The sequence below is a fragment of the Mesorhizobium sp. M1396 genome (genome assembly GCF_040317725.1).
Lineage (GTDB): Bacteria > Pseudomonadota > Alphaproteobacteria > Rhizobiales > Rhizobiaceae > Mesorhizobium.
Map to the genome: position 1 here is coordinate 1 of NZ_JAMYLA010000026.1, position 91870 is coordinate 91870.

Annotated in this window: 81 protein-coding genes and 7 pseudogenes; 45 read left to right on the forward strand and 43 right to left on the reverse strand. The window is 59.2% G+C overall.

All coding sequences use genetic code 11. The features are described 5' to 3' along the window. Nucleotides 1-901: sulfate adenylyltransferase subunit 1 (locus NKH02_RS18040; RefSeq protein WP_352880420.1), on the reverse strand; the 901-nt coding region annotated here is incomplete at its 3' end. Between the two features lie 2 nt (nucleotides 902-903). After that, nucleotides 904-1183 (reverse strand): annotated as a pseudogene (locus tag NKH02_RS18045) (sulfate adenylyltransferase subunit CysD); the annotation flags it as partial. Between the two features lie 996 nt (nucleotides 1184-2179). On the opposite strand from NKH02_RS18045, the gene NKH02_RS18050 reads away from it, so the two are divergent. The 3 genes from NKH02_RS18050 (at nucleotide 2180) to NKH02_RS18060 (ending at nucleotide 5541) form a co-directional block, all read left to right on the forward strand. After that, complete coding sequence (locus NKH02_RS18050; protein ID WP_352880422.1) at nucleotides 2180-2677, forward strand: hypothetical protein; 498 nt, start codon at nucleotides 2180-2182, stop codon at nucleotides 2675-2677. Further along, nucleotides 2589-4196, forward strand: coding sequence for a sensor histidine kinase (locus NKH02_RS18055; RefSeq protein ID WP_352880424.1), 1608 nt, complete (start codon nucleotides 2589-2591; stop codon nucleotides 4194-4196). The genes NKH02_RS18050 and NKH02_RS18055 overlap by 89 nt, the downstream gene beginning before the upstream one ends. A 586-nt stretch (nucleotides 4197-4782) precedes the next feature. Continuing rightward, nucleotides 4783-5541 (forward strand): LuxR C-terminal-related transcriptional regulator, encoded by a 759-nt coding sequence (locus NKH02_RS18060; RefSeq protein WP_352880426.1) that lies wholly within the window; start codon nucleotides 4783-4785, stop codon nucleotides 5539-5541. A gap of 156 nt (nucleotides 5542-5697) precedes the next feature. Here NKH02_RS18060 and NKH02_RS18065 read toward each other — a convergent pair whose 3' ends face one another. Next, a complete protein-coding gene (locus tag NKH02_RS18065) occupies nucleotides 5698-6687 on the reverse strand; it encodes a hypothetical protein (RefSeq protein ID WP_352880428.1) in 990 nt (329 codons plus the stop codon). 642 nt (nucleotides 6688-7329) lie between these two features. Here NKH02_RS18065 and NKH02_RS18070 point away from each other — a divergent pair. Continuing rightward, a complete protein-coding gene (locus NKH02_RS18070; protein WP_352880430.1) occupies nucleotides 7330-7920 on the forward strand; it encodes a sugar transferase in 591 nt (196 codons plus the stop codon). A 124-nt stretch (nucleotides 7921-8044) separates the two neighbouring features. Here NKH02_RS18070 and NKH02_RS18075 read toward each other — a convergent pair whose 3' ends face one another. Then, on the reverse strand, nucleotides 8045-8293 hold the full coding sequence (locus tag NKH02_RS18075) for a hypothetical protein (RefSeq protein WP_352880432.1): 249 nt from the start codon (nucleotides 8291-8293) through the stop codon (nucleotides 8045-8047). Between the two features lie 352 nt (nucleotides 8294-8645). Between NKH02_RS18075 and NKH02_RS18080 the strand changes: the two genes are divergently transcribed. From NKH02_RS18080 to NKH02_RS18105, 6 genes are all read left to right on the forward strand, one after another. Further along, the gene (locus NKH02_RS18080) at nucleotides 8646-9926 is read left to right on the forward strand and encodes an O-antigen ligase family protein (RefSeq protein WP_352880434.1); all 1281 of its coding nucleotides are present in this window, start codon (nucleotides 8646-8648) and stop codon (nucleotides 9924-9926) included. Between the two features lie 138 nt (nucleotides 9927-10064). Beyond that, nucleotides 10065-10826: a hypothetical protein gene (locus tag NKH02_RS18085; RefSeq protein ID WP_352880436.1), complete on the forward strand. Its 762-nt coding sequence runs from the start codon at nucleotides 10065-10067 to the stop codon at nucleotides 10824-10826. 14 nt (nucleotides 10827-10840) lie between these two features. Beyond that, nucleotides 10841-11827, forward strand: coding sequence for a hypothetical protein (locus NKH02_RS18090; RefSeq protein WP_352880437.1), 987 nt, complete (start codon nucleotides 10841-10843; stop codon nucleotides 11825-11827). A gap of 87 nt (nucleotides 11828-11914) precedes the next feature. Further along, complete coding sequence (locus NKH02_RS18095; protein ID WP_352880439.1) at nucleotides 11915-13075, forward strand: PqqD family peptide modification chaperone; 1161 nt, start codon at nucleotides 11915-11917, stop codon at nucleotides 13073-13075. Further along, nucleotides 13072-14067, forward strand: a complete 996-nt coding sequence (locus tag NKH02_RS18100; RefSeq protein ID WP_352880441.1) for a nucleotidyltransferase family protein — start codon at nucleotides 13072-13074, stop codon at nucleotides 14065-14067. Before NKH02_RS18095 ends, NKH02_RS18100 begins: the two co-directional genes overlap by 4 nt. A gap of 82 nt (nucleotides 14068-14149) precedes the next feature. Then, nucleotides 14150-14392, forward strand: coding sequence for a hypothetical protein (locus NKH02_RS18105; protein WP_352880539.1), 243 nt, complete (start codon nucleotides 14150-14152; stop codon nucleotides 14390-14392). A 287-nt stretch (nucleotides 14393-14679) separates the two neighbouring features. Here the strand turns inward: NKH02_RS18105 and NKH02_RS18110 are convergent, their stop codons facing one another. From NKH02_RS18110 to NKH02_RS18160, 11 genes are all read right to left on the reverse strand, one after another. Further along, the gene (locus NKH02_RS18110) at nucleotides 14680-17178 is read right to left on the reverse strand and encodes an RTX toxin (RefSeq protein WP_352880443.1); all 2499 of its coding nucleotides are present in this window, start codon (nucleotides 17176-17178) and stop codon (nucleotides 14680-14682) included. Between the two features lie 162 nt (nucleotides 17179-17340). Continuing rightward, a complete protein-coding gene (locus tag NKH02_RS18115) occupies nucleotides 17341-18846 on the reverse strand; it encodes a lipopolysaccharide biosynthesis protein (RefSeq protein WP_352880445.1) in 1506 nt (501 codons plus the stop codon). A 180-nt stretch (nucleotides 18847-19026) separates the two neighbouring features. After that, the gene (locus NKH02_RS18120) at nucleotides 19027-19905 is read right to left on the reverse strand and encodes a sulfotransferase family protein (protein WP_352880447.1); all 879 of its coding nucleotides are present in this window, start codon (nucleotides 19903-19905) and stop codon (nucleotides 19027-19029) included. A gap of 66 nt (nucleotides 19906-19971) precedes the next feature. After that, nucleotides 19972-21291 carry an HlyD family type I secretion periplasmic adaptor subunit gene (locus tag NKH02_RS18125; RefSeq protein WP_352880449.1) on the reverse strand — a complete coding sequence of 440 codons (1320 nt, stop codon included), beginning with the start codon at nucleotides 21289-21291 and terminating at the stop codon, nucleotides 19972-19974. A gap of 27 nt (nucleotides 21292-21318) precedes the next feature. Then, nucleotides 21319-23142, reverse strand: coding sequence for a type I secretion system permease/ATPase (locus NKH02_RS18130; protein WP_352880450.1), 1824 nt, complete (start codon nucleotides 23140-23142; stop codon nucleotides 21319-21321). A gap of 501 nt (nucleotides 23143-23643) precedes the next feature. Then, nucleotides 23644-25017 carry a polysaccharide biosynthesis/export family protein gene (locus NKH02_RS18135; protein WP_352880452.1) on the reverse strand — a complete coding sequence of 458 codons (1374 nt, stop codon included), beginning with the start codon at nucleotides 25015-25017 and terminating at the stop codon, nucleotides 23644-23646. Between the two features lie 132 nt (nucleotides 25018-25149). After that, nucleotides 25150-26370: a glycosyltransferase gene (locus NKH02_RS18140; RefSeq protein WP_352880454.1), complete on the reverse strand. Its 1221-nt coding sequence runs from the start codon at nucleotides 26368-26370 to the stop codon at nucleotides 25150-25152. 73 nt (nucleotides 26371-26443) lie between these two features. Further along, nucleotides 26444-26887 carry a GFA family protein gene (locus NKH02_RS18145; protein WP_352880456.1) on the reverse strand — a complete coding sequence of 148 codons (444 nt, stop codon included), beginning with the start codon at nucleotides 26885-26887 and terminating at the stop codon, nucleotides 26444-26446. A gap of 265 nt (nucleotides 26888-27152) precedes the next feature. Next, the gene (locus NKH02_RS18150; RefSeq protein ID WP_352880458.1) at nucleotides 27153-28748 is read right to left on the reverse strand and encodes a nucleoside/nucleotide kinase family protein; all 1596 of its coding nucleotides are present in this window, start codon (nucleotides 28746-28748) and stop codon (nucleotides 27153-27155) included. A 404-nt stretch (nucleotides 28749-29152) separates the two neighbouring features. Beyond that, nucleotides 29153-29710: a transcription termination/antitermination protein NusG gene (gene nusG, locus NKH02_RS18155; protein ID WP_352880460.1), complete on the reverse strand. Its 558-nt coding sequence runs from the start codon at nucleotides 29708-29710 to the stop codon at nucleotides 29153-29155. Between the two features lie 19 nt (nucleotides 29711-29729). Further along, nucleotides 29730-31961, reverse strand: a complete 2232-nt coding sequence (locus NKH02_RS18160) for a GumC family protein (RefSeq protein WP_352880461.1) — start codon at nucleotides 31959-31961, stop codon at nucleotides 29730-29732. Nucleotides 31962-32246: 285 nt separating this feature from the next. Between NKH02_RS18160 and NKH02_RS18165 the strand changes: the two genes are divergently transcribed. The 4 genes and pseudogenes from NKH02_RS18165 to NKH02_RS18180 form a co-directional block, all read left to right on the forward strand. Next, the gene (locus tag NKH02_RS18165; RefSeq protein ID WP_352880463.1) at nucleotides 32247-32834 is read left to right on the forward strand and encodes a hypothetical protein; all 588 of its coding nucleotides are present in this window, start codon (nucleotides 32247-32249) and stop codon (nucleotides 32832-32834) included. 421 nt (nucleotides 32835-33255) lie between these two features. After that, the gene (locus tag NKH02_RS18170; protein WP_352880465.1) at nucleotides 33256-33870 is read left to right on the forward strand and encodes a Crp/Fnr family transcriptional regulator; all 615 of its coding nucleotides are present in this window, start codon (nucleotides 33256-33258) and stop codon (nucleotides 33868-33870) included. Nucleotides 33871-33984: 114 nt separating this feature from the next. Continuing rightward, nucleotides 33985-34179, forward strand: a pseudogene (locus NKH02_RS18175) (IS110 family transposase); the annotation flags it as partial. After that, nucleotides 34178-34531, forward strand: a pseudogene (locus tag NKH02_RS18180) (IS66 family transposase); the annotation flags it as partial. The pseudogenes NKH02_RS18175 and NKH02_RS18180, both read left to right, overlap by 2 nt. A gap of 7 nt (nucleotides 34532-34538) precedes the next feature. Here NKH02_RS18180 and NKH02_RS18185 read toward each other — a convergent pair. Further along, nucleotides 34539-36434 (reverse strand): annotated as a pseudogene (locus tag NKH02_RS18185) (recombinase family protein); the annotation flags it as partial. 484 nt (nucleotides 36435-36918) lie between these two features. Here NKH02_RS18185 and NKH02_RS18190 point away from each other — a divergent pair. After that, a pseudogene (locus tag NKH02_RS18190) lies at nucleotides 36919-37146 on the forward strand (transposase domain-containing protein); the annotation flags it as partial. A 518-nt stretch (nucleotides 37147-37664) separates the two neighbouring features. On the opposite strand, the gene NKH02_RS18195 reads toward NKH02_RS18190, so the two are convergent. After that, nucleotides 37665-39014, reverse strand: a complete 1350-nt coding sequence (locus NKH02_RS18195; RefSeq protein WP_352880467.1) for a calcium-binding protein — start codon at nucleotides 39012-39014, stop codon at nucleotides 37665-37667. 279 nt (nucleotides 39015-39293) lie between these two features. On the opposite strand from NKH02_RS18195, the gene NKH02_RS18200 reads away from it, so the two are divergent. Then, nucleotides 39294-39587 carry a hypothetical protein gene (locus NKH02_RS18200; protein WP_352880469.1) on the forward strand — a complete coding sequence of 98 codons (294 nt, stop codon included), beginning with the start codon at nucleotides 39294-39296 and terminating at the stop codon, nucleotides 39585-39587. Between the two features lie 131 nt (nucleotides 39588-39718). Then, the gene (locus NKH02_RS18205; protein WP_352880471.1) at nucleotides 39719-40006 is read left to right on the forward strand and encodes an ATP-binding protein; all 288 of its coding nucleotides are present in this window, start codon (nucleotides 39719-39721) and stop codon (nucleotides 40004-40006) included. A 36-nt stretch (nucleotides 40007-40042) separates the two neighbouring features. Here NKH02_RS18205 and NKH02_RS18210 read toward each other — a convergent pair whose 3' ends face one another. From NKH02_RS18210 to NKH02_RS18220, 3 genes are read right to left on the reverse strand one after another with little or no spacing between them, the layout of a single operon-like run. Next, entirely contained in the window at nucleotides 40043-40225 is a 183-nt protein-coding gene (locus NKH02_RS18210) for a hypothetical protein (protein ID WP_352880473.1), read from the reverse strand. A gap of 28 nt (nucleotides 40226-40253) precedes the next feature. Beyond that, nucleotides 40254-40733, reverse strand: coding sequence for a PIN domain-containing protein (locus NKH02_RS18215; protein ID WP_352880474.1), 480 nt, complete (start codon nucleotides 40731-40733; stop codon nucleotides 40254-40256). Then, nucleotides 40733-40969 (reverse strand): type II toxin-antitoxin system Phd/YefM family antitoxin, encoded by a 237-nt coding sequence (locus tag NKH02_RS18220; protein WP_352880476.1) that lies wholly within the window; start codon nucleotides 40967-40969, stop codon nucleotides 40733-40735. Before NKH02_RS18220 ends, NKH02_RS18215 begins: the two co-directional genes overlap by 1 nt. A gap of 686 nt (nucleotides 40970-41655) precedes the next feature. On the opposite strand from NKH02_RS18220, the gene NKH02_RS18225 reads away from it, so the two are divergent. After that, on the forward strand, nucleotides 41656-42093 hold the full coding sequence (locus NKH02_RS18225; protein ID WP_352880478.1) for a hypothetical protein: 438 nt from the start codon (nucleotides 41656-41658) through the stop codon (nucleotides 42091-42093). Nucleotides 42094-42737: 644 nt separating this feature from the next. Further along, the gene (locus NKH02_RS18230) at nucleotides 42738-42869 is read left to right on the forward strand and encodes a hypothetical protein (RefSeq protein ID WP_352870758.1); all 132 of its coding nucleotides are present in this window, start codon (nucleotides 42738-42740) and stop codon (nucleotides 42867-42869) included. A 798-nt stretch (nucleotides 42870-43667) separates the two neighbouring features. Here the strand turns inward: NKH02_RS18230 and NKH02_RS18235 are convergent. Genes NKH02_RS18235 through NKH02_RS18245 form a run of 3 tightly spaced genes read right to left on the reverse strand, consistent with a single transcriptional unit; the run spans nucleotide 43668 to nucleotide 44518 of the window. Beyond that, nucleotides 43668-43811 carry a hypothetical protein gene (locus NKH02_RS18235; protein WP_352880480.1) on the reverse strand — a complete coding sequence of 48 codons (144 nt, stop codon included), beginning with the start codon at nucleotides 43809-43811 and terminating at the stop codon, nucleotides 43668-43670. 39 nt (nucleotides 43812-43850) lie between these two features. After that, nucleotides 43851-44276 carry a type II toxin-antitoxin system VapC family toxin gene (locus NKH02_RS18240; RefSeq protein ID WP_352880482.1) on the reverse strand — a complete coding sequence of 142 codons (426 nt, stop codon included), beginning with the start codon at nucleotides 44274-44276 and terminating at the stop codon, nucleotides 43851-43853. Next, a complete protein-coding gene (locus NKH02_RS18245) occupies nucleotides 44276-44518 on the reverse strand; it encodes a type II toxin-antitoxin system Phd/YefM family antitoxin (protein ID WP_352870784.1) in 243 nt (80 codons plus the stop codon). Before NKH02_RS18245 ends, NKH02_RS18240 begins: the two co-directional genes overlap by 1 nt. Before the next feature lie 358 nt (nucleotides 44519-44876). Here NKH02_RS18245 and NKH02_RS18250 point away from each other — a divergent pair, with 358 nt between their 5' ends. The 4 genes from NKH02_RS18250 to NKH02_RS18265 all read left to right on the forward strand — a co-directional run bounded on the left by NKH02_RS18250 (nucleotide 44877) and on the right by NKH02_RS18265 (nucleotide 47011). After that, nucleotides 44877-45488, forward strand: coding sequence for a hypothetical protein (locus NKH02_RS18250; RefSeq protein ID WP_352880484.1), 612 nt, complete (start codon nucleotides 44877-44879; stop codon nucleotides 45486-45488). After that, complete coding sequence (locus NKH02_RS18255) at nucleotides 45485-45877, forward strand: phage holin family protein (protein WP_352880486.1); 393 nt, start codon at nucleotides 45485-45487, stop codon at nucleotides 45875-45877. The genes NKH02_RS18250 and NKH02_RS18255 overlap by 4 nt, the downstream gene beginning before the upstream one ends. Beyond that, complete coding sequence (locus tag NKH02_RS18260) at nucleotides 45874-46704, forward strand: hypothetical protein (RefSeq protein ID WP_352880488.1); 831 nt, start codon at nucleotides 45874-45876, stop codon at nucleotides 46702-46704. The genes NKH02_RS18255 and NKH02_RS18260 overlap by 4 nt, the downstream gene beginning before the upstream one ends. Before the next feature lie 103 nt (nucleotides 46705-46807). Further along, nucleotides 46808-47011: a CsbD family protein gene (locus NKH02_RS18265; RefSeq protein ID WP_352870788.1), complete on the forward strand. Its 204-nt coding sequence runs from the start codon at nucleotides 46808-46810 to the stop codon at nucleotides 47009-47011. 319 nt (nucleotides 47012-47330) lie between these two features. Here NKH02_RS18265 and NKH02_RS34550 read toward each other — a convergent pair. Continuing rightward, a pseudogene (locus NKH02_RS34550) lies at nucleotides 47331-47411 on the reverse strand (catalase); the annotation flags it as partial. Between the two features lie 436 nt (nucleotides 47412-47847). Here NKH02_RS34550 and NKH02_RS18270 point away from each other — a divergent pair. Both NKH02_RS18270 and NKH02_RS18275 read left to right on the forward strand, forming a co-directional pair. Continuing rightward, a pseudogene (locus tag NKH02_RS18270) lies at nucleotides 47848-48254 on the forward strand (hypothetical protein). A 314-nt stretch (nucleotides 48255-48568) separates the two neighbouring features. Continuing rightward, nucleotides 48569-48838 carry a hypothetical protein gene (locus tag NKH02_RS18275; RefSeq protein ID WP_352880489.1) on the forward strand — a complete coding sequence of 90 codons (270 nt, stop codon included), beginning with the start codon at nucleotides 48569-48571 and terminating at the stop codon, nucleotides 48836-48838. A gap of 236 nt (nucleotides 48839-49074) precedes the next feature. Here the strand turns inward: NKH02_RS18275 and NKH02_RS18280 are convergent, their stop codons facing one another. Beyond that, nucleotides 49075-49959 carry a hypothetical protein gene (locus NKH02_RS18280; RefSeq protein WP_352880491.1) on the reverse strand — a complete coding sequence of 295 codons (885 nt, stop codon included), beginning with the start codon at nucleotides 49957-49959 and terminating at the stop codon, nucleotides 49075-49077. Nucleotides 49960-50345: 386 nt separating this feature from the next. On the opposite strand from NKH02_RS18280, the gene xth reads away from it, so the two are divergent. From xth to NKH02_RS18305, 5 genes are all read left to right on the forward strand, one after another. Beyond that, the gene (gene xth, locus NKH02_RS18285; protein ID WP_352870791.1) at nucleotides 50346-51164 is read left to right on the forward strand and encodes an exodeoxyribonuclease III; all 819 of its coding nucleotides are present in this window, start codon (nucleotides 50346-50348) and stop codon (nucleotides 51162-51164) included. A 165-nt stretch (nucleotides 51165-51329) separates the two neighbouring features. Beyond that, complete coding sequence (locus NKH02_RS18290; protein WP_352880493.1) at nucleotides 51330-51929, forward strand: cupin domain-containing protein; 600 nt, start codon at nucleotides 51330-51332, stop codon at nucleotides 51927-51929. A 263-nt stretch (nucleotides 51930-52192) separates the two neighbouring features. Continuing rightward, on the forward strand, nucleotides 52193-53437 hold the full coding sequence (locus NKH02_RS18295; protein ID WP_352880495.1) for a PRC-barrel domain-containing protein: 1245 nt from the start codon (nucleotides 52193-52195) through the stop codon (nucleotides 53435-53437). Between the two features lie 159 nt (nucleotides 53438-53596). Further along, nucleotides 53597-53785 carry a DUF3606 domain-containing protein gene (locus NKH02_RS18300; protein ID WP_352880496.1) on the forward strand — a complete coding sequence of 63 codons (189 nt, stop codon included), beginning with the start codon at nucleotides 53597-53599 and terminating at the stop codon, nucleotides 53783-53785. 94 nt (nucleotides 53786-53879) lie between these two features. Further along, nucleotides 53880-54089, forward strand: a complete 210-nt coding sequence (locus NKH02_RS18305) for a hypothetical protein (protein ID WP_352880498.1) — start codon at nucleotides 53880-53882, stop codon at nucleotides 54087-54089. Nucleotides 54090-54332: 243 nt separating this feature from the next. Here the strand turns inward: NKH02_RS18305 and NKH02_RS18310 are convergent, their stop codons facing one another. The 4 genes from NKH02_RS18310 to NKH02_RS18325 all read right to left on the reverse strand — a co-directional run bounded on the left by NKH02_RS18310 (nucleotide 54333) and on the right by NKH02_RS18325 (nucleotide 58662). Beyond that, the gene (locus NKH02_RS18310) at nucleotides 54333-55250 is read right to left on the reverse strand and encodes a hypothetical protein (protein WP_352880500.1); all 918 of its coding nucleotides are present in this window, start codon (nucleotides 55248-55250) and stop codon (nucleotides 54333-54335) included. A 774-nt stretch (nucleotides 55251-56024) separates the two neighbouring features. Continuing rightward, the gene (locus NKH02_RS18315) at nucleotides 56025-56156 is read right to left on the reverse strand and encodes a hypothetical protein (RefSeq protein ID WP_352880502.1); all 132 of its coding nucleotides are present in this window, start codon (nucleotides 56154-56156) and stop codon (nucleotides 56025-56027) included. A 102-nt stretch (nucleotides 56157-56258) separates the two neighbouring features. Further along, entirely contained in the window at nucleotides 56259-57530 is a 1272-nt protein-coding gene (locus tag NKH02_RS18320) for a phospholipase D-like domain-containing protein (protein ID WP_352880504.1), read from the reverse strand. A 595-nt stretch (nucleotides 57531-58125) separates the two neighbouring features. Then, nucleotides 58126-58662: a GNAT family N-acetyltransferase gene (locus tag NKH02_RS18325; RefSeq protein WP_352880505.1), complete on the reverse strand. Its 537-nt coding sequence runs from the start codon at nucleotides 58660-58662 to the stop codon at nucleotides 58126-58128. Between the two features lie 1228 nt (nucleotides 58663-59890). On the opposite strand from NKH02_RS18325, the gene katE reads away from it, so the two are divergent. Continuing rightward, nucleotides 59891-62002: a catalase gene (gene katE, locus NKH02_RS18330; RefSeq protein WP_352880507.1), complete on the forward strand. Its 2112-nt coding sequence runs from the start codon at nucleotides 59891-59893 to the stop codon at nucleotides 62000-62002. Between the two features lie 491 nt (nucleotides 62003-62493). Here the strand turns inward: katE and NKH02_RS18335 are convergent, their stop codons facing one another. Next, nucleotides 62494-64335: a PAS domain S-box protein gene (locus NKH02_RS18335; RefSeq protein ID WP_352880509.1), complete on the reverse strand. Its 1842-nt coding sequence runs from the start codon at nucleotides 64333-64335 to the stop codon at nucleotides 62494-62496. Between the two features lie 118 nt (nucleotides 64336-64453). Beyond that, complete coding sequence (locus NKH02_RS18340) at nucleotides 64454-64981, reverse strand: YciE/YciF ferroxidase family protein (protein ID WP_352870803.1); 528 nt, start codon at nucleotides 64979-64981, stop codon at nucleotides 64454-64456. 744 nt (nucleotides 64982-65725) lie between these two features. On the opposite strand from NKH02_RS18340, the gene NKH02_RS18345 reads away from it, so the two are divergent. From NKH02_RS18345 to NKH02_RS18360, 4 genes are all read left to right on the forward strand, one after another. After that, a complete protein-coding gene (locus NKH02_RS18345; RefSeq protein WP_352880511.1) occupies nucleotides 65726-66187 on the forward strand; it encodes a hypothetical protein in 462 nt (153 codons plus the stop codon). Beyond that, nucleotides 66184-67404 carry an Nramp family divalent metal transporter gene (locus NKH02_RS18350; RefSeq protein WP_352880513.1) on the forward strand — a complete coding sequence of 407 codons (1221 nt, stop codon included), beginning with the start codon at nucleotides 66184-66186 and terminating at the stop codon, nucleotides 67402-67404. Before NKH02_RS18345 ends, NKH02_RS18350 begins: the two co-directional genes overlap by 4 nt. Then, on the forward strand, nucleotides 67404-67763 hold the full coding sequence (locus NKH02_RS18355; protein ID WP_352880515.1) for a hypothetical protein: 360 nt from the start codon (nucleotides 67404-67406) through the stop codon (nucleotides 67761-67763). Before NKH02_RS18350 ends, NKH02_RS18355 begins: the two co-directional genes overlap by 1 nt. Nucleotides 67764-68205: 442 nt before the next feature. Then, nucleotides 68206-69051 (forward strand): c-type cytochrome, encoded by an 846-nt coding sequence (locus NKH02_RS18360; protein WP_352880536.1) that lies wholly within the window; start codon nucleotides 68206-68208, stop codon nucleotides 69049-69051. A 44-nt stretch (nucleotides 69052-69095) separates the two neighbouring features. On the opposite strand, the gene NKH02_RS18365 is transcribed toward NKH02_RS18360, so the two are convergent. The 10 genes from NKH02_RS18365 to NKH02_RS18415 form a co-directional block, all read right to left on the reverse strand. Next, nucleotides 69096-69512, reverse strand: coding sequence for a c-type cytochrome (locus NKH02_RS18365; RefSeq protein WP_352880517.1), 417 nt, complete (start codon nucleotides 69510-69512; stop codon nucleotides 69096-69098). After that, nucleotides 69505-70383 carry a cytochrome c oxidase assembly protein gene (locus NKH02_RS18370; protein WP_352880519.1) on the reverse strand — a complete coding sequence of 293 codons (879 nt, stop codon included), beginning with the start codon at nucleotides 70381-70383 and terminating at the stop codon, nucleotides 69505-69507. The genes NKH02_RS18365 and NKH02_RS18370 overlap by 8 nt, the downstream gene beginning before the upstream one ends. Continuing rightward, on the reverse strand, nucleotides 70371-70679 hold the full coding sequence (locus NKH02_RS18375) for a hypothetical protein (protein ID WP_352870808.1): 309 nt from the start codon (nucleotides 70677-70679) through the stop codon (nucleotides 70371-70373). Before NKH02_RS18375 ends, NKH02_RS18370 begins: the two co-directional genes overlap by 13 nt. After that, nucleotides 70676-71278 carry a cytochrome c oxidase subunit 3 gene (locus tag NKH02_RS18380; protein WP_352870809.1) on the reverse strand — a complete coding sequence of 201 codons (603 nt, stop codon included), beginning with the start codon at nucleotides 71276-71278 and terminating at the stop codon, nucleotides 70676-70678. Before NKH02_RS18380 ends, NKH02_RS18375 begins: the two co-directional genes overlap by 4 nt. Beyond that, complete coding sequence (ctaD, locus tag NKH02_RS18385; RefSeq protein WP_352880521.1) at nucleotides 71275-73185, reverse strand: cytochrome c oxidase subunit I; 1911 nt, start codon at nucleotides 73183-73185, stop codon at nucleotides 71275-71277. The genes NKH02_RS18380 and ctaD overlap by 4 nt, the downstream gene beginning before the upstream one ends. After that, the gene (gene coxB, locus NKH02_RS18390) at nucleotides 73182-74174 is read right to left on the reverse strand and encodes a cytochrome c oxidase subunit II (protein ID WP_502913827.1); all 993 of its coding nucleotides are present in this window, start codon (nucleotides 74172-74174) and stop codon (nucleotides 73182-73184) included. The genes ctaD and coxB overlap by 4 nt, the downstream gene beginning before the upstream one ends. Continuing rightward, nucleotides 74165-74779, reverse strand: a complete 615-nt coding sequence (locus NKH02_RS18395; RefSeq protein WP_352870835.1) for a c-type cytochrome — start codon at nucleotides 74777-74779, stop codon at nucleotides 74165-74167. The genes coxB and NKH02_RS18395 overlap by 10 nt, the downstream gene beginning before the upstream one ends. Nucleotides 74780-74783: 4 nt before the next feature. Continuing rightward, nucleotides 74784-77180: an FdhF/YdeP family oxidoreductase gene (locus NKH02_RS18400; protein WP_352880523.1), complete on the reverse strand. Its 2397-nt coding sequence runs from the start codon at nucleotides 77178-77180 to the stop codon at nucleotides 74784-74786. 818 nt (nucleotides 77181-77998) lie between these two features. Beyond that, nucleotides 77999-78430 carry a YybH family protein gene (locus NKH02_RS18410; protein WP_352880525.1) on the reverse strand — a complete coding sequence of 144 codons (432 nt, stop codon included), beginning with the start codon at nucleotides 78428-78430 and terminating at the stop codon, nucleotides 77999-78001. A 133-nt stretch (nucleotides 78431-78563) separates the two neighbouring features. Beyond that, the gene (locus tag NKH02_RS18415; RefSeq protein WP_352870817.1) at nucleotides 78564-78848 is read right to left on the reverse strand and encodes a hypothetical protein; all 285 of its coding nucleotides are present in this window, start codon (nucleotides 78846-78848) and stop codon (nucleotides 78564-78566) included. A 58-nt stretch (nucleotides 78849-78906) separates the two neighbouring features. On the opposite strand from NKH02_RS18415, the gene NKH02_RS18420 reads away from it, so the two are divergent. Next, complete coding sequence (locus tag NKH02_RS18420; protein WP_352880527.1) at nucleotides 78907-79167, forward strand: hypothetical protein; 261 nt, start codon at nucleotides 78907-78909, stop codon at nucleotides 79165-79167. A gap of 398 nt (nucleotides 79168-79565) precedes the next feature. Here the strand turns inward: NKH02_RS18420 and NKH02_RS18425 are convergent, their stop codons facing one another. Beyond that, on the reverse strand, nucleotides 79566-80642 hold the full coding sequence (locus NKH02_RS18425; RefSeq protein WP_352880529.1) for an FAD-binding oxidoreductase: 1077 nt from the start codon (nucleotides 80640-80642) through the stop codon (nucleotides 79566-79568). A gap of 91 nt (nucleotides 80643-80733) precedes the next feature. Further along, entirely contained in the window at nucleotides 80734-81591 is an 858-nt protein-coding gene (locus NKH02_RS18430) for a LysR family transcriptional regulator (RefSeq protein WP_352870821.1), read from the reverse strand. A 131-nt stretch (nucleotides 81592-81722) separates the two neighbouring features. Here NKH02_RS18430 and NKH02_RS18435 point away from each other — a divergent pair, with 131 nt between their 5' ends. From NKH02_RS18435 to NKH02_RS18475, 9 genes are all read left to right on the forward strand, one after another. Continuing rightward, the gene (locus NKH02_RS18435) at nucleotides 81723-82805 is read left to right on the forward strand and encodes an amidohydrolase family protein (protein ID WP_352870822.1); all 1083 of its coding nucleotides are present in this window, start codon (nucleotides 81723-81725) and stop codon (nucleotides 82803-82805) included. 11 nt (nucleotides 82806-82816) lie between these two features. Continuing rightward, nucleotides 82817-83170: a Rieske (2Fe-2S) protein gene (locus NKH02_RS18440; RefSeq protein ID WP_352870823.1), complete on the forward strand. Its 354-nt coding sequence runs from the start codon at nucleotides 82817-82819 to the stop codon at nucleotides 83168-83170. Between the two features lie 123 nt (nucleotides 83171-83293). Further along, nucleotides 83294-84901 carry an ABC transporter substrate-binding protein gene (locus tag NKH02_RS18445; protein WP_352880530.1) on the forward strand — a complete coding sequence of 536 codons (1608 nt, stop codon included), beginning with the start codon at nucleotides 83294-83296 and terminating at the stop codon, nucleotides 84899-84901. A 91-nt stretch (nucleotides 84902-84992) separates the two neighbouring features. Continuing rightward, nucleotides 84993-86039: an ABC transporter permease gene (locus NKH02_RS18450; protein ID WP_352870825.1), complete on the forward strand. Its 1047-nt coding sequence runs from the start codon at nucleotides 84993-84995 to the stop codon at nucleotides 86037-86039. Continuing rightward, entirely contained in the window at nucleotides 86036-86920 is an 885-nt protein-coding gene (locus tag NKH02_RS18455; RefSeq protein WP_352870826.1) for an ABC transporter permease, read from the forward strand. The genes NKH02_RS18450 and NKH02_RS18455 overlap by 4 nt, the downstream gene beginning before the upstream one ends. Further along, nucleotides 86910-88541 (forward strand): ABC transporter ATP-binding protein, encoded by a 1632-nt coding sequence (locus NKH02_RS18460; protein WP_352880532.1) that lies wholly within the window; start codon nucleotides 86910-86912, stop codon nucleotides 88539-88541. Before NKH02_RS18455 ends, NKH02_RS18460 begins: the two co-directional genes overlap by 11 nt. A gap of 792 nt (nucleotides 88542-89333) precedes the next feature. Next, a complete protein-coding gene (locus NKH02_RS18465) occupies nucleotides 89334-89531 on the forward strand; it encodes a hypothetical protein (protein ID WP_352870828.1) in 198 nt (65 codons plus the stop codon). An 801-nt stretch (nucleotides 89532-90332) separates the two neighbouring features. Continuing rightward, nucleotides 90333-91571 (forward strand): DUF7305 domain-containing protein, encoded by a 1239-nt coding sequence (locus NKH02_RS18470; RefSeq protein ID WP_352880533.1) that lies wholly within the window; start codon nucleotides 90333-90335, stop codon nucleotides 91569-91571. A 4-nt stretch (nucleotides 91572-91575) separates the two neighbouring features. Further along, a partial coding sequence (locus NKH02_RS18475; RefSeq protein WP_352880534.1) for a TadE/TadG family type IV pilus assembly protein occupies nucleotides 91576-91870 on the forward strand: 295 nt, incomplete at its 3' end.

The following is a 91870-nucleotide window of genomic DNA, read 5'->3' on the forward strand; positions in this document are numbered from 1 at the left end:
GGCCGGCAGCCGCCTGGGCAAGGTCGCCGCCATACGAGACGATCCGCTTGACGCGCGAGGATTTGCCGGACTTGGCGACAACGACCTCGTCGCCTGGCGCAACCGAGCCGGACGCGATCGTGCCGGCAAAGCCGCGAAAGTCGAGATTGGGGCGATTGACATACTGGACCGGAAACCGGAACGGCAGTTCGACCACCGCTTCATCGACCGACACGGTTTCGAGATGCTCGATCAGCGTCGGGCCGGAATACCACTTCATGCTGTCCGAGTGGCTGGTGACGTTGTCGCCGTAACGGGCCGACATCGGGATCGGCACGATGGTTTCGAAGCCGAGATCGCGCGAGAATTGCCGGTAGTCTTCAACGATCCGGTCGAAGACCGCCTGGTCGAAATCGACGAGATCGATCTTGTTGACAGCCAGCACGATGTGGCGAATGCCGAGCAGCGAGGTGATGATCGAATGGCGCCTGGTCTGGCGCAGCACCCCTTGCCGGGCATCGATCAGCACGATCGCCAAGTCGGCGGTCGAAGCGCCGGTCGCCATGTTGCGCGTGTACTGTTCGTGGCCGGGCGTATCGGCAACGATAAACTTGCGCTTCGGCGTGGCGAAGAAGCGGTGGGCGACGTCGATGGTGATGCCTTGCTCACGCTCGGCCTCGAGACCGTCGACCAGCAAAGCGAAATCGATGTCGTCACCGGTGGTGCCATGCTTGCGCGAATCGCGCTCGAGCGCGGCGAGCTGGTCCTCGAAAAGCTGCTTGGTGTCGGAAAGCAGGCGCCCGATCAGCGTCGACTTGCCGTCATCGACGGAACCGCAGGTCAGGAAGCGCAGCAGCGATTTCTTCTCTTGCGCCGCCAGATAGTCGCGAACGCCGTCGGTGGGTGCGAGGCTCTTTGCCATGATTACCCCTCGCGCTTCTTCTTTTCCATCGAGCCGGCTTCGTCGCGGTCGATCAGGCGCCCCTGCCGTTCGGAGGTGCGCGCGGTCAGCATTTCGCCAACGATGGCTTCCAGCGTATCGGCATCCGATTCTATGGCGCCGGTCAGCGGATAGCAGCCAAGCGTGCGGAACCGCACCAGCCGGTTCTCCACCGTCTCGCCGGGGCGCAGTTTCATGCGCTCGTCATCCCTGAGAATCAGCATGCCGTCGTTCCAGAACCGGCCGTTCCTTGGCGAAATAGAGCTCCTCGCCGCGGAAAAAGGACAGGTTTAGGATCGGCGTCCGGCGGCCCCCATCCGCGCGGTCGGTCGCGCGATGCAATCCGAAAGGCGGGTCAGTGCCGAGCGGTGCGATCTGGTCGCTGATGGACATGGTCGTCTCCAAACCAATCACCGGCTCTTCATAATCATCGTCCTCGACGCTGTCTTCTCACGATCTTCCGCGGATCAGGCAAGAAGACTGCTGGATCATTATACCGCATGGGAGCGCGTCCATGAAACGGTCCAATCAACGGGTCAGGTTCGCCTGAAGCTGCAACAGGGCCATCATGATCGAGGACAAAATCGTCATCAGCACCGGCGCGTACCACCACGGCAGGTGTCGGGCCACCATGCTGCCAGCTACCAAGTGAAGCCCATCTCCCGCTGGGCCCAAAGTGACCCGTTACGGGTCAATACGCTTGGCACCGCAATTGCGTTGATACGTGTGTGGGCTGGGCGAGGGCCCGCCGCCTCGCAAATGGGGCGGCGGGCCTTTGAACGAACGGGTTTGAGTCGAGCGGCCCGGCACCCCTTTGTTGGGATGGGGCTAGGACACCGGGCCTAACCCACGGGCAGTTTGTGAGAAACGGCGCCGGGGCTGGGGACTATATGCGCTTCTGCTGAATTAGGCGCAAAGCGTACGAAAGAAGTACGAGTGCAACAATTCGGGCAACCGATGGCCGCAGGTGACGACCGCCGTCGTGAGCATATTCGAAAAGCCGCACTAGTGCTGATTAAAACAGAATGGGAGTAGGAGGAGCGGCGGCGACAGTGTAGGAATAGGCTTCTCGTTTTCCGCTTTTCACGGCGCCAGATGGCATACGGCCTTTTGTGCTCCTTCCAGACGTTTTGCCGATTTGGCAGACCGCTGCTTCGGAATTAAATCCTGTCGCCGACAGCCTTCGGTTCGCCATAGCTAACGCTTGTCGTTTCGCCGCTTGCGACTGTGCTTTAGCGGATTCAAAAAAAGGACACGGGCGTGCTTCGTCGATCGGCTCGAGCTCACCTGCTTGGTCTTATCGCCGCGGCAGTTATGCCGGTCTCGCTGTTCGCGGCATATCTGCTCGTCCAGTATGCACTGCAACAGCAAACTCGCTTCGAACAGGATGCCTTGCAGACGGCACGACAAGTCTCGCTGGTGGTCGAGGCGGAACTGGTCAACCTGCAGACCATTCTTGACGGTCTCTCTAAATCGGCCACTCTCGCCAACGGCGATCTGAAATTGTTTCACGATGAGGCTGGTCGCCTTGTGCAAGGCATGGATCAGGTGATCGCGTTGAACGATGCCGATCACAATCAGCTGGCGACCACCGACATCGCGCGAGGTGGGAATTCGCCACTCGTCGAACCGACAACGGCTGAAGACAGTGAAAAGCTGAAGTCCACTGGTGTCCTTGGTCAGCAATGTCTTTGTGGACCAGCAGTCGGGCAGCTATCGCGTTGCTGTTACAAGGCGAGTGCTCGGACCCAAGAATGAAGCGTGGCTTCTTTCGATCTCGGTCCCGACTGCGCGCATTCGCGATGTCATGCTACCTGCCGTGCCGGCAGGCTGGACGGTCGGCATCGGCGATCGCGGCGGCAATTATATTGCGCGGTCCACGCAGCACGAGAAGATGACTGGCAAGCCAGGACTGGCCGAATATGTCGACAAAATCGTCGGCCTGACCGGCAGCTTCAAATCTCGTGATTTCGAGGGAACGACGCTGCTGGCGGGTTATTATCGGTCGACCTACTCCGGTTGGTTTTATGCGGCCAATGTGCCGCTTGCGGAAGTGCAGGCGCCGCTTTGGCGCTCGCTCACGGCGATTTGTGGAATAGGCCTTGCAGCGCTGCTGTTATCCCTCGCTCTCGCCTACGTCGTTGGAAAACGATTGACCGAAGCCACCATCGATCTGGCTGGCCGCGCCGAGGCGCTTGGCCATGGCCGTGAGGTCGAACCGATGTCCACATCAGTTGCCGAATTCGCCACGATTGCAAAGGCGATGGTCGATGCGGAGCGAGCGATCGCGGAGCGAACGCGCGAGCTGGAGACTGTTTTGGAGACGGTACCAGCAGCTGTTTGGTTCACCTACGACCTCCAGGCTCGCCAGGTTATTCGCAACCGCTTTGCAGCAGAGCTGATGGGGCTGCCGACCGACACTCGCAAGTCCTTCGGCACGCCCGACCGCGTCATTGATACCGTGGCAGTCAAGGACGGACATACGGTTGCGCGTGAAGACCGTCCCTTGAGCAGGGCGATGCGGGGCGAGACGATCGACAATCAGGAATTCGCCTATACGCTTCCATCGGGCATGCAACGCCATTTGCTCTCCAGCGCACGTCCAATCCGCGATCCGGGCGGTTCTATCATAGGCGCCGTGCAGATCAGTTTGGACATTTCCGAACGCAAGCGCGGCGAAGAGCAACGCCAGTTGCTGGTCAACGAACTCAACCACCGCGTGAAGAACACACTGGCTGTTGTCCAATCAATCGCCAATCAGACGATTCGCAACGCCACCGACCTCACCGAGGCCGGACTGAACCTGTCCAGTAGGCTCGTCTCGCTGGCAAAGGCTCATGACATTCTTACACGCGAAAATTGGAGCGGCGTCGATCTTGGTGATCCGATCACGAACTCGATTAAGCCGCATGCAGCGTTAGACCGCTTCCAGATTTGCGGGGAGGCCGTCTGGCTTCCGCCAAACGTGACCCTTTCGTTCGCGCTGGCGCTTCATGAGCTTGCCACCAACGCCATAAAGTACGGGGCGCTGTCGAATTCAACCGGGACGGTTTCAGTTGCCTGGAAGGTTGTCGGCGACGATGGCGTTCGCCATCTTGAGCTTGAATGGCGTGAGGAAGGAGGTCCCCCAGTCGCCCGGGTTGTGGACAAGGGATTTGGCACACAGTTGCTGACCGCTGGCGGCGTTGTCCTGAATTTCGAGAAACCCGGACTGCGTTGCACCTTCCATCTGAACCTTACTGAGGCGGAAGCAGAAGACGACCGGCTGTTGCCTTAGCTAGGCAATGTGTTTGACGTGCCTTGTACACTTGGCGGACGACCCGTTTTTTTCGTCCAATTCCGCATCCGTCTATTAAATGGACATACCAACACATTGCCGCATCATGCTGCGGGAAGGGATGTCAACGTGCCGAGCCAGCGTGGCACCGGCAGCGGAGGTCAGTGAGGTTCTAAAATTGCGCCCCATTTTCTCCGAACACCAAGTGCGCTCTTAGGTTGGGACGATCTTGAGTTCGCCTTATTAGTGTTGTACTTGGTTTTGATACAACTACAGGTTGTTATATACTTTCGGGTATATTAGCTAGCTAAGATATAATTACCAAATTGTTAACCAGGGTTAATGCGTCTTTTCCACAGCATCGTAGTATGCCCTCCAGGTTGGGTTACCTCCATAGGGCGGGGAAGCCATACGTCCGTGCGTTGGGGCGGCGTATGCCCTACTCCTTGAATCCAATCTTCAGTCAACATCTAGTCAGCCTGACAGACGATGAGCGTATCAGTTCACGCCTTTGACATGCTTTGCGAGGAGCCAAACCAAAAAGGATAAAAGCAAGTCAGCGCGATGGAGAGGAGTAGGTAAAGCGATGGCACATCCCCAAATTTCCGATTTTTGGAACGACGCAACAAGACCGGTACACAATGGACATCTGCCGGACGCGAATAGTCTTGGCAGGTCCGATCTCGACGAAGGACGTCCAAGCGAAGGCTTTGTCATGATCGTCGACAAGCGAGCGCTTGAGCGTGAATGCCTTGCGCGCGGCCTTATCGAACACAATCCCAACTTGCGCGTTAGCGCGGTAGGATCGCTTGACGAAATCCAGCACATTGCCGGGGACGAGGAGCCATCTGCGATCCTCGTAATTCTTGGCGCCAGAAAGGTCACGGACCAGAGTGTTCGGGCGGAACTTGCGCACTTCATTTCCGAGTTTGGCACCGTACCTGTAATCGTCGTGGTGGATTCCGACGAGCCGGGGGAGATTCTCGCAGCTCTCGAATGTGGCGCCCGAGGCTACATTCCTACGAGCGTGAAGGTGAAGGTCGCTGCCGAGGCCATTGGTCTCGCTCGTGCCGGAGGGATCTTTGTACCCGCCAGCTGCGTGCTGGCGCTTCGAGAGGTCATCCACTCGACCGCAAACGGTGCCCGTCCGCTCACCGGCATGTTCACCACACGCGAGGCTGCGGTTGTGGAGGCACTGAGGACAGGCAAGGCGAACAAGATAATTGCCTACGAACTCAACCTCTGCGAGAGCACCGTCAAGGTCCACATCCGAAATATCATGAAAAAGCTCAAGGCTACGAACCGCACCGAAGTAGCGTACAAGCTTAGACAAATGTTGCTTTGAGGCTGCCTCGATCGGTCTTTGCCTGGACGGCTCTGGGCAATGTAACTGCCGGGTGCGTTAAGGGAGGGACCACAGGTTCGCCGTTCCGATCTAAGGTTCCGAAGGTCGATGGCCTCGTCTGAGCGTTTCGCGAAAACGGGCACGCTCAGCGTGTGTTTAAGCACGTTCCCAGCCAGCCGTCGCGGACCCTGCCCTCACGAGAAATCCAACGCTGCTGTCCCCTCCAAGCTCTGCGCCCCGATATGCGGCTTCGGCGGCCTTCAGTCCTCCCGTCACTCTGCGGACCATTGGAGCCGGTCCGAGTACGTCAAGTGGAAGGCCTAGCTGACCACTGGTGGGCCGCTTCAATGGCCAGATCCTGAGGCCGAAATAGCTGGCGGCCGAGCGATCGACCCCGCCGCTGAACTGCACCAGCAGCGCTTGGGGAGAGTTCCGGGCAATACGGCCCAGGCAGTTGATGTCCATTGGTGGTTTGTCAGTCGGCCTCATCGCGACCACGATCACATCCCATGCATCGTCGGTCAGGAGCATGGGGTGCAAAAAAACACTTACTCTCGCCCCACCCTCGCGTAGCTTATGCTCAAGGGACGGTGCACAGGGCGTGTCGCAGACGATGGCGAGCCTCGGGGTACGTTGGACGACGCCGGCATCGCCGAGCAAGACGCAGCATAACCGCGCGAATTCCGGCAGCAGGTCTATGGCTGGGTGGCTGAGATTGGGGGCCGCAACTTTGATGCCGGCCTCGTCACAGGCGTCGAAGTCCACAAAGCCCGGCCGAAGCTCCCATGGTTCAGCCATTAGCGAAACCACCGCATGCGAGGGTAAGAGTTCGATGAGCGATCTCGAAATCGGCCCGACCTCAAGACAGTTCGTGACGAGGTCGACCTCCTGCCATTTGCGGCTGTCGATGCGGTTCGTCACTTCAACACGCTGGGAGACCCTAGCGTGTTTGGCAAATGCCAACGTCGCGTCTGCGATGGCCACCAGACTCGGATGTCTGGAGGATATGCGGGTGAGCGCAACGACACGGCTGGCATTGGCGAGCGCCGCCACTGTAGCAGTCACGGCTTGGTATCCTGTCGTAGCGCCAACGACGACCGTGAGGCCGGAGAGATCGAGATCAAGCAAGGCTATTTGCTTGCGCACGATAGCAAGCACTCCGGCAAGGTCGGTCTCGGGAATATGACCGGGAAACGACCTTGCGGAAAAATTACGTGGTAAAGGCATCAAGCTTGGCCCCACGTTGCGCTCCACTATCACATAGGCTGGCAATGTCCTTTAAGCGGATCAACTGCCCTGCCGGGTCTCGGCGCGATCCACGTCATTTCCTGCATTGCTATGACGGACGCTTTTGCGGCCTTGCGCATTTGGCAAATGTGGCTGCCGTATATTCCATCCTCGCCAGGAGCGTGACGGCCTGAATTGGTTGGCGCCCTGAACTCTTGGTAGCCGAACCAGGTCCAATGCAGGCTCTGGCAATACATCCGAACCTGCCCGAACCGCTACCGCAGCAAACGGATGCTAGGTGATACGCCGTTTGGTCAGAAGGCTTACAGACGCTACGCCAGCGACGCGCGGATCAGGCTAAGGGGTAAAGAGCGCCGAGTACGCCGCTACCTCCTTTGCTTCTCTTGCGAAGAATGACAAGCCGCTGTGAAGTTGGGCAGCAACACCAGCAGCGATACTTGGTGAAACCCCGTGACAATCAGCGCGTTCGACGTAAAGCGCCGCAGAGCCGGCATCCACATCGGCCAAAACCTCCGTCCGCTCGGAGGCCGGCCCAAAAGGATGATGGACATCACTGTCGCATTGATCGCGCTTGTCCTTGCTGCTCCGGTCATGCTGGCGGTTGCCCTTTTGATACTGGTGACTGACGGTGGACCGGTGGTGTTCTCCCACACCCGGGTCGGGTTCAATGGCAAGCGCTTCGCCTGCTACAAGTTCAGGACCATGGTGGCGAACTCGCAGCGGGTCCTGGCCGACTATCTCGCCAGCAATCCCGAAGCCGCCAAGGAGTGGGAGCAGAATTGGAAATTCAAAAACGACCCGCGCATCACATTCCTGGGGTATATTCTCAGGAAATCGAGCCTGGATGAGCTGCCTCAACTCATCAACGTGCTGCGCGGCGAGATGAGTTGCGTCGGCCCTCGTCCGGTCGTTCCCGACGAACTCCAACGTTACGGCTCCTGTGCGGTCGATTATCTAAAAACCCGACCGGGGCTAACCGGCCTGTGGCAGGTGACCGGCAGAGACGCAATGGATTATCCCAGTCGTGTCTTCATCGACAGCCGCTATGTGCGGGAATGGTCGCTGTGGGCCGATGTCGTTATTCTCGTCCGGACTGTTTTCGCCGTGATGAAATTCGACCATGCGTCTTAAGTAAAGCGCATCGCAAATTCTTGCCCTCATGCATGTCGTTGCCGCAAAGGTCACAGCGTGTCCTGGCGGCAAACAACGGCGAACAGCTCCGGCGCCGGGGCGCGACGAATGCGGCCGCGGATCGTCATTGCTCGCGTGACATGCCACGGCGCCAGATGACGCCAAGGACGAGGCCGAGCAAGTAGGCGCACTGCAGAACGATTACGAGAAGCAGGATTGAAACCAGGCGGCCCCAATCAAACAAACTGCCGATGCCGCCTGCAACGACTCCGACAACGACAGTCACGGCGGTCATGATGATGAGCGCAGCCGCTTGAAAACGGGATCCCAGCAAAATGCCGATCACGCCGACTGCGACAAGGCACCAAAGCAAGGCGATCTCCTATGGTGTGGAAGACTCAAGTGCCGTACCTGAGTCTCCCACATCTGCGAATCCGTACCAACACCCAATCCGGCTGCACTGACTGACCGACTGTCGATCAAATGGTGGGAAATCGCTGCACCTCAGCCGCTTTGCACAAAAGGCGTAGGGCACCCTGTCCCAATGCCCCCTTTTCGCACATTTCCTTGTCCATCCGCTGAGCCTAGGCTGCTCGTGAAATAGGTATGCGGAGATTCACCTGCCATGCGGCAGCTTGCCAACAAGGCGCTGTACGTTGCGCATCGGGGCAGAGTTGCGTCGGCACGAAATTCCCAGATCACGCGTTCGGTGTGACATCCCATCTATGCTTCAGGTATCCGTTCTTTTGCTGATCGTGTCCATCTGGTTCCCTGGCGCCACGCGGATTGCCGGAACGGATGGCTCGCTTTCCTTCTTGCTTGCTCTGTTCTGCGCCCTGGTAAGCGTCGTTGCCTATGCCGAAACAGCAAGACGCCTCCATCGGGCCGAAGCGGCCTTGGCGACCGCAGTGCTGACGATATCTGCTTTCATCATGGTTCTGTCCCTGCTGTCGATGCTTTACGCAGACAATCCGACTAGGACAATGCGCGCGGTTTTCGCGCAGGTGTTCGGTTTCGCGATTATTCCAGCGGTCGCGGCGATTTCCACCAGACCAAAGGGCCTCGTGGCAATCGATAGGATCGTGATGACGATGATCATCATGAGTGTTGCAACGTCCTGTGTTGTCGCAATTGGGCTTGGCGATGCCAGATTCGCCGATCGCGCGGAAGGCTATTTCAAGCACTCTAACCAACTCGGGATCGCATTATCGGCTGCTCTGCCGCTTGTCGCCGCGAAGCTGGTCTCATCCCGCAGCCACCGCCTTCTCCTGTTGGGTTGCCTCGTTGCGGTGCTCCTGGGCTTGGTGAAATCGGGTTCAAAGACGAATTTCGTCCTCGGTGTTGCAGGCCTCGGAGCGTTCTTCGGACTGTTCAGCATCTATCTGGTTCGAAGAAAGCAGAGCCCAATAACAGTAATCGTGGGTACTGTTACGGCTCCGATATTGCTGGAAGCGAGCTTGGTGACATTGCAGTACCTCAATCCACGGGCTTACAATCTGCTCGCCCTTCAACTGTCCGGAGGCGAGGCCCATTCGGTCGTCTCGCGGCAGCGACTGTGGTCTATATCGATAGACCTCGGCCTATCGCACCCGTTTATGGGCGTCGGCGCAGGGCAGCCGGTTGGCGATATCGCTCCCCATAGCCACAACCTGTTCATCGACGCCTTTAGAACACTGGGGATTCCCGGCGTCGCGTTGGTGTCAATAATGGTGCTCGTGGTCGTGGTATATGTTGTCAGCGCTGTCCTCAGTACATTGTTTGATAAGGACAGGGGGAAGCACTCGACGGAAATTAATGTGATGGTGCTCGGAACATCGGTTTCCGTTTTCAACTACATCGCCGCAAACCAGATGAGCGATTCTTTCGGCCCATCAACAGCGGCCTTCTTTTGGCTGCCATTGGCTTTGCTCATCTTCTACCGCGGCAGGCAACGATCGATGCAGAGCGGGCTTGGTGAGAACCCGAAGCTGTGCGCGAGAATTGGGCCCCAGCTCTTTCAACATTGAGCTTCCGCCGTGTTCCTTTGTCTTTCCTAAAATCAACTTTGCCAACCATATTCGATGATTCCGCACACAGCGAGCCACCTAGCGGCAGGTTTGCCGCCAAGCCTTGAAGCACGCGCGCTTCAAGCAGACGTTCGATTCGTGGAATTTTTTGGGCTCCCTGGGATCGGAAAGACAACCGCCTCCACCCTGTTGGCGAACGACTTGCGACGGTGCGGCCCGCTGGCAGGCGATGTGCGAATAGCGTGGGGGACAAATGCGTTCATCGACCGCCAAATCTACAGGATCGGTATTGTTGCCCCAAGATTCAAGGACCGCCAGTTTCGCTCGCTGCTCGCCCGAATTGCACGTTTTGTCATCGAAAGCGGGCAATCATCGGTTGTCGATGTAGTCAAGGTTATCTGGAACCTTTCGGTTTTGGTTGCCTATATCCAGACCGAGAGGCTAGGAAAAAATGCCATCATTATTATGGATCAGGGTCTGTTGCAGGGCTTCCTGTCGGTATTTATCAAGAGTAAGCATCGGAAAACTTCGGAGCATTGGCTTGATATTCTGCTCGCCATTGGCGTGCATGACATGGTTTTTGTCCATCTGCGCGGCGAGATCGGCCTAGCGCGAAATCGACTTCTGAAAAGGGGCGATCGGTCCTCGCGGATGCAAAGGGCATCTCCCGACTGCGACCGTCATCTCTGGCCGGCGGCGGATCGTGCTTGCCGCCAGATTGTGGCCGATCTTGAGAAGGGAATGCGAACGCAAGATCACGTCGGCGTGCTTGCGGCGGTCGACGTGGAAAGGTTGGCATCGCCCGAAGATGTCGCCGAAAGGGTTCTTGAGGCGGTGCTTTTGGCCTGTCTCGAACGGCGTCGGCCGGGCGACCCGGCAGGTCAATTAGCACCACAATGAACCGCCGATCATTCATGGGCGTCGCCGGCCTGTATCCTCTGATCGCCCTGTTGGCGGGCTCGGGCCGAGCGCAAGGGGGACAGACGCCGAAGGGCAAGGAGTTCGTCCTGGCAGGTGCGTATGGGTTCGAACAGCAATCGATTAGCAACCTCGAGCCGGGAGCAACAATCAACGCTCGAAATGCTTCCTTCACAGTTGCCAACAGCAGAAATAGCGATCCCAGCGCGATGATGGGATGCGACGAGGGGCCGCTGCCCGTTAATCGCTATCCCCTCGTCATCCGCAACTGCCCCGGCGTTCACCTTATCGGAGGGCGTTTCGATGGTCAGGTGCCGCTAACGTCTGATTGGCGCGACACCTATTGCAACAGCGCCGCTCTGCTCGTCAGGGACGGAACCACCGACTCGACAATAGAGGGTGTCCGTGCGCGTCGCTGTTGGGATGGCATTCGTTTCGCTGAACACGCCGACGGCTTTCGGCTAAAAGGCTGCTGGCTCAGCGAAATCAGGGATGATGCCGTGGAGAACGACTATCTCCTCAGCGGCATCGTTGAAGACTGCCTGTTCGACGGATGTTTCTCAGGGATCAGCCTGGATCCTGCATCAAACGAACGGGACGGAACAGGCCAAACCGTGCGGGTCGACAGATCCCTCATTCGTATGCACGCCTTTCTCTCCAAGGGCGAAATCACACATCAGGCGCCGATCAAAGCTGTCGATCAGTCACCCAGGTTGAGGATTACGGAATCGGTTTTTGCATTGGCTGCACCTAATATGCGTGGATTCCGTCGCCTTGAAAGAACGTGGCGGCTGACGATTGAAAGTCGCGACAATGTGTTGCTGTGGCTACCCGACGAGCCAATCCCCCCCGCGTTGCCGCTGCCGCCGTCAGGTTTCAGATTGCTGACCGGCGCCGACGCCCGGAGCTATTGGAACAGGGCGCAGCTCCAGTGGATCGCGGCGCATCAGAACGTGGTCCGATTTTCCGACGAAGTGCTGTGAGAACTCGCAGCCCTCGGTGACGATAATGCATGTTGCTCGCCCATTGAACGCACCCGCTTTGCTATAACAGCTTGGAAGGTCACCGTGATGAATCAGCACGAGGCAATTGACAGAACTGCGAGACCAGGCTGCGCCGATCACAGTCCTGCGACCTTTGTGATCCAAGGGCGGTTGGTACGCGTCAGGGAAAGAAACGTCCTGTTTAGCCCGACAAAGCAGGCCATTTTCGCCATCAACGACACCGCTGCCGACATCTGGCGCTTTCTGGAAGAAGGCATGGCACCGCAAGCCATCTCGGTCGAGATGGCGCGCAGGGGAGTTGAAAGGCTTGAGGCAAACAGACATGTCGAGGCAGCGCTCGCGGATTGGCAGCGGCTTAGCCTGATACGGCCCTGCGTGCCTTTGTCTCCGTCAGCAGCTCAGGAACTCGTGAGCCAGGTGGTCGCCGTTGCGGGCCTCAAGATACGCATTGTGTATCCAGCAGCCTACGCCTTCCCCGCAATCACCGTATTTCGGCATCTTGAGGTTCGAAGCGAGGCGGCCGACGTTCTACTCGAGGTAGTCGGGCACGATGGACGGATCCATCTGTTCCGGGATAGCAATTGGATTCTGTCCTGCCCTCCCGACGAACTAGCCGTCACGCTGAAAGGGCAATTGCTGAACGAGGTTCTCGATCACGGCGTCTATGAACTTGCTCTCCATGCGGCGGCGCTTTTCAGCAATGGACATATGGTCCTGCTTTGCGGCAATCCGGGCGCTGGCAAGACAACACTGACCTTGGCATTGGTCCATGCAGGATTCGGCTTTGCGGCTGATGATGTTACTCTGCTGGACTCCGGGGGGCATGGCGTCGGCCTACCGTTTGCCTGCGCGGTCAAGGCGGGAGCATGGCCGCTGCTGGCCGAATACTGTCCCGATCTCGATGACGCTCCAGTCTGCCACCGGCCGGACCGCAGGCGTGTACGGTTTGCCGTGCCCAAGGCGTCGGCGCCCTTGGCTCTTTCTCCCCTGCCCATCGGCAGTGTGATCCTGCTGCATCGAGGCCACGGTTCCAAGGCTTGCCTGGAGCCGGTCGATCCTGCCAACGCATTGCGCGGCCTGCTCAACGGCGCGCTTGCACCCGGCGGAAAGCTGAGTGGCACCGCGTTCGAAGTTCTCACCCAACTCATCGGATCGGCCGAAACCTATTGCCTGAACTATTCGAAACTTGATGATGCGGTACAGCTCATCTCGCAAGCGTGCCGATGATGAGCAGGGGCAACGCACTTGAGGTGTTGATCGCCGGACTTCGCGGCAGCCCGACTGACAGGGCCGACTGGCAGGCCGTGATTGCTTTGGCAAATCACACTCTGCTCACACCCGATTTGTTTTCGTCCCTCGCGCGCGCCGGCCAAATCCACCAGCTCCCGCAGGACGTGCGTGAGTATCTTCGGTTCGTTCACGACTGCAATCGGGAACGGAACCTGCGCTTGCGTTCCCAATTGCGTGAAGCCGTTGCGGCCCTCAACCGCAGCGATATCGTTCCGCTCCTGCTCAAGGGTGCCATTCCCTTGTTCCTTTCACCGGCCGGCCAGATTCCCAGCAGGATGACGAGTGACCTTGATCTGGCTGTGGAGCCGGCCGAAGAGGCAGCCGCCCGCACCTGTCTTGAAGAGCTTGGCTACGTCGATGTGGCGGCCGCTCGAGGCATGGCCCGCCAGCAAGACGCCGGAATGCTGGAGCTCCGGACGAGCCGAGCGAACGGTTTTGCCCCCCCTAAGCTCGTCCGTCGAGACGGCCTTCGGGTGAAAATACCTACCGCTCAGTCTCGCGCCATGCACTGGATGGTGCACGACCTTCTCAAGGAGGGCGATTATTGGCGCGGAAGGATAGACCTCAGGCACCTTCATGATCTGGCACGATTGGCGGAAAGCGACGACGTGGATTGGACGTCACTGCAGCGATCCATATCCGATGGAACCGCCCGTAATGCGATCGACACCCAGCTCCTGGCCATGCACCATTTCTTTGGCACCAGAATCCCGGCGAAATGTGCACAACGTCGGATGGTCCGTTTCCAGCACTGGAGACGCATCTTCACTGCGACCCACCCCGTCGTTGGAGCCCCGCTGCGCCTGGCCGGCAATTTGATGTGGGGGACATGGCGGTTTTCACGCGTCTACGGCTTGGCGCGACGTGGGCCGTCGGACTTCTTGCGTCGCATTGCTCGCACGCTTTTCAACCCTCGCACCAAAATCTAAGCCTTTTGGAGAACTAGTGCCCCAGGGTCACAAAGCATAAGTTCAGATCTGTAAATTTGAGACGGTTGTGGAGAGGTTTGACATGTCAACTGAAAGCACAAAAAGCTCAGAACGGATTCAGGAGACCCTGGTCTCGGAGGCTCAAGCTCGCCGCGACTTCCTCAAGAAGGCGGGGCGTTTTGCGGCGGTTACGCCGCCGGCTGTGACGCTTTTGCTCGGCACAAGCTTGAACTCCAAGGCGATTGCCCAATCGGGCGGATCACGCCCGGGCAACGGTTGGGGAGACAAGAACCACATTCACTCCGGTCCCCCTGGCCAGGCGTAGGCTCTTCGAGCATCGTGGCCGCTGAAAACAGCGTTGTGAGAACCTAAGGTTCCAGCCCGTCATTTGAAAGCCCCGACCACCTGCGGCACTTTTGAGGCCGCAGGTGGTCGGGGCTTTGTTTTGCCGGCGGCTACGGCTCACGGGTCCGAACTTCAAATCAGCGCAACAAAAAATGAATCCGGGTTTTCAGACGAAAGAAAGCCTCGGCACCAACCTGCGCTCTGTGCTCGCCGGTTTTGGCCGGGCATGATGCGGTCTAATGGGCCTGAAACGCGCGCCGTGCAGGATCAGGCGAGCAGCCAATCATTTAAATGGAATTCATAGATCTTGCCGTCGTTCTCGGTCGGAGTGGCGTCATTGTCCACGCCGCGATCAGTGATGTACAGGCTCATACTATGGCTTGGATCGTCGCTGCTTGGCGCCAGCGCCATTCCCGACGGTTTGTGCGCATGGGCCGCGGAGATATCGAGCGTGCCCAACAACTGCCCGGTAGGCGTTACCATTGCCACCGAGTTTTTCGACGTAATGATATAAAGGAGGTCGTGGACCGGATCGTACGCAATGCTTTCGTCGCCAGGGGTCCCCAGCGCACGCGCAGAAAAACTGCTGACTATGTCATCGCCGCCTGTGCTCGGGAGACCATCGAATTTCCCATTCGGACCCGCAGCGATGGTGTAAATCGTCTGGGTCGTGCCGTCGGCGACATAAAGGACTCCGCGTTTTGTATCATACGCAATCCCCTCCGGGTCCGTGCTGCCGAATGCGGCCGTCTTGAATGAGGTCACAACGTCGTCGGACGTGTTGTAAAGTCCGTCCCCTCCGGGGTTGAGTTCGTATACGCTCTTTGTGCCAGTGTCGTCCGTGAAGAAGAGATGGTGGTTGGTGGGATTGTAGGCGATCCCCGACGGCTCATCGGAAAATTTGATCGTCGTGAGCGTGCCCGCTAGGCTGCCACTCAGATTCATTTGGTAGAGATTCTTGCCGGTAAAAATGGACATCTCGTCAACTTCACTATCGGCAACCAGCAGCGTGCCGAGGTGAGAAATATAGACGAGATCCGTGGGATCGGGGCTCGGTGGCGACCACAGCGAAGTGAGGATGGTATGTGCCAGGGTCACCGACGTCGGCAGCTGGTTGGACGTGACGTCGACGTTGAAGACATGGGTATCGATGCTGCCGTCGGCCGAGGCGGCCGTGACGGTGAGGGCGACCGACGGCTCGTTGAGCGTCCCGGTACTCGAGCGTGTGATGACGCCGGTGCTGGAATTGATGTCGAAGCGCGTGTCATCGATCTTGTAGGTGACCTTCGAGTCGGCATCGGGATCCGTCGCCGAGGCGGTGATCCCGACCGACGTGCCGGCGGCAGCGTTCTGGGCAATCTGGTTGGCGGCGGGGTTGGCATCCGGCGAGGTGTTGAAGGCGACCGGCTCAGCGCTGTTGAGGACGGCGAGGGTGAACGCCTGACTGGCGGTGCTTCGGTCGGACGAGGTTGCCGTCACCGTCAGGTTGATCGACGGCTGGGTCTCAAAGTCAAGCGTGCCGGTACTCGAGCGCGTGATGACGCCGCTGCTGGAATTGATGACGAAGCGCGAGTCATTGATGGTGTAGGTGACGGTCGATCCGGCATCGGGATCCGTGGCCGAGGCGGTGATCCCGGTGGGTGCACCTGCTGTGGCAAGCTCGGCGATCTGGTTGGCGGCGGCGTTGGCGTCGGCCGGGCTGTTGAAGGCCACCGGACTGCCGGATCCTGGCAGCAGATATTCGATGTGCAGCAGCGGAGCGCTGGCCGGCGAGTATTCGTAGGAATCGGCTGTGCGCGTGCCGGTGCCGGTGACCAAAAACGCCATGTCGTTGAGCGCAGCCCAGCCCGAGCGGTTGATGATCTCCTGCACGATTGCCGACAGGTCCGGCGAGCGCTCGGTCGGCCCTTGCTCGCCTACCGTGGTCCACGGGTCCGGCGTCCAGGAGGCGGACGCGTCCGTCGTCGCGCGTGAGGACACGTTGAAGCTGACGCTGGTGAAGGCGCTCGCGTCGTCGGTATCTTCGCCCTTGATCAGCAGCGAGGTCGCGCCGGTCTTAACCTCATTGGCCTGGAACTGGATATAGGCGCCGGTGATGATGGCGCCTTGCGGGATGTCGATCCCGGTGAAGCGGATGCCGACCGTCTGTCGGGTGCTGCTGTCATAGCCCAGCTCGAGGTCGTTTATGTTGGTCGAGATCGAGCCCGAACCCTTCTCCTCGACATCGTCGCCGGCGGCCGCCACCCTTGTCTCGAAGATCGGGTCGATTGCATTCAAGGCAGCGGCGAGGAGGCTGCTGGTGGTAGCCGCGGTGCCCGTCGAGACCGTGTCGAGGTCAGCAACTGCCTCAGGGATGGTGGCGGCATAGGTGACATGGCTGTCGGCATGGCCCGTTTTCGCGTCCTGCCACAAATCGAGAAAGCTGCTGTCCAGATGAATGCCAACTCCGGCTGCCGTCTCTGCCAGTCGGCTGACGTTCAATCCGCCATCGCTCCCCGATGTCGGAGTGATCCCATGCGCGGAAATGAGATCGAGGCTGTTCGCGGCGCGATCCAATCCGTGACTGTGACTCCCCTTGCCGGTTTCCGCAGCAGGTTCGTCGCTCAGATCGGAGATCTCGCCAGTCTTCTCGTTGCCGCTCACGCTTCCGATTGGCAGCGTCCAATCGTCGATGTTCAGCCAGTCGCCTTTGATGCCGGGGGCAATGCCGGAGTCCGTCAGCAAGAGTTTCGTGTCAGTCCAGGGAAGCCCCGCCAGTTTTGCCATGTCGAATCTCCTCTCCATATTTCTCGACTAAAATCGGAATCTCGACGTGTCCGACCAGGGGCGGTTCCGACCCCAGATCGAGCATGGCGACGGGTAACGTTGACATGAAAGCCGTCGCCCGAGATCCATGGCCGGGCGCTCAAGCGCTGAAGTCTACTTTGATCAGTCGGTTGCCTTCCGCATCCTGGGCCAGGCGGGCGCCACCGCGGCAAGCATACGCAGCAGTGATAGCCCGTCCCGCCCCAGGAACAGCGACGGCAGGATCCAGCACAGCAGCAAGCCCCCGGCAGATGCCAGCAATACCGTATCGATGAGCAGGGGAAGAGCAGATAGATGGAACTCGCGCAGCCATTCCACCAGTGCCCAGACGCCCGTTCCGACAACGCCCGCGAGCGCCAGCCCAGGCAGATGCGCCATGAAGAAGTCGCCCCAGGTCATCCCGGTCACGCGGAGGCTCAACTGTGCCATGAGGAAGAAGTTGATCCCGAATGCCGCGCCGACGCCGAATGCCACACCTTCTATTCCCCAGAATTGCCCCATCAAGGACCCAACCAAGACGCCGATGGTGAAAACGGCTTGGCGCCACGCGCGTGCGTAGACCGTCCCCGTTGCGCGCGAGACGGAATCGCTCAGCTTGTAGCTCGTGCGAAACAACATGCTGAACGCCAGGATCTGGAGGGGGGCGACAACCCCTTCCCATCCCCGCCCGAGAGTGACCTTAACCAACTCCGGCGCGACGATCGCCACGACCATACTGGCCGGTAGGACGGTCAGGGCGCATCCCGCGACCGCGCTGCGATAGGCGCGAGCAAGCCGCGCGGGCTGCTCCTGGACTAGCGCCATGGTCGGGAACAGCACCCTATCGAGAACTTGACCGACTATGACCGCGGGCGTCGTCATCAGCTGTGACGACAGGCCGTACAGGCCAAGCGCATCTGCGCCGAGCCAGCGGCCCACGACGAGCCTGTCTGCCTGGGTGGCGAGGTAGTTGCATACCCGGGCAATGGTGAAACCGCTTCCGAAATACAGCAGTTCGAAGATGGCGCTTCGTTCCAGCAAGGGCCGCATCGGATGCGGCTGGCCAGCGAGCAGCACGACCATGCGGATGAATTGCTGGATCAGGAGTGCGCCGACAAGGGCCCAGATACCGAAGCCGAGCCAAGCCAGTACCGGACCGGCAACGACGTAGCCCGTGGCGAAAGCGCAGGCATCGACGAGCGCCAGCCAGCGGAATCGAAGCGCGCGTTGGGCCGCGGCCAATGCCACCATGGAAGCGCCTTGGAAAAGGAACACGAAGCAGATGGCACGAACGACCGGAGCCAGATCCGCAAGTCGAAGCAGGTCGGCAATTGCCGGTGCCATCGCCCAGACCAACGCAGACACAACGAGGCCGAGCAGGCATGACAAGGTGAATCCGGCCCGGAGATGTCGCTCTTCCAGCACAGGTCGCTGGACGATCGCTGGGGTAATGCCAAGTCCTTGGAAGATCGCCGAAAACTTGATGACGATCAGCGCTGCGGAATAAAGGCCGAACTCATTGGGCGAGAGCAGCCGGGCCAGGATGAGAAGTGAGGCAAGCTCGGCGACGGCGAGGGCGCCCATGGACAAAGCCGTCCACAACATGCCCACGACACTCTGTTTTGCCAGCCCGCGCCTGTTGTTGCTCACGCCTGTCTCCACTCTTCGGCCGATCCAAACAGCCGGCCATTGCGTCCATCCCGGATCCGCCGAGCGACACGATTACATTGGGTGACGCTCGCCGACGCGCCCGCGCCTGCATGTCACGACCGGCATTGGCCACGAAGGGGCCTCGGCTGCGGTGCCGCCCGCCCGCGCGGCGCGCCTTACCTACTGAAGAAGCGAGGGAATTTCGTAGCGATAGAATTCCATCTCATCCCGGACCTCCGGTATGATCGCCGTCAGGTCCTTCGTTTCGAGGCGAAGCCACTTCTGCTGGCGACCGGGGTCGATCATCTCCTTGGCCATGCGGACGATATCGTCGGTGCAGCTAAGCCCGCAATGTTCATAGACGCGGCGCAAGACCAGTTCGGGATCCTGTATCAAATCCTCATAACGAAAAGACAGAACGCGGCCATCGCCAAGCTTGGCGAGATCTTCTCGAGCCTTTCGATTGCCGCGCGCCCACTGACGCGCGATCACTGTCAACTTTTCATTATCCTTCAAATCCCGATCTATTCCGTTGTAACGTGGACCGTAGATCGATGTATATTTCCTTCCGAGCACCCTTTTTGTGATCACCTGTTTTATAATATCTTTTGCATAATAATGAATTTGCGTCACAGGCGTGATTTTCAGGAGACGCATTATACCTTTGAAAGACTTAGCTCTCTGCCACTTAAGCTCCATTGAGCTTATGTATGAAAATGGATTTCTCGTAATATAGAGAAATATGGCCTCCGGAAAAATCTCATGGACAAACGGCACGCGCAAGACATTGGCAGGCGTATTTTCCATGATCTGTCGGTCGCCGTGCCGCGACTGATATTCGAGGAACCTGCCACGAATGTAGCGAGCGACCCTTTCGGTAGCATCGGTTCTGACGAATTCGTCATGACGCCGCGCCGGATCGGCATATAGCCACAATGTTTTTGGCTCGTACCAGGTAACGATGTCGGGATGCAGCCCGATCAATTTTTGTGCAATTGTGGTCCCCGACCGATAGTTGCCGATCAGAAAGATGGGAGGTTTCAGCTCTGTTGCTGCCATGACAAGTCTCCGTCGCTAAAGGTTAGCCAAGATCGCGCCGATCCCACGACAAACTCCGCCGCTCGGCTATTGATCTCTGAACGCACGCATCATCTGGTCCGTCAAAGGCTTGATCAGGTAGGAGAGCACCTTGCGGTCACCAGTCCGTATGAATGCTTCCACCGGCATACCGGGAATGAGCGAGACGGAGCCAAGTTTCTTCGAATCCTTCGGATCTGGCCTGATGCGGACTGCGTAGTAGATTTCATTGCTATGCTGATCGCGCGTTACGTCGGCCGCAATCATGGACACCGTGCCCTCCGTTTCGGGCGTAGTGCGGACGTTGAAGGCGGTGAAGCGAAGAAGTGCGCGTTGGCCGACCGATATCTGATCGATGTCCTGCGGAGCGGCCTTCACCTCGACCGTGAGAGTGTCGGTGTCGGGAACGATCAACATAATCGGCTCCCCCGCATTGATCACGCCGCCGACAGTATGGACTAAAGATTGATGGACCACGCCGCTGGAGGGAGCGCGAATGTCAACGCGTGACAGCTGGTCCTCGGCGGTGACTTTTCGTTCCTCGAATTCGGCGATCTTGGCGTCAACTTCGCGCAGTTCGCTGCCAGTTTCGCTGGAGAACTCCTTGTCCAGCTGCAGGATCTGGAGCTCGACTTCGGCGATGGCACCCTTTGCCTGCGCCATGCTTGACACAAGCTGTGACCTTTCACCCTCGATGCGTGTTGCTTCGCGTTCATATTCGGTCAGCTTCGACTTGAGTGTGAGCTTCTTTTCGACAAGGCTGCGGATGTCGACGAGTTCGTCGTTGATCAGCTCGATCTCCTTGCTCTTTGCCGATTCCTGAGCCGAATAGCCTTCGATCTGTTTTCCGAGTTGTTCGATGCGTTCGCGCAAGCGCGCCTTGTTGCCAAAAACCTCGGTTCGACGAAGCTCGAATAGCCGTTGTTCGCTGGCCACCGTGTTGGCAATCTCCGGGTTGTTCATTCGCGTGGCAAGTATCGGAGCAAGTGTCATCCGCCCGCTGCCGTCACGCTCGGCCTCGAGCCGGGACTTTCGCGCATAGAGCTCATCCAGATTCTTTGTCACGTAAGCCAGGCTGGCACGCGGAATGGTGTCGCTAAGCTGGACCAAGATATCCCCGGCCCGGACACGGTCGCCATCGCTCACGAAGATCTTGCCGACCACGCCGCCCGTCGGGTGTTGCACTTTCTTTTCGCTGTTCTCGACGACCACCCAACCATGCGAAATGATTGCTCCCGAAATGTCCACTGTCCCGGCCCAGACTCCCATTCCGCCGAGGAGCAGTGCGACGACAGTCATCCCGCCCAGCAGATTGCGGCGAATGGATCGCCGGTTGGAAAGCGATCGGTTCAAGACAGGAGCCGTCATTGCCCGTTTCCCATGTGTAGCAAGTCGTCAATTCGGCAGTCGAGGCGAGGTTGAAACCGGCTGCAGGCCCTCTGTATTGACCTGTGACATCGGAAAGAGCTTGGACAGAACGGACTGCTTCGTTCCAAACATGTGCATCTGCCCTTCTTTCATCATCAGCACGAAATCCACGGTGGTGAGAATGTTCGGGCGGTGCGCGACGATCACCACGATGCCTCGGCGTGCCTTGATTGCGAGGATCGCCTCGGCGAGCGCCCGTTCGCCTTCCATGTCGAGATTGGAGTTGGGCTCGTCGAGGACGACCAGGAACGGATTTCGATAGAGTGCGCGTGCCAAAGCAACGCGCTGGCGCTGCCCTGCTGACAACGCGGTTCCGCCCTCTCCGATCTGCGTCTCGTAGCCATTGGGAAAGCTGATGATCAGTTGATGGACACCCGCCGCGCGGGCGGCGGCGACGATGGCCTTTGGGTCCGATCCAGGATCGAAGCGGGCGATGTTGGCGGCAACCGTTCCCGCGAACAGTTCGACGTCCTGCGGAAGGTAACCTATATGGCGGCCAAGACGCTCCGACGACCACTGATCGAGCGCGGCGCCATCAAGCTTGACACGCCCCGCCAGCGGTCGCCATGCGCCGACCAGCCCACGAGCCAGGCTGGATTTGCCGGAACCACTTGGTCCGATGATGCCAAGCACCGAGCCGGCGTCCAGGCTGAATTCCACACCTCGCACGATGATCCGTTGCGCGCCCGGCGCGCCGATCGTCATGCGCTCCACCGTCAAGTTCGAACCGGGAACCGGAAGTGCCATCGGCTGGGCGTCTTGCGGCAATCGGGCGAGCACCTGGCTCAGCCTGCTCCAGCTCTGGCGTGCGGCCACGAAGGTACGCCAATGGGCGATGGCAAGATCGACAGGCGCAAGCGCACGGCCCGCAAGGATGGAGCCGGCGATGATGATCCCGGACGTAGCCTCGCCCTGGATCACCAGCCAGGCCCCTATACCAAGCATTGCCGACTGGAGCATCAGCCGCAAGGCGCGGGCGAAGCTGCCGAAGCCACCTACGATATCGCTGACATGCTGCTGTTGCGTGAGATATTCGCGGCTCGCCTCCCGCCAATGGTCGTGCAGGCGGTTGCCCATTCCCATCGCCGCGAGGACCTCCGCGTTGCGGCGACTGGCCTCGGCAAAGCCGTTGCGCATCACGCCCGTCGAAACCGCGGCGCCCATTGGTTTGCGCGTAAAGACCTCGGTCGCTACCGTCAGCGCCACCAACACGATTGCACCGCAAATCGCCGTAATCCCGAGCGTCGGATGAAGGCTCCATATGATTGCCAGATAAAAGGGCATCCACGGAAAGTCGAAAAGCGTGCTAGGCCCCGGGCTCGACAGAAATATGCGGACGTTGTCGAGATCGCGCTGCGGCTGCAGCCCATCGCCCTGGTGGCCGATGTACAAGGGCAGCCTGGACACGGCTGTAAATACGCGTCCTCCGACCGCTTCGTCCAGTTCAACACCGATCCGGGTCATAATGCGGCCGCGCACGAGATCGACGACCGCCTGCCCGACAAACAGAACGCCGGCCAATATCGCCATGGCTACCAGAGTCGGAACGCTGCGGCTTGGCAGTACGCGATCGTAGACCTGCAACATGAACATCGCGCCGGTCAGCATGAGGATGTTGCTCACGCCGCTAAAAACCGCGACGCCCGCGAATGCTGCCTTGCAGGAACGCAGCGCATAGGCCAGTTCCGAACCGGGCGCCGGCTGAATGCTCCTTGCCGAGGGCTGGGCGCCGGCGTTCGCGAACGCGCTTGGCAAGCCGACCCTTCGCCTTGCCTTGCGGGCGGCTGCCATGAGCAGCAAGCCCAGGGCTGCTATCGTCAGCCCAATCAGAAGAGCGTCTGGACCGGGCAGCAAGACCAGCGCATCGGAAAAATAGTCCCAGTCCATCACGAGATCGGTCCACGGTCGCGGCAGCCAGTTCCTGCCGAGATCAACGAGGCGCGGCAGAAATGCAGCTCCGGCAAGCGCAAGAGCGAGGAGGAGCAGGATTGTACCTGGAATGCGCGATCGGATGATGGAGCGGTGGCGCGTCGCGTAACGCACCGTCGTCTTGCGGCGCGCCGTTGCACGGAGGAGATTGATCCGCCTCTGCTCCATTTTGGCATGGGAATTCGCCCGGCGGAAGCGGTTCCCCACGGCTGTCAGTGCTGCCCCAAGGATCATGTCAAACCCCTGAGGTGCCGAGGCCGGACTATGTCGGTCCGTTTAAGGCACAACGAACCCGAGAGCGTCGCGAAGCGACGATCGCGGCCCTGAAGCAAAGCCTTGCTCGAGCAAATGGGCATGTTCGTATTATTGGCCGACAATGCTTGGCTGGAGGGCCGGGCCCTCCGCATTTGGGGTCCCCATTGTTCCGGAAGCGTCCGGTGCGTAGAACCCTTTGTTGGCTACAATTGAAACCTCGACGACATCACCAGCTAGGACTTCCGTATTTTCATCGGCAATGATGTCGTGGGCGACTTTCTGGTTGCGCCTGAAAATCGAAATCTTCACAGAGCCTTGCAAATCGTCGAACGTCCTCTGTTCGCCGTAGGTAAAGATAAAGAGAAGCTTGTCGGCAACGTACCTTATTTGACTTTGAATTTTCCCCAGCTCGACCTGCGTGTCCTGGGTTTGCGAGATCAAATCCATTTCATAACTCTGCTTCTTTTTTCGCAGCTCACTCTCCGAGTTCAGCATCGCCTGCTGCGCCTGCTCCTGCTGCAACTCGGTCTGCGCAAGTTCGGCGCGATAGCTGGTATGTGCTCGTTCCGCCGTCATGACATTCGAATTGGTTATCAGACCTTTTTCCCGCAGTGAGCGGGCGGATTGCAGTTCCTCGAGTTGAATGTTCGCGGTCTTTTCCCGTTCGGTTCGCGCTGCTGCGACCATATCTGCTTCCTTCCTGGCCCGATCCAACGAGACTTCAAGGAAGGAAATGTCATCCCGATATGCGGCAAGGCGGGCGTCCAACTGCGCCTGTTCGGACGCTATGATGTCGACTATCAAGTGGCCGCCAAACTCGACTGGCGGATCCGGCGGAGGAACGAAGGATTTGTTCTGCCGGCTTTCCGCCTGGAGCCGGGCGAGCCGAACCTTCAGACGATATTCTTCGATAGCAAGACCTGCGCGCGCGCTGCGCAGATCAGCTATTTGCAGGGCCGGCTCCATGTTTCCCACGGCGGTAGCCCGAAAGCCACCGGCTATGGCCAGCGCATGGCGAACCGTTATTCCAGGTTGAAACGGGTACGATCCGGGATGAGCCACCGTTCCGGAAATAAAGAATGGTCGGTACTGACCGATCTCCACCTTCACGAAAGGCTCGAGAATGAGCTTCTGCTGTTGAAATGCACGTTGAATGGCTTGCGAAAGGGCAACAGTGGTGAGGCCGCGCGCCTGAATATCACCCAACATGGGAAGTGATATCGAGCCCCGATCATCGACCACCACGTCCAGTGGAAAGGATTGCTCGCCAATCACGGATACCCGCAGGACGTCACCGGTGTCGAACGTATATCCGTCCGCACGAGATGCGTCGGCAGTGAGCAGAACAAAGGCAATGGCGAGGCCACCAATCATTGCAAGCATGCGGCCGGCCGCAGTTTCAAATCCGTGAAAAACCCATCGGCCCCAATCCTTCATTCGCAGAGGCTCGGAAGGAAATTGCTGGTCAGCACGCAAACGCATCGTCGTACTCCGTTGTCTTGTCTGCCGTCAGGATCAATCGACTTTCGTCGGCCGGAGCGTGACAGCAGGGTGTTCGTTGGGTTCGAGCAGTAAGCCTTGGGAATCTACGCTCCGTCGAAGGAGCAAAAGGGATCAGAATCCGTGCAGTCCTACGGTTTGCTTGGTGAGGCCATCGCGACATTGCGCCTCGTTTGGTCGTGCGGCTGGAAGGGCTGACTCAAGAGCGGATTGATAAATCGACTCGACCCTATCGCACATGGCATCTAGCCCCCAGGACGAAAGGTCGGTGAGTTTCGCACTCTCAGCCAGTCGAGCGCGATACAGCTCGTTCTCAAGGAGATCGGCGACCGCCGCAGCTGCGGCACCCACATCTTCCGCCGGCGTCACGATCCCATTTACGCCATGCTTCACGACCTCTTCCACTCCCGGCAGATGCGAAACCACACTGGCTCGACCGCCCGCCAGATACTGCATCATGACGCGAGGCAGGCCTTCTCGCATCGACGTCAGCACACACACGTCCGCTAGACTGATCAGTCGCTCAGGCTCGCAATGGTAGCCGATCAAACGAACATTGTTTGCGAACGGGGATCGTTCAATTGCCGATTCAACAGTGGATCGCGCCGGCCCCTCACCGGCTAGGAGCAGTCGCACGTTCGGAATTCGGTCGACGATCTGCACAAATGCTTCAATGAACTCTACGTGGCGTTTTCGCGGTTCAAGTGCAGCCAGCATCAGGACCACCGGCGGCTTAGGCTCTCCGACAGCCGTTCCCAGGAGGAGATGCGATTGTTGCGGCCATTGCGCGTTCGCGAAGCGTGTCAGATCGAAGCCGGAGTGGACGACGTGGTGCTGATCGGCGCTACCCAAATGATTGGCGATGCAAATGTCGCGCATAGCCTGGCTGACATCGATGAAAGCCTGTGTGACCTTCGCGGCCAGGCGTTCGGCAGCCAGGTACATCAGCCTCTGCGCGTTGCCCACATGCACGAAAGGTAAAATGTGCACGCCATGTATGATGCAAGGGATATTGGCTTCCCTGGCGGCAAGGCGGCCGACGATGCCAGCTTTGCTTTGATGTGTGTGCACGATGTCAGGCCGCCAATCGCGCATAAGGCGCGTGAGTTGCCCAAATGCAGAAATGTCGCGGGTGGGTGAAATCGAGTTGATGAGTTTTTCCAGAGTCATAACCCGAACGGCTTCGGCAACGGACGCCCGTAAAATCGGGTCGTACTCCTCGCCGTGAACCAAAAGCACTTCGTGGCCGTGCCGCGCCTGAGCGAGACAGCAGGCCAATGTGTTCTCTTCGGAACCTCCCCGAAGAAGTCGGGTGAGCACATGGACGATCTTCATTTGCCAATACCTCAGGGGACATGAAATCCGGGGGCGGCGCTTCCGGGTGGAAGATCGAGCGCAAAATCAAATTTCACGCGGCCGCATCGACGTCCGACAGCGACCTCGGCGCCGGCACTTCTGCACTGTTCGCCGCTGGCCGGTCGTGCTCGAACTGTTCGGTGCCGGGCAAGACATGCAGCCAGGTCTCGCGTCTTGAGGTCCACAATTCATATTCGGGTACGAGATCGGTCGGCGCGACGTCGAGGCTGCCGATCATCACCTCGGCCTCGTTGTCGTTGACCCAGGCGACGCGGCCGCCGCAGGTCGGGCAGAAGCTGCGCGTGCCATAGGAGCTGACGAGGCCCGTCTTCTCGAAGGCCCCGCGCGGCCAGATGGCAAAGGCCGAATAGGTCGAGCCGCCGGCCTTGCGGCAATCCTTGCAATGGCAAAGACCAATGCGGAGCGGCGGGCCACGGACCGAGAACTGCACGCCGCCGCACAGGCAACTGCCGGTTCTGCGTATGGTGTCGGACATGGCAACCTCCGTCATTGCGTAGCGCTGCGGGCCGGGTGGGACAGGTGCTCGTCCCGAAACAGAGCCATCTTGCCTCGTTCGAGTCAGAGCCCTGTGTCGATCCTTGGATGAAACAGGCTCTAGCGGCGCGCCGCCATCGAGCGCGAGCGTTCGGCGGCTTTTCCCACGCCTGGCAGGGAACACCTGTCGATTCGCGAAGTCGGAAGACCGCGCGTCAGGGTCTGTTGGGGACGGATACGGGCCTATGAGCCGCCCGCCCTGCCTCTCACAGAGACCGCCAGATATGCCTGAACAGTTCCCGGCCGACCGCGTCTATGCTCGCGCTCGCGTCAATGGTTCGGATGGACTTGTCCTTGGATCGCAGCTCCGCCATCAGCGATAGCCGCGCATCGAACGCTTCTTTCCTGATTTCACCGGGCTTTCGCTGCTCGGAGACCGCAAAATCTGAAACGAGGTGCAAAGTGAGGTGTGGTCGGCATTCTGCCATCTTCTGGTAGAGTCTTTGCTCCAGCCGGGCGAGTGCTGACAAGCCCGGGATGGAGAACAGGTGCGGTGGAATGGTTGGCCCGTCCAGATACCCTCTGCAGAGCGCCTGCGGCCACCTGTCACAAATGACGATCAGGCCGCGCGTCGCCCATCGATGTGCACGTTTCACGACAGCGTATCGCTCAAACGCGATCAAGACTGCCCACAATGCCAGCGCGGCAGCGACAATTCCGGGGGATTTGTTGTTATCCTTGTGAACCAAGGACTTAAGGCGGCGTCTATGGGGAAAAACCAGCGTCTGCAATGCCTTGCGAAGCCACCACCCATTGCCGTCTCCGGTTCCGACATAGGCTTGCGCACACCCGAATTTCCAACGAAATATCTGTGTTAGCCGCTCAACCTGAGTGCTCTTCCCCATGCCATCAGGACCTATGAGCGCGACTACAAGACCACCAGCCGCGGGCCGTCTCTTTGGTGGAAATCTGCCGGGCATCAAATGCTGAAGGGACCTCAAGGCGAGATACGTGGCCTTGCGGGCCAGATGGATGCCGGCATCGGCGATTCCGTAACGCCCCGTGAAACCACATATTGCTCGGATCGAACGCCGTAGCCCGGCAAGATCTCCGCGATGGACGACCAAACCGTCGGCGCTTTGCAGAAACCTGCAGCTCGCCGTTCCCCCGCCGGCGAAGGTGTATTCCACGGCATGCAAGCTTTGCTCGCCTGACGGAAATGGCAGGCGGGCAAATTGGTCCCTCCAACCATCCCCGACGGTGATCCATTTTCTCCAAGGCAATGCCCAGGCCCGAAAGGCGAGGCGGGCAATTGCTATTCGAATCTCGTCTTCGAGAGAGACGACCGGAATCGATACCCCATCCACATAAATCGGCTCCCATCGTCTAATCGCCGCGTAGTCGAATACCGGATATCGCTTACGAAACTCCCAGCCGACCCGGAGCCCGATATGCATGTCGAGATGGAGATAGCGTCCATGCGAAAAGTCAGGCACGAACCAGTCCTCGCGGCCGGCGCAGACATTGTCGTAGCAAGACAGGCTGACGCCGCGACAGCCGTACAGCTTGCTCACGATCGAGCAGAAGATCGGGTAATCGTGTTTGTCCAGAAGGACGTCCAGATCGTCCCGGCCCGCAAGTCCGTCTTTCAGGGATGCGACATCCTGAATTATTCCGTACTTTAGGCCGCATTCATTGAATGCTCGAAACAGTTCGCTGGCGATCGGCAGCGCCGGCACCGCTTCGAGGGGCATGGAAGGGGCGCTTCGCTCAGTTTGAGATAGACCTGCATCTGCTTTGCTGTTGGAAAATCCCGCCTCAACCGCCTTGGCTGACGCTGCAACATTGACTTCCTCCGGCAATGCGTGGGCCGGCGTGCTTGCCTTGGGCTCTGGAGTCCAGCGCCGATATTTTGGCGGCTGCAGGCCATCCCGAGGCCCTCTAGGATCCGCGCGACAGTGGCTTGCGGGATTGGATTTGCATGAAGGTTGCAAGGGATATCCCCTAGTTGATCGCGTCGAGGGTTATTCGCTCATCGTCGCCGCAAAAACGTCGAACTGGCGGAGCCATATCCACACCGATTGGGGCTGACTTCGTTGGCACGCGGCACTACCAATGTTGTCCTCGTCGACCGGCAGGCTCGGATGTCACCTTGCAAGCTGCCGCAGAGAGGGTGAATTGGGTGCCAACTCAGTTCCTCATTGCTGGGCCGTCCCAGCATCTTCCGAGCGAAAAGTTATATTAAGTAAAAGCCGACGAAAATACTTCAAGAAACTACTGAAATCTTATCCCGGTCGATGATGATCGGGGTGGAGCGGTTCATGATATCAAGAAGAATTCTAACCGCCCCAGCACTGCCAACATGATCAAGAACGCCAAGCTGGTCCGAAAACGGTCCATCTAATATCCTAATTCTTTGACCTGGCCTCAACAGAATGTCCGGGTGCAGAATTCCGTCAGCGTCGGTTGCTGATATCAAAGACTCAACTACACCGTATGGTGCCGGTATCGGCATTCCTTTGCTCATGACAATTTTCCGCACGCCGACGGTTGAGTTGATCGGATACCAACTCTGCTGCTGAACAAGCGAGACGAACAGATAGCAGTCGAAATACGCACTTGAAACGGTTCTGACTATGCGGGCGTGCCGGACGGTTCGCCTCCGCTTGGGCAGATAGGTCCGGAAGTTTTGCGATCGCAGGTGCCACTCCGCCAAGCCCTCGGAATTCTGGTGCGTCTGGACGACGCACCAGCGCGCGGGTTCCCCTTCGTGGGCTTTTCCTACCGGCTCTGGGACGCGATGGTATAAGTCAGGGTGCTGCATGGCGGAATATGTTCTCTCTCTAGTTTAGATAGTAACTGTCCAAAACACTACTTTCGAGCGAAGTGTAGCGGCCATATTTCGGCAGCTTTGGTTCGTCCACCATCGTCAAGGCGATGCCGGCAATCTTGGACCGTCCGCCAAGATGTCGAATTCCTTCGGCAACGGCCTCGCGTGAGGTTTCACGCCACCTCACGACAAAGAGGACTTTGTCGACATACCTCGCCAGGATCGAGGCATCGGCAGCAGGTCCAACAGGTGGTGCGTCAATGATCACCGTGTCGAATTTTCCGCGAAGCTCATCGAGGACCGAGCGCATTCTCACCGAAGCAAGAAGGGCAGGCGGGTTCCGAGTCCTTGCGCCGGCAGGGAGCAGAGAAATCCCCGAACGTTCGTCCAGATGAATCGCGTTTGCGGCCTTTACCGGCAAAGTCAGAAGGTCAACCAGTCCGACCCTGTCGGCCATGCCGAAGAAGGCCGAGGCAGCCGAAAGCCGCAAGTCCGCATCGATGACCAGAACCCGTTCGCCATCGGCCGCGGCGGAGCAGGCTAGGCTCAACACCAGGGTTGTCTTTCCTTCGCCGGGCATCGCAGATGTCACCAGCATGACGCGCGGCAAGCGGGCCTGTTCCGGTGTCCCATCAATGCCCAGGCGGAGCCGCCGCACGGCTTCGCTATATCGGGAGAGGGGTCTGCGTTCGAGATAGGCCACAGGCTGGGCAAGCGACTGGGCGTCCCTCGACCAGCCCGACATCCTTGGCATGGACGCGAGAACCGGAACCGCCAACTCATCCTCTATCTGCTTCTTTGCCATGAAGCCCGAGGCGAAAAGCTCACGAAGTACGGCGCCTGCGCCTCCGACGAAGAGGCCTAGGACAAGTCCCAGGGCCGCAAAAAGAGGCCTGTTCGGGAAGCTTGGCGAACCCGGAACACCTGCATCGGTTATCACGCGTACGCCGCTGTTGAGGAGGGTGGACTTCTCCTCGGTGAGCTTGGCGCGTGAAAGGAATGTCTCAAAGAGTTCCTTGTTGGCGGCCGCAATCCTTTCCAGATCGCGCAGCTGGACGCCAACCTGACCTTCGATCTCGGATCGGTTGGATACCGAATCCAAGGCCCGCTTCAGCGAAGCCTCCCGGGCTTCTGCGGCGTCGACTTCATTCTTTAGATTGCCGATGAGACGCTGGACTTCAGCAGCAATCTGCCCCTCGATGTCGCGGCGCTCTGCTTGGGCCGTCATGACATCCGGATGCCGTTCGCCATATTTCAATTTAAGGTCGGCTTCCCGCCGTGTCACTCCAGAGAGCTGAGCCCGCAGCGCGCTAATCACCACCGACTGCAATACATCTGGTATCGACTGGATGTCGCCTCCGCTAGCCAGCAATTTGTCAACTTGAGAAAATTGGGCCCGCTTCTCGGACAATTCGGCGCGTGAGTTAATCAAGGCGATATTCAATTCGGACAGCTGCTGGTCAGTCAGACTGCCTGCTGGTGTCGCCAATAAATTGTGATCGATCCGAAACTTTTGGACAGCTTGTTCCGAACGGCTCAGTTCCTCACGCAGAGATGCGGCCCGCTCACTGAGCCACGTGGATGCTTTCCTGGCTCCTTCGTAGCGCGACCTTACTCGATCATCGAGGTAGGTCTGGGAAATCGCGTTGGCCAGGGATGCTGCTTTTTCCGGATCGTAAGCGGTCACTGAAATCTCAATGACGTCCGCCATTCCGACGCGTGAAACTCCCAGTGCACCCTTCAGCCATTCCAATGCTCCCAACCCGATCTTTGGGTCTTCAGTGAGCTTTTCACTGTCAACGACCTTCTGAAGGAGCGAGGTGGATCTCAGAACTGCAATCTGACTTTCGATAAAGGTTGAATTGTCGGCAAAATCGGAATTCGAATAATCTTGCGGAGTCATATAGTCGATCGGGGCATCGAGTAAGACTTGTGCGGCCCCCGTGTAGGATGGAGGAAGGACATAGGCGGCGACCACAAATGAGCCGAAGGTCATCGCCGCAATGCTGCATACCAGCTTCCATCGCCGGAGAAAGAAATCAAGGATCTCTCTCACGTCGAGCGGAAGTAACTCTCGGGTCATGGTCGGATTGTCAGTTGGACTTACCATTTCCGAATCCTTGCAAACAGCAGCACAAATCCCACCCTCCAGCGTTGGCTGAATGTGCTTTACTTCAAAATAGTTCGGGCAGTGGCCTGTTAAGCGCCCACGGCGCACGAGATGTAGGGGTTCGCGCCCCGCCATCCGGCATGTCCAAATCGCTCTCTTCCGCCCACCGACCGATCGCGTCGCCGATCAGCCGGAAACATAACAGCTTCGCGGACATCCCCGCCATTACCATTATTGAGTAGTAAATCGGCTAAAGGTCGAACTGGTCTACCCGACAAGACTTTCAGACCTTTAGGATGTCGTCGGGGCCATATATCGCGCTTCCGCGGGTCTAAAACGCTGCAGCGTGCAGGGCGCGCAGGAGAGCCTGCACTCCCTGACGAGAAGAAGGCGGCCGGCCCCGTCTAGTTTGAGGTTGATATGGATACTTTCAGCGAAATTGTTCCAGGGCTTTTAGATTGGTTGGTCAACAGACCGGCAGCCATTCTGATTCTGTCCGCAACCTGGCCGTTGATGCTTCTTCTGAAGAAAGACAGGTTGCTGGGCTATGGTGCCCCTGCCGTTTTTATTGGAGCTGGCGCTTTGATTGTGTTCGACATCGAAACCCCCGTAGGAGCAGTCATTGTCGTACTTGCGTACAGTTTACTGGTTTCAGTTGCACTGCTTTCCACCCGGAAGCGTCTTAGCCAAATCGAGGATCGTCTTGCATCGGTCATTTCGGCACTCGATGACCTGGAAGTTGCCGAAGAAAGACGGCAGACTTACAACGCCAAGCGTCTCTCGCGGCTTCACTCGCGCCGAAAGCCGGCAGTCAGAACAATGGAACAAATCGTTTCGGCAGGTGCAACGGAGAGTCTCGAAAGTGAGACGCAGGCGATCCCTGGTCCGCCTTGGCAAGAGTTGCAACCGCGCGATCCGCCAGTGGGGTCCGCGCTTCCGGCATCAACGCGATCAGCAGGACCCGACGTGCTTTCAGAAGAGCGTCGAACGCGGCTGCTTTCAAGTTGAGCAGCTCTGCTTGGCGAGGGTTCACCCAAGTTTTCAACCAAGTTAGGTGACGTAAAAGTAACGGTGATCGTCCGCCGGGCGTCCGAACGGACAAGTTCGAACGCGGGCGTTGGCTGCGCTGGCAACCCAAGGCCAACGTCGATTCAATAAGTGGGTAAAAGAGGCAGCCGGATGCTGAGCGTACGCCCAAGGTGGTAAGGTTCATCCCACGGTGGTAGGTTGCGACGCCATTCGGATGAAAAGATAGGCGGAACTTTTTGGGTAGTTGATGGTTTTGAGCCTCAGGTAGATCGAAGGGGCAATCACCGGCTCGGGTAATCAAAACAAAATGGCCTTATCAAAGCAGGCTCTTGAATTGGCGAGGGGACCTACGTTCGCTGACGCGAGTTGGGAAAGGGGAATCTCTGTACTGCCGGGAGCTGTGCGCCGCCTCTATCCGGCGAACACAACGATCGCGCGCGACCATCAGGCTAAATCCTCTATCCTAGTTATGACCGCGGGCTGGGCGGCGTTCGGCAAAACGTTGCGGAATGGCTCGCGTCTCATCGTCGATTTTGCGCTTCCTCACGAAATTGCCTTGATCGAGTTCTCTGGAGAAGGGGGCGAGACGGTCACGGCTCTTTCCGATGTGACCGCGATCGAGTTGACCGGTCCTGCCCATACTTGTTTTTTGCGTTATCCGCCGTCCATTTGCGAGGCTATCCTGCGGGCTGAGGCAAGGCGGCACTCACGAGTTGCGGAACATCTGGCAGGCGTCAGTAGACGGGGGCCTGTGGAACGCACGGCCCATCTTCTTCTCGAACTGGGCTGCCGAGCGCATCGATCGGCAACGAGTTATCCGGACCGCTTTGAATGCCCGCTGACCCAGGCCGAGCTGGCCGATGCGTTGGGGCTTTCGGCCGTGCATGTAAGTCGCGTGTTGAAGGATTTGCGAGAAAGCGGACTGGCTTCATTCCGCAATGGTGTGGTCGAGTTGCATGACCATGCGGGACTGATCAAAACGGCCGGATTTGATCGGTCTTACATTTCGAGCTGACATCGAGCCTAATTCTGATCTCAACCGCGCGGCCGGCTCTCCCTCGCGGAGGGAGTGCCTCGTGATCCCACAGGCCGCGTCATCATCGAGGGAGCGCTCATGAAAACCGCATGCCGGGTGCCGATGCCCGAGAATGAGGATCGCCGCCGGACCAACCGCGAGCGCAAGGTGCTGGTCGCCGAACGGGTCGAGCAGGTCAACCGCATCAAAGGCCTGCTCTTCAGCCAGGGCATCCGCGACTACGAACCTTTGCACCGCGACCGACGCGATCGCCTGGAAGAACTGCAGACCGGCGATGGCCGCGCCCTGCTGGGCACACGTGCGCCGACGCTTCTATGAACTGGCGGCAGCCGGTCCCGCGCCGATCGCCAGCGAGGCGCTGAGACGGATCGCCGACCTCTATAAGATCGAGGACGATATCCGCGGCCGATCGGCCGATGAACGCCGTGCAATGCGTCAGGACAATAGCCGCGCTATTGTCGCCGATCTTGAACCTTGGTTGCGCGAAAAGCTCGGCCTGATCAGCCAGAAGACAAAGCTCGCCGAGGCGATCCGCTACACGCTCTCGCGCTGGGAAGGCCTCTCGGGCTTCCTTGACGACGGCCGCATCGAGATTGACAGCAACACGGTCGGGCGGCCCATTCGATCCATCGCGAAGACTGATTCATTATGCACCTCCTTTTCAAATGGCGGAAAACAGCGATCGACATAGTGAGCCACTCGCCATTCTTGTCGGACGAGCGATAGCCGCTGATCTTGTGCACCGTGCGCAGCGATTGGACGCGACGCGCGGTCCAGGTCTTTCCCTGACCGGTCTGCATGCCCATGCGGTTGAGTGTGGCAGCGATTTCGGCATCCGACCACCGGGTTGCCATGGATCGCATGATCGCCAGAGCCTCCTCAGGCGTACGCTGGCCATGCTCTCCGGATTTGGGCTTGCGAACCCGTACCTGCGAGTGCTGGCCTCCATGCCAGTGGATGGTCAAGATCACGTCGCGCGCATCGTCATCGACATCCGCCACGATGTCCTTGATGAGCGCGCGCAGCAGTTGCTGACGACAGCGCATGTCGACACCCGGCGCATTCCAGGTGGCCTTGAGATCCTGGGCGAGGCCCGTGAAGTCCGGAACCGCGTCGACAGGCTCCACACGCTGGACTTCGCTCAGCCGGGCCTCGCAGGTCTCCACGCGCCTGAGCGTGGCTTCCCAACTCCTCTCGAGCTGGGCCGCAATAAGCCGGTTCTCCGGGTCGCAGGCCGCATAGCGGCGCTCGGCGAGCGATGCCTCGTAGCGCGCCTGCTGCAGGTCCAGCTCGATCATCTGCCGGCGCCTGGCCTCGCTCTCCAGCTGCATCCGTTCAGCCTCCAACGCCGCTTCGATCGCCATCGGCGCAACCGCCTCCAGCGCTTCGCGGGTCACCGCCGCGTCGGTACGAAAGCCGTTGAACGACATGCATCGCGCCTGTGCCATCATGAGGTTGCCGCGCTCGCAGCGATATACCGGATAACCTTGGCCGCGTCCGGCATACATGACAACCAGTCTTCGCCCGCATCGACCACAAGAGATGAGACCCGGGAGCAGCGCGCGACCGCCTCGGCCCGACTTGACGCCGCCGGCTTTGCCATAAGCGTTGGCCGCGAGCAGTTCCTGGTTCCGTTCGTACTCGCTCCATCCGATGTAGCCTTCGTGATGGTCATTGAGCACCACCGCCCACTCGCTAGCCGGCTTGTAATGGCCATAGCTTTTGCGAACGCGGCCATCGACGATCTCAGTGCGCTTCTCGCTTTTACCATAGACATAGGCGCCGGCGTAGAATGGGTTCTTCAGGATCGAGATCACGTTGCGGTAGCGGATCGGAACCCAGTCGAAGGACACCATCTTCTTGCCGTCGGAGGGTCTGGGAAAATGCACGCCATCGTCGATCATCGAGATCAGGACCTGGCGCGCACTGCCGAGTTCGCGGAAGCGCGCGAATATCAGGCGAATGGTCTCCTGCAGGCGCATGTCGGGATCGAACCCGAGACCGTAATCGCGGTGCCAGACATAGCCGAAGGGCACGGAGATGCGCAGTTCCCCGCGCTGTGCCTTGGCGCGGGCGGCCTCGTACATGCGGGCACGCAGCACGCCGAGCTCGAACTCGCTGATGCTGCCCTTCATACCGAGCAGCAGGCGGTCGTTCGGCAACCCCGGATCGTAGACTCCGTCCAGATCGATCACGCGCGCATCGACTTCGCCGCACAACTCGAGCAGCCGATGCCAGTCCGGCCCGTTGCGCGACAGGCGGGACGCCTCCAGGCAAAGCACGGCGCCCACATGGCCGGTGCACAGATCGTCGATCAGGCGCTCGAAACCGGGACGCTCCACAGCCCCGCTTGCGGTCCGTCCCAGATCCTCGTCGATCACCTCTACTTTGCGGAATCCCCAGCGCCGCGCGACGTCGACAAGCTCATATTGCCGACGCTGGCTCTCAAGGTTGAGCTGGACCTGCGCCTGAGTGGACTGACGCACATAGACGACGGCCTTGCGCTTGAGGACGGCAGTCGGAATCAGATTACCGCTCGTCATGGCAGCTCTCCTCCTCCGTTGCCACGCCGGCGGCGGCCATCAGTACGTTGGCGAGCCGGGCGATCACTATGGTCCGTTGCGCTGGACTCAGCCCGTTCAGCTTCTGCGAGTCGAGCGGCAAGCTGAGTTGGCGAACGACCACGAGAGATCGTGTCGGGGGTGGCAGGGTTCTCATGTTGCGCCTCCGCGATGGTGAAATCATCCGGAGAGCCTCGCCGGAAACGGCGTTCGATCAAGAGCTTGTGAAGCTCAAGCAGCGCGGCAAGCGATACGCGCGGGGAGCCCAAATCCATCGCCGCGCAAGCCACGGGATCGATCACCCAGGCCGGAGCGGTAATGACATGCCCGGGCGCGACGACGAGATGAATGATCCGGCCGTTGGCGCGCTCTTCGCTGTTCTCGCAGCGAAGCCGACGTCCGAAATACGGGTGCCAACGATAATGGACCTCGACCTCCTGCCCAACATGGGCAGAATGACCCCGAGATGGCTCTCAACCGCAAAAACGCGCTCTTCGCCGGCTCCGACGGCGGTGCCGAACACTGGGCAGTCATTGGGTCGCTAGTCGAAACCTGCAAACTCAATGGCGTCGAGCCGCTCGGCTATCTCGCCCACGTACTCACCAGGATCGTCAACGGCAATCCGAACAGCCAGATCGACGACCTGCCGTCTTGGGCCTACATCCGGGCGCCCGAGCTAAAGGCCGTGGCCTGAGAACAGCGCTTACCCTCATTGCTCCTTGGCTTCGATCCAAACTTCAACGGGTCAGAACGAGGGCCTTCTCGCCGTGTCCCTGCCTTGAACGATAGTCCTAGACGGATGATCGGCTTTCGCCGGCCCAAGCGCCGTGCGCAGCATGTGAGCGCCCGGATAGTCGCTTTCGGTTGCGAATTGGAACTCGCCATGTCGTCCCCTTTTGCCAAAGGAGAGCAAGGGTGGTTGTGGTTCGCGGTGCCTCGATCGTCGCATCGACAGCTAAGATCTCCTCGTTGCAGACATGGCTGCATGGGAGCACCTGCGAAACACCAGCGGCGCTCGCATCAACTGGATGTTCTCTATCGAAACGCTCGCCTTAAGATGGTCAAAGCCTATCCCAAGCCGATTTCCAAAGAGTCATAACCTCTGTGCAATCGGCGCTATCCGTCGCTATTTTTGATCGGTGTTAGTCGCAACTGGAACACCAGCGGTGACGCGCCCGCTTTTCGTAGTGCCATGTGCGATCGCATGAGCGATCAAATGACGTACACGTCGTGAAAGGTCAGGACCGCCCCGGCCTGTAGGTGGGCGATTTCCACCTGAGCGGTCGATTTCGAGCCATCGGGGTCATAATACAGAATGCCCGTAGTCTGGTTGTAGAGCAGGTAATCGTTATGGCTGGTGGCGTGTTCGCGCAACTCAAAATACGACGAGTTCACCTGCGTCGGGCTGGACAAGGAACCGGGGCCGAGGCTGGTGAAGACGGCATTGTCGAGATAGAGCGCGTCGTCCGCTGCGTGGAAGTCGGGGAGCGTATCGACGTTGCCCGGGCCATAGGCCGTGTCAAACACGAAGGTGTCGCTGCCGGCGCCAGCGTGGAGCACGTCGTTGCCACCCCGGCCCCACAGTATGTCGTTGCCAGCCAAAGCATCATAGCTATCGGCCGCGCCAGTGCCGACAAAGGTGTCGTTCCCAGTAGTTCCTGTGGCCGCGTCGGTCGGCGGTATCAGAGGCGACGGAGGCTGGTCGGTCCCGTCATGGGCTGCATGCCAGACCGCCTTGGCGTTGGCCCAATATTCGCGGGCCGCCTGGCCTTGAAGGACCGTCCAGCCGGCGGGCGGCATTGGATAACTGGACGGCAGCGGCGTGTCAGAGAGGTTGAGGTAGTAATTGCCGTGCGACTCGACCGTCTTGTCCCAGGCCCGCTGCAGCCGTTCCATGCCATTGTGGTTCACGTCGGTGATCGCCACCACGCAATCGACAAAGTGCAGGCTAGGCACAATATCGTCAGAGCCTGTGCCCTTGTCGAGTTTAAACGGCGAACCGTGGGTCATCTCGCCTTTGCGAAGGTATTCTTTCATGCCCAGAAGCATGCCATCCATAATGACCGTGTTGTTAGACCCATCCACGTCACCGTCACCAAGGCTCACTCCGGAAAACACGTTGTCGAATAGGGAATCCTTGATCGTGCCGCCGATGACGTCATCGTCCTCGATCGCGTCGTCTCGGGAGTAGCCGACATAGCTATCCTCGATGACGAAGGTGCCGGTGCCGCCGACACGGATGCCATCCCAGGGCTGGGTAACCGTCCAATCGTCGATGACAAAGTTGTGGGCTGAATTTATACGGACTGCGGCGGAGTTGACGTAAATGTTCTCCCAGTCGCCGGTTTGGGAGACCGTGCCGTTGATCGTGCCGCCAAAAACCAAGAGGTTGGCACCGGGGTCGGTGATCGCGAAGGGATAGAGGTTGCTGGGGCTTCCCTGATTGGCCACGATCCACGAGGCGTCGGTGGCATCGATGGTGGTGTCGGCGGCCAGACCGGATGCTTTATACTGGGTGTAGCCATAGTCGCCGCTTAAGACAATGGTGCTTGTGTCGGCCATGCCTTGGCCACCTTTCACACTCCCGACCTTTCCGCCAAGTGCCTGAAGCCGGAAAGGCCTGCGTCCATCAGAACCCCCGTCAGCGATATCGTGCAAATCACAAAATGTAACATGTCCCGCACGATGGCTTGTTACCGGAGAGGCGTCTGGAGCCGCCCACGGGGAGACCGATTGAGTGCGTTCTAGTTGGGTGGCCGATCTTACCGCCGGCCTCATGCACTGACAAATCGGAGGCGGCTAGTGTCCTGATCGGCAAATGGGACCGTCATTGGAGACACTATGGCTGCCGTGCTCGGTGAGGAGACTAAGGACGGGCTCAGCCAGATCGACTGCTCCCTGCTGACGCTCTCCGATCTCGCCATCGCTATCAGGCCTGGCATCTCAGTCACATCGGCCTGGGATGTGCTTGCCCATATCGCAGGGGAAAGGCGAAGGTCGGCCGACGCTGGGGAGGGGGCCAACGGTGGTGACGGGTCAGCCAGCAGCTCCAAGACCCAAACCAGCAACGCGACCAAGACGGGCCGCGGCAAGGAGCAGGTTCTGGCAGCGAGATCATCCAGCCTGCGAAACTGACCGGCGGCGAGGAGGATCGCTTCATCCCGCGCGTTGAGGCGCTGACAGGGTATGGCGAAGCCCGGGAATGGTCGCTGTCGTTGCAGGCTGACCTGGCACTGTGGCGAGGGGGCAGGCTCGCATGCGAGGAGATGACCACAAAACTGCTTCTGGCTGGCCCGCCCGGCACGGGCAAAACGAGCTTCGCCAGGGCCCTTTGCAACACGCTGCAGATCCCGCTGATTGTGACTTCCGTGACGACCTGGCTGGAACCCGGCTATCTCGGCGACGTGCTCCGGCGCATGAAGGCGGCATTCACGGAAGCCGAAGCCAACAAGCTTGCGATCCTTTTTGTCGATGAGATCGACGGCATTGGCAAGCGGGGAAACGCGTCCCGCTCCTTTGACGAATACTGGACCTCTTTCATCACCAGGCGCTGACGCTGCTCGACGGCGCGTCGAAATCGTCCGGCGTGATCATTGTCGGGGGCGGCCAACTATCCCGACGCCATCGTCCCGGCGCTGCTGCGCTCGGGCAAGCTGGAAAAACAGATCGTCATTCCGCGGCCCGACATTGAAGTGGAACTGCGCAAGCACCCCCACAATCTGCTGATCGCCAGCAGCGAGGAAGATGTCGAACAGGAAAAAGAATTGCTCCAAAGCCTGCGATCTCTCAGGATTCGGGGTTCTATCCTGGCGCCAACTCAGCGACTGACAGCGACCACATCGTGCAGTTGGTCAAGAAGGGGCGCCGATCGTGTTGATCGACCGCGTCGTCAAGGACCTGCAATGCGACAGCGTCGTCGTTGATAATGAAGGTGGTGCGCGCGAGGCGGTGGATTATCTCGTTGCCAACGTCACGACCGGAATCGCTTGCCGTCAGCGACCGCGACCGCCCCCCTGGGTTGGAGCCTTTCTCTTCCTCGCCTCGGACGCGTTGAGCCGTTACGTCGATGGACAGTTCCTTGAGGTTAATGGCTGGCAATACTGCCTTGAAAAGAACGGTTTCCAGGCTGATCTGGCTGGTCCGCAGCTTTATCGCCATGGCCGAAGACTCGCTGATCAGAAGCTGCGCCGCATCCTGCTCCGCCAGCCAAGTCTGGACGCGCGGCGTCATCGCTTCATTGGAGAGCGCCGCGACGATCAGCGACGTGTCGAGATAAAGCATCAGTAGCGGTCGCCGTCCCGCATCGCGCGCACCAGATCGGCAGCGCTTTCAGTCTGCGGCGGCACAATCGCCGTCAGAGACCGGAGCAGGGCAGCGTCGATTGGTTTGCGAGGATTGGACACGGCGGTGAGCCGTGCAACCGGCTTGCCGCGCCGAGTGATGTCGATTGAATGGCCTGCCTCGACCCGGTCGACCAACTCGCTCAGATGGGCCTTGGCTTCTGCCAGATTGATCACATACGGAAATGGCCGGTGCGAGGGCAGCCCTCCGGGGACGTGAGGACCGCACCGGCCATTCCAGCGGGCTTACGTTACGCACCCGCACCGGTCAATTTACAGGGCCTATTAGCAAAGACGCAATTAATCCTATTGGTAGTGCCCAGTATTACCGTCTTTGGCCGATAGAGGAGCAACGGAAATGGCCAAAGATTAAAACCTTAACGATGCAAGGCGTCTAAATTGAGCGTAAGGATCCGCATCGCGTTAACGGGGCTCGACACAGCCCCATTCTCTTCTCCAGCAGGCAGATCGGTGCGGCACGGCTTCGCGCCGGACCGGTAGCCATGCCGCCCAAGAGCTGGCTAATGGATCATCGGTCGCTGCTCTCCAATTGGCATCTCGGTTTTTGGCGGGCAGACCGAACAAGTCCGCGCTCAGTTTTTACGGAACGGTCCTTGAAGCTGGGTTTCGCCTTCCGCTCCGCGGGCACCTTCTTGATTTAACCAGCCTTGCTGTCGAGACCACTATGCCTTTGCTAACGCCGTTTGGGGCGGCTTTTGGCGAGGCGAAGCTTTTCAGAACCAGATCGTCCGACGCCATGCTACTCGCTGTCTAGTTCTTTTGACTGTGAGCTCAACCAAGTAGTGGAATGGACTGAACGCCATATGACGTCGTAACGTTTTCTTTCGGCGTGGGGCGGTCATATGACGATACAAATAGAAATCAAAGATTTGTTGGAAATTGCGGCGTACCGGCAAACCATCGGGAAACTCGACCACGCCTATGAGATCGACCTGGCAAATGCTTGCACGCCTGCGCAACGAGAAAAGGTCGAGTACCGACACTACTGGGAAACATTGATATACTATGAACAGATTGCGGAGATAAAAACCCGGCGACTGATCCGGAAGGCGGATCGTCTCAATATGTCGATTGGCTACGTGGGCGACAACAGCCCAATGTGGAGAAAATCGTCTCAGCTTAACAGCTGGATACTGACGCCACATGGTTGCTTAGAAGTGCAAAATATGATCCGTCAAGAATGCAAAGACCGCCGAGAGCGCGCCGCTACCTGGGCTGCCGTGATCATGGGCCCGCTCACCCGGCTAGTATCTGGTTGGCTGGTTGCGCGCGGGCATTAGCCATACAGGCGGTCCCCGCATGTCCTTAGCCAACGTCCAGCGTGAAGACGCGTGTCGCGGCCCAGCCCCAACTCTGACGGCGGCTTCGGCGCTCACCTGGGGCCCACTAATGACCTTCACGCAGGCGGTTATTGTCATCTTCACCGGCAGTGACGAAGGTCCTGTGGTCGGCGCGATATTGTAGCGCGGCTCCTCATGCGGCCGGTCTCCGCTGGCGCCGTCAGCCGATAGAGGCGGTGGATTTCCGACCAGCTCTCTCGTGTAGCGGCCGCAAGTGTCTTCCCCAATTGCACAGGATCTCGGGAACGCTGAGCGGGCTAAGGCCAAGGATGCGTTTGTACTGATCCGTGCGACGCCAGACACCGCGTATTTTGCCATTCTCTTGGTCGCGTTTCGGGTCGAACGCCTAGCCAACGAAATGGTCCCGGAAAGCCTTGGCCGCATTGCCTTTCGCGACCGGTGGTTGGCAACAGGTGGCAACAGGGCCACGCCTTGTTCAAGGAAGTTGCGCCTTATCGCGGAGGCTTGATGGCATTGAACCCAGGATCTGATGGATTACAATCCCAATGTCACCGGGCAAGGCTAGCGGGCATCGGTGATTGAGAGCTGGTTGCACTCCCGTCCTTAGATGGGAGGTTAGCATCATGGACCAGGATCTTGAAGGTTGCCGCGTGTCGGCGCTCGATAGCGACATCCTGCGAGCACTTTCCATAAAGTCTGGCGGCGCTCCAAACGCCGCGCTGTGTCGATGGGATGGCAAGGGCAGCACGTTCTGACCGACCTACATATGGTGATACCCCGCAGTGGAACATTACGAGCCGCTAAAGGTTTTTGCTTAGCGGTAGAGTGGCCCTCTCCATCCCCCTGCCGAAGATCGGGGCATTACCCTTGATCGGCCCGCGCTCTCCGCCAGAGGCGCGGGCTCAAGGGGAAGCGGGATCCTTTTCGAAAAGCCTTGCTGCGCACGACTACCGGTCGCAGTGTTGCTCGCGGCCGGCCGCTGGTGGGTTGGTGGATCATCTTTGGATGAGCACCCGCGGGATCAACTTCCTCGCCAAACGGATGGCCGAGAACTTGACTGATCCCGGCCACGCCCAAGAGATAGGCCAGCCAAGCCTCCGTCCCCGGGTGTCCTTGGGGGGCGACAGCCGCCGCGCCTCGGGGACGCCAGCCATCAAGGACGTCCGTCAGTGTGGCGCCCGGCGCCACGAGTGCGATTCCAAGCGCTCTTCACCAACATTCGAGGGGGATCGCCTGCGTCAGCCACCTCCGAACCCATCCAGCCGAGGAGCGTCGCGCGGTCGGTCGCAGCCACCATGCTGGTCACAGCCCGACCATTTCTAAAGGATAGCGCCTGGACGACGCCGCCTTGCAAAATGGGGCGGGAGATCTGGGTTGTCTCCTCGCGTTGCGGAACATTAGGCGTTTAACGAAGTTTGGTTGGATGGCTCGCTCTTGATGCCTTCGGGAGGAAGCTATGGTTCATGTCACGCCTTCGCTTCATGTCTGTCGCCCCCGGGCACTGCAATATGACAATCGTCGGCAGCTATCGCCTGGCCAATATCAGTTGATCGCTAGATGGTCTGAGAAAGCATGGGATTCCCCAACAGCTGAAATTTCAATAAAATCGCTCTCCGAAGCTGCCATTCCGCTCCCGGCATCGCGAGATAATCGGCGACGATCTCGTCATTCTGCTCGTCGGTCCAGTCACCGGCCATGGACGCCTTAGACAATTGCGGAGTGGGAGAGGGCCCGCTTCATGTCAGCAACTGTGTCGGCACGCCGAGCGCCGGCCCGGCCTCGCCGAGCCGCGGGTCGAGCGTGTGCACCGTGGCGCCATGCTCCGATGCAATGGCGAGATGCAGCGCATCGCCGGCCCGAAGCCCAAGCATATGCTGATCGGCAAACTTCGCTGCGGTCCGGAATTGCTCGCCCGTCACGCCGAGCACGGTGAAGCTCTCGATGACTAGCTTGTTGAACATGGCGAGCGCCCCAGCGCGCTGTTCCAGGCTGATCTGGCTGGTCCGCAGCTTGATCGCCATGGCCGAAGACATCTCGGTGATGGTCCAGTCGCTGATCAGAAGCTGCGCCGCATCCTGCTCCGCCAGCCAAGTCTGGACGCGCGGCGTCATCGCTTCATTGGAGAGCGCCGCGACGATCAGCGACGTGTCGAGATAAAGCATCAGTAGCGGTCGCCGTCCCGCATCGCGCGCACCAGATCGGCAGCGCTTTCAGTCTGCGGCGGCACAATCGCCGTCAGAGACCGGAGCAGGGCAGCGTCGATTGGTTTGCGAGGATTGGAAACGGCGGTGAGCCGAGCAACCGGCTTGCCGCGCCGAGTGATGTCGATTGAATGGCCTGCCTCGACCCGGTCGACCAACTCGCTCAGATGGGCCTTGGCTTCTGCCAGATTGATCACATCCATGACATTCTCCTGACCATGTAGGTGGTCATATAGCGTGTTCAACTTAAGAATTCCAGAGCGAACTCCCGGCGCGCAAGCGGCTGGGTTGGCTTGCCGCTTCCGTGGACTCGGCCGCACCCGGTTTGTATCGAGCGACAATGCATAGAGGGCAGTCCAGCTTGTTCTTGATTGTTGCGTGCATCACGTAGCTCTCCGTTTTCAGCCTGATCAAAAAATGTTTTCACCTAAGGAACATCGCAGGCTCCTCGAAGTTGGGTAGGCACGGAGGAACGTGCCATGAACAGTGTCATCTATCTTATCGGTCTCATCGTTGTCGTGCTCGCGGTCCTCTCCTTCCTCGGTTTTCACTAGGTGACCCATGCAGCGTGATAATGATGAGGGCGGACAGCCCACTGATTTCGACAAGGCGAAAAGCGACGTTTCCGAGAGGCTTCGCGAAGAAAAAGAACGTGCCAGCGAGTTGCTTCACGACGCGCGGGACGAGGTGAGCCGCAAGGCTGGCGATTACGCAAAAGAAGCCGCGCATGTCATCTCCGACAAGGCACAGGAGGCGCAGCGCGACATCGGATCGAGCTTGGCGGCGTTGGGTGGCGCGTTGCGCGCGGCGAGCGATCACCTGGCCAACAACGATGAAAGGAACGCATCGAAATTCGCGTTGGATGCCGCCGGCGGCTTGGAGCGGCTTTCATCTTCCTTGAAACAAAAGCCTTTTGGCCATGTCCTGGAGGACGTGCAGTCCTTCGGCCGACAAAATCCCGGTGTCCTGCTTGCGGGATCCGTGTTGGCCGGTTTGGCTCTCGGGCGGTTCATCAAAGCTTCTCCACCGGCAGGCCCTGAAGCCTCTCAAAGCGCTCCGGGAGACGCCAAGTCACACACGGATGAGGCATCGGATTGGTCTGCCGATAGGTCCCAGGATTTTGGCCTCGTCGGCAATGATCCGGCCACGCAGAACGCGGAGCAAGACAGATGAACACTCAAGACAATCCTAGTCTTGCCACGCTGGTCACCGACTTGACCCAGCACATCACCACCCTGGTGCAGACCGAAGCCAAGCTTTTTCGGGCGGAGCTTTCTGAGAAGCTTACCAAAGCCGGATCGGGTGCCGGTGAAGTGCTGGGTGGCGCGATTTGCCTCCTCGCGGCGCTTTTGGTGCTGCTGCAAGCACTCGTCATCGCCTTGACACAAGCAGGGCTTGGCGCAGGGTGGTCTTCCCTGCTCGTCGGTGTGGTCGTGGCCGTCTTGGGAGTCATCCTGCTGCGGACCGGGCTGGCTAGCATGGCACCTTCCGAGCTTGCGCCCGATCGGACCCAGGAACAGCTCAAGCGTGATGCAAACGTGATCAAGGGACAAGTCAGATGAATAAGAAATCCGCAGCCGAACTTGAGCGCGAGGCCGAGGCGGCACGCGCCAGGGTGGTGGAGACCGCTGAATCCATTCGGGGCAGGATGACGCCTGGACAACTGCTGGACGAATTCACCGGCCTGTTCACCGGAGGACAAAGTTCGGCCATGCTCAGCAACCTCAGAACGCAAGTCAGGGACAACCCCTTGCCGGTCACTATGGTGGGCGCAGGCCTAGCTTGGCTGATGCTCGGCAGCGGCCCCTCAAATGGCACGCGTGACGCTGCCGGCTACACAGCGCCTGGCCGGCGTGACAGCGAGCAGAGTCGCGGCTTGGGCAGTGCACTCTCCGATGCAGCTGAAACGGTCTCGTCGGCCGCAAGCAATGTCGGCGATACGGTGTCGAGCGCGGCGAGCGTCGCTACCGAGATGCTGGCGAGGAACGCGGCCGGTGCAAGATCGACCACCGGTGACATGGCGGCGAACGCCAGCCGCTCTGCGCAAGAGTTGTTGGCGGAGCAGCCCTTGGCCATAGCGGCCCTTGGCCTCGCCATAGGCGCCGCTATAGGGGCCATGCTGCCCCATACCGCAGCGGAGGACGACCGACTGGGCGGCTATGGGGACACACTTCGCGATACTGCCCAATCCGTGCTCAACAGAGGCCTCGATGAGGCCAAACAGGTTGCAGCCGATGCATACGACACCATCAAGCAGGAAGCTGGCCGGCAACATATGGACGCGGGCACAACGGCCAATCAGCTTGGAGAAATCGTGAAGTCCACAGCAGACAAGACCGAGCATGCCGTGCGTGAACGGATTTCCGATCCTTCGCAGGAAAAATCTTAGCTGGCGGTGAGCCGTACCACATGACCTGCGTCAGCTGTTTCTGGAACATCCTCGTCTGGACGGCGTTTCCTTTTCGAACTTCTAAATCAAGGAGAACCGCGTCATGGATTGGAACCGCGTGGAAGGAAACTGGAAACAAATGAAAGGCAAGGTCAAAGAGCAGTGGGGCAAGCTCACCGATGACGACCTTGACCGCATTGCAGGCAAGCGCGATCAGCTGGAAGGCACGATTCAGGAGCGGTACGGTATCGAGAAGGATCGTGTGCGGCGCGACATTGACGACTGGTATGGTCGGCAAGATTGGTAGTCGTGCCGTACGGCCATCTTAGCCCTTGAGCTCAGAAGCATCTCGGTCCCGCGCGGTAGCGTCGGCGGCAGGCGCAAGTCGGCGCGTGGCGCGGATGGAAAGTGCGGCAATGCGGAAAGGCGACAGCCCGCCGGGGTAGTGTGTTTGTAGCAGAGGTTCGCCCAGTAGCAGAAGATCTCTTACGCCAAGCCGAGCAACGTGACACCGCGAGTCCGCATGACAGACGTGCCGGCGCGGTACCGTTTCAAAGCTTCACGGACGCCTCCCGCGCCCAGAGCGCAGCTGGCGGCATGCCTGCACAAATGGATCGAGTACCGGCCCCATGCGCGCCGTACCCGCAGGCATGAACCACCCATTCCGGACTGCGTTCGTGGTCGAAGTGAAAATCTTTTCGCGAAAATAAGCCCCATAAGCGAGGGTCCGGGCTCCCCGAGTCAATGTATTTGGTCGTCGGAGAGGCCCAGATCGTCATCCAGGTGCCAGTCCATGTGGACCAGCACCCGCATGCCAAGTCCGCCAAATCCTGCTGCGAAATGACTAGTACGGAGCAACGAAATCAATAGTTTGGATCGCGGCGGCGTTTCTCTCTCCCGCTACCAAAATTCTCTTAAGAGAATCGTGACGTTACGCGAGCAGAGGCCCTTCTCTGCGTGCTCAGTGGGGGGCTTTCATTTTCGGTTAAGCCAACGATCGGCTTTGCCACGGCTCGCCTTCGCGAACTGGTTCCGGTTCAGAGCGCAGTGTCAGGCATAATTTGGCAATCCCGATTATCCGTCTTCAGTTCGCCAAAGGGGTCAATTCCTGGATTCGTTTGACAACACCAAACCCTAAACCAACTGCAGACAATCGCAGAAGTGGAACCCTTGTCGACATACCCGATCATGACCCGGCAACAGCGCATCGAGCGCTGGGCAGAATTGCTAGCAGAACATCCCGAGCGACGCCTCGGAGCCCTGATCGGCACCGAGCGTCTGAAGCGGGAAGCCCGCGACGCAGTACGCTGTGAGGGCTCGCCGATCACAGTGGCTTTCGAGGATTCAGTACTGCGTGCGTTGGGCCTGAAAGATGATACCTATGGGGAAGCAAAGCGCTTCTTCGAACTGACAGACTGGCAATTGCACGACGTCGTCTGTAGTTGTCATGTCGGGACTACGATGACAGGGAAATGGGCTGCTGCGAGAGTCCGCCGGACAATCGGTGGCAACAGGTTTCTTAATTGCTCAGAGAGAGAATGTGGCACTGAGGTCGATAAGACTGCGACAACCATTTTGTTTCGGAGAGCGGCATTCCTTCGTCCTGTGTGTCCTGGGAACAAAGTTTCAGCCGCTTCGTTGTCGTCGCCGCCGGAACCGCCCACCCTAAGCCGCCCGGCTCTGCATCGGCCCGCTGCTCTCCCCCGAAGGTAGCGGGCTTTGGTGTTTGGCGCTAGCTCGGCTTGCCGCCCAGTTCGCGGAAGACTTTGCACCAAAAGCGACAATCCGAGCTGCGACCCTCCAAATGCGCGGTACGCAACAGCAGTCGCCGCGCCCGACCCTACCAGGAAGAGAAGATGTTGGCATGACCGCAACCTGTCGACCCGCGCGCGGGTCGTGGTCCAATTTAAGGCCGCAAGGTTCAACTTGGGCGAATTGTGTTCGCTCTGCCGCGATTAATCTTCGTCAAACGCGATCTGGCCTCGACCACGCGCCGTTGCGCGGCCCGTATTCTGTTGCAGAGAGCGATATTGATGCCGACGCCGCAGTCTTCATCCAGCATCTCGTTCGCATTTTCGAGGGCAAGCTCCTCTCGGTTAAGCCGCTGTCGGGCTCGCGCCAGTTCCATATCTAAAAGTTCCATTATTCCGCGTCCATTGCGGTCCCTTCGATTGGTAAACCGCTTGTGATCGGGTTTGGTTCCCCGCTGTTCGTGAGGACCTGGACGGCCCTGGGCCTACTATCCAATCGTCGGCACTGGTGCCGACAAAATCTCGACGATGCCCGCCTGTCGAGCAGGAGGCCATTTTCCGAAGGGGAGCTCGCGACGCCAGCAATGCACCAATGAAAAGATGAATGTCGGCGCGGTATCTACCGCGCGCGACTTCGCCTCCTGCGCTCACTACTGCGGGCATTTCGCCGAGCAAGTCTAAGTTCAGCAAGGGTTGGTCTCCACCAGCCTCTGAAGCGTTCGGTCGGCCCGGCGGCGGACCGAGCAGGCCATATGCTCACAAGTTCGGCCAGGGTTGCCGAACGCCACTTGCCCCAAACGAAGTCGCCGCTCGCAGGTACGGCATGGGGATAGAAGGTGGCTGCGTCTGATAGCTCAACGAGTTCACCGGAAATTTCAGTGAAGACGACTATCCCGTACTGCACGGTTGCGACAACACGGCCCAAGGTAGGCAGATCCTGAACTGGCAACGGATAGCGATGGCGCCGGCGTTCACCAGCCCGCTGTTGTGCGGCTCTATGGGCTTCCGTGTTTCTGGTGGCCGCAAGCCGCCGTTTCCTTTCCTCCGGTTCGGCGTGCTGCGCAGCCTGTTCGATGTTTGGCCATCGACGCCGGAGCGCTTCATATGAGCGGAATGGAACTCGCCAGGCCCGCAACTCATCGTCCCAACTCGCCCACGGCACGGCACGCAGTTCTTCTAGCACCGTCCTGGAATAGGGCATGCGAATGCGCAGGTCATCCGCGATTTCCAGATACTGGCTCGATATTGGGTCGAAGGCGAAGGCATCTCGTCCCTTGCTATCGTCATGGGGCGCCCGCAACGCCGCCTCCCGCTCCAGCCAGCGGTCAATCCGGCGGGCCGCAGTCTTGCCGGGTACGAACCAGCTCTTGCGCTCGTCGCTCCATCTGGCACGCGGAAAAGCTTTCTGAAACCGCTCGACCGCCATTCGATCGTACGAAAAGCCGGCTTCGGCACCAATTGCATCGTGTTTGTGCGGCGCAGGACGAGCGTTGGGGTCCGTCATTGTAAATCAACCGAGTTCGCTGCATGGAACGCGGCGCCCGGCCAAAGGTTCATCAGCCTGGCAAGCGCGCAGGAATATGGCACCTAGCCAATACTCAAGACGTGTGCTGTGAAACTTTCCCCACGCTCGGCAGTTTAAGCAGGGTCCGAGAGGATGTCGAAATCCGGCTGAAGGCGAGCGGCCGAAAAAGGCTCGTTCGCGTCCCATAAAAGGCGAGGACGCAGAGGTGAGGCATGTCATCGAGACACATGATCTATAACCAGCGCAGGCGCGGGAGTTGGTACGTCGCTATGGAAATGACTGGCGAAAGATTGACGAGGCCGCCAAGTCCTACAAAGACCACTGAGGATCAACAGCTTGCTCACCAAGAGTTTATTGAGACTCGGATGATCCGCATCGCAACCTTCAACTTGAACGGCGTGAACGGTCGCCTGCCCGTGCTCATCAAGTGGCTGGGTCAGACTGACTATGACATCGTGTGCCTTCAGGAATTGAAGACCTCGGACGAGAAATTTCCCGCCGAAGCCATCAGGAACGCAGGTTACGGCGCAATCTGGCACGGGCAAAAGTCCTACAATGGTGTGGCCATACTCGCCCGGGGGAGGGAGCCGGTGGAACGTCGACGCGGCCTGCCGGGCGATCCCGACGATACCCACAGTCGGTATATCGAGACCGAGGTGGATGGGATTGTGGTCGGCTGCCTCTATCTGCCCAACGGCAATCCAGCGCCCGGCCCGAAATTCGACTATAAGCTGCGCTGGTTCGACCGTCTGATCAGCTACGGCCAGCTACTGCTCAGGGAAGGTGCAACAAGCGTTCTTTGCGGCGACTACAATGTCGTGCCAACGCCCATCGATGCCGTGGCACCAAGACGTTGGCTAGGCGACGCAGTCTACTTTCCGGAGAGCCGACAAGCCTACGCTGAAATGCTTGGTAACGGCTGGATCGATGCCATTCGCCGTATCCATCCGGAGAAAGGCATCTACACCTATTGGAACTTCTCCTACCGGGGCGGTTATGATCGGAGTTCCGGCCTCCGGATGGACCATCTTCTCGTCAGCCCATCACTTGCCATCAGGCTGCGGGATGCCGGCGTCGACGCTGACTTGCGAGGTTGGGAAAAGCCGAGTGATCATGCGCCAGCCTGGATAGAACTTGACCTCTCCGGCCAGGTTGCGGGTCATGTCAATCGTGAGGCTGGATGATCGTCGCTCCCGGAAGCGAAGCATTTCTTTGACATCGCGGCGTGGACCACGGCCATCCGGCAAAAGGAACAAAGTGCGGGGCCGCTAGTTGAGATTTGTTGAGACCAGAGCGGAGGCGTCCTCACTGCTCTATCTGGCCCCCTACAATCCAGCGCGAGGATAGCCGTGGGTATTCTTGAGAGCGTGAAGAAGGCGGCCGAGTTGGCGACGGGTATTGGCCGACCGAGAACGGAAGAACTCGCCGAACTGGTGAGGTTGAAGAAACCACTCGAATTTCGGTTCAAGGACGATGGCCTCGTGCCGAACCATCCGTTCTGGCCATTTGTCGTCTATCGTGGCGCCGTGAAGCCGATGGAGCAATTCGACTTCGCGGCCGTGCTGGAAGAGCTTTTCGAGGCGAATGGCTGGCGTGACAGCTGGCGTGACGGCATCTATCACTACGTTCATTACCATTCCCGCATACACGAGGTGCTTGGGGTTGCGCGCGGTACCGGCAGGGTTCGGTTCGGAGGCAAAAGGGGCCGGGTATTATCCTTGAAGGCCGGCGACGTGGCCGTTCTACCGGCCGGCACCGGACACCAATGCCTCCGCGAGAGTGATGACTTCCTGGTGGTCGGTGCTTATCCGGCATCGGGCACTTATGACGAATGCACGACAGCCCAGGAACATGAGCGGGCATTGCGAACGATTCCCAGGGTTGGCCGTCCCCGGAAGGATCCGGTCTATGGGAGCAAAGGCCCGCTGCTGTCAGTATGGCCGAAATGACGACAAAGTGCGAACGTTGAGACGCGCGAGCGACGCTCCGCAGGCGCCGCGTTGAACATTTCCGGGCCAGCGGCCCTGCCGCGCATGCACATTCGTGATCTTGCACCCGCGGTTGCGGAAGTACTGCGTGCGCCTTTTGCATGTCACCGCACGGCGACCCAGGAACTAGAGCCCGGGTGACAACGTTTTGACGGCAGCAAACGCCGCCTTGATGTCTTCCGAGACGAGCGGCGTGCATTAGTCAGGCAAAAGGAGAGACTTACATGTTTCGCAATCTTTTAGCCACGACGGCGCTTGCGATGCTGACCGCCACGGGCGTTTATGCGCAGCAGGCGACGACGCCGAAACCCGCGCAGGCACCCGTTACGGAGGCGCCGGGTTCACGGGTAACGCGCGCTGATGGCAGCTTGGTAACCAACATCATCGGTGAAACAGTCTACAATGGAACGGGCGATGATGCCGAAAACATCGGCAAGGTTAGCGATGTGGTCTTTGACACGAATGGTCAGGCGAAGTCCGCCGTTATTGGCGTCGGTGGCTTCCTTGGGCTCGGCACCAAGGAAGTTGCTTTCGATTATGGCAAGCTTCAATGGGCCGAGAAGAACGGCGATCGTTGGCTCGTCGCCCAGACGACCAAGGATGAGCTGAAGGGCCAGCCAGACTTCGACCGTGTGGCTTTGGAGCCTGCCGCGGAGAACAAAACTCCGCCTTCGACGTCGACCGATACGATGCGGACCGTGCCGGCGGCTATGCCAGTTCTTGCGAGCGCCATCATAGGGAAAACCGTCTACAATGGCACCAGCAACGACGCCCAGAACATCGGCGATGTGAACGATATTGTTCTAGCCAAGGACGGCAAGGCGAAGTCGCTCATTCTCGGAGTCGGTGGCTTCCTCGGGATTGGCGAAAAGGACGTTGCCTACGATTTCGAGAAGGTACAGTGGGCTCAAAAGAACGGGTCGCGCTGGGTGGTCGCACAGACCACGAAGGAAGAGTTGGAGTCGCAGCCAGCTTTCGACCGCAAGGCCTATGACCCCGCGCCGGCGACCACCGCATCCAATGAAGTTGCGCCGGCCCCTACCGCTACGGTGCCGGCAGCGCCGTCCAGCGACTCCGCGCAGAAAGCGCCGGCGCCCGCCGACCAGACCACAACCGGGTCTATCGACAAATCGACGTTGACCGAAACGCCGATAGGACAGATTCGGGCCGAAGATTTCGTTGGAACGACCGTTTACGGGGCCAATGACGTCAATGTGGGCGAGATCGGCGACGTCGTGCTGAATGGCGACAAGACGGTCGATGCGGTCATCATCGACGTCGGTGGTTTTCTCGGTGTCGGCGAGAAAGAGGTGGCGGTCGGCATGGACAATCTCAAGTTCATGACCGACAAGAACGGCAGGCGTTACCTGTACACGACGTTCACAAAGGAGCAGCTCGAGGCTCAAGCGGCCTATGACAAAGGCACCTATGTGCAAAAACGCAGCGAACAGCGCATGATCTTGCGCTAACCCGTCAAAGCCCGCATCGGCAACGATGCGGGCTTTTTTGTCATATCAGAAGTTCGACAAAACCCGGCCGGGCAAGTCCCGCGAAGCAACCAAGGGTCTGGCGGCGCGTTGAGTTCGGGAACTTCATCGAGGGACAGAACCTTCAAGGGAGATGGCGAGATGGCCGACGACAAGAGCAAGCGGGATTTTCGCGATAGAGACAGGCTGGCGGGCGACGAGGAGTATGAGGTTGGTTATTTCGCCAGCAAGTTCGGCCTCACCATCCCGCAGGTCCGCGAAATTGTCGCCAAGCATGGGAATGACCGTGAAACACTTGAGCGCGAGGCAAGGGCGCTTGGCACGCGATAGCGCGAGACCAGCAGGCCAAGGCAGGTCGCTCCCGTTATGAAAATCGGATCGCCCGCGCCGGGTTGGCCGCGTGCATTTTTGGGAGGTTCTTCTGATGTCCGTCCAATGTCGCGTTTCGGTCGACGATAGCCAATTCATCGACAATGTTACATTTGAGGTGGTGCCACGTATCGGCGAGAGCATTTCAATGTCGCTCCACGGAGCCCACACCAATCTGCGCGTTTTGCGGGTATTGCACTTGCCCGAAGGTGAATCCCCCGACGGTTCACTCATTGTCCTGGAACTCACCAGCAAAATTCTCTGATCGTGTCAGGGGTCGAGGCTCGCGTTCGCGATTCAGATTGTCATCAACCTGCCGCTCTGCTTCCTGCCTGGCGACCCGCTCCCGGATACGCCCAGCAGTGGGTCGCGATTGCCCGTCGATTCGATCAGGATCATCGTCAGTGAGGTCGCCTCATTGCTCCTTGGCTTTGATCATCCCATAGGTTCGAGCGGCGGTGAATTACCCGTGAGGCCAAGCCCGCCGCCAGCCGATGCGATCCAACCTTCAACGGGTCAGGACGAGAGCCTCCTCGTCGTCGCGCTGCTTGCCCCCGAACGCTGCTGCAACGCTCGCTATGAAGGCACCGATAGCCATCGACAATGCGCCTATAAGCGCGAAGGATGCAGTGGCTTTCCTTGCGGTATCGGCCGCCTGTTTGGCCTTGACCTTGGCGTCGTCGACCTTGGCGATCACCGCATCCACTCGGGTCTTCGCATCGGCGTCCGACAGGCCTGTGCGGGCGGCGACGAGTTGCGCCAGATAGGCCTTGTCTTCGGGCGATACCTCGCCATTTGCCGCCCCCGCTAACAAGATGCGCGTTGCCTGTTCCGTAGCGGTGGCGACGTTCTGTTCATTGGCGGGCGCTGCGGCAGGGTTCGCCGACCGGAATAGAGAATCTACAAAATAGCCAGTCCAGATGCCAGAAGATGGGGCATCCGTCCTGGCCGCATTGGCGGCTGCCGTCGTTGCCCCCATCGCGGCGCCTGACGCCACGGAGGATGCAGCCTGCACACCCGTGCCCAGCGCCGCCGAAAGAGCCGAGCCGAGCACGCCGGCAACAAGCAACGTTGCCAGCGCCCACGCAAGGAAACCGTGTGCGGTGTCACGAAAATAGACCTCGTCGGTGTGGACATTTACCCACTTGGTGCGCAGCCGGCCGGTGAGATAGCCGCCTACGCCAGCTGATAGCCATTGAACGATGACAAGCCAGGCAGCCGCCGAAACCGCGAAGGTCGTGGTCGAAGCGCTCGATCCAGTCCAGGGCGAAACCATGGTCAGTCCTAGACCGGAGCCGACCAGCATCAGAATAACCGTCAGTGTCGAGGCCGCGAAAGCGCCCGCGACGATCGGCCCCCAGCTGACGGCCGATGAGGATGACTCAGTGACCGGCGTGATGTCTCTCGATGAAAGCACGGTTGCCATTTTCACCCCCTACCGCGCAAAAAGCATAATCAGAATGATGATTGGGATCGGAACCCCGAGCAACCAAAGCAAGATACCTCGGCCCATATCAACCTCCTTTAAGGTGCTGAGACGAAGTAACAATTCTCCATGAAGACTTTCGTTCCAGAGCTACCGCATTATGTGGCAACTCTCCTGGAGTTCCCGATGCGAGACTGGTCAGGCACGGAACTTACTCGACTGGCGGCAAGCCGTGCGTTGTCGTGGAAGTTACCCTTCGATACGCGCGGAGTTTACCGCGCCTCCGTCGCGCCGCCTTTCGAGAGCCTTGGCTGAGCCTGTGATCGTTCTGGTGGGCAACAAGACTCAATCGTTTGGGAAAGTTTCGAGGACTTGAGGCTATTGAGGACCTTAGGCATGACAAAAAGCTGCCCGGCGCGCCATTGTTGGGATGTTCCGCCGTTGGCTGACATACGAATTTGAGAAGCGGCCAGAGGAACACAACAAGAGGGAACAGTTTCACGCTGGCTGGCGTTAGTTGGCGGGCGCAAGAAAAACCCGCCTGCCATGGTCGCCACTCCCCTGAGCTAACTCACAAGGCTTTCGGCCGTTTCGGAGCATCCAGATGCTGTCTGATCCGACCGTGCTGATTTTGATGGGCATTCGATCCTATGTCGCGGGCGGCCAACCTTCACAGTCCAGCGAGTTCGGCGCCCCAACGTCAGTCACGGAGAGGCTGAGCCGCGCGCGCCTCGATCAAGGTCTTTCGTGCTGCCGGGCCCGTCCAGCGGACCGTCAAGCGAGATCTGTCCAACCGTGAATAGCCCGAGCTCGCTGTATCTCCTGGCTGAAACGGCGCAGGGTCATGTCGTCGATCAGCCCCTCGCGCACCGTATTGATCGGAGCATTGAGAACAGAATGGGGCATGCACCCCTCCCGCGCAGCGGGTTCATTCTTCGGCCCTTTCAAGACATTTGGATAGATGACAGCCATAATGGCGACAAGATAGCCACACGGAGCAACATCCAGTTAAAGCTGCGACCTTAGCCTGCTGGCAAGCCAGTCCGTCATCTTTTCGCGCAACGAACGCGCTTGCCATTCTTCCAGACTGATCTGCCTGGATCGCTGCAAATCCTGGTTGAACAAGTCGATTTGAGTCTTTGCGAAATCCTTGCCGTATACATTCAACGTGGCTTCGTCGTTCAGACGTAAGGAGCGCTCGTCCAAATTGACTGAACCAAAGCTCGACCAGACATCGTCAACGATCAAGAGTTTGGGATGGTACATGGTGGGCTGAAACTCAAATATCCGAACGCCGGCTTGGAGCAACGCGCCCCAGAAGTAGCGCGAGCCATGTCGAGTCAACGGCACGTCCGTTAGCGAATTGGGTACGAGGACATCAACGGATACGCCCCGATCCCTGGCCTCCAAGATCTGCTGAAGGGCGATGTCATCCGGCACGAAATACGCCATCCCGATACGCAAGTGGTCTTGAGCAGCAGCTATCGCTGTCAACATCATCAGTTCCACATCCTGCGAGCCATTCGGCTGCGAAGATAGGATCAGCTGCGCGTCAAGCTCTCCTGCTGGTTCGGGTGCAGGATAGAACTTCTCACCCTGCAAACTCTCCCCCGTGGTCTCGAGCCAGTTTTGCGCGAACGCTGCTTGGAAGGCTGGCACCGCCATTCCTTCAATTCGATAGTGCGTGTCGCGCCATTCATCCGGATTGCGTGCGTTTCCGCGCCAGTTGTCGGCGATGCCGACACCTCCGGTGAATGCGACGCGTCCATCCACGATCAGCAGCCTGCGGTGGGTCCGATTGTTGACCCGGTCAAGCGTGTACCAGTGGATGGGTCGATAACGCTCGAATGTCACGCCGGCTCTTGTCATGATCTGGATCAGGTCTTCATCGAACGGAAGACTGCCGACCCAGTCGACCAGAACCCGAACCTCAACGCCCTCTTTTGCTTTGGCCGCCAGGGACGTCGCGAACTCATAGCCGACAGCACCCGACCAGTAGATATAGGTTTCGATATCGATGGTTGAATGAGCCACTCGGATGGCTTGCAGCATCGAAGGAAAAATCTCGTCTCCGTTGACCAGGGTTTGCACGGCGTTGGAACTAAACAGCTGTCCTTGCGAGAAACTGCTCATCGTCTTGGCAAATTGGGGATCCGCAGAGTCAAAACGGTGAGGCACGATCGATCGCAAAACGCGCGGTTGGGGGGCGAGATTTATGACCAGGAACGTGAGCAAGCTGGCGGTGACAGCAATTGCCGCGTAGGTGAGCCCTGTGCGCAAACACCCAGACTTGCGAGCTTTCGCGCTTGCTGGCTGAGCCAGGAGACCGGAAGGCCGCACTTCAGTCACCCTTTTGCTTACGAACGTGGCTACCGGAGGCCATCAGCACAAAAGGTGCTGCGGTACGGGAAATTATCGCTCGAATTGGGGTGAGCATGCTCGCGATCGAAAATTGCTTTCTTCAAGAACTTACAACGGGCATCCAGGTTCCCTGGCATCGCCTCAGATCAGCAAGATCGAGAGAAGCCGGTATTTCCATCCGAAGATGGAGCAATAGAAGCTCGTGTGCGGCAACTACTGTCAGTAAGCTCAATGACAGCATTGGGCGACATGAAGTGGGCGACTGACAAAATCAGGCGATGGGAGCAGACGAACCTAGGCGCTTAACCGACAAGCCTCGACTGTAGCGACAACATAGATTTGCCGTTGGTTTTTCTTGCGATTCATTCAGAGGACTTCTACCGCAAGCCCTGACCCGGATCAGCCATCGCGGCCGAGGCGCGCTTGCCCCCCATTGCATTGATGTGCGTCAATGCCGCCGTGTGCCTCGCAGATATCGTCAGCTACCGGCTATGAGTGCTCGCCCGCCGATCAGTCACAACGCCTTCCTCATCCGCAACAGTGGCACGCCCGCTCCGCCTCGGTTGTCGACGACTTCTTCAACCGCCTCAAAGCCGCAGGCCCGATAGAGCGGTTCGCCGGCCATTGTTGCCATAAGCTCGACACTTGTGAAGCCCTCGCCGCGGGCGGCATCCTCACACAGCGTGAGGATTAGACGCCCCACGCCTCGGCGAATGAAGCTGGGATGCGTATACATGGCACGCACGCGCGCAGCGTCTTTCGTCGGGTCAAGCAGCGCTGCATCGCGCCCGGGCGAACGGTCGCCGCCGTAGAGAGTTGCGCGCCGACTCCATCCGCCGCAACCGGCCAAGATGCCATTTTGCGCCACAATGAAATATGTTCCATCATCGACGAGTTGCGTATCGAGCCCCATGATTGCTCGGCTCGAAATGATTTGCTCCTCTGTGAGGAACGGCTTTTGAAGCTCGCCGATGGCTGCATTCATCAGCACAGCCAGCGCCGGCATATCGGCACGTGTCGCCAATCGATGGTCTAGGCTGATCCTCGGCATCTCGGCAGGTCCAGTGCAAACCGCTATGAAGTTAGCACAGATCGTCAAGATGATGGGGAAAAGCTAAGGCATGGCCGGGGTCGAAGCCTCGCCCTTCACCGCCGCTCGCGCCGACTTTGGCCCGGAGCTTACCAATTTGAGGAACCCTCTGCCAGTTTCCCGGTTATGAAACCGAAGGGGCATTGCCGCCTGAGACAGGAGATGAGAATGAAACGGCTTCTTTTCGCATCAGTCATAATGGCGTTATCTACCGGCCTTGCCTTCGCGCAGTCGAGCGCCACAACCAGCGGATCGTCTGCGACAACGACGACCACCACAACGGTGCCAAGTGCCAGTGATCCGGCCACTGACTCTACTACAACGAGCGGGACCAATCCAAACTCGGCGAAGGACTGCGCGCCTGGTCAACAGGCCGGCAGTGCGAAACAAGCGGCTCCCGGACAGCAGGACACTGACGCCAAAACAGCTGCCCCTGGCCAGATGAAGACCACGACCGAAGGGTGCTAAGCTCACCTCGTCAGCACAAAAAAGGAGCTCGATCTATCGGCTGCAATGCGGATCGACCGGGCTCCTATACAGGGTTTCGAGAGAACACTTACTCCTGGCTAACGTCTTCGCAAGAGGGCAATGGGCGGTACGACTCGCGTGCCGGAGTAAGCCGGGGGGGCGCCAAATGACAAAAAACAACGGCAACGGATTGGGCGGACCGAGGCAGGCTGGCCGTAAGAAGCACCTCCCCAAGAGTACCTACGGCACGGCCCGTTGCGACTCACTCCCAAACTCAGTCGGCTATGAACGCCGCGTAGTCAAAAAGGTCGTGTTTGGCGCTGAGCGTCGGGTTTTGGACATTGAGTTAACGGCAGATTCTGGCCTTTGATTGACGGGGAATGCTTGATTGAAGGGACATCTGACTGCAAATCTTGTCGCATCGTCGCCGATCTGCGGTCGACCTGTCGAGAACCGGATGTGCGCGATCTCGGAGTAGGCAAGCAAGGCCGCAAAATCCAGGCGAGGACACTTCTTACGATCCCCATCATGTTGTTGACTTATGGTGGGCTCCCAGCAATTGCGCCGTTCGCCTCACATGGGACGGTACGGTCGGTTCCGCGCTGTCCACCTAAAACCACCGTCGAAGAAATTGGCTTGGAACCCCGGTTCGATGGAACCTGTCGGCTTACCGCGGGTTGCTCAGCAACCCCTCGCAGAGCAAGCCCAAAGGAGGACCGCAATGGCGCGAAAAGCAGCTCCCCCCAATCCCAATGCCGCGACGATCCACGACCAAACCCTTGTTCGAGGGCAGGGTGGAGAGCTGCACCAGGTTGCGGAAGGTAACACAGACAATTTGACGACGGCTCAGGGAGGCCCGATCGCCGACGATCAGAATACGCTCAAGATCGGAGCGCGTGGTCCAACTCTCATTGAGGATTTCCACTTCCGCGAAAAGATCTTCCATTTCGACCACGAGCGCATTCCCGAGAGGGTCGTGCATGCCCGGGGCTACGGCGCCCACGGCTTTTTCGAGACTTACGACTCCCTCGCCAAATACACCCGTGCCGACATTTTCCAACGTGCTGGCGAAAAAACGCCAGCGTTTGTTCGCTTCTCGACGGTGGCAGGCAGCAAGGGCTCGTTCGACCTGGCCCGCGACGTACGCGGTTTCGCGGTGAAGCTATACACCAAGGAGGGCAACTGGGACATTGTCGGGAACAATATCCCGGTGTTCTTCATCCAGGATGCCATCAAGTTTCCCGACGTGATCCATTCGGTAAAGCCGGAGCCCGATCGGGATTTTCCACAGGCCCAGTCGGCACACGAAACCTTTTGGGATTTCATCAGCCTGACGCCCGAATCCATGCACATGATCATGTGGGTGATGTCGGATCGGGCCATTCCGCGGTCGTTCCGTTTCATGCAGGGTTTCGGGGTCCATACCTTCCGGCTGGTCAACGCGGCCAACGAGTCCACTTTCGTGAAATTCATCTGGAAGCCGAAACTCGGCATGCAATCCGTGGTCTGGAACGAAGCGGTTAAAATCAATGGCGCCGATCCGGACTTTCACCGCAGGGATCTCTGGAATGCCATTCAAGCCGGCCAATTCCCGGAATGGGAGCTCTGTCTGCAACTTTTCGACCAGGAATTTGCCGACAGCTTCGATTTCGACATCCTCGACCCTACCAAGATCATACCGGAAGAGGTCCTGCCCCCGATACCCGTTGGCCGTCTGGTCCTCGACCGCATGCCGGATAACTTCTTCGCCGAGACCGAACAGGTCGCTTTCATGACCCAGAATGTCCCGCCGGGCATCGATTTCAGCAATGACCCGCTCCTGCAGGGTCGCAACTTCTCCTACCTAGACACCCAGCTGAAACGCCTCGGCGGTCCCAATTTTACCCATCTGCCGATTAATGCGCCGAAATGCCCGTTCCATCATTTTCAGCAGGATGGCCAAATGGCGATGCGCAATCCGGTCGGACGGGCGAACTACCAGCCGAACTCGTTTGGTGCGGGACCGCGCGAATCCCCCGAGCGTGGCTTTCACGCCTTCGCTGACGGCGAGGAGGGGCAAAAAGTGCGGGTGCGCCCTGAGAGCTTCGCTGACCACTACAGCCAGGCTGGCCAGTTCTTCAACAGCCAGACGCCTCCCGAGCAGCGCCACATCGCCCAAGCGCTGACCTTTGAGCTCAGCAAGGTGGAGACCCCGGCCATCCGGGAGCGAATGATCGCACACCTGTTGAACATTGACGAAGGGTTGGCCGCGACAGTCGCCGACAAGCTCGGCATTACCGATTTGCCGAAGCCGGCGGACGCAACGGTGGCACCGAGAAAGGATCTGGAGCCATCGCCGGCCTTGAGCATCATCGAGAACGGCCCCGACAGTTTCGAGGGCCGCAAGGTCGGTGTACTGGTCAGCAATGGGGCCGACGCCGCTCTGCTCAAAGCCTTGCAAGCCGCGATCGAAGATGAAGGGGCGACCTTGGAAGTCATTGCCCTGAAGGTGGGCGGTGTGCAGGCTAGTGACGGCACCAAGATTATTGCGAAGCATATGATCGACGGCGGCTCGTCCGTACTGTTTGACGCAGTGGCTCTGCTGCTCACCGAAGAAGGCGCGGAATTGCTCACGGGAGAGGCGGCAGCACAGGATTTCGTTGCGGATGCCTATGCCCATTGCAAATTCATCGGGTTTACGCCCGGCGCGGTTCCTATTCTGGCCAAGGCGGGCGTCGATCCGGTAGCCGATGAAGGCATCATTCCCTTGACAGATGGGAACACTGCCGGAACGTACGTGGAGGCGTGCCGCAAACTTCGGCTTTGGGCGCGGGAGGCGAGGGTCAAGTTATAGGAAAGGTTCATCCGACAGGCCACCCCCCGCCGAATGAGCTGGAGCGTTCCCTTTCGAACTGAAAGGAATGAGCAGTGGCTGACGAAGAAACCAGACGCCCGGTCATAACCCCGCAAGCCGTGCGGGCGCTGGCGCGCGAGTGCGGAGTTACGGAGAGCCAAATCCGTGAGATCGTTTCATTGGTCGGGACGGACAGGGCATCGATCCTGCGCGAGGCCCGGCTTCTTAAACAGGGCGGGGGTTGAGTCCGCGGCTTTGTATTTTTTCGACCAAACGACAGACTGGCAGGAGGATGCGCCAATGTCGAAAGCGAAAGAGACCCTGCGCAAGAAAGTCGAGAACGACGCCCAAGGGCAATATGTGCGTAGCGACCATGGTCGCGAAAACGATGGCGTGACGAGCGTCAAACCGCGCGTATTGCCGAGCCGCCCGACGCAAAATTCCGAGGCCGAGGGCGGGATTGACAGCTCTCTTCAGCCTAAAGAGCGGCGCTATGCGTCTAGTGGTTCAGTGCCGCGCTCGTCGTTGAACAGCGACGCCTCGACGAAAAATGCCGGGGCTTCGAGCGTCCAGAGCACATCGTTGGCGCCGTAGGTCAGCTCCGCGGTCCCACTTAATGCCCGCGGCGTAACGCGATTGAGCACGACGCTCCCAAAGCCATTGTTACCGATAGACTTGATCGCAGGGCCGTCTTGCTCCGCCCAGGTCAGTTTGAATGTCTGACTGTCTTGCCCACCAGCAATGCCCCATGTGACTGCGATGATGCCTCGGTTGCCGGACAACACTCCGTATTTGGCGGAGTTTGTGCACAGTTCATGGAACGCGATCCCGAGATATTGCACGGCGTGGGGACTGAGCGTGACGGGAGGACCTGCCATTGTGATGGCGTCTTCCCGACCGAAGGATTTGGCTTGAGCCAAGATCAGATCGGAGAGTGTGGCGCCTTTCCAGTCCGCCGAGATCAACAAATCGTGCGATCTCGACAGCGCCATGATGCGCTCCCGCACCTGTTTTTCGAACACGTCGGGGCTTTCCGAACGCTTGTTGGTCTCGCGAATCATTGAAAGGATCACCGAGTACTGGTTCTTCACCCGGTGATTGACTTCGCGCATCAGCATGCGGATGCGGTGTTCGCTCTCCTTGGCTGCGGTTATGTCGCGGGCGATTTTCGAAGCACCGACAATGCGGCCTGCGGCGTCGCGGACCGGCGAGATGGTGAGTGAGACCGGCACCAGTGTCCCGTTTTTGCGTTGGCGGATTGTCTCGTAGCTATCGAGCCGTTCGCCACGCCGGAGACGCTCGAGGATCCGTGGCTCCTCATCATGGTGGTCAGGCGGGATCAGCATGGTCACATGCCGCCCCACGGCTTCGGGGGGAGTGTAGCCGAACAGCCGCTCGGCGCCTTTGTTCCAGCTTTTGATGAACCCATCCAAATCCTTGCTCACAATCGCATCGAAGGACGATTCGACGATTGCTGAAAGGTGCTGGACGGCGTCCTCGCCTCTTTTGCGGTCGGTCAGGTCCAACAACATATTGACGGCGCCGACCAAATTGCCGTGCTCGTCCCTCAGGGGAGTCGGAAATGGCAAGAACGGAAAGAAACTGCAATCGGGACGCTGCGCGATGGCCTCGACATTACGGACCGGACGATTTTCCTTGAGCGCGATTGCCATGGGGCATTGGTCGTGAGGCAACTCTTCGCCATCGACGGTGAACAGGCGGAAGGTGACACACCACTGATCCTGGCCAATCCTCGGTTCCCGGCCAGCAAGTTCGACCGCGGCCCTGTTACAGTAGGTGATGATGCCTCGTGCGTCGGTCGTGTAGACCGCGACCGGCAATGCATCCAGGATTTGGTGGAAGCGGTCCTCATTTTGGTTCACCGCCAATTCGGCGGATTTGAGCCGGGTCACGTCGACGGTGAAACAGCGCGAATGCACCAGTTGACCATTTTCGAAATGGCCGCTGGAACTGACTTCCACGTGCTTGATCGAGCCATCGCGTGCACGCAGTCTGGCCGGATATCGCTCGACGGCTTCGCCTCGCGCGAGACGGGCGAGGATGTCGTTGATGGCATGCTCATCAATGTGAAAGCTGGCGATGTCGCGACCGACGTAGTCAGGGGCTTCATAGCCTAAGAGGTTCAACTCGGCTTTGTTGGCATGGAGAATACGGCCGGCGCCGTCAACGATGTGCAGACCGATGCCGCCGTTCTCGAAAAAATCCTGATAATCGATTTCCGGAAGCCCAAATCCGTCCCCCGCCACAACTGCGCTTTCCATGAATCCGAAATCCCTTGTCGGCCACGCGGTGGCCTTGTGAAACGTCGACATCCCACAATGGTTCCGGGAGTGGTCCGCTTGCGCCAATCCACGGCAGGGCCCCGGTTCTCCATGCTGCAATAGAAATGGCCCCGGCAGACGCGCCGGGACCATTGAAAACCGTCTCAATTCAAGCCGCTTTCAATTCGGCCGCCCGGTCGTTCACGCCGGCTTCGCCCAGAGACGTCAGGGCCTTGTCTGTAGCTTTCTCCTCCTCGAGGGTCGCGCTGAGAAGTTGAACGATATCGTCCTTGCCAAGGGAGGTAGCCCATGCAATCAAAGTGCCGTAGCGCGCGATCTCGTAGTGCTCGACAGCCTGCGCGGCGCCAACGAGCCCGGCGTCAAGCGACGTCGAACCCTCATACTCCTCGAGAATTTCGGATCCCTCCTCGAGAATGCCGTCGATGGCGGGGCAGGTTTTCCCGCGCGCAGCCGCGCCGAGGATTTCGAAAACCTCCTCAAGCCGTTCCACCTGGCCCTCGGTTTCGGCACGATGCTTTTCGAAGGCTGCGGTGACCTGCCCGTCATCCGCGCCCTTGGCCATCTTCGGCAAGGCCTTCAGAATTTTTTTCTCGGCGTAGTAGAGGTCCTTGAGACCGTCGAGGAACAGATCCTCAAGGCTCTTGGTCTTCGCACTTGCCTTCTTGGTGGTTGCCATCGCTGTGTGCTCCTTGTTGGCTTGTTTGAAATGACCCGTCGTGGGCATTTTCTAACTCGGAGAGAAGCCGGCAGTTCCCTTGCCAACCATTTAAATGGGTCGTCCATGACACTTCGGCGTGTCGCTTCGGCGTTTGGCCGTATCCGCGTTTTTCCAACTCGTCCGCAGCTAGCGCGAGGAGGGCGATGCCGATCTATGTGCTGCCTTTGCGGGCGTAAAGCAGAACAAGGTCGGCGAGCCTTCAGGAACGCGGTCAATGCGTTGCGTCATCAACAAGCGTCAATGCAATCGGTCCCCGCAGGCGAATTTGTGAGCGCGGCGGAACCTTCCGATCGCAGCAGCTTTACTCAGATGAGAAGAAGAGCTGTCAACGCAGGCTGGATGCAAATACTCGCTGGTCGCGCATTTCAGCAGACCTCGGTTGCGAGACGAGCCTGATGTCGGCGTGGAAAGGGCACGCAATGGAGTTGTTATTTCTTCACGACCTGGCCTCGCTCCGAAGTGACGGACTCCACCCCGAACTTGTGCGTCTTTTCAGACAACGGGCCACTTTGTCGGCGTCAAGCGTTATGGAGTTGCACCCCGGTGGGTCACGCTGTTGCGGGCAGGCAGGTCCCAATCCTCCACGCATACCAAGTCGGCGGTTGCCCAGTGATGTGATACGATTTCCCAAGAAGCCGAAATCCACAGTCCGGGATCCCTGATGTCAGCACCCGAAACACAGGCTGGCCGGACGATCGTTGCGTGGCCATGCAGCTAACCCTGGGCATTGTCAAAAACGACGCCTATCGGCTTTGGCGCCCATGCCTGTTGTTATTCATGCTCGCTTTGGCCGCCTGTTCTTCATCCGACCACGTCGCCCAGCAATCAAAAATCGCGGCGTCGGCTTCGCGGACGGCAGCCATGGTCTTGGACGCCTGGGCCGCCGGGGCCGCCCCTTCAGATTATGCATCGGCCACATTGCAATCATCGGCCGAGACGCTTGCCGAGGCAGGTCGGCAGATGCAGGCTGACAATTCTCCTCCATCTTCCGAAAGTCGCGGTGTCATGGCGGCGATCGGCCAGCTGTCGGCTGCGGCAAGGCGCGCCCAGGCCGGGGTGGAGGCCGGCAACCCGCGGCAGGTGAGCCAGGCGCGGCAGGAACTCGCGACGGCTGCGACGGACCTCGCCGCCTTCTATGCCAGATCTGTCGCGCCCAAATCATGAAGAAGCTGTTGGAAATCTCTCTTGGCATCGTCACCAGCGTTGGCGGCTTCCTTGAGGTTGGATCGATGGCGACAGCCGCGCAAGCCGGGGCGACTTTCGGCTTCCGGCTGGTCTGGGCAATCCTCCTTGGCACCATCTGCATCATCTTCCTGGTCGAGATGGCTGGCCGGTTCGCTGCCGTCAGCGGCCACACGATCACGGACGGGATCCGAGAGAGGTTCGGCTTCAATGCCTTCCTGTGGCCCTTGCTGGCCATTTTGCTGGTCAACTTCATGGTGATGTCGGCAGAAATCGGCGGCGTTTCCATCGCTGCGGAACTTGCGACAGGGATAGGCTTTCAATGGTGGGCCCTGCCAGTGGCGTTCCTGGCGTGGCTGTTTCTATGGAAAGGCACCTTCGGTTTTATCGAGAAGGGCGTGGCGATTCTCGGTCTCGTCACGCTCTGCTTCGTGGTCGCGGCGGTGATGCTGAAGCCAGATTGGAAACAGGTCGCTGCCGGGGCGGTGCCCGGTCTGCCGGAGCATGACCCGGCAAGCTACTGGTTTATGGCTGTCAGCATTCTGGGCGCGTCGATATCGCCCTACCTTTTCATGTTCTATTCCTCGGGCGCCGTCGAGGACCACTGGGACAAAACCTATCTCGGCACCAACCGCGCCATTGCGGGCCTCGGCATGAGCTTCGGCGGCACCATCTCGCTCGGGGTGCTGATCGTGGCCGCTCTTGTGCTCGGCGCGCACGGCATCAACCAGGTCAACGACTATCACCAACTGCCGCTGATGCTGATCCCGATATTCGGGTTCTGGGGCTTTGTCCTGTTTGTAGCTTCGCTTGCCATAGCGTGCTTCGGCGCGGCACTCGAAATCGGCCTGCAGCAGGCGTATCTCGTCGCACAAGGCTTTGGATGGACGTGGGGCGAGGACCTGAAACCCCGCAGTGATCCTGCCTTCTGCGGTGTCTATACGCTCTCATTACTGGTGGCAGCCATCCCGATCGCGCTCGGCCTCGACCCGCTGAAGCTTACCATCTTCTCCATGGCCGTGACGGCGGCCAGCCTGCCTTTGACCGTGGTCCCGTTCCTCTTTCTGCTCAACGATGAGCGCTATGTCGGCGAGCACCGCAATGGCATGATTTCGAACGCCGCGGTGATCTTCATCGTCGCGCTTGGCTTCGTCCTTGCCGTGGTGAGCATTCCCTTGCAGATTTTGGGAGGTTCATGATGGATGTGCTGCGCGATCTGCTGGACAAACAGGTCCTTGACCGCCAGCGGGTCAAGATCGGCAAGGTGGACGGATTGGTGGCCGAGTTGAGGCAAGGCAAGCCGCCCAGGATCGTCGCGGTCGAGCTCGGGTCGATCACGCTGGCGCGGCGTCTTGGTTCGCGGCCAGGACGCTGGATGGCATGGCTTGCGGCATGGTTTGGCGGCGAACGCCATGCCGAGCCGCACCGCATAGCGTGGAACAAGGTGCGCGATATCGGCGTCGACATCGAAGTCGACATCGACGTGCACCGGACAGCAATCTTCGATTGGCAAGACTGGCTGCGCGACCACGTCATCGGCCGCATCCCGGGAGCCTGACATGGACACCGTCAATCTTGAACATCTCGCTGGTCGACGGGTGCTCTCGCTGCGCGGCAAAAGCGTCGGTCACATAGAAGAGATACGAGCAGAACGGGACGGTGACGATATGGTCGTCACCGAATTCCACGTCGGCATTTTCGCCGCTTTCGAGCGCCTCTCCGCCTTGGCGATCGGCACCGCGGTCCTCGATTTCTTTCACCTGCGTCACCGCGATTGCCTCTACCGCATCCCCTGGGACCAGATCGACATCTCCGACCCACTCAGGCCTCGGTTGCGATGCACCCTTGAGCAACTTTCTCACATGAAAGGTGGATTTGAAGGCAAGGGCGAGGCGGGGCCGCCCAAGAGCTCGGGGATCGTCACGCGGAGCACCGCGTGGAAATTTGCTCTTGCGGTTTTCCTGTGTGCAGGGGCCGTCGCCGCGGTTGTCTTGTGGTACATGACGGCAGCGAAGCCCCTGTTTAAGGATCAGGATCGGCAATTTGAAGGCCCGGGCGATCTCGCGCGCGGTGAGCTCGTCTTCGCTGCAGGTGATTGTGCGTCCTGTCACGCGACACCAGGACAGCCCGACCGGCTGAGGCTTGGCGGCGGTATGGCGCTCGCTTCACCATTCGGCACCTTTCGGCCTCCCAACATTTCTTCCGATGCGGTGGATGGTATTGGCGCATGGACTGTCACCGACTTGGCGAACGCCTTGATCAGCGGCGTGTCGCCCAAGCGTGATCACTATTATCCCACTTTTCCCTACACGAGCTTTACCAGCATGACGCCTGACGACGTGAAGGATCTCTACGCGTATCTCAAGACACTTCCGAAGGTGTCTGGTCGTGCACCCCCGCATGACCCTGCGCTGCTGTTCGGCATCCGACGGTCCGTGGGGATTTGGAAACTGCTGTTTTTTCGCCAACGATCAACCGCTGCCCGCCTCGACCGAGATATTGTGCATGATCGCGGCGCTTATCTCGTCGAGACCCTCTCGCACTGCGCTGAGTGCCATTCTACCCGCAACGCCTTTGGCGCAATCAAACCGGACACTCGCTTTGCCGGTGGCATCGATCCCCAAGGCACGGGATTTGTGCCGAACATCACGCAGGACAGAATGCGCGGATGGACCGAGAACGACATCGCCACGATGCTTAAAACGGGGGAGACGCCGAACCACGGACGTGTGGGATCCTCCATGGCCGATGTGGTGACAAATACGGCAATGCTGCCTGACAGTGATCGCCAGGCGATCGCGCGCTACATCAAAGGTCTGCGGCCGATAGCCACGCCGCGGCCTTGAAGCGGTGTTCCGTCCGGGATTGCGTCAAGGCAAATATCGGGGTCTCATTGGGCGTAGAGATAGGCGGCAAGGTCTTTGGCTTCCTCTGGCGAAATGCCGGTCGCAGGCATCGCGGTCCGCGGCGAAAAGCTTCGGGGCGAAACGATCCATGTGACAAGGTTGCCGGAATTGTTTTCCAGCACGCCCGCTATGTACACACGCTTCGAAAGCCCGGTCAGCGGCCCACCGGTCTGGCCGTCAGCTCCCGGTATGCCGGGAATGGTGTGGCAACCGGAGCAGCCATACCGGCGAAAGATTGCTGGAGCCCGATCAGGGTCGCCGCCGGTGATTGTTTTGGCCACCACCGCTCTGGTGTGGTTGTCGCGCGCGACGTTGACCGCGACGAAAGCGGCCGATGCCGCGACGAGGACAATGCCCATCAAGGTCGCACGGCCCGTGGGAGAGGTAGGCAGGTCAGGCATTTTGTGCCCGTCTTTCGCTCGCGCCGCGAATCCAGAGCGCCAGCATCGTCATTGCCGCCGCCGCATAGATCGTGCCGGCAGGCACCCACATGATGATGCCCGCCATCTGCTGATCTTCCAGGGGTGTTAACCCCCAGGCCATCGCGGGCCGGGTCTGAGCCACGTAGAGCACGCGTGGAGCGAGCGCCATCAAAGCACCCAAAACGCTGGTGTGGATCATGGTTGCGAACACATGCCAGGCTGAGGTGCCGTAATCGCTTCGCCAAACAATTGCCCACCAGAACAATATCGCTGTCGCCAAGAAGCTGAGATGCTGGAGGCGGTGCAATGCCGTGTCGTTCACGGCCGCGTCGAACAACACCGGGACGTGCCAGGCCCAGATGGCCAAGCCATGAATGATGGTCGCGTTTGTGGCACACGTACACCAGTCCCATGGCCCGCATATCAGAGGCGAACGCATCAGTGACCCAGCGATGCGACGGGCTTTCCCAGGTAGGCCCCAGAGCAGGATGCCAGCCGGGCGTGCCAGCACGATCAAGGGCGCCGCCACAGCCATGACGATCTCGTGCTCAATCATATGAAAGGTAAAAAGATGCTCGCCTAGCCAGTGAAGCGGCGAGAGCAGCGCGCACCCCAATGTCAGCATGCCGAAGCAGTACGGCAAGGCGCGGACGAGCAAGCCGCCCGGCCTTCGGCTTCGCGATGCCAGCCTTATGATGCCTAACCCATACAGGGCGGCAAGGATGGCAAATGGTCCTGCGATCCACGGATCAAAGGTCCAGGGATAGCCCGCAGGATATACATCGTCGCCGTGTGCCATCGCCGGGCTAGCAACCATAAACGAGATCAGTGTGCAGATCAGCGTTGGCATGGGTCCAGCAGCACCGTGGCCGCCCCCTGCAATGACAGCGCAAAAACAAACGCTAGCGCGATCAGAAAGCCGGCATCGGCGATGAACCGTTCGGACTTGGCCGTTCCCGTTGAAAGCGCTCGTGACACCATGACGCCAGCAACCGAAACGAGGAGGAGGATGCCGCAAGAGATTGCGGTCCACAGGCCATTCCGTTGGCAATCGGTGTAGGGCGTGACCTGTCCAAGCTGGGTGTTAAGGGCCCAGGCTAGGGGCGGCACCACAAGGCCTGTGTATTTCAGCCAACGGATCGTCATAGCCGTGGAACCCAATAGAGGCAGGCATACATTGGCAACCACGTCGCCACCACAAAGTTCCAGTACATCGTGTTGTCGCTGACGTCTCCGAAGCGTCGCGCGTTGTCGCCATGCCGCGAAAACATCAGGCAAGTCAGCACCAGCGTCTCGACCAGATCGGTCAGAATATGCGTCGTGTGCAGGCCGAGCATGACCCACACGATCGAGCCGTAGGCGTTTTGGTCCCACTTGATATGCATAGCGGGAAACTCGAAGGCACGCAGGATAAGCGGCGCCATGCCGAGCAGCGACATGACGATCAGGCCGATACGAACCTTCAGCAAGTCCTGGTTACGTGCCCAGCGGGCGAGGACGATGTTGGGAACAAGGCTTGCCACCAAGAGAGCTGTCAGGGTCGTTCCGGCAAGTAGATCAGGAGGTGGGGCATCCAGGGGCCAACGCTGGGCCAAGCTCATGAGATAGAGATAGACAACGATCGAAAGCGCAAAGCCCGTGCCTTCGATGAGCATGAACGCAAGCGTTCCCCACCAGGACACACTCGCGGTGCCGAGGCCGTGCGGCGGAAGGTCCGTCAGGTCGAGCGTGGTGCCTTCTTTCATGACTCGTCCTCCGGCACGCCCTTTGGCCAGAACCAGCCGATGAGTGCGATCGCCACTGGGATCGACCCCCAGACCACTGCCCACGGGGTGAATATCGACCAGATCAGCGTCGCGCTGGTGGCAAGTGCTGCCCATAGCGGCCAGATCGAATCCCCCGACGACGATTCTCGCGCTTCCGGAATCGCTTCGACGACGCTGCTGACCAACAGTTCACGACGGTCGACACGGAGGCCTGCGGCAACGGGGAGGTCATCTGAGTGGTCTGATAAAGGTTCGAGACTGCCGACCACCGGCAGCCGGGCGAAATTGTACGGCGGCGGCGGCGAAGAGGTCGCCCATTCGAGGGTCGAGGCCCCCCAAGGATTGGATGGCGCGGCGGCACCTGACCTGGCACTGCGTATCGCATCGACGAAAAACAGCAGGAAACCGAGAGCGAGAATGATCGCGCTGAGGCTGATGAACATATTCAGGGCGGACCATGGCATCTCAGGCTGGTAGGTATAGATGCGGCGCGGCATGCCGCGCAGACCAAGAATATGCATGGGGAAAAAGGTCAGGTTGAAGCCGGCAAAGATCAGACCGAAGACCCAGCGCCCGAGTGTCTCGCTCATCATGCGGCCCGTGAGTTTAGGGAACCAGTAATAGGCCGCGCCAAGCAAAGGAAAAACCGCGCCGCCGATCAGGACATAGTGGAAGTGGGCGACGACGAAATAGGTGTCGTGGACTTGTGTGTCGAACGGGACCGACGCCACCATAACGCCGGTCAGGCCGCCAATGACGAAAGTAACCACGAAGCCGATGACGAACAAAAACGGTGTCTTGAAGATCGGCCTGCCTGCCCACATCGTCGCCAGCCAGCAGAATATCTGCAGTCCCGCCGGGACCGCGATCGCCATGCTCGAGGCGGTGAAGAAACTCTGTCCAAGCCGGGGAAGGCCTGCGACGAACATATGATGGACCCAAAGTCCAAACGCCAGAACGCCCGTGGCGATGATGGCCATCACCATGGCCAGATAGCCGAACACGGGCCGCCGCGTGAATGTCGCGACGATGCTCGATACCATCCCCACCGCCGGCAGAAAGATGATGTAAACCTCAGGGTGTCCGAAGAACCAGAACAGGTGCTGCCACAGCAGCACATCGCCGCCTTCGGCGGGATTGAAGAAATGCGTCTCGACCAGCCGGTCGAGAATAAGGGACGTGGAGGCAATCACGATCGCCGGCATCGCCAGGATGACAAGAAACGACGTGACCAGCATCGACCATACGAACAAGGGGATCCGGTCGAGAGACATTCCCGGGGCGCGTTGCTTGAAGACCGTAACGACGATTTCGACGGCCACGGCGAGTGCTGAAACCTCGGTGAACGTGATCATCTGCGCCCAGATGTCAGCTCGCTTTCCCGCCGCGTACTGGGGCCCGGACAGCGGAACATAGGCGAACCAGCCGATATCCGGTCCAGCATCGAGCACAAAGGCGAGCCACAACAGCAAGCCGCCGGCGAGATAGATCCAGTAGGAGAACGCATTGAGCCGCGGGAAAGCGATGTTGCGCGTTCCCACCATCAACGGCACGAGGTAGACGGCCATCGCCTGCATGACGGGCACGGCAAAAAGGAACATCATGTTCGTGCCGTGCATGGTGAAAATCTGGTTGTAACGGTCGGGCCCGATGAAGCGGGCTTCGGGTTGCGCCAGTTGCAGCCGCATCAGCAGGGACAAGAACCCGCCCAGCGCCAGGAAGACAAAGGCCGTGGTGATGTAGCGCCGACCGATGATTTTGTGGTCGACGGTCGATAGAATACCCCAAAGGCCCGGCGGTGTTGACCAGACCGATGCAAGGCGGCGATCGAGTTCAGCATCGTTGAAGGCGGTGTCGCGCGAGTCGCTGCCATCTCTGCCCGTCATTTCAGGCTCTCCATGTAGGCGGAGATATTCTGCAGTTCGGCGCTGGTCAGCGGGACCATCGGCATGTTGTTTCCGGGCTTGAGCGTCTGCGGATCGGCAATCCAGGCAGCGAGCGACCCGCGCGTGGTTTCCATTAACCCGGCGGCGATCGTCCGCCGGCCGCCGATATGCGTAAGATCCGGTCCGGTCGTGCCATTGGCGGGTGTGCCCCGGACCGTGTGGCAGGCAGCACAGGGCTTTGCCAGAAAGGCCGCCCGTCCTGCGGCGGCGTCCGGATCGGCCGGCGTCATCGCATCACCACCCTGCGAAGCCGCCCAACGGTCATAGTCCGCTGGCGCCTCGGCGACGACCATGATCGCCATATGGCTATGCTGCAGGCCGCAGAACTCGGCGCATTGCCCCCGGTAGACGCCTGACTTTTCGGCTCGCAGCAGCACACTGTTGGAACGACCCGGAACAAGATCCTGCTTTCCGGCAAGGCTGGGCACCCAGAACGAATGAATGACATCGAGGCTTTCAAGCCGAAGATGAACATCCGTCCTGATGGGAATGTGAATTTCGTTGGCAGTCTGAAATCCGGGCGCTGCGCCGGCGCCGGCATAAAAGACCTGCCACCACCATTGCTGTCCCCGCACAGTGATCGTAAGGGCGGCGCTTTCCGGGACGCCAATATTGCGGGTGGTGTAGAAACTCGCGATCGTCACGCCGGCGATGATGGCTACGGTGGCCGCGACCGCGGCAACCACCGTCATTGTCAGCCGTGCCTCGTGTTTCGCGTTGTCCGCTCCGGCGCGGCGGCCCCTTAGAAGCGCCACGCCAAGCGTGGCCATCACCAGCACCCAGACCACCGTGCAAATGGCGATAATGCCGATGATCAGGTGCTCCACATGCATCGCGGGAGCGCCGTGCGGATCAAGTGCCGACTGATTGCCGCTGCAGCCCGACGCGAGGGCGGCAATCAGAAGGGCGCTGACGGCTCTCAAGGCGATGGTCCCGGCTCTGGGCCGACCGGTCCTTCGTCGAACAGGATTATCGCCGGGCCGCGATTTTCGGCCGGGCGGGTGTGTTTATCATCATTGCGACTGGGCGCGGCTATCTTCGGCGTGTAGGAACCGATTGTCTGAACATATCCTGCGAGCTGCCAGATCTGCTCGATTGTCATTCGGCCGTGAAATGCGGGCATGCCGTGCGGGCGGCCGTCCCGGATGGAAGCGACGATGGAAACCATCTCGGGCCCGTAAAGCCACCAGCCGTCAACCAAGCTGGGCCCGGCTCCGCCGCGACCATCACCATGGCATGCCGCGCAACCGAACCAGGCGTAGAGGCGCTTACCCTGGCTCAGATTGTAAGCGTCCGTTTCATACGGCTTGCCAAGCGCAAAATAACTCTGGGGCGGGGTTCCGCTGATGCCGTTGGGCATGGGACGGAACCGGTCGAGGTCGGCGGCAGCCGGCGGATCGAGGCGAAGCTCTCTCGGTTGCCGCAGCCAACCGAGCAGACCGCCCACGCCAACGAGAAGCAGAAGCGCGCCCGCCGCCAGCGCCGACGTCGGATTTGCGACGGTCCTTTCTGTCAAGCGGTTCTCTGCCCCCATGGGATCAATCATCTGGAGTTAAGCGAGGTCGGCTAAGGCGGACTGGCAAAAGCTTGTATGACGGTGTCTTCGACTTCGGGTCGTGATGGGCCAATGGAAAGAGCGGGTTGGTTTCGGGAAAATACGCCGCGCAGCAGCCCTGTGCGATGTTGTAGGGAACGATCCTCAGGCCGGTGACCTTGCGGACGAAATTGTCGTCGATGGCGGTGGTCACATCAACGAATTCGCCATCTGCGAAGCCCAGCCGGTCGATGTCTTCCCCATTCATGAACACAATCCGGCGCGTGCCTTCAACGCCGCGAAAACGGTCGCTGTAGCCATAGATCGTGGTGTTGAACTGATCGTTTGATCGCAGCGTCGCAAGGTGCAGAACATCGGTTCTGCCAGACGTGGAAAATTCGGGAAAGAGTTTGCCTGGTGTAATGAAATTCGCTTTCCCGCTTTGGGTCACCCATTTTCGCTCGCGTGCCGGCAGCGGCCGGGCAAACCCGCCAGGCTTGAAAAGCCGCTTGTTGAAATCCTTGAAGGTTTCCGGGTACGTCCGCTCGATGGCGTCGCGGATTTCCGCATAGTTGCCGACCCAGGCGTCCCATGGAGCCTTGGTCCTCCCAAGCGTGGCCTTGGCGATGCCGGCGACGATCGCGGGCTCCGACAGAAGGGTTGGACTTGCGGGCTTTGCTCTTCCGCGAGAACCATGAAAGTGGGCAATTGAGCTTTCCATCGACACGGCCTGCGGACCAGTCGCCTGCTCGTCCACCTCGATACGGCCGAGGCAAGGCAGGAGATAGGCGATCTCGCCGTGCAAGACATGACTGCGGTTGAGCTTGGTCGCGATCTGCACGCTCAGACGCAGTGCGCGCCATCCCTCTTCCATGGCGGTGGTCTCAGGCACCGCTTTCAGGAAATTGCCGCCAAGGCTGATAAAGGCACGGGATTGGCCGTTCATGATTGCTTCGCATGTCTCGACTGTCGAGCGGCCTGTCCAGCGCGGCGGTTCAAATCCATAAAGCTCGGACAATTTGTCCAGCGGTGCTAGCCCCGGCTTTTCCGTTATTCCGACGGTGCGCTGTCCCTGAACGTTGGAATGGCCGCGGACGGCGCAGATATTGGCTCCGGGCTTGCCGATATTGCCGCGCAGGAGCGCGAGATTGCAAACCATATGGACGTTCTGGACGCCCATGAGGTGTTGCGTCAGGCCCATGCCATACACCATCAGCACGGCATCGGATTTGGCGTAGATGGCCGCGGCCTGCATCATCTGATCGCGGCTCAGTCCTGACACCCCCTCCAGCTCATCCCACTGGTGGGCTCGTGCCGCTAAAGCAAAATCCTCGTATCCGGCCGTATGCTCCTTGATGAAATCATGATCGAGCACGTGCTTCTTATCGGCCGAGGCCATTGAGGCCGCGAATGCGACCATTGCCGCATCGTCAGGATCCTTCGGCTTGCCGTCCTCTCCTGCTACCCGACTGGCGCCTGATGCCTTGAGGGCATCGTCGGCTTCGATGAGCGCCTTGCAGACGCCGAACAGAGCGGCGATATCGCCGCCATTTTTGACCTGATAATATTCCGACGAAATCTTGGTCTCTTGGCCGGTCAGCATCTGAACCGGCGACTGCGGATTGATGAAGCGCTCCAAGCCGCGTTCGCGCAGCAAGTTGAAGGTGACGATCTTCACGCCGCGATCGACAGCGTCCTGGAGGTCGTGCAGCAGGCGCGGGGAGCACGTTCCCACGTTTTGGGCGATGTAGAAAATGCAGTCGGTGTTTTCGAAGTCCGACAAAATTGCTGTGCCGACAGAGGCGCCGATACTTTCCGGAAGTGCCACCGACGAGCTTTCGTGGCACATGTTGGAACTGTCCGGTAAATTGTTGCTGCCATACATGCGGGCAAACAACTGATACATGTAGCTCGCCTCAAGAGATGCGCGGCCCGAGGTGTAAAGGTCGACCTGGTGAGGATCGAGCGCGCCCAGCTCCCTGCCGATCTCGTCGAAAGCTTCTGCCCACGCCACCGGAACATACTTGTCGCTGATCGCATCCCAGCGCATGGGATGGGTCAACCGGCCCTGTTCCTCCAAGTCATGATCTGGCCAGAATTCCAGCTTGCTGAGTGTGTGTCTTTCGAAGAACGCGGGGTCGGCCCGTCGGGACGTGATTTCCCAAGCCGTCGCCTTTGCTCCGCTTTCGCAGAATTCGAGCGGATGCGGTTGAGCAGGTTTTGCCCAGGCACAACTGACGCACATATATCCTTCGGGCTTATTCTGGATCGAAAGCAGCTTTGGCGCTTTCAAAGGGACGTGCTCTCTCGCGATGATCGCGGCCACGGATTTAGCTGAGCCCCAGCCGCCGACCGGTCCGCCGTACGGTTTGATTGTGGCCGACCTTGTTTTCGATGTCATTTCTGCCTCGTTTGCATAAAGCGAGGCCGGAGCTGGTCTCACCCATATCGACGCGATGCCCGCCGGCAAGTGAAGCGACATTCGAGAACATACTGGCAATATCCAGGTCACTGATCAGTCTGCCGAGGCTGGATACTAGAACTTGGAATCTGGCGCCTGGTTCCACGCAGGGTGGCTTGGTTGAGGTCGCCTCTTGGCAATCGGCACGACCAGATTTGCCCTGTGGCGAATGTGCACTGCAGTGGCAGAAGTGCGTCTGCGTTCTGAACGGAGGAAGCCTGATCCCGAGCCTGCGCGCCCGTTATGCGGATGTGCTTCCCTCCTAATGATTGGTCTAAGCCAGACCGAGCTTGCTGAGCGCGCCAGAATCTCGGCACCAACGCTTCGCAGAATGGAAGCGTCCACAGGCCAAGCCTCCGGCTGCGTTAACAACGTTATCGCCGTCAGGCAGACACTGGAATGGCTTGCGTGATCTTCCTGGCAGAGGGTGAGACGACCGCCGGCGGGCCGGGCGTTAGGCTGCGTACTTAAGCTCAAGTCAAGCGGAAGGCGAAGGCTTAGCGGACGACCTCATCCTGCCACATGACGCGGCGTCAAGACTCAGCTATGTCTTGAGGCGCGGCGGACCTGATTGGACCGTCTGGCCGGCGCCAATTCAGGCAACCTCCCTCTTGAGTGACGCCGGCCTTCTTCCTCCTGCTTAGATCGTCGGCTCGCGCCACGCCGGTTTCGTTGGTTGCGCCGATTCCTAGATCACGACCTCACACCACGAGGCCAGCGCAGCGTTTGCCCCTTCGCTGAAATCCAGCGCGCTCGCTCTACTCCCCGACAATGGACGTCGGCGGGCGTGCCGAGGTTATCGGATCGGCATGACGAAGGACGATCCTCCACCCGCCTTCCTCCCGCCGGAATATGGTGGTGACTCGAAGCGCAATCGGCACCAGTTTGTTTCCACCGCCGACCTTGGATTGGAACCGCTCGACCTCGATGATGTATCCCAGATCGGCCGTCGCATACTCCGAGATGCGATCAAAGCCGATGACTTTGCCGTCCCGGTAATTGGTGGCGGCCCGTTCCATGATCTCTGCGGCCTTTCTCCATCCCTTCGCCGGCGGGCCAAAGGGATTTGCAATAATGACGTCGTCCTGTCGCGAGTAGAGATTTTTCAAGGGCTCAGGATCGCCCTTTACGAAGGCATCCCGAGCCAGATGATCCTGCTCGATAAATTTCGTTAGGTCGGAGGCTAACATCGGTTCCTCCTGGAAAATCTTGCCGTTTTCGAGAGCGAAACAGCATACTCCTGCACGCTGACGCAAACAATCGGGGGAGGCGCGCGGCACAGAGCCCCACCAGCGCGTTTCCACCGGCCGCTGTCCGACATCCCTATCGGCTGGCCTCCGTGTGCGGCGCAAAGAAGCAGCGGATGGTCATATTCGGGGGCGACGTGCAGATGTGATATTGGCTGTCTTCGCTCTCAAGGACGCGGTTCTTGGGGATGAAATATCGGCTCTTGGACCCCGTGCGGATATTGAAATCGCCGCCCGACAGCGGCTCGACATAGCGCGGGCTGATGACCCTACAATCCTTCTTATCGTCGCAGCATTCATAGCCGGTGACCGGATCATGGTAGCCGGTATACCAGCTGTGAGCGACGGCGAGCGCGATCAAAAAGAGCCTCATGTGTCAAGAAACTTTGCGCCTCCAGCCGAATATTAGCAATCCCTTGATGGAGCCCGGGACCGCTCCAGACCCATTCCCTTTGGCGCAGAGAATTGGCATTGGGGATCTGACCGCCACGGTGCGACGGCGGGTCGATGAGGACTTCGTAAGCATCTCGATTCCCCCCTATAATTTTCCGCATTCGATCATCGATCATTCAAAGGTGAAGCGCGGGCAGGAGATCGAGCTGACCGGCGTGGCCACGCGCATCGATGATCAACATCGACAAGGTGCGGCTGGTCGAGAAATACCGGGCTCCGACACGTAAGAGGCGGCAGCGAGAATTGGTGTATTAGCCTTGCCGTAGAGAGCCCGCGCCACGGAGGAGAGGGGGTGATGGCGCGGGCCTGCCGATGTTTGCCCACCAGCCTTACGCCGGAGCCAAGCAGCGGCATCCGAAGCATTAATTCAACTATTCGAGACCACTAATGTTCCGTCAGCATTGACTGCGCCGGACCTGTGCCGTTCCGCTGATGAACGGCGCATCCTTGCCGGTGATGTGTCCTTCATCGTCTTCAACAGGTTGTTCTGGTGGCTGCAATTACGAAGTCGCCCATTTGCCGCGCCAACAATACCGCGTGGCTGAAAGGCGGCGGCGTCTCATTTTGAGGCCAGACCCGGACGCAAATGCGTGCGCACGGCCACATCTTCAACGGTCAACAACGCCTAAACGTCGAGCAAAACCGTTCCTTGTGGGCGGCTGCAACATGCCAGGACATAGCCGGCCGACTTCTCTTCAGCGTTCAGTCCGCCTAGGTCGTCCATCGCAACTTCGCCGGATAGTTTGGCTATTCGGCACGTTCCGCAAACGCCCTGCTGGCAAGCGGTCGGGATGTAGATGCCACAATTCCGTGCCGCCTCCAGCAGGGTCTCTCCGGGCGTGCATTGATACTCCACGCCCGAGCGGGCGAAACGGACCGAAGACGGAACCGCTGAACCCATTTCCGAACGCGAACCGTTGCTGCCTCCGAAACTCTCCTCGTGGTACTGGGCCGGCGGGAAGCCAATTGCGTCAAGGCAGGTGCGTGCCGTCTTCATGTACCCTTCGGGCCCACAGGCAAAAACGGTGCGCTTGTGGAGATCGGGAACCAGGCTCAGCAGCATCCGACCACCAATTCGGCCAGTTGAACCCGTCCAAGCGGGACCTCCCTGACTGCAAACCAAAGTCACTTGAACGTTGGGAAAGCGAGCGGCAAGTGCTTCCAGTTCCGATCGGAAGACGATGTCGCCTGGCGTTCTCGCACTGTGAATGAAGCGGATCTCCCTGTCATCCGCGCGATCGGTAAGTGCACGCAGCATGGACATGACCGGAGTCACGCCGCTACCGCCCGAAAGGAAAACGGGTTTCTGAGCCGGCAACTCATCAAGATTAAACGAACCGAGCGGCCCTTCGATCTCGATCTCGCTGCCTGGCCTCACATTGTCATGGAGCCAGTTGGAAGCGAGCCCGCCCGGCGTTCGTTTCACCGTGATCTGAAGATCAAGCGGTCGTGTCGGCGGTGATGATACAGAGTAGGAGCGCGTGATCGCGGCACCGTTAATCCTGAGATGCACGAGGACATACTGGCCGGCGCTGAAGCAGAACATTCGATCCGCGGCAGACGTGAGAACGAATGTTTTCACATCGTGCGTCTCGTCGATTACGCGACGGCAGAGCACAACATCTCGCGTCTTTTGTGCCCATTGGCGCTGACGCAAGGTGGGCACGATATCGGAGGCTTGGACGGAAGCGTATGCGTTCATTGTTCGGCTCGGCTTTGCGATCGAGCGAACATGCCAGTTCTTAGCCCATAAAACAGCAGTATTAACCCAACGTTATGATCGCTAATTTCGATTAAACTTCCAGCGACATAACCGCGAGATGGAGAGCTCGGATGCCTTTGCGAATGATCGGTTCGTGTTTGCGACGTGCCAGTATCGCCGTGTGAACTGGCTGGTGCAGCGTCGGCGCTCCTTCGACGAGGAACGATGGAAGCTCGGCGGTGAACCGGCGCGCATCATCGCTACGCATGTAGCAAGTGCCGCCCGTTCGCCGGAGCATGATCTCCGCCAGCGTTTCCGATCCGGTCGAAAGTCGACAGATCGCCAATTGAGCCAGCAGCTCCGCGTGCGTTTTCTCCAGCAGAACGGTGTAGCCTGGGCGGATGTAGGTGTCAGGATCAACATCCGACAGCGTTCTGGCCGCAGTCGAAACCATTACATATTCTTCGACCATCAGGTGCTCGTAGGCGATTTCGGGCAAGTAGCGAGGGGCATAGAGCACCGCGATGTCCAGGTTTCCCATGCTCAAGTCGCTGACCATCTGGTTCGAGTAATCCGACTCGATATGAATCGAGGACTTCGGAAGTACCTGGCACAGTGTCTCGACCCACCCGGGTAGGACTGAGCGGGTCATGCCCACTTGGGCGGCAACGCGCAAGGTGCCTTCGAAACGGTTGAACGCGCGTACGTCGTGGCGAGCTTGCGACCAGGTCGACAGCAGAGACCTGGCGTAAGCTTCGAACCGGCGTCCCGCGGCAGTCGGCTCTGCCCCGGCGCGTCCACGCTGGAACAGTTCGGACCCAATTGCGCTCTCCAGGTTCTTGATGCGAGTGCTGATCGTCGATTGGGTCAAGCCCAACCGATCCGCGGTCCGATTGAAATTTCTTGACTCGACGATGTCGAGAAAGGTTTCGATGTAATCAAGCTGCATTGAACCCCCGATCGAAAAACTCGATCATATTCGCACGTTTCATAAGCTTGATCAAACGAAACCCAAGGCGGAAGCTGCACCAGTCAGCGACCCGGCAGCATCGCCGGGACGAGGCTATGGAGCGGAACAAAGTGTTTATAATCGACTGCGATTGTCATAATTACTGGTCAAGCGCCACGGTATTGCAGCCCTACCTTTCCGGCCTCTGGAAGGACATGTTCGTCGAAGGCGAGAAGACAGGTCCCGTTGGGGCCTTCCCGCACGGCCATCGTCCCTGGTTTCATCCGCAGGATTTCTCCCGCAAGGACGTCCGTCCGAAAACCGAAACCGATAACTATCTCATCATGAAAGAGAAGCACCTCGACAAGTACAAGATCGACGTGGCGATCCTGACGGGTGACGAGCCGATCGAGGCGTCAACCCTCGCCAACCCCTATTATGCCAGCGCCTTGGTCAGCGCCTACAATGACTACCAGATCGATCAGTGGCTGCCGAAGGACGACCGTTTCATGGGCTCGATCATCATCGCGCCACAAGATCCAAAGCTCGCCGCCGCCGAGATACGTCGCCTTGGCAATCACCCGCGCATGGTCCAGGTGCTCGCCTCCCAAGGATCCGTAAAGCCGTATGGCGACCCGTTCTACCACCCGATTTACGAAGCCTGCGCTGAAGTAGGGTTGCCCTTCGCCATACATCTGGGCGGCCATGGCGGAGTGAATTCAACTGCCATCGCTCCTGCCCCAACGACATTCTTCTGGGAGACCCACGCTATCCTCCACATGTCGGCAATGTCGCACGTGGCAAGCATGATCGCGCATGGCGTCTTCGAGAAATGGCCGGACCTCTATTTCGTGATTATCGAGTGCGGCGTCGCTTGGGTCCCATCGGTACTCTGGCGCCTGGACGCCGACTACAAAGCGCTGCGCAAGGAGACGCCATGGCTGAAGATGCTGCCATCGGAATATTGCCGGCGCAACATCCGCTTTTCCACGCAGCCGCTGGAACAGCCCGCAAACATCCAGCATCTGTGGTCCACGCTCGAGGCGATGGACGGCGAAAACACGCTGATGTTTGCGTCGGACTATCCCCACTGGGATTACGACGACGCAAACACGCTGCAGATCCCTCCTGCCTGGAAGAGCAAGATCATGGGACTGAATGCGCTGGAGGTCTACAAACGCATCCCGCGTGCGCAAGCCGCGAATGCCGCCTGAGGAACGATGTGATGCCCGAAAAGACCTACATCTGCCGCGTCGACGAAATCGAAACCGGGTCTCCCTTTATCGCCAAGATCCGCAGCTTTTCGGTTGGCGTTTTCCGCATTGGAGAGTCGTTCCACGCGCTACTGAATGTTTGTCCGCACCGCGGCGCTCCACTTTGCGAGGGACCGCAGTGTGGAACGACCGCGCCCGTCGAACAGGCGCAATTTATCTATCATCGCGAAAACGAGATCGTCCGATGCGCCTGGCACGGCTGGGAATTTGACATCAAGTCAGGTGAGGCCTTGGTCGATCCGACCGTTCGCGCTCGCACATTTCCAGTCACCGTCGAGGCCGGCGGCGTCTATGTGACGGCCTGATTGGCGCAAAACCGATTGGGATTGGAAAAATTCGAAGGAAAGGTGGCCGCAGCCAACCAGCAGATTCGTTCGCAGGTGCTTTGACGAGAAATAACGCGGAGAACTCCGCAATGGGAGAGTCAAATGTCAGAATCTGAATACAAGCTTGGTATCGCTCGAAGCCTGATCGGTGGCGGCGATGTTTCCCGCCGCGACTTCATTCATCTCGGGCTGGCCGCGGGCCTGACCGTCGCCGCCGCCGACAAGCTGTTCGTGAGCACGGCGCGGGCCGAACCGATGCAGGGCGGCTTCGCCAAGCTCGGCATGGCTCACGGCGCGACGACGGATTCGATCGATCCGGCCGGCTACCCCGATACGTTCACACAAACAGCATTTTCCGGCTCGCTGTCCAACAGCCTCACTGAGGTCGACGCCAAAGGCAATGTCCAACCGGACCTCGCCGAGAGCTTCGAATCTTCGGATGGGGCCAAAACCTGGGCCTTCAAGCTGCGCAAAGCCGCAACCTTCCACAACGGCAAGACTGTGACGGCGGATGACGTCGTGACCTCATTGCAATATCACATGGGCAAGGACACCAAATCGGCGGCGAAGTCGCTGTTGGAGTCCGTCGCCGAGATCAAGGCGGACGGCCCGGAAACGGTGATCTTCACGCTCAAGAGCGGCAATGCCGATTTCCCTTACATTATGAGTGACTACCATCTGGTCATCATGCCAGCCAAGGACGGCAAGGCGGATTGGGCCTCAGGCGTTCGCACGGGCGCTTTCGTACTCGAGAACTTCCAGCCCGGCGTTTCGGCCAAACTCAAGCGCAATCCGAACTACTTCAAGAACGGCAAACCCTACCTCGACGAGGTGGAGTTCATCGCCATTACAGATCTTGCCGCTCGCATGGCGGCGCTGTCTACGGGGGAGGTGGACTATATCGGCCGCGCCGACTTGAAGACCCTCGGCATGCTGAAACGTAATCCCAAGGTGGAAATCGTCGAAGTCACTGGCTACGGTCACTATACCTTGCCGATGAATGTCACGATGGCGCCGTTTGATAATCCGGACGTGCGAATGGCATTGAAATGGGCGATCAATCGTCAGGAGATCGTCGACAAGATCTTTCTCGGCCACGCCACCGTGGCCAACGACAACCCGATCGCGCCAGCGATCAAGTTCGCCAAGGATCCGCAACCGCAGCACAGCTTTGATCCGGAAAAAGCCAAGCACTACCTGAAAAAGGCCGGAATGGAGAACCTGAAAGTGGATCTCTCGGTCGCCGATGCCGCTTTTGCAGGCGCGGTGGACGCGGCTTCGCTCATTCGCGAGACGGCAGCCCAATGTGGCATCGACGTCAATGTCGTGCGTGAGGCCGAGGACGCCTACTGGGACAATGTCTGGCTCAAGAAACCCTGGTGCGCTTCCTATTGGAGCGGTCGAGCGACGGCCGACTGGATGTTCACCCAAGCCTTCGCCGCCGACTCCAGCTGGAATGAGTCGTTCTGGAAAAATCCCCACTTCAACGAATTGCTTGTCCAGGCGCGGGCCGAGACGGACGAGGCCAAACGAGCGGCGATGTATGCGGAGATGCAGCAGTTAACCCACGATGATGGCGGCAGCATCGTGCTGGTCTTCAACAATTTCGTCAGCGCTCAATCCAAAAAGCTCGCACACGGCGAAGTGGCGCCCAATTGGGAGAACGATGGACTGAAAATGGCCGAACGCTGGTGGATCGCCACTGCATGAGATGGCGGGCCGGAGCCGCGTTGACTGTGAGGCTCCGGTTGGCTTCCCTGGCTGTTGCAAGAGCTGCCGCCCAAAAAGGAAACGCACGCCCATGAACCCTGTCGCAAGAACGGTTCTGCAGCGGCTTGGGCTCGGCCTGATCACTTTGTTCATCGTGTCCATCATTATCTTCTCTGCGATCGCGATGCTCCCCGGCGACTTCGCCAAGGCCACGCTCGGGCAATCGGCGACATCCGAAACGGTCGCCGCGTTCCAGCGAGAAATCGGCATCGATCGTCCACCTGTCGAGCGCTATTTTGTCTGGGTCGCGCAGATGCTCCACGGTGACTTCGGCTCCTCGTTTGCGAGCCGCACCGGATACCGGCGTACCGTGGCCGAGATCATCGCGCCACGCCTATACAATACGATGTTCCTTGCAGCGGTGACCGCGCTGATCGCAGTCCCGCTGGCCCTGGGGCTTGGCATTCTCGCCGCGCTGTACCGCAACGGCTGGTTCGACCGGCTGGTGAATGTTGTGACGCTGACAACCATCTCGTTCCCGGAGTTTTTCGTCGCCTATATGCTGGCCTACCTGGTCATCTCGCGCGACACGTTCATCGGATCCGATTTCGCTCAATCGATGCCGCATTGGCTCGCAGTCTCACTGAGCTGGGCACTCAACGCGGTTCCCAAATTTCCGACGCTGTCGAATGTGAACGACCAGACGCCGTTTTGGGAGCATGTCTGGAAAGTGGCCCTGCCGGCAATCACCCTTACGCTCGTGATCGTGGCCCACATGATGCGCATGACCCGAGCGGCCATCATCAACATGCTGGCAAGCCCCTACATCGATATGGCGCGCCTCAAGGGAATGTCCCCGATGGTGATCGTGCTGAGGCATGCCCTGCCCAATGCCTGGGCTCCCATCGTCACCGTGGTGGCGTTCAATCTGGCGTATCTCATCGTCGGAGTGGTCGTGGTCGAGGTCGTGTTCGTCTATCCCGGCATCGGTCAGTTGATGGTTGATGCGGTGAAATCCAGGGATGTTCCGGTCGTCCAGGCCTGCGCCTTGATTTTCGCCGCGACCTATATCCTGCTCAACCTGATAGCTGACATCATTTCCATCGCCACCAACCCCAGGCTCTTGCATCCACGATGACCAGCTTCGAACCTATCGCGGCGATTCAAAGGCTGAGGCGTTCGCGTGCCACCCGAGCGAAAACGGCGCTGAAGAGGGCACCCTTCAGCGCATGGTTCGGTATCGTCGTGATCTTCGGGTACGTTTTTGTTGCGGTCCTCGCGCACTGGATAGCGCCATACGGCGAGACTCAGGTCTTCAGCGAAGCCTTCGCGCCGTGGAGCCAGGAGTTCAAATTGGGAACCGATCAGCTCGGCCGCGACATGCTCACCCGCTTGATCTACGGTGCGCGCAACACCATCGCTATTGCAGTCGCGACCACGTTGCTGTCCTTCGCGGTTGGCGTCTCGCTCGGTCTTCTTGCCGCGTTGTACAGGGGATGGCTCGACCAGATATTGTCGCGTGCGGTGGACGTGTTGATGTCGATCCCAAGTCTGATCTTCGCGCTGGTGCTGCTGTCGATCTTCGGCTCGTCGATCACCAGCCTGATTGTGATCATTGCCCTTCTTGATTCCACCCGTGTCTTTCGGCTTTCTCGCGCCGTCGGGCTTAACGTGGCCGTGATGGAATATGTGGAGGTGGCGCGATTGCGCGGCGAAGGCGCGAGGTGGATCATCGCCAAGGAAATCCTTCCCAATGTAATGCCGCCGCTGGTCGCAGAGTTCGGCTTGCGATTTTGCTTCGTATTCCTCACCATCGCGGCGCTGTCGTTTCTCGGCGTCGGTATTCAGCCGCCGACGGCCGATTGGGGGTCAATGGTGCGCGAGAACGCAACCCTGATCACTTACGGCGATGTCACGCCGCTGCTTCCGGCCGGTGCGATCGCCCTTCTCACGGTCTCAGTGAATTTCGTTGTGGACTGGTTCCTGCACGCAACAAGCGGATTGCGGGATGAAAAGTAGCGGTCCAGGCTCGCGCGAAAAAGGAAAGGATCTACTGCAGATCCGCAATCTGCATGTGGAGGGGTTCTCGGACGAGCGGTGGCATCCCATCGTCCGTGGGATTGATCTGACGCTAAAGCGGGGCGAGGTTCTTGGCCTGATCGGCGAGTCAGGCGCCGGCAAGTCCACCATTGGCCTTGCCGCAATGGGTTATGCCAAGCCGGGCTGCCGGATCACACAAGGCTCGATCCTGTTCGACGGGATTGATCTTCTGGCAGTCAGTGAAACAGGGCGCCGTCGCCTCAGGGGCTCCCGCATCGCCTATGTCGCGCAAAGCGCGGCGGCCTCTTTCAACCCGGCCCACCGGCTGTTGGAACAAACCGTCGAAACTGCGGTGGCGCATGGAATTGCCAGCCGGGAAGAGGCAAACCGGAGCGCCGTCGATCTTTATCGACGTCTTCAGCTCCCAGACCCGGAGACCATAGGCTTTCGCTATCCTCATCAGGTCTCCGGCGGGCAGTTGCAAAGAGCAATGACCGCAATGGCTATGGCTTGTCGGCCGGATCTCATAGTGTTCGACGAGCCAACGACCGCGCTCGATGTGACGACGCAGGTCGAAGTTCTTGCCTCCATTCGCAACATCGTGGAGGAATTCAATACGGCCGCAATCTACGTGACGCATGACCTGGCGGTGGTGGCGCAAATGGCGGACCGCATTATGGTTCTGCGCCACGGGCTCACTGTGGAGGAGGCTGAAACACGCCAGATGCTCGCTTCGCCTGCCCAGGAATACACCAAAACGCTCTGGGCTGTGCGCAAGCTCGCGAAGCCCGAAGTTCCGGCCGACGAGTATCTTCTGACGATAGACCACGTTACCGCGGCCTATGCCCGAACCGTCAAAGTGCTCCAGGATGTCTCCATCAAAGTTCCACGCGAAAGAACGGTGGCTGTGGTCGGCGAGTCCGGCTCCGGGAAGTCGACCCTCGCTCGGGTCATCACCGGCCTCCTGCCATCGCTTTCGGGGTCGATCTCTTTTGCCGGCCAGCCCCTTTCGAAGAGCTTGAAGATGCGCCCGAAGGAGGTCCTGCGCCGCATACAGATGATTTATCAAACGCCCGACAACGCGCTAAATCCGCGCCAGACGGTCGAAGACATCATAGCGCGACCGCTTGAATTCTACCTCGGCCTTAGCGGCGCGCAGCGGGATCGCCGGATCGGCGAACTCATGCATATGGTCGAGATGAGCGAAGCTTACCTGGACCGACTGCCGGCCGAATTGTCGGGTGGCCAAAAACAGCGCGTTTGCATTGCCCGGGCGCTTGCGGCCGATCCGGATCTCATCATCTGCGACGAAATTACGTCCGCGCTCGACCAGATCGTGCAGGAGGAAATCCTAAAGCTCCTCATGCGCCTGCAAAGTGACTTCGGCATGAGCTACCTCTTCATCACTCACGACATTGCCACCGTACGGGCGATAGCCGACGAAATTGTCGTCATGCACCAGGGGAAAGTCGTTGAGCAGGGTTTGAAGAGTGAAGTTCTTACGCCGCCGCATCCGGCTTACACCGAACGGCTCTTGTCATCCGTACCGGAAATGGATCCGGACTGGCTCACAACGCTGCTGGCCAGTCGGAAAATCTGATAGGGATAGGTGGACAGGAAGAGAACCCCGTCCACCAGGCACCTGCCATCCGTCCACGTGCTTTGAAGGGCATGATCGTGCTCTTGGCTGTCCAGGCATTGTCGCCCGACAAACGGAGCCCACCAGTTCACCGTCTCCTCGCTCGGAAGCTGACGACGCGGTATTGGCCCACGCAAGACAGCAGTTTCTGTTTGCCTAAGAGAGGCGACGCGAACCTCCGCTCTGAGGCGCGAAAGATACGACGCGGTTCCTGTGATGTCTGCTTTTTGGAAGCGGCTGCTATTATCGCAATGAGGAGATGGAGGCGCGAAGCAGACATTCAGGGTCTGACCGTCTACGCGCCCGGTCCTATCATGCCTTTCACATCGTCGAGCGGAAAAGAGCCTGCATGTGTTCTGGCAGGTCGAGTTCGCCGCGTGCCTCGATCTCCAAAAAATATCGCCTGGAGATGCGGCTGCTGATGGCGGTCGGCCTCATGCCCAATGTTGTTCGCCATGGCTGGCTCGCGCTGAGCTGGACCGTTTGGGAAGGGGAGATGTGCGATTCCAGGCGGTGGAAATCGACAGGACCTATGTTGCCGAAGACTAGGGGCAGGGGCCGCTATCCTTCTCTGCCATAGCTGGACGTTGACCGAAAAACACATTGCGGCGAGTCTTGTGCGACAGGGGCCGTTTCCCCCGCCGCAACAAACCTCATATCCTTTTCTCGCGGCCGGGCCGCTTCAGTGTGCTCGCGTATGTGTGAATCCTCGCTGTATGGGCAAGCACCTCGGCCTTGCTTGGCCCGCGAACTATGACTGACCAGTCGGTCGACGACGGACGGGTATCCATCCCAAATGAACGAGACAATGGCGGCTTCGACTGGTCACACCAGACCGCCGAACTCATTGCGATGCTGCCGGAAATCCAGAGCCGGGGAGTTGCGACGACCGCTGAGGTCGATATTGAAACTTTGGGACAGCGCATGCAGGGCGAAATTGAGGCCGGGTAGCGTGATCGTGAGCCGCTCGGAAGTGGACCCCTGGTCAACCGCCTCGAGCTAGCCATCACAAGACTGGAGCGACAGATAGTCCGTACCAATCCTTTCCTGGGTCTGGGCGGCTGCCGCGGAGGAAAGACTCCGGCGCGTGTCCGCTCTGGCGCGACCGAGCCGGCCCGCTCCATCGGCTCGAATTTTCGCCAATGGTTGCCAACGTCCCGATCGGGGGTGGCAAGTAGCCGTTCGGGTCACCTGCCAGACGAGCATGTTGCGCCAGCCGCGTTGGCAGGAGCGCCAATGTCGTTGGGCGCTCATAAAGAGCCGTCCCTGGCCGTTCATCGATCTTGGCTGAACAACGCTCGGCGATGGTATCATAATCTGTCGTTTCGACCGGTGGTTGAACCTTTCGACACAGATCTTTCTTTACGGAACCAATTTCCGCCTTTGTATCCGGTCGAGCCAACGAAGTCGGCTCATGGCATCGCATCGCATGGGAATTTAGTCGCTGCTGTAGCGGCTTGAAATCACCCCGTTTGGGCGCAAAGATCATCGCGATTTTCTGGCTCGGACTGTTGTGATCACGTCGTCGGCTCGGATTAAGTGAGACTGGGTGCAGCTCTTTGAGACGTTGGCCGATGTGCCGAAATCACCCCCTTCACATCGTGGAAACGGGCTTTTTGGTCGTCTTGCTGCCTTCAATCCCCGTCGATCAGCCGCCGAACCCCTTCTTTTGGAGCACAATAGATCGCTGATCAAAAATGAACTGAACTTTTTAGCCATTCGTTCACATATGGGTGCTTTCTAATCTACGTCATGGCCTTCAATTGCTTCACCCGGATTCGACTTATAGCGGACGGTATATGCCGGGGCACCGGCGCAAATGTTGCCACGATCTTCGCCCTGACCTTGCCGATCGTTGTCGGCTCCGCCGGCTTCGGTGTCGAGACCTCGTATTGGTACTACAACAGCCTGAGATTGCAGGCGATGGCCGATGCCGCCGCCTATGCCGGCGCGCTCGAACAGATCTCAGGTTCCGACCAGCCGAGCATCGTCGCAGCCGCGACCCAGTCGGCCGCTACGAATGGGCTGGGCTCGGGCACGATCGTCATCAACACGCCGCCGGCGTCGGGACCGAACACGGCGAAGAAAGCAGTCGAGGTCATAGTCCGCCAGAACCTCGACCGGATGTTTACCTTGATCTTCACGCAGAGCCAGGTTCCCGAACAGGCGCGGGCGGTGGCCCTCATCACCGATGCCTCGAAGGCCTGCCTAACCGCACTCGATCCGACCGCCCCGCAGGCTGTACAGTTTTCCGGCAATACCAGCGTGAAGTTCACACACTGCGTCATCATGTCCAATTCGAACGCCCCGGACGCCATCAATCTTCAGGGCTCGGCGAACCTCCAGGTCGATTGCCTGATATCGGCGGGCGGCGTCTCTCTCAGCAATCCCGTTACCACCGTCTGCGCGGCCCCGATCACCCAGGCACTGCCTGCCGCCGATCCATTTGCCGACCTGCCAACGCCTGCGGCCAGCAACCCGTGCAAGAATGTTAACGGTAACAAAACGACGCAGACAATCCAGCCCGGGACCTACTGCGGTGGCATGAACCTCAACGGCAATGTCACGCTTTCGCCCGGCGTCTATGTCGTCCAGGGCAACTTCAAGATAAACGCCAACGCGGCCATTACCGGCAGCGGAGTGACCATCTTCATGTCGGGCAGTTCAACCGTCAGCATGAATGGCAATGCGTCCGTGCAGCTTAGCGCGCCGACTTCGGACACCTATTCAGGCGTTCTGTTCTACGGCGACAGGACGGGGACCGCAGCGCAGAGCACATTCAACGGGACTGCGGACTCGCTGCTGACCGGGGCCATCTACTTCCCCAAGCAGCAAGTGAACTATCTTGGCAACTTCTCGGGCAACAGCGGCTGCACTCAGGTCGTCGCCAATAAGATCCAATGGTCCGGCAATGCGACCATCAATCAGGATTGCTCGAGCCTCGGCATGCGCGACATTCCAGCCGCGCAATCCGTGGCACTGGCAGAGTAGCTTCGTGGAACGCCGATCGACGCCGATCCTTGGCGATGAAGCGGGCGTTGCGGCGGTCGAGTTCGCGCTGGTGCTGCCCATCCTGTGCCTTGTGATGCTTGGTATTCTGGACGGCTGGTCCTACGTAACGAGTTCGCTGTCGATGCGCGCCGGCGTGAAGACCGCCGCGAACCTGGTCATGAGCGGATCGGCCATTGATGCGGTGACCCAGGCCGTTGCCATTTCGAGCTGGGAGAATCGGCCGGAGGACGGCCAGGTCACGCTAAGCCGGACTTACATGTGCGGGACGACCGTGGTCG

Bases quoted from the DNA above. Each gene is read 5' to 3' on its own strand.
- NKH02_RS18445 (WP_352880530.1), top strand. From the start codon at position 83,294: ATGTCAGAATCTGAATACAAGCTTGGTATCGCTCGAAGCCTGATCGGT.
- NKH02_RS18230 (WP_352870758.1), top strand. From the start codon at position 42,738: ATGGACCAGGATCTTGAAGGTTGCCGCGTGTCGGCGCTCGATAGCGAC.
- NKH02_RS18360 (WP_352880536.1), top strand. From the start codon at position 68,206: ATGACGGCAGCGAAGCCCCTGTTTAAGGATCAGGATCGGCAATTTGAA.
- NKH02_RS18215 (WP_352880474.1), bottom strand. From the start codon at position 40,733: ATGCTTTATCTCGACACGTCGCTGATCGTCGCGGCGCTCTCCAATGAA.
- NKH02_RS18195 (WP_352880467.1), bottom strand. From the start codon at position 39,014: ATGGCCGACACAAGCACCATTGTCTTAAGCGGCGACTATGGCTACACC.
- NKH02_RS18355 (WP_352880515.1), top strand. From the start codon at position 67,404: ATGGATGTGCTGCGCGATCTGCTGGACAAACAGGTCCTTGACCGCCAG.
- NKH02_RS18280 (WP_352880491.1), bottom strand. From the start codon at position 49,959: ATGACGGACCCCAACGCTCGTCCTGCGCCGCACAAACACGATGCAATT.
- xth (WP_352870791.1), top strand. From the start codon at position 50,346: ATGATCCGCATCGCAACCTTCAACTTGAACGGCGTGAACGGTCGCCTG.
- NKH02_RS18080 (WP_352880434.1), top strand. From the start codon at position 8,646: ATGCTTCAGGTATCCGTTCTTTTGCTGATCGTGTCCATCTGGTTCCCT.
- NKH02_RS18395 (WP_352870835.1), bottom strand. From the start codon at position 74,779: ATGGGGGCAGAGAACCGCTTGACAGAAAGGACCGTCGCAAATCCGACG.
- NKH02_RS18300 (WP_352880496.1), top strand. From the start codon at position 53,597: ATGGCCGACGACAAGAGCAAGCGGGATTTTCGCGATAGAGACAGGCTG.
- NKH02_RS18135 (WP_352880452.1), bottom strand. From the start codon at position 25,017: ATGCGTTTGCGTGCTGACCAGCAATTTCCTTCCGAGCCTCTGCGAATG.
- NKH02_RS18145 (WP_352880456.1), bottom strand. From the start codon at position 26,887: ATGTCCGACACCATACGCAGAACCGGCAGTTGCCTGTGCGGCGGCGTG.
- NKH02_RS18460 (WP_352880532.1), top strand. From the start codon at position 86,910: ATGAAAAGTAGCGGTCCAGGCTCGCGCGAAAAAGGAAAGGATCTACTG.
- nusG (WP_352880460.1), bottom strand. From the start codon at position 29,710: ATGCAGCACCCTGACTTATACCATCGCGTCCCAGAGCCGGTAGGAAAA.
- NKH02_RS18140 (WP_352880454.1), bottom strand. From the start codon at position 26,370: ATGAAGATCGTCCATGTGCTCACCCGACTTCTTCGGGGAGGTTCCGAA.
- NKH02_RS18465 (WP_352870828.1), top strand. From the start codon at position 89,334: ATGACTGACCAGTCGGTCGACGACGGACGGGTATCCATCCCAAATGAA.
- NKH02_RS18425 (WP_352880529.1), bottom strand. From the start codon at position 80,642: ATGAACGCATACGCTTCCGTCCAAGCCTCCGATATCGTGCCCACCTTG.
- NKH02_RS18120 (WP_352880447.1), bottom strand. From the start codon at position 19,905: ATGGCAGCAACAGAGCTGAAACCTCCCATCTTTCTGATCGGCAACTAT.
- NKH02_RS18305 (WP_352880498.1), top strand. From the start codon at position 53,880: ATGTCCGTCCAATGTCGCGTTTCGGTCGACGATAGCCAATTCATCGAC.
- NKH02_RS18410 (WP_352880525.1), bottom strand. From the start codon at position 78,430: ATGTTAGCCTCCGACCTAACGAAATTTATCGAGCAGGATCATCTGGCT.
- NKH02_RS18200 (WP_352880469.1), top strand. From the start codon at position 39,294: ATGGCTGCCGTGCTCGGTGAGGAGACTAAGGACGGGCTCAGCCAGATC.
- NKH02_RS18275 (WP_352880489.1), top strand. From the start codon at position 48,569: ATGACCGCAACCTGTCGACCCGCGCGCGGGTCGTGGTCCAATTTAAGG.
- NKH02_RS18160 (WP_352880461.1), bottom strand. From the start codon at position 31,961: ATGGCGGGGCGCGAACCCCTACATCTCGTGCGCCGTGGGCGCTTAACA.
- NKH02_RS18205 (WP_352880471.1), top strand. From the start codon at position 39,719: ATGACCACAAAACTGCTTCTGGCTGGCCCGCCCGGCACGGGCAAAACG.
- NKH02_RS18060 (WP_352880426.1), top strand. From the start codon at position 4,783: ATGGCACATCCCCAAATTTCCGATTTTTGGAACGACGCAACAAGACCG.
- NKH02_RS18470 (WP_352880533.1), top strand. From the start codon at position 90,333: ATGGCCTTCAATTGCTTCACCCGGATTCGACTTATAGCGGACGGTATA.
- NKH02_RS18295 (WP_352880495.1), top strand. From the start codon at position 52,193: ATGTTTCGCAATCTTTTAGCCACGACGGCGCTTGCGATGCTGACCGCC.
- NKH02_RS18070 (WP_352880430.1), top strand. From the start codon at position 7,330: ATGATGGACATCACTGTCGCATTGATCGCGCTTGTCCTTGCTGCTCCG.
- NKH02_RS18315 (WP_352880502.1), bottom strand. From the start codon at position 56,156: ATGCCCCATTCTGTTCTCAATGCTCCGATCAATACGGTGCGCGAGGGG.
- NKH02_RS18165 (WP_352880463.1), top strand. From the start codon at position 32,247: ATGGATACTTTCAGCGAAATTGTTCCAGGGCTTTTAGATTGGTTGGTC.
- NKH02_RS18130 (WP_352880450.1), bottom strand. From the start codon at position 23,142: ATGGCAGCCGCCCGCAAGGCAAGGCGAAGGGTCGGCTTGCCAAGCGCG.
- NKH02_RS18125 (WP_352880449.1), bottom strand. From the start codon at position 21,291: ATGACGGCTCCTGTCTTGAACCGATCGCTTTCCAACCGGCGATCCATT.
- NKH02_RS18370 (WP_352880519.1), bottom strand. From the start codon at position 70,383: ATGCCAACGCTGATCTGCACACTGATCTCGTTTATGGTTGCTAGCCCG.
- NKH02_RS18455 (WP_352870826.1), top strand. From the start codon at position 86,036: ATGACCAGCTTCGAACCTATCGCGGCGATTCAAAGGCTGAGGCGTTCG.
- NKH02_RS18310 (WP_352880500.1), bottom strand. From the start codon at position 55,250: ATGGCAACCGTGCTTTCATCGAGAGACATCACGCCGGTCACTGAGTCA.
- NKH02_RS18105 (WP_352880539.1), top strand. From the start codon at position 14,150: ATGTCAACTGAAAGCACAAAAAGCTCAGAACGGATTCAGGAGACCCTG.
- NKH02_RS18340 (WP_352870803.1), bottom strand. From the start codon at position 64,981: ATGGCAACCACCAAGAAGGCAAGTGCGAAGACCAAGAGCCTTGAGGAT.
- NKH02_RS18335 (WP_352880509.1), bottom strand. From the start codon at position 64,335: ATGTCGACGTTTCACAAGGCCACCGCGTGGCCGACAAGGGATTTCGGA.
- NKH02_RS18225 (WP_352880478.1), top strand. From the start codon at position 41,656: ATGACGATACAAATAGAAATCAAAGATTTGTTGGAAATTGCGGCGTAC.
- NKH02_RS18265 (WP_352870788.1), top strand. From the start codon at position 46,808: ATGGATTGGAACCGCGTGGAAGGAAACTGGAAACAAATGAAAGGCAAG.
- NKH02_RS18440 (WP_352870823.1), top strand. From the start codon at position 82,817: ATGCCCGAAAAGACCTACATCTGCCGCGTCGACGAAATCGAAACCGGG.
- NKH02_RS18420 (WP_352880527.1), top strand. From the start codon at position 78,907: ATGGAGCCCGGGACCGCTCCAGACCCATTCCCTTTGGCGCAGAGAATT.
- NKH02_RS18250 (WP_352880484.1), top strand. From the start codon at position 44,877: ATGCAGCGTGATAATGATGAGGGCGGACAGCCCACTGATTTCGACAAG.
- NKH02_RS18090 (WP_352880437.1), top strand. From the start codon at position 10,841: ATGGGCGTCGCCGGCCTGTATCCTCTGATCGCCCTGTTGGCGGGCTCG.
- NKH02_RS18380 (WP_352870809.1), bottom strand. From the start codon at position 71,278: ATGAAAGAAGGCACCACGCTCGACCTGACGGACCTTCCGCCGCACGGC.
- NKH02_RS18240 (WP_352880482.1), bottom strand. From the start codon at position 44,276: ATGCTTTATCTCGACACGTCGCTGATCGTCGCGGCGCTCTCCAATGAA.
- ctaD (WP_352880521.1), bottom strand. From the start codon at position 73,185: ATGACGGGCAGAGATGGCAGCGACTCGCGCGACACCGCCTTCAACGAT.
- NKH02_RS18375 (WP_352870808.1), bottom strand. From the start codon at position 70,679: ATGACGATCCGTTGGCTGAAATACACAGGCCTTGTGGTGCCGCCCCTA.
- NKH02_RS18350 (WP_352880513.1), top strand. From the start codon at position 66,184: ATGAAGAAGCTGTTGGAAATCTCTCTTGGCATCGTCACCAGCGTTGGC.
- NKH02_RS18260 (WP_352880488.1), top strand. From the start codon at position 45,874: ATGAATAAGAAATCCGCAGCCGAACTTGAGCGCGAGGCCGAGGCGGCA.
- NKH02_RS18235 (WP_352880480.1), bottom strand. From the start codon at position 43,811: ATGGCCGGTGACTGGACCGACGAGCAGAATGACGAGATCGTCGCCGAT.
- NKH02_RS18100 (WP_352880441.1), top strand. From the start codon at position 13,072: ATGATGAGCAGGGGCAACGCACTTGAGGTGTTGATCGCCGGACTTCGC.
- NKH02_RS18245 (WP_352870784.1), bottom strand. From the start codon at position 44,518: ATGGATGTGATCAATCTGGCAGAAGCCAAGGCCCATCTGAGCGAGTTG.
- NKH02_RS18365 (WP_352880517.1), bottom strand. From the start codon at position 69,512: ATGCCTGACCTGCCTACCTCTCCCACGGGCCGTGCGACCTTGATGGGC.
- NKH02_RS18095 (WP_352880439.1), top strand. From the start codon at position 11,915: ATGAATCAGCACGAGGCAATTGACAGAACTGCGAGACCAGGCTGCGCC.
- NKH02_RS18325 (WP_352880505.1), bottom strand. From the start codon at position 58,662: ATGCCGAGGATCAGCCTAGACCATCGATTGGCGACACGTGCCGATATG.
- NKH02_RS18450 (WP_352870825.1), top strand. From the start codon at position 84,993: ATGAACCCTGTCGCAAGAACGGTTCTGCAGCGGCTTGGGCTCGGCCTG.
- NKH02_RS18255 (WP_352880486.1), top strand. From the start codon at position 45,485: ATGAACACTCAAGACAATCCTAGTCTTGCCACGCTGGTCACCGACTTG.
- NKH02_RS18430 (WP_352870821.1), bottom strand. From the start codon at position 81,591: ATGCAGCTTGATTACATCGAAACCTTTCTCGACATCGTCGAGTCAAGA.
- katE (WP_352880507.1), top strand. From the start codon at position 59,891: ATGGCGCGAAAAGCAGCTCCCCCCAATCCCAATGCCGCGACGATCCAC.
- NKH02_RS18400 (WP_352880523.1), bottom strand. From the start codon at position 77,180: ATGACATCGAAAACAAGGTCGGCCACAATCAAACCGTACGGCGGACCG.
- NKH02_RS18110 (WP_352880443.1), bottom strand. From the start codon at position 17,178: ATGGCAAAACTGGCGGGGCTTCCCTGGACTGACACGAAACTCTTGCTG.